This is a genomic window from Kocuria sp. KH4 (assembly GCF_053711175.1).
Window position 1 is genome coordinate 1 of the sequence record NZ_JBSJYX010000007.1, and the last position, 106,898, is coordinate 106,898.

Genomic DNA, 106,898 nt, shown 5'->3' on the forward strand with positions numbered 1-106,898 from the left:
GGGGGGGGGGGGGGGGGGGGCGGTGCGCCCTGCGGGCGGGGCACCCCGACGCGGCCACCGGCATCCGCCGGGATCACGGCCGACCCCGGGGATGCGCGGCGGTGGGTGGTCCGGGGCGCGGCGGGGCCCCGGCGGGATACTAAGATCTTCGTTCGGTGGTCAAGCAGCCGGCTGCCGGGCGGCATCCCGTGCCGCCGCACCTCACCTGCTCCCGCTCCCGCCCACCGCGGGAGGCCGGAACCCGCACCACCGGGTCCCGGCAGCGCAGGAAGGACCGTCCCCAGATCGCCGGCAGATGCTCCTGGCGATCTCCGCCGCGGCGTGCTGCGCCCCTGAACCACCACGGAACACGACACATGACTGACCCCCGCACGCGGGAAACCGCCCGCGACCTGATGCACGAGCTGCTGCTGGACAGCCCGGACATCACCGCTTTCCTCACCCGGTTCACCCAGACGATGGCCGCCACCGTCGCGCACGGCCCCGAGGAGGTGTGGTGCGCGGTGACGCTGCTGCGGGAGAAGAAGGCCGCCACGGTAGCCTCCTCCGACCCCCGGGCCGCTGCCCTGGACGAGATCCAGTACACCTGCGGGGACGGCCCGTGCATGACCGCCGCCCGGACGCACACCCTGGTCCACGTCCCGGACGTGACCGTCGAGGACCGGTGGCCCGGCTACACCGACGCCGCCGTCGCCGCCGGCATCGGCTCGGTGCTCGGGGTCCCCTTCGAGCTCGACGACGAGGCGAGGGCCGCGCTGAACGTCTACTCCGGCCGGCCCCACGCCTACGGCGAGGCCGACATCGGGGCCGTCGTCCACCGGGTGGGCCTGGCCTCCAGCGCGCTGCGCCTGGCCGTGCGCCTGGCCCGCCACCGCGACGCCGAAGCGGACCTCGCCGCGGCCCTGGCCTCGCGCACCACCATCGACCTGGCCGTCGGGATCGTGATGGCCCAGAACCGGTGCCCCCAGGAGCAGGCCGTCGCGATCCTCAAGACCGCCTCCAGCCACCGCAACATCAAGCTGCGGGAGCTGGCCGCGGAGCTGGTGGCCACCGTGAGCAGCGGACCGGCCTCCACCCACTTCGAGCGCTGACCCCCCGGGCCGGGGCGGAGCCGGCCTCCCCGGCCCGCCGGCGGCGCGCACCGGGGCCTGTCTCAGGCCCGCAGGGCCTGCTCGTAGACGGCCCGGGTGCGCCGCACCATGGCGTCGACGGTGAACTCCTCCAGGTACCGGCTGCGACCGGCCGCACCGTAGGCCGCGCGCAGCCGGCGGTCCCCCAGCAGCAGGGCCACGGCCGCGGCCAGCTCGTGCGGGCTCCCGGGCGGCACGAGGATGCCGGTCCGGCCATGGGCCACGACCTCCGTCGAGCCGATGACCCGGGTGGCCACCACCGGCAGGCCGGCCTCCATCGCCTCCAGCAGGGCCAGCGGCATTCCCTCGGAGCGGGAGGGCAGGGCGAAGACGTCGGCGGCGTCCAGCAGCATCCGCGCGTCGGCCCGGTGGCCGGGCAGGTGCACCGTGCCGGTCAGCCCGCGGGCGGCCACCAGGGCTTCGAGCTCCTCGCGCAGCTCGCCGTCCCCGAGGATCACCACGTGCAGGCGCGGACAGCCGGGGGCGAGCAGCGCCGCGGCCTCGACGAGGTGCCGCTGCCTCTTCATGTGCGTGAGCCGACCCGTCGAGAGCACGACCGGGTCGTCCGGCCGCAGGCCCAGCGCGGTCCGTGCGGCACGGCGTCCCGGAGGGTCCCGGCGGGGCCGGACCCCGTTGGGCACCGTCACGAAGTGCTCCTCGCCCACGCCCCGCGCGGTGTAGGTGTCCCGCACCCCCTGGGACACCGCGATCCGCCAGTGCGCGTACGACGTGTTCCGGACCAGCATCTCGGCCTTCGCACGCCGGTGGAGCAGGAACGGGTAGTGGTGGGTGATGCCCACGGCGGGGACGCCGGCGGCCCGTGCCAGCCGCAGCCCGTCCGGGTCCTCCCAGCCCCACCCGGCGTGGCAGTGGAAGACGTCCACCGGGTGGGCCTCCAGGAAGCCGCTGACGATCCCGGGGTAGGCCGGGTCGTGGGGGCTGGGCAGCGCCACGGTGCGGGCCCCGCAGTCGGCGGCGGCGTCGAAGAGCCACCGGGCGCGCTCGCTGGTGCGGCACAGCACCGTCACGTCCATGCTCCCGGCGAGACCCTCGACCAGGTCCAGCATGTGCACGCCCATCCCGGAGGGGTTCGCGGAGCGGGTGTACAGGCAGACAGAACGCCGGGCCTGCCCCGCGGCCCGGACGGTGCGTGCTTGCCGGTGCGGCTCCGTCGCCGCGGCGTCCTCCATGCGCGCCACCCTAGCGGCAGCCTGCCGCCGGCACACCCGGCCCCGGGCGGACGACGGTCACGGCACGGGAGCGCCCCGGTCCCGCACCGGCGGGACGGAGGTGCCTCAGGCGGGGTCCGACCACGCCACGGACAGCCCCTCGCGCTGCCCGAAGCGCTCCAGGTGGGACCCGACCACCTGCTGGACCCGCTCGAGCCCGTCCGGGGTGGCGGAGCGGGCGCGCAGCTCCAGAGCGCGGTCCCCGGCGAGGAGCAGGCAGCTGCCCACGGCGAGGACGACCCGCGGGCCGTCGGCCTCGTCGCGGATCTCGGCCTTGCGCCCCAGGTGGGAGGCGAGCTGCTTGGCGTACCGGGCCGCCGACCCGGTGGCCACGGTGGCGTGGGCGCGGTGGTCCGTGGTGGCGGTGCGCAGCGAAGGGGTGGTCATGGACGGTCTCCTCGGTGGTGGACGGCGCCGACGCCGCCGGGACGGCAGGAGGGCGCGGGTGCGGCAGGGGCGGGGGAAAAGGGACGGCGGGAACAGGGGCGCCGAACCGCCACGACCCCATTACGTCAAGCAAGTGTTCGCTAATCCCGGTTCGACTGCTACAGTCTGCCACAGCGAGGAAGGAAAGGCTTTCCTAACCCGCCTCGTGCAACACCCGACCGGGGGCCACGCCGTGGCTCCCGGGGCGGCTCCGTTGCGGCTGGACGACACCCGGGGCGCGCTGGCCCTCGCCACCCGGCGCCCCCGGGGGTCGTCCAGCCGTGACCGGACACCGCAGGAGCGAGGAAGGGAGCCGCCGTGGGATCGGCCAAGGTCTCCGTGGTCGTGCTGATCGACCTGGACGGCACGCAGGTGCGCCTGGTGGTCACCGGCCCGCTCACCCTGGACACCCAGGCCACCCTGCACCCGCTGATCCGCCGGGCCCGGGCCCTGACCCCGGCCACCCGGGTCGTCGTGGATCTCACCGGAGCCCGGATCACCGAGGCGGACGCCCTGGACGTCCTCGTCCACCGGGCGCGCGCCGGGCACACCGGGCACCCCTCCCGGCAGGTGCGCTTCACCCTGCCGGCGGCGATGACCCGCACCGACGCGGAGGATCTGGAACGGCTGCGCGCCGAGCAGCGCTCCTGGACCGCCCCCGGTGGGCCGCTGCCGCCCGGCCCGGTGCACAGCATCGGCTCCGCCCCGGCGCGGCCCCACGCCGTCCCGATCACCGCCCCCGTGCGCGAGCGCCGCCCCGCGGCCTTCCCGCCCCGACGGACCCCCGCCGCGCGCGACCACTCCTCCGCCACCACGCCGCAGCCGGCCGCCGGCGCCCAGCGCACCACCGCCGCTGCGCCCGCCACCGGCGTCGTTCTGCCCTTCCGTCCCCCTCCACGTCGGCGCTCTTCCTCCACGCCGCGCCTCGCGCCGTCCCCGCCCGGGGGCGTCGGCCCCGATCAGGGCGCCTGAGCGGGCCCACCGCCACGGCGACCCGGCGATCGTCGTCCCGATCCGATCGAGCCCCAGGAGCACCATGAACCCGTTCGACGACCCCCACGCCGAGATGCGCGTGGTGCTCGACGGCCACGGCCATCCCAGCCTGTGGCCGGCCGCCCTGCCGGTGCCCTTCGGCTGGACCACGTCCCGGTGCCCCGCACCGCGCCCGGAGGCGCAGAGCTGTCTCGACAGCCTCCGGCACGAGGCCGTCCTCGGCGACGACCTCCGCTGAGCCGCGGCGCGCAGCACCGACCCGTCCCACCCGCCGACCCGTCCCCTCCGCCGACACAGGAAGTCAGGACCATGTCCCAGCACGCACCGATCGCCGTCACCGCAGCCCTGACCGCACTGCTGCTGGCCGGCTGCGGCACCGGGGACCCGCCGCCCCCTGCCCCCGGAACCACCGCGGGAAGCACCACGGCCACCTCGGGGGCGGAGATCGCCCAGGGCGTCGTCACCCAGTACACCGTGCTGGACGCGGAAGTCGAGGCCGAGGGCGGCCGCACCACCTCCGGGGACTGGGAGGTGGCCTACATCGTCGAGCCCGCCGAGGCCTGGTTCGAGCCCACCGGCGGGGAGCCGAACCCGCGCGAACCGGCCGCGGGCGAGACCCACCACCTCGAGATCATCCCGATGGACGCCGCCACCGGCCGCATCGTTCCCGACGTGCCCGTCCGCCTGGAGGTCCTCGACGAGGCCGGGGAGGTCGTCGACGAGCAGGACCTCATGTTCTTCCACGCCGAGTTCTTCCACTACGCGCACAACTTCAGCGTTCCCGAGGCCGGCGAGTACACGCTGCGCGCGACCCTGCAGCCCCCGCCCTCCCCCCGGCACGGGGAGAGCCCCGAGGAGCTGACGCTGCTGGAGCCGGCGACCGTCACCTTCGAGAACGTCCGCCTGGAACCGGCGGCATGAGCACGTCCTGCCGTCCGGCGGGAGCAGGGCGGTCGGGCCGTCGGGCACCGGGACCAGCGCGGACGGCTCCGGTGGCAGCGCTCCCCACCCGTCGTGGCGGCGCCGCACGAGCCCCGCACCGGCCCCCGCTCATTAGCGCACGGGTGCGTACGCTAATGCCTCGTGGCCGTGTTACAGTTCACCCGAAGTAAGGGCATCCTTACCTTCGTCCCGCCGGGCTGTCCGGCCCGGGCCGCCCGTGATCCGGGCGGCTTTCTGGTGCCGGCCGGTCGCCCCCGGTGCCCCGGACCCGCACTCGAGCCACCCCGTCGATGGCGCAGGTCCGCGCTCGGAGCGGCCTCCTCCGGTGGGGCCCGTCTGGCCGGTGCGGCCGACGGGACCCGGCACGGTCGACGCCGATCCGCCGGTCCCTCGCCTGCGGTCCCCGGACCGCCCGCTCCCCACGCCGCCGTGCCTGCCCTGCCCGGCACGCCTCCACTCCGAAAGGCCACCATGCCTCGCCCTGCCAGACTCCTCACGCTCTCCACGGCCGCCCTGCTCACCCTCGGCGTCGCCGGCTGCTCGGCCTCGTCGTCCGCACCGACCGAGGAGACCTCGGCGGGCGGGGACTGGACCCCGGTCACCATCGAGCACGCCCTCGGCACCACGACCATCGAGGAGAAGCCGGAGCGGGTGGCCACGGTGAACTGGGCCAACCACGAGGTGCCGCTGGCCCTCGGCGTGGTCCCGGTCGGGATGGCGGCGGCGAACTTCGGCGACGACGACGGCGACGGGGTGCTGCCGTGGGTCGACGAGAAGCTCGAGGAGCTCGGCGCGGAGACCCCGGTGCTGTTCGACGAGACCGACGGCATCGACTTCGAGGCCGTCGCCGACACCCGGCCCGACGTGATCCTTGCGGCGTACTCGGGGCTGACCCAGGAGGACTACGACACCCTCAGCGAGATCGCCCCGGTGGTGGCCTATCCGGAGACCGCCTGGGGCACTCCCTGGCGGGAGATGATCGAGCTCAACAGCCAGGCGCTGGGACTGGCCGAGGAGGGCGAGCAGCTGATCACCGACCTGGAGCAGGAGATCACGGACACGGTCGCCGAGCACCCGCAGGTCCAGGACACGTCGGCGATGTTCCTCACCCACGTGGACAGCACGGATCTGAGCGAGGTCAGCTTCTACACCACCCACGACACCCGGGCCATGTTCTTCGAGGACCTGGGGCTGACCACACCGGACAGCGTCGCCGAGGCCTCGGCGGCCACCGACCAGTTCTCCCTGACCCAGAGCGCCGAGCAGGCCGACGCCTTCAACGACGTCGACGTCATCGTGACCTACGGCGGGGACGAGCTGGTCGCCGCCCTGAAGGAGGACCCGCTGCTGTCCCAGATGCCGGCGGTGGCCAACGACGCGGTGGTCAACCTGCCCGGGGACAACCCGATCGGCACCGCGGCGAATCCGACGCCGCTGTCGATCTCCTGGGTGCTGGAGGACTACCTGTCCCTGCTCGAGACCGCCGCCGACCAGGCGCCGTGACCGACACCCGCACCGCACCGCCGGTGGCCGCCCCCGCTGCGGGGCGGCCACCGGCGGTGCCTGTCGGCTGGACCCTGGTGCTGCTCGGTGTCCTGGCCGCCCTCGTGGTCGCCTCGGTCACCGTCGGATCCCGGGACGTCTCGCCCGCCGACGTCGTCGCCGCCCTGGGCGGCTCGACCGAGGGCTTCGACCAGGCCGCCGTGGCCAAGCGCGTCCCCCGCACCGTGCTGGCGCTCCTCGTCGGCGCCGCCCTGGCCGTGTCCGGGGCGGTCATGCAGGGGGTCACCCGCAACCCCCTGGCCGACCCGGGCATCCTGGGCGTGAACACCGGGGCGTCCCTGGCCGTGGTCACCGGCATCGCCTTCTTCGGCCTGACCACCGCCACCGGCTTCATCTGGACCGCGATCGTCGGCGCCGCCCTCACCGCCGTGCTGGTCTACACCATCGGCTCACTGGGGCGCGGCGGCGCCACCCCGCTGAAGCTGGCCCTGGCCGGGGCCGCGACCTCGGCGGCGCTGACCTCGCTGATCAGCGCCGTCGTGCTCGGGCGCAACGACATCACCGACGGCGTGCGCTCGTGGCAGATCGGCGGCGTGGGCGGCGGGAACCTCGCGAGCATCCAGCAGGTCCTGCCCTTCCTCGCCGCCGGGTTCCTCGTCTGCCTGCTCTCGGCCCGCGGACTGAACTCTCTGGCCCTCGGCGACGACCTCGCGGCGGGACTGGGCGTGCGCGTGGCCACCGCCCGGGCCACCGCCGCCCTCGGGGCCGTCGTGCTGTGCGGAGCCGCGACCGCGGTGACCGGGCCCATCGGCTTCGTGGGCCTGGTCGTGCCCCACGCCTGCCGGCTCGTCGTCGGGGTGGACCACCGGTGGCTGCTGCCCTACTCGGCCCTCGCCGGCGCGGCCCTGCTCACTGCGGCCGACGTCCTCGGCCGGATCGTCGCGCGCCCGGCCGAGATCGACGTGGGCATCGTCACCGCCCTGATCGGCGCCCCCGTCTTCATCCACATCGTCCGCCGACAGAAGGTCCGCGCCCTGTGACCGCCCAGCCGACCGCCACGAGCCGCACCGTGGCCCACCACCGCACGCGCCTCACCCGCCGGTACCGCACCGTGAACCTCGTCCTGGTCCTGCTGATCCTCGCTGTGCTGGCCCTGACCCTGATGGCCGGGCAGACCTTCTACACCCCCCAGCAGGTCCTTCGAGTGGTCCTCGGGGAGGAGGTGGCCGGGGCCACCTTCACCGTGGGGCGCCTGCGGCTGCCCCGGGCCGCACTGGCCCTGCTCGTCGGGCTGTGCTTCGGACTGGGCGGCGTGACCTTCCAGACCATGCTGCGCAATCCGCTGGCCAGCCCCGACATCATCGGCATCAGCGCCGGAGCCAGTGCCGCCGCCGCCTTCGCCATCGTCACCCTCTCCCTGGGGGCCACCGCCGTGTCGGTGTTCGCGATCGCCGCCGGCCTGGCCGTCGCGCTGCTGATCTACCTGCTGGCCTACCAGGACGGCGTCGCGGGCACCCGGCTGATCCTGATCGGCATCGGCATCGCCGCGATGCTCGACAGCATCACCGCCTACGTCCTCACCCAGGCCGCCCAGTGGGACCTCCAGGAGGCCATGCGCTGGCTCACCGGCAGCCTCAACGGCACCTCCTGGGGGCAGGTCACCCCCGTCCTGACCGCCCTGCTCGTCCTGGCCCCGGTGCTGCTGAGCCAGGCCCGGAACCTGTCGATGACCCAGCTGGGCGAGGACACGGCCGCGGCCCTGGGCGTGCGCGTGGAACGCACCCGCCTGATCGTCATCGTCACCGCGGTGGGCCTGATCGCCTTCGCCACCGCCGCGGCCGGGCCCATCGCCTTCGTCGCGTTCCTCTCCGGGCCCATCGCCGCCCGCGTCGTCGGGCCCGGCACCTCGCTGCTGGTGCCCTCGGCCCTGGTCGGGGCGCTGCTGGTGCTCGTGGCCGACTTCACCGGCCAGTTCGCCTTCGGCGCCCGCTACCCCGTCGGGGTCGTCACCGGAGTGCTCGGGGCCCCGTACCTCGTCTACCTGCTCATCCGCACCAACCGCGCGGGAGGATCCCTGTGACCACCACCCACACCCTGCACGTCGAGGACCTGAGCCTCGGCTACGGCGACCGCACCGTCATCGACCACCTCGACCTGCGCGTCCCGCCGGGCCGGGTCACCGCCATCGTGGGGCCGAACGCCTGCGGCAAGTCCACGCTCCTGCGCTCCCTCTCCCGGCTGCTGACCCCGCGCACCGGACGCGTGGTGCTCGACGGCAAGGACGTGCACCGGATGCCGGCCAAGCAGCTGGCCCGCACCCTCGGGCTGCTCCCGCAGTCCCCCGTCGCGCCGGAGGGCATCACCGTCGCCGACCTCGTCGGCCGCGGCCGCCACCCGCACCAGGGCATCCTCTCCCGCTGGAACACCGCCGACGACGACGCCGTCGCCGCCGCCCTGGACGCCACCGGCACCGCCGCGCTGGCCGAACGCCCCGTCGACGAGCTCTCCGGCGGCCAGCGCCAGCGCGTGTGGATCGCCATGGCCCTGGCCCAGCAGACCGATCTGCTGCTGCTGGACGAACCCACGACCTTCCTCGACGTCAGCCACCAGGTCGAGGTCCTCGACCTGCTCACCGACCTCAACCGCGCCCGCGGCACCACCATCGTGATGGTCCTCCACGACCTCAACCTCGCCGCCCGCTACGCCGACCACCTCATCGCCCTCAGCGCCGGCCGGCTGCACGCCGCCGGGCACCCCGACGACGTGCTCACCGAGGACACCGTCCGGGCCGTCTTCGGCCTCGAGAACCAGGTCATCACCGACCCCACCTCCGGCCGACCGCTCATGCTCCCGATCGGGCGCCACCACAGCACGGCACCCGTCCTCGCCGACAGCGGGAGCCCGTGAATCCCGGCACGACGCGCCGGCCGCCCCCCCGCCGTCGGCGGGCGCGGGCTCAGCGCTGCGGGAGCAGCTCCTTGCTGAAGACCGTGCGGCCGAGACCGTCGCGCAGGCTCACGGTGAGGACGTCGTCCCCGTCCAGCTGTGCGTGGCCGAAGAACTGGAACCGGCCGTCGCGCGGCGAACCCCCGGTGGGACCGGCCTTGGCGAAGACCTGGTGCGGGCCGAAGGTGCCGTCCAGCTCGTTGGGCCCGAACGTGCCGGCGTTGATCGGCCCGGCCACGAACTCCCAGAACTCGTCGAAGTCGGTGAAGGCCGCCCGCTCGGGCGCGTAGTGGTGGGCGGCGCAGTAGTGGACGTCCGCGGTCACCCACACGACGTTGCGCACCCCGGCGTCCTTGAAGGCCTTGAGCACGCGGGCCAGCTCGAGCTCGCGGCCCAGCGGAGCCCCGTCGTCGGCGTTGCTGATCGACTCCTGGGCCTTCCCGTCGGGGACGACCACACCCAGGGGGAGGTCGGCGGCGATCACCTTCCAGGTGGCGCGCGATGACGTCACGCCCTGGACGAGCCACTGCACCTGCTCCTCCCCCAGCAGGGGCGTGGCCTTCTCCTCCGTGCCGGCGGTGTTCTCACCCTTGTACGTGCGCATGTCGAGGCAGAAGACGTCCAGCTGCGGGCCGCGCTCCAGCCGGCGGTAGATGCGCTGGTCCTCGAAGCCGGTGGTGCCCGGGCGCAGCGCACGGGCCTCGCCCAGCGGCTGGTACTCCTGCCAGGCCCGGCGTCCGCGGGCGGCCAGGGTGTTGACGTCGCGCACGGTGTAGCGGTCGTCGTCGAGGATCTCCCCGGCCCACCAGTTGTTGGTGGTCTCGTGGTCGTCCCACTGGGCCACCACGGGCACGTGGGCGTACATCGCCCGCACGTTCTCGTCCATGAGGTTGTACCGGTGGCGGGCCCGGTACTCCTCCTGGGTCTCGGCGACCTTGGTGACGCCCTCCGTCACCACGTTGCGCCAGACGCGTCCGTCCGCCTCGGTGACCTCCGCCTGGATCGGCCCGTCGGCGTAGATGGTGTCCCCGGAGTGGATGAAGAAGTCCGGGTCCAGGTCGTGCATCGCGCGGTAGGTGTACATCCCGCCGATGTCGGGGTTGATGCCCCAGCCCTGGCCGGCGGTGTCGCCCGTCCACACGAAGGACTGGCCGCGGCGACCCGCGCCGTGCCCGCCGGCACCGCCCCGTCCCCGGCCGCCCGGCGCGGTCCGGAACGTGCCGTGGTGGACGTCGGAGAGCACGCCCTCCTCGTCCTCGAAGCGCACCTCGAGGGCGAAGCGCGTGCCCGCGGGGAGATCCGTGGCGCCGATCTTGACGGTGTGGTCGGTCGCCTCGCCCACCCACCCGGAGGTCAGGGTCCGCTCGAACCCGCCGCGGCCGCGGACGGGCGCGCCCTCGGCGTCCACGGCGCGCAGGCGCGCCACCATGCGGCCCGTGCCGTCCGTGCGAGACCACAGGATCGCCGACGAGGACGTCACGTCGCCGGTGGCGATGCCGCTGGGCAGGTGCAGGCGCCGGCGCACCAGGCCCGGGGACGACGGACGGGCCGGCACCGCGGGGCCGGCGGCGGAGGCCGCGGTCGTGGCGGCGACGGTCAGGGCGGTGGACGCGAGGGACCCCTGGAGCAGTCCTCGGCGGGAGAAGGTAGCCATGCCCCCGATCCTGCGGCCCCCGTCTGACCCGGGGTTGAACGTCCGGCGACGTTCCGTCGACCGGTGCAGAAAGCCGACGGGACGGCCGCCGGGACCTCCCGTGGCCCGCGGGGTTCAGGGGGTGCGGGCCGCGCCGGCAGCGCGGTGGCCGCGGGGAGTGTCGGCCGGGGCCGCACCGGTGCGGTGCTCGGCGTGCGAGAGCGCCTCGGACAGCAGGCGCTCCACGTGCGGGTCGGTGGCCCAGTAGTAGGCGAAGGTGCCCTGCCGCCGGCTCTCGACCAGTCCGGCCAGGCGCAGCTTGGCCAGGTGCTGGCTCACCGCGGTGGGGGCGGCGCCGACCAGTGCGGCCAGGGCGTTGACGCTGGACTCGCCCTGGAACAGCGCCCAGAGGATCTTCACCCGCGTCGGGTCGGAGAGCATGCGGAAGGTCTCCGCGGCGATCCGGGCATGCTCGTCGTCGGGGGCGGGGTGGACCAGCTCGTCGTGCACGGGATCATCCTACCCACGCAGTTGTACCTGCGTATCTACGTAGATACGCTGGCACGATGACACCCGCCCGGTCGGCCCACCCCCACGACCACAGCCACGCCCACGCCCACAGCCACGGTGACGACCACGGTCACGACCACGGTCACGACCACGGTCACGACCACGGCGAGGGGCACGCGCACCACGGCGGCTGGGCCCGGCTCAAGCACGCCCTGGTCCCGCACAGCCACGACCACACCGAGGCGATCCGGTCCGCCGAGCAGGCCAGCTCCATCGGCATCCGCGCCGCCTGGTTCAGCCTCGCCGGGATGGGGACCACGGCGCTGCTGCAGATCGTCATCGTCTGGCTCAGCGGGTCGGTCGCCCTGCTCGCCGACACCGTGCACAACCTCGGGCACCTCGCCACGACGATCCCGCTGATCATCGCCTTCCGCCTCGGCCGCCGGCCCCCCACCCGGAGCTACAGCTACGGATTCCGGCGCGCCGAGGACCTGGTCGGCCTGCTCATCGGGGCCGTCATCGCCGTCTCGGCCGTGCTCATCGTCTGGGAATCGCTGCGGGCGCTGAGCACCCGGCAGGACATGACCCACCTGGGCTGGGTCCTGGCCGCCGCCCTCGTCGGGGCCACCGGCAACGAGGTCGTGGCCCGCTACCGCATTCGGGCCGGGCGCCGCATCGGCTCGGCCGCTCTGGTCGCCGAGGGCCAGCACGCCCGCACCGACGCCCTGACCTCCCTCGCCGTGGTGCTCGGCGTCGTCGGCGCCTGGCTGGGGCTCCCGTGGGTGGATCCGGTCGTCGGCCTGGTCATCGCCGCGGTGATCACCGCGGTGCTGGTCGGTTCGATGCGCACGGTCGTGCGCCGGCTCATGGACGGGGTCGATGCCGGGACCTTGGACCTCATCGAGCACGAGGCCGCGGTCGTGCCCGGCGTGGCCTCGGCGGGCCGGGCCCGGGCCCGGTGGAGCGGGCACCGCCTGGAGGCCGAGGTGGGCATCGCCGTGGACGGCACCCTCAGCGTCCGCGCCGGCCACGACCTCGCCCGCACCGTCGCCGAGCATCTGCGCCACCATGTGCCCCATCTGCAGCAGGCCACCGTCCACGTCACCCCCGCCCGGACGGAGACCACGGCCCCCTGAGCCCTCCGCCCGCCCGGGCCCTCCGCGTGCGGCGGCTCCCGGACCCGGCGGCACGGTGACGGCGGCACGCCGTCGATCCCGGACGGCCCGGGCGGCGGAGCCCCCGCCGACGGCCGGGCCGCGGGTCACAGCCGGTCGATGAAGTTCCCGACGTTCTCCCAGGTCCAGGACTCGCAGCGCGCCGGACCCATCTCCACCGGCTTCGCCCGGTGCCCGGCCTCCACCCACAGGCCCAGCAGCGGCTTGCCCGCGTCCACCGCGCACCGGATCTGCCACAGCGCCTCGGCCGAGCCCGGTGTGCAGCCGCCGATCAGCGCGATCACCCCGTCGCAGTCGCGGATCCGCTCCCGCACGTCCTTCTTCCACGCCCCCGGGCACGTCCCGTCGCCGGGGGCGTCCAGGATCCGGGCCTGGTCCCCCGCCCGGGCCCACTGGGTGGTGAACAGATCGCGGAACAGCTCGTCCTGCTCCGCGAAGGCCAGAAAAACGGTCTTCGGCGCCATTGCCGTCAACTCCCCAACTTCGAGCGGCGGTACTGATGAGGGCCACCCTATGGCGTGGAGCACCCGGCCGGCTCGCCGCCGAGCAACATGCCTTAACGCACGGGCCCGCACCACGTGACCGGCCCGCCCCGCCCCTGCCGTCGGGATCGTGGCGCCGGTCCTCGACCGGTGCCGGGCCGAGGCCGACGCGCGGCGGGCCCGGCGGTGGGCGCCCACCGCCGGGCCCGCCGGGCGCCGCAGGTCCGTCTCAGCCGCGCACGGAGCCGGAGCTGAGCCCGGCCACCAGGTAGCGCTGGGCGACGAAGGCGAAGAGCATCACCGGGATGGTCAGCAGCACGGCGGCCGCGCCGGCCTGCTGCAGCATCGGCAGGGTCTGCCCGAGCTGGGTGGCGACGAACACCGGCACCGTGCCGGCCTCGGTGTTCGTGAGCACCACGGCGGTCAGGTACTCCTGGAAGGCGAAGAAGAACACGAAGATCGCCGCGGTGAGGATTCCCGGCCCCAGCAGGGGCACCATGATCCTGGTCAGGATCTGGTGGCGCCGGCATCCGTCCAGCATCGCCGCCTCGTCGAGCTCGCGCGGGATCGCGGCGAAGAAGTTGCGCAGCAGCCAGATCGTGAAGGGCTGGTTGATCGCCACCAGGGCCATCGCCAGCACGAACCGGGTGTCGTAGATGCCCAGGCTGCGGGAGATGTCGTACATCGGGAGCACGATGGCGAACCGGGGCAGGGACCGGAACACCAGCGCCAGCAGGAGCAGCGCGATGGACACCCACCCGGGAAAGCGCGACAGGGCGTAGGCGGCCGGGATGCCCAGCACCAGGGCCACGAGCGTGCTGACCACGGCCACCACGAACGTGTTGAGCAGGTACCGGTAGAAGTACGTGGTCTGCCACAGATCGGCGAAGGCCTCGAGGGTGGGCGCGTAGGTCAGCACCGGGGGGTTCACGAAGGCCACGCTGGTGGGCTTGGTGACGGACAGGACGGTCCACAGCACCGGCAGCAGCATCAGCACGCACACCAGGGTCAGGAGCACGGCGCCGATCGGGCCCAGCCCGGTGCGGGCCAGGGGTCGGCGGGCAGGAGTTCTCATGCTTGCCTCGCCTCCCGGACGACGTCGCGCAGGAACGGGTAGAGCATCACCAGGATGACGACGATGGTCAGCACCGACAGGGCGCTGCCCAGGCCGAGGTCCTGCCCCCCGTCGCGGAAGGCGATGTTGAAGATGTAGAGCATCACGGATTCGTTGCCCAGCTGCACCGCCTGCGGGGACAGCGGCACGAGGTTGTCGAAGACCCGCAGGATGTCCATGATCGAGATCAGCCCGACGAAGCCGATCACCCCGCGGATGGACGGGACGATGATGCTCCAGTGCGTGCGGAGCGGACCCGCACCGTCCAGCTGCGCGGCCTCCAGGACGTCACGGGGCACCCCCTGGAGCCCGGCCAGCAGGATGAGCGTGGCGAAGGGCAGCATGGACCAGATCACGTTCAGCGCCACCATGATGCGGTTGGGCCAGGTCTGCACGTACCACAGCACCTCCTCCCCGGTCAGCCAGCTCAGGGCCAGGTTCACCACGCCGCCGAAGTTCTGGTCGAACAGCCAGGAGAACATGGTGGCGCCCACCACGTTGGGGATGACGTAGGAGATCAGCAGGATCCCCAGGACCACCGGGCGCATCCGGCCCAGCCGGTTGACCGCGGCCGCCAGCACGTAACCGGCCACCAGCAGCACGGCGGTGACCACCACGGTGAGCCCGGCGGTGAACACCAGCGCCCGGCCGAACCGGGGGTCCGTGAACGCCTGGGCGTAGTTGTCCCAGCCCACGAACTCCCCGGCGGAGCCGTAGTCGACGTCCTGGAAGCTCCACTTCACCGTCAGGTACAGCGGGACGACGAGCAGCCCCACCATCACCGCCGCGCTGGGACCCACCAGGCCGTAGAACTCGCGTCGGCGCATCACGGCCGGCACCCGGCGCCGGGCGCACCCCGACCGGAGGGCCTCACCGGGTGTCCTGCAGGATGCGCTGCGCGGCGTCCTGCATGCGCCCGGTGGCGTCCTGCGGCTCGGCGCCGCCGGTGAGCACCTCGGCCACCACCGGGGTGATCTCGTTGCTGATCAGCGAGGTGTAGGGGTAGGGCTCGGCGGGCGGGGCGTTGTTGATCGCGTCGTTGGCGGCGTCGGCGTAGGGCGAGTTCTCGGGGGTGACGACCCCCTCCCGGGCGGGGTAGGCGGCCGGGACCGCGGCCTCGGAGGCCTCCTGGCCGACCGAGACGGCCATCAGCTGGAACAGCAGGTCGGGGTCCACCTCGGTGTTGGCCGGGATCGACCAGCCGTCCACGGACAGGGCGCTGTACTGCTTGCCGCCGGCCTCGACCGCCGGCGGTGCGGCGAAACCGATCTGCTCCGCGTACTGGGAGTTGTCCGGGTTGGTGAGGTCGCTCATCCGCCCGGAGAACATGATGGAGATCGCCGCGTCCCCGTTGTACATCTGCTGCTGCACCGCCGGCTGGTCGAAGGTCGTGACCTGCGGGTCCATGTAGGGCAGCAGCGACTCCAGCTCCTCGAACGCCTGGGTGGCGGCCGGGGAGTCGAAGTTCGCCCGGCCGGCCTCGTGATCCACGAAGTCGGTGCCCAGCGAGCCCAGGGCCGCGTCGTAGGCGGTGACGATGTCCGAGCTCGCCAGCCACGGCAGGGCCACGGGGTGCTCCATCACCCCGGCCTCCTGGATCGCCTCGGCAGCCTCGCGCAGTTCCGCGAACGTGGTGGGGGCCTGCAGCCCCAGGTCCTCGAAGATGTCCTCGCGGTAGGCCATGACGAAGACCTGCGCCTGCATCGGCAGGGCGTAGAGCTCACCGTCGTAGGACATCGCCTCGAGCATCTGCTCGTTGAGCCCGTCCAGCCCGTACTGCTCCTCGTACTTCTCGAACAGGTCGTTCAGCGGCAGCAGCTTGCCCTCGGCCGCGTAGGTGGGGATCACGAACCCGTAGGTCTCCACGATGTCGAAGGTGCCCGAGTCCCCGGCCAGTGTGGCCTGGGTGCGCTGGACCTGACCGGCGAAGTCGATGGGATCGTGCTTCAGGGTCAGCCCGTCCTGGGTGCAGCTGGAGACCATCGTGTTGGTGAACGGGTCGATCGCCGAGGAGTTGTAGGCCAGCACATCGACCGCGGTGTCCCCCTCCGGGATCTCGATGTCGCAGGAGACGTCCTCCCCGCCACCGCTCTCGGCCACGCGGGAACCGGCGCCGCACCCGGACAGGACCGTCACCGCGGCGGTCAGGCCCACGGCCAGCTTCAGGGATCTGTTGCGGAGGGGCATATCAGGGCTCCAATCGGAAGCAGGGAACGAGACCACAGCCGGCCTCGACGCACCACGAGCACCACCCTAGGGCCACTGCCCAGCAACCGGGTCCAGGACCCACCACTGGCGCTGCCGGTGCCATGACCGTCAGCGCACGCCCCACGCGTGGCGAGGGAACGCGCCGGCACACGGGCGGCCAGGACAGCGCCGTTCCGCACGCCGACGGCGACGGCACCTTCCGGGCCGACGCCTCCTTCCGGAGGCGGCAGGCCGGGGGCACCACCGGTCCCAGCACGTGGACCGGAGTCTAGGGCCCGACTCCGACAACCGCTTCCGCCGCATCCCCGCCGCGGACCGGAGCCGGCGGGACCGGTCCTGGTCCGGGACACCGGGGTCCGGGTGCACTGCCGGTGCTCCCCACACGGTCGTCGGGCCGGACATCCCGTCATCTCGACGTCACGACGCCGGCGGGACGTGTCGTCCAGACGTCGATCCGGAGAACATCCGGTGCGGCGATCGAGGACCCGGCGGAGGGCTCCTACGCTCGGAGAGCACCCCGCATCGGGCCGGACCTCGGGACAGGAACACACATCGTGAGCACCGCAACAGCCGATCAGCACCGGGACGTCCTCGACCGGTGGGTGGCGTCCTTCAACGCCCACGACGCCGTGGGCGTGGCCGCCCTCTACGGGCGGGACGCCTGCGTCGCGCATTCCTCCTACCGCCAGCCGCTGCGGGGGCGCAAACCGATCCAGGACGACATCCGGGCCTACCTGGTCGCCCTGCCCGACGCGAGCGCGGAGCTGCACCGCGCCGTCGTCGACCGGGACGGCGCGGCGGCGCAGGTGGCGGTCCGCGGGGTGCACGCCGGGCCGCTCGTCCTGGCCACCGGGACGCGGCCGCCGACGGGGCGGCCGCTGCACTTCACGGTGGCCCTGTTCTGCCGGTTCGGGCCCCAGGGCGAGATCATGGAGGAGCACCGCTACTGCGACGTGGACGACATCCGGCGCCAGCTCGGCGACGAGGAGCACCAGGGATAGGTCCCGTCCGGCGCGCGTCGTGGGCCCACCCGGCGGGGCGCCCTGCACGGCTCCCTCGTGGTCCTCGCCGGAGGGGCGGCGCCTCAGTCGTGGGCGCGGGGCCGCAGGAGCGCATGGGCCTCGGGGGTGGTCAGCGCCGCCACGGGCAGCTCCGACGGCCCGCTCGCCGAGGCCCGCAGTCCGTCCAGCACGATCCCCGGATAGCGGCGGTACAGCTGATCGGCCTCCTCCCGCCCGTCGGGCACCGTCCCGTCCCGGACCGTGCCCGAGACGGTGGTCAGCGCGATCTGCAGGAGGACCAGGTCGGCGCCGGTGACGTCGGCGCGCAGCGCCCCGGCCTTGCGGGCCCGGTCGGCGACCTGGTCGACCAGGGGGTCAGCCGGTCGCACTGCCGGTCGTAGTAGTCCGGCCACGTGCGCCCGGCCAGCACCTCCCCCATGCCCCGGTCCCCGGCCTGGGCCGCCAGGGAGCGCTCGAGGGAGACCACCAGCCCCTCCCACGGGTCCGGGGCCGCCAGCGCCGCACGCAGGATCGTCTCCAGCTCGTCGACCTGCTGCTGCCAGATCGCCTCGATCAGCTCCTCCTTGTTCGCGAACCGCCGACGGGCCGTGCCCACCCCACCCCGGCGTGGCGTGCCACGTCGTTGAGCGTGGCGCCCAGCCCGCGCTGGGCGAACAGCTCCCGACCGGCCGCGACGAGGCGCTCACGATTGCGGGCGGCGTCCCTGCGCAGTGTCTGGTCCGTCATGCCCCCAGTCCATAAGTGGATTCCTTGTATCCGGTTGCCTGCTGGCCTCGTACCAGTGGGGTGAGGGCCGCAGGAGCACCTTGGACGAGCCGGTGCTGTCGGGCATCGCCGACGCCCACGGCAGGAGCGCGGCCCAGGTCATGCTGCGCTGGCACCTGCAGCAGGGGCGGTGGGTGCTCCCCAAGTCGGTGCACGCCGAGCGGATCGCGGAAAACATCTCCGTGTTCGACGTCGACCTCACCGCCCGGGAACTGGCGGCCATCGACGCCCTCGACACCGGGGTCCGCGGGGACCGGAGCCGGCTGCGGTCACCCTCGAGGAGTACGGGTGGGACGTCCCCGAGGTCTGACGCCGGCGGTCCGCGGCCGGCGGCGGGCAGCGCCGGGCACTCCGCACGTCACCGCGGCCGCAGTGCTGGGGGACGCGGGGTGCCCCGAGCGGAGGCGCGCCCTCGGTCACGTCCTCGACGGTGTGCCGCGGGCGTCCCGGACGCGGGGACCGGTGGCGGCATACGGCGATGCGGACAGGTGTGCCCGGCAACGCCGCGCCAGGCTCTTGCTCAGCCCGGTGCGCCGGGCGAGGTCCGCGGGGTCCGGGACGCGTCGTCCGGCCACGCGGTCGGCCTGGAGGACACTGGCCACCCGCTGGACGGCCCACCCGGGGAGCGCCTGCCGGGTCATGCCGGCACCCCCTCAGCGGTCCCGGTCCTCCGGGGGTCCAGCAGCCAGGGGCGGTGGGTGGCGGCCCACCGGCGGGTGGCCCCGACGTCGCGGTGCAGCTGCTCCACGAGTGCCTCGACGGAGGGGAAGCTCTGCTGGCCGCGCAGCTTGACGGACAGCTCGACGCGCAGGGTGCGCCCGTAGAGGTCGCCGGTGAAGTCCAGGAGGTGGGCTTCGAGCAGCCGGGGGCCCTCCCCGGTGTAGAAGGTCCGGCGCCGGCCGACGGACACCGCCGCGACCGTCCACGCCCGGGAGTCGACCCGCACCGGCGCCGCCCACACCCCGTCCACGATTCCCGGCCCGCGGATCGCGAGGTTGGCGGTGGGGAACCCGATGGTCCGGCCCCGGGCGTCCCCGTGCTCGACGATGCCTTCGACCACGGTCATGGCTGTCTCTCTTTCTGGGAGGTGGGGGCCGTGGTGCGCGACGGGCCCGAGGGCTGGTCCGCACCACGGCCGGACACGGACTGCTACTGGCCGTCGGTGCTCCCGGCCCCGGGGAGCTCGTGCAGGCGGGCGTGGCGGAGCAGCTGGAACTCCGGGTCCTTGCGCAGCTCGATGATCAGGGAGACCCCGAGCAGGGCCACGATGATCGTGAAGGGCAGGGCGGAGAGCATGGCCGCCTGCTGCAGCGCCGCCAGACCGCCCACGGTCAGGAGCAGCACGGCGCAGGCCCCGGTGAGCACCCCCCACAGGGTCAGGACCGGCTTGGTCGGGGTCAGGGTGCCCCTGGAGGAGAGCATGCTCAGCACGTAGGTGTTGGCGTCGGCGCCGGAGATGAAGAACAGTGCGACCAGCACCACGGTGAGCACCGCGGTGACCTGCACCAGCGGGAGCTGGTCGAGCATGGCGAAGAACGCGGAGTTGATGTTGGCGGTGGTGGCCTCACCGATCCCGGCGCCGTCCATGTCCATCTTGATGGCCGAGCCGCCGAAGATGGTGAACCAGGCGAAGAACACCAGGGTGGGGACCCCGAGCACGCCGGCGACGAACTGGCGGACGGTGCGACCCTTGGAGATCTTGGCCAGGAACACCCCGACGAACGCCCCCCAGCTGAGCCACCAGGCCATCATGAAGTAGGTCCACCACTGCATCCACTGCAGGTCCTCGGGCGTGGACGGGGTGATGAGGCTGGTGGTGAAGAACTCGCTGGCGTACTGCCCGACGGAGCGGAAGAACAGGTTGGAGACGAAGTCCGTGGGCCCGGCCACGAAGACGTAGGCCGCCAGGATCGCGGACAGGCCCATCGTGATCTCGCTGATGTACTTGATGCCCTTGTTCACCCCGGACAGCGCGGAGAGGGTGAACAGCACCGTGATCACGGCGATGATCACGATCTGGGTCGGCAGGCCGGTGGGCAGGCCGAGGATGCGGTTGAGGCCTTCGGCGATCTGGGACGCCCCCAGCCCCAGGGAGGTGGTGGTGCCGAAGAGGGTTGCGATGATGGCGAAGACGTCGATGGCCTTGCCGAACCAGCCGTCCACGAGCCTGCCCAGCACCGGGCGCAGCATCGGGGACACCAGACCGGGACGGTTCTTGCGGTGGGTGGAGTAGCCGATGGCCAGGCCGAACACCCCGAAGACGGCCCAGGCGTGCAGCCCCCAGTCGAAGAAGCTGTACTGCATGGCCCGCACGGCCGCGTCCATGGTCCCGGGCTCGGCCAACCCGTGCGGAGGCGCCATGAAGTGGGAGATGGGCTCGGCCACCCCGTAGCTGATCAGCCCGATCCCCATCACCGCCGAGAGGATCATGGCCAGCCACGCCCAGGTGCTGTACTCGGGGCGGGCGGCGTTGGACCCGAGCCGGATGTCCCCGAACCGGCTGAGGGCCAGGTACACCAGCAGGCCGATGCACAGCAGCGTCACGACGAGGTAGCTCCAGCCGACGGAGCCGGCCGCCCAGCCGATGCTCGCCGTCATCACGGAGTTCAGGGACTCCGGGGACACCGAGGCCCAGAGGACGAAGGCGGCGATCAGGACGATCGACACCACGAACACCGCCCCGGGTCTCGCGGACGTCGCCGGCCGCCTGTCCGAGCGGCGGGTCGAAACGGGTGGGTCGAGTTGTTGGACCACAGGATTCTCCGATGTCGGGCGCGAGGAGGACCGGGCGGCTCTCCGGGCGGGTGTCACAGCTGCGTGAGGTCGTCGCTGTCGTAGAAGCGGCCGGCCTTGTAGATGATGGGGCTGGCCTCGCTCACCTCCGCGTGGCGGACGCGGCAGATGAAGACGGTGTGGGTCTTGGCCTGGAAGCGCTCACGGATCTCGGCCTCCAGGGACGCCGGGGAGTGGTCGATCAGCGGGCTGCCGCTGGGCCCGGGGTGCCAGTCGACCTCGGCGAACTTGTCCGGCGCCTTGGACGCGAAGGTGGCGATCGTCTCCCGCTGCCCGGTGCCGAGGATGTTGATGCCCAGGTGCGTGGCGGCGAACAGGGCCGGGTAGGTGGAGGAGGTCTTCTGGATGCACACCATCACCAGCGGCGGCTCCAGGGACACCGAGGCGTAGGAGTTCACGGCCAGGCCCCGGGGGGTGCCGCCGTCCTGGGTGGTGACCACGGTCACGCCGGTGATGAACTGCCGGTTGAAGGTCTTCATCACCTGCGGGTCGGGATCGCCCGAGAGGTCGTCGAGCACGACCTCCTCCGGCTGCAGCGGCGTGTCGCTGAGGTGCCGGACCCCAAGGCTGTGCAGCAGCTCCGAGCCGTCCCAGGTCACCTCCTCACGGGCGATCCGCCCGTCCACCAGGGTCACGTGGTTGGAGCCGCGGGTCCGGACCCGGCGGCCGGTGGGCGGCACGCCGAGGAAGGTCTCGGTGTGGGTGCCGGTGGTGGTCCAGAAGATCGCCGCGGTGTCCCCCTGGGCGACCACCGCGTCGATGGTGGTCACCAGGTCCGGGAAGCCGGCGCGGATCGTGCGGATCTCCTCCTGCAGGTCCGCCAGCGTGGCGGTGTGCCCGCTGGAGCGGCTCACCCGCACGTAGTCGGGGGTGACCACCGTCTCCAGCGCCGCCACCTCCCCGCGGTCCCAAGCGGCTTGCCAGACGGTCGTGAGCGTTGCTTCGAGTTCCTGTTGCATGGCAGAGAACGTAACCCGCATCACACACTCAGGTCAATGGACGACGGCGGAAAACTCGAGAGAGCTGAAACTGCCGGAATTCTCCACGTGAGGTTTCTGCCCCTTGACGGCTGCATCACATCCGCCTAGCGTCTGTTGCATGCAACAAACAGCAGATCGAACCGGTGGAGCCGACGACCACGTGGACGCCCCCCTCCTGGAGCGCGTCCGCCGGCTGGTGCTCAGTGGGCAGTTCCCGCCGGGGGCGCCGCTGTCCGAGGTCTTCCTGTCCCAGGAGTTCGACGTCAGCCGCACGCCGATCCGGGAGACCCTCAAGCAGCTCCAGCACGAGGGACTGGTGGAGATCCGCCCCAAGGTCGGCACCTTCGTGCGGGAGCCCACCCGCCGGGAGATCGTGGAGCTCTTCCAGCTCAAGGAGGGCCTGGAGGGTCTCGCGGCCGGTCTGCTGGCCCGGCGCGGCAACGTGCCGGAGCTCGAGGTGCTCGAACGCAACATCGCGGAGTCCGACCAGGCGACCGCCGACCAGGACGCCGGCCGCTACGCGGAACTGGTGCACGAGTTCCACCGCACCATCATCACCGGGTCGGACAACTCCAAGCTGGCCGAGCACTACGACCGGCTGATGAACCAGCTGGCCTACCACCGCCTGGTGCTGCGCACGGCCGAGCACCCCGGACGCATCAGGGCCTCCACCAGTGAGCACCGCGTGGTGCTGGAGATGATCCGGGACAAGGACCATTTCGGCGCCGAGGCGGCCATGCGCAACCACGTCTACGCCTCCGCCCGGGAGGTCCTCACCGACTCCCGCACCGCCGGCGGGCCCCTGGCACCATGACCGCCGCCCCCATCAGCACCGGCTGCACGCCGGCACGAAAGGAATACGCCATGCGCAGCTCGGAACTCCTCCCAGGGAGGGTCGCGTCGCGGCTCCCCCTCCCCTCGCACCGGGGGGATCCGCGATGACCACCACGACGCCGCACCCGCTCGACCGGGCCGGCATCCGCAAGATCGTCCACTACCAGGAGGAGATCCTGCTCGAGAACGGCGCGGCCCCGGCCGTACCGGTCGTGCGCGCCACGGTCGCCGCGGTGGTGTCCAACCCCTGGGCCGGGACCGGCCCGGACACGGACCTGTCCCCGGCCACCGAGCAGCTGGCGCCGCCGCTGGCGCGGGTGCTGACCGACCGGCTCCTGGAGAGCCTGGGCGGGGCCGAGCGGATCGAGGCCTTCGGCAAGGCCGCCGTCGTGGGCACCGCCGGGGAGATCGAGCACGCCGGGGCGCTGATCCACACCCCGTACTTCGGCAATCTCGTGCGGGAGTTCCTCGAGGGCTCCTCGATCATCTGCTTCGCCGACGACCGCGCCGAAGCCGGCCAGGCCCTGGTCGTGCCCGTGTGGCACAAGACCGCCGCCGCCACGCGCAGCCACTACCAGACCATCACCACCCGGGTCGGTGACGGGCCGCGTGCCGACGAGATCGTCGTCGTCGTCGCCGCCTCCACCGGTCCCCGCCCGCACCCCCGCATCGGGGACCGGGTCACCGATCCCGCCGTCACGTCCGCCGTCCTCGAAGGAGCCTCCGCATGAGCACCCGCAAGATCATCACCCTCGTCGAAGAGACCGTCACCGAGGGCGGCCGCCCCGTCGAGCCCGCCGCGCGCGTGGCCGTCGTGGCCGCCGTCATCGCCAATCCCTGGGCCGGTCAGGGCTTCGTCGAGGACCTCAACCCCGGCATCGACGCCACCGCCTCCGAGGTCGGCGCCCTGCTGGCGTCCCGGGTCGTCGACGCCCTGGGCGCCCCGGTGGAGGCCTTCGGCAAGGCCGCGATCGTGGGCCTGGACGGGGAGATCGAGCACGGCTCGGCCCTGATCCACACCCTCAAGTTCGGCGACCACTTCCGCCGGGCCGCCTCCGCGACCACGCTGCTGCCGGCGGTGGAGAAGCGCGGGCCCGCCGGCGTCGTCTTCGACATCCCGCTCAAGCACATCACCGACGCCACCATCCGCTCCCACCACCAGAGCATCGAGGTGCGCCTGGCCGACGCCCCGCACCCCGGGGAGATCGTCATCGCCCTGGCGGCGGCCGCCCAGGGGCGCCCCCAGCAGCGCCTGGCCCCGCTGAGCACCGAGCAGTGACCATGGTCCAGCCCCTGCCGATCGTCCTGCTCCACGGCGTGGGGCTGGACCACACCATGTGGGAGCCCCTCCGCGCCCAGCTCGCCCGGTGGGACGACCGCCCCGTCGTGGCCCTGGATCTGCCCGGCCACGGAGCCCGGCCGCCGCTGACCGGACCGGCCACCCTGAGCGAGCTGGCCGAGGACGTCGCGGCCCGTCTGCCCGGGCGCGCCCACCTGGTGGGGTTCTCCCTCGGCGCGCTCATCGCCCAGCACCTCGCCCGGTACCGCCCCGAGCTCGTCGCCACCCTCACCAGCGTCAGTTCCGTGTGCCGGCGCACCCCGGAGGAGGCGGCCTCGGTGCAGCGGCGGCTCGCAGGAGCCCGGGCGGACTTCCCGGGCAGCGTGGAGGCCTCGATCGGCCGCTGGTACCCGGCGGGCAGCGGGGTGGACGCCGGCACCGTGGCGGACACCCGGAGCACCTTGCTGGCCAACTCCGTGGAGTCCTATCTGCACGCCTACCAGGTGTTCGCCACCGCCGACGCCGAGATCGGCCCCGAGCTGGGCGGGATCCGGGTTCCGTCCCTGGCGGTCACCGGGGACCTGGACCCCGGGTCCACCCCGGAGATGACCGGGCGGCTGGCCTCCGCGGTCCCGGGCACCCGGGCCGTCGTGGTCGCCGGGGCCCGCCACATGCTCCCCGTGGAGCAGCCGGTCGAGCTGGCCCGCACCATCCACCACTTCATCGCGGAATCGGATCGAGAAGACCATGCCTGAGCGCTACGACCACTTCATCAACGGACAGCACGCCGCCCCGGTCGAGGGCGCGTACTTCGAGAGCACCAACCCGGCCACCCTGGATACCCTGTACGCCGCGGCCCGCGGCACCGCCGCCGACGTCGACGCCGCCGTCCGGGCCGCGAAGCGGGCCTTCCACGACCCGAGGTGGCGGGACCTGTCCCCGACCCGGCGCGGTCACCTGCTGCGGCGCCTGGGCGATCTGGTCGGGCAGCACGCCGAGGAACTGGCCCGGATGGAGTCCCAGGACAACGGCAAGCTGCTGCGCGAGATGCGGGGTCAGCTGACCGGCCTGCCGGAGTACCTCCACTACTACGCCGGCCTGGCCGACAAGGTCCAGGGCAGCCAGATCCCCACCAACTCGGTGCAGATGCTCAACTACACCCAGCGCGAGGCACTGGGCGTGGTCGGGGCCATCACCCCCTGGAACTCCCCGCTGACCCTGACCACCTCCAAGCTCTCCCCGGCCCTGGCCGCCGGCAACACCCTGGTCATCAAGCCCTCCGAGTACACCTCCCGCACCGTGCTGCGCCTGGCCGAGCTGGCCACCGAGGCCGGGTTCCCCGACGGGGTCATCAACGTCGTCACCGGCTACGGCGTCGAAGCCGGCGCCCCGCTGGTGGACCACCCCGGCATCGCGAAGATCTCCTTCACCGGCTCCACCGCCACCGGCTCGGCCATCGCCGCCTCCGCCGCCTCCCGGTTCATCGGGTGCACCCTGGAACTGGGCGGCAAGAGCCCCAACATCGTCTTCGAGGACGCCGACGTCTCCAACGCCGCCATGGGCGTCATCGCCGGGATCTTCGCCGCCGCCGGGCAGACCTGCATCGCCGGCAGCCGCGTGTTCGCCCACCGCTCCGTCTACGACGAGCTGCTGGAGAAGGTCGCCGACCGCGCCCGCAGCATCGTCATCGGCGACCCGATGCTCGAGGACACCGAACTGGGCCCGCTGGCCTTCGCTGCCCAGCAGGAGAAGGTCGGCTCCTACGTCGAGCTCGGCGTCTCCGAGGGCGCGACCGTCCTCACCGGCGGCGGCCGGCCCGAGGTCGGGCTGCCGGGCTACTTCTACTCCCCCACCGTGCTCACCGGGGTGACCAACGACATGCGCGTCACCCGGGAGGAGATCTTCGGACCCGTCGCCGCGATCATGCCCTTCGACACCGAGGACGAGGTCCTGGGACTGGCCAACGACACCGAGTACGGACTGGCCGCCGGCATCTGGACCCAGAACCTCGCCCGCGCCCACCGGATGGCCCGCCGCCTGGAGGCCGGCACCATCTGGGTCAACACCTACCGGGCCATGTCCCCGATGTCCCCGCGCCAGGGCTTCAAGAACAGCGGCGTGGGCATCGAGCACGGCCTGGAGTCCATGCACGAGTACACCCGCCTCAAGAGCGTGTGGATCAACACCGACGAAGGCCCGGTCGCGGACCCCTTCGTCCTGCGCAGCTGACGACAAGGAGACCCCCATGCCCCTGATCGACGTGTCCATCGCCGAGGGCCGCAGCCCCGAACAGCTCCGCGCCCTCGTCTCCGCCCTGCACCGTGCCGCCGAGGAGTCCGTCGGTGCGGTGCCGGAGAACACCACGGTGATCATCCGGGAGGTCCCGACCACCCACTGGTCCCGGGCCGACCGCACCATTGCCGAACGCAACAGCGCCGCCGGACCGAGCTGACGGCCCCTGCGTCGCGAGCAGAACCACCGCGGCACAGACCACGTCATCCGCCCCAGATCGCGGGCAGCCCACCTACAGAAGGACACCCATAATGCGCTTCTCCCTCTTCGTGCACATGGAACGCTGGGACGACCGGATCAGCCACCGGCAGCTCTTCGAGGACCTCGTGGATCTCGTGCACGTCGCCGAGGACGGTGGGTTCTCCACCGCGTGGATCGGCGAGCACCACGCCATGGAGTACACCGTCTCCCCCAGCCCCATGCCCTTGCTGGCCTACCTCGCCGCCGAGACGAAGACCATCCGCCTGGGCGCCGGCACCCTGATCGCCCCGTTCTGGAACCCCATCCGCGCGGCCGGTGAGTCCGCGCTGCTGGACGTCATCAGCGGCGGCCGCCTCGAGCTCGGCGTCGCCCGCGGCGCCTACCAGTTCGAGTTCGACCGGCTCGCCGGCGGCATGCCCGCCGCCGCCGGTGGGCAGCACCTGCGCGAGATCCTCCCCGCCATGCGCGCCCTGTGGCAGGGCGACTACGCCCATGACGGGGAGATCTGGCAGTTCCCCACCTCCACCAGCGTGCCCAAGCCCGTCCAGGACGAGATCCCCATCTGGGTCGCGGCCCGCTCCCCCGAGTCCCACGAGTTCGCCGTCGAGAACGGCTTCAACATCATGGTCACCCCGCTCATGAAGGACGACGCCGAGGTCGCCGATCTCATGGGCAAGACCCGGGCAGCCATGGCCAAGTTCCCCGAGGCGGACAAGCCGGAGGTCCTCTGCCTGCGGCACACCTACGTGCACAGCCCCGAGGACCCGGACGGGTGGCGTGCCGGGGCGGCCGCGATCAACCGCTACTACCGCACCTTCGATGCCTGGGCCGGGAACAGGACCACCCCCGTCAACGGCTTCCTCGAGCCCTCCCCCGAGGAGAAGTTCGCCGACCGGCCCGAGTTCGAGCTGGACAGCCTGCACCGGTCCGCGATGATCGGCACCCCCGACGAGGTCGTCGAGCGGATCCGGCACTACCAGGAACTGGGGGTCGACGAGTTCGCGTACTGGATCGACAACGGCATGAGCCACGACGAGAAGAAGAAGTCCCTGGAGCTGTTCGTCCGACACGTCGTCCCCGCCTTCCAGGAGCAGCCCGCCGCCGCGGCCCGGTGACGCCCACGCCGGGGCCACCACCGCGACGGCGTGCAGGGGTCGAGGAGGGGGTCCCGACGCGCGGCCCCCTCCACCGGGGCGCGGCAGTCAGCAGGCGGGACACTCGGTGGCGATGAGCGGCCCGAACCGCGTGACTCCTGCGGGCAGGGGCCCGAGGGTCGTCGTCATCTGCTGGATGACCCGCCACGACGGCAGGCGCCACTCGAACGACGGGCGGCCCTCGGGCACGTGGTCGAGGCGGGTGTAAGGGCGCCCGCGACAGCTGTTGGCCACCATCCAGTAGCTGTCGAGAAGCGCCGCCAGGCTGCTGCCGAGCGAGTACACCGGCCGGCGCGCCCCCGCGCCCGTGACGTAGCCGATGACGTCCCCGTCCGAGCCGAGCGCCGCGATGGGCGGCGGAGCGTCGAAGGCGTGGACCCAGCCGGGCACGCGGTAGTCGCCGGGCACCGGCACGACATGAGCGGGCACCAGGGCCTCGCCCAGAAGATCGGTGGCGCGGGACCTGTGGGCGCCGTCGAGGATCACGGGGGACGCGTCGGAGGTGACGTGCACGGGCCTGCGGACCCGGTGCACACGGATGTCGGCCACGAGCGCCTGGAGGCGTGCGTCCTCGCACGCCTCGTGCCAGACCAGGGAGTCGACGGGGATCATCACGCTGTCCACGACACCGCCTCGGAGTACGCGGGAGAACCTGACACCATGCGAGAGCCCCCGGTCCACGTCCACCCCGGCACGACCACGGGGGCTCATTGCCAATGCAAGCACGCCTGCCCCGGGCTGGCAATCATGAGACGGCGCCTCGACACATCGGACGGTCCCCGGAGTGCGGCGACGAGGACCGGCGCGGCAGCACGAGCCACCGGGGCGACGTGCCCGTCGTGCGTGCGGCCGGGGATCATCGGTCGTTCAGGGTCCGATGAGGACGACCCGGTTGCCGTCGGGGTCCGTGAGCTGCAGGATGCGAGCTCCCCCACCGGGCTGCGGACCCTCGTGCTCGACGCCGGCAGCAGCGGTCCGCGCGGCGGCGGCCCGGAGATCGGTCTCGCCGAGGACGACGCTCGAGCGCCCCGCCCGGGCGGGTTCGGACCAGATCTGCACCCCGGCGGTGTCCCCGAGGTGCCACTCGAGCAGGCCGGGCATCGGGCGGGCGTCGGGGGCGCGCTCGAAGACGACGGTGTACCACTGCTCGGCGCGGTCGAGGTCGGTGACCGTGCAGTGGGCGAGCACGCGATGGATCATGGTCGTCTCCTTCGGCGGGACCCCCGGGGTAGACGGTGCGCGCTGACCTGCGCCGACCGCGGAGGTCCTTCGGCGCGGTCGGCGCCCTCGTGCCGGCCAGTCTGCTCCCGGCCGGTGATGTCGCACAAGACGGTCCCGGTGCACGCGGTGCAGGACGCGCAGCGGGGGTACCCGTCGGGCCGGGAACCGGGGCCACGTCGTCGTGCCGGCCGGCCGCCCAGGGCGTCGCCGGGCGAGCAACGGGCGAGGTCCTCGCCGTGGCTCCCGGTGGCCGACTACGGCTGCGGGGGCGGGACCGGGAAGCGCTGCCGGTAGGCCGGGACCAGGGCGGGGTGGTAGTCGCGTGCGAAGTCGATCGCGGCGACGTCCCCGCCGGTCTCGGCTGCGACGAGCCGGTCCAGGTAGTAGTCCCAGCCGGGGCCGACGTCGTGCGCCCACCCCGGGTCCGGCAGGATCTGGCCGAAGTGCAGCGTCGTGCCGCCGCTGTCCTCGGTGAGCCGGATCTCCACCCTCCAGTCGTGGTCCTGCCCGTCCGGTCCCTCGCTGCGGGCGCGCGTGCGCAGCAGCCACGGGGGCTCGCAGGCCTCGATGTGGTGCACCTCCTCCGGCATGCCCTCCTCGGCGGTCATCCGGAAGGTCACGCTGCCGGAGGCCGGGTTCCCGCTCCAGGTGCCGATCCAGCGCCCGAGGCGCTCGGAGTCGGTGACGGCGGCCCACACGTCCTCGACGGGGGCGGTGAAGCGGCGGGTGAACACGATCCACTCACCGTCCTGGCGCGTCTCCGGCCGTCCGGTGGCCTGTGGTGACGTCATCCTGCGTCCTTCCTCTCGGTGCGGGTGTGCCGGTCGGCGGCGCGGTCGCGGCCGGCGCGCCGGACCTCCAGCTCCAGGCCGTCCAGGACGTGCTCGGGGACCCGCGGCGCCCGGTCGGCGAGCTCGTCGAGCAGCACGGCGACCGGCTCCAGGGCGGCGGGCACCAGCCGGTATCGGCGTTCGCGGCCCTGCGTGGTCCCGGCGATCAGGCCCGCGTCCCCGAGCACCTTCAGGTGCCGGCTGACCGCCGGGCGGCTGATGTCGTGGTCGGCCGCGAGGTCGACCACCCGGGCCGGTCCCCGGGCCAGCCGCCGCAGCAGCGCCCGCCGCACCGGGTCCGCCAGAGCCGTGTAGACGTCCACGACCCTTATGGTAACCATCCGGTTACCAATGTGCCAGGGGTCGTGGACGAGCCCGTCACGGGGACGGCTTCTCGGCAGGACCGGGGGCGCGGCGGCGCCACGAGCGGGTCCGGCCGCGGCGCGGATCCCCGGACGACGCCCGTGGACGGGGTTCAGTCGGTGCGGATCAGGCACCACGCCCGGTCGAAGCGGCCGGCGTCGAGGTCGGTGGTGCGCATCCAGACCTCGAGGCTGCCGGCGTCGCCGAACCATCCTTCCAAGGCTGTCCAACTTTCCAGGTCCAGGACCAGGCGGTGCTCGTCCCCGGGAGCACTCAGCGGCAGCACCTCGTCCAGCAGGGCTCGGGCGTTGATCTCGCCGTGCCGGCTGTGCCCGTAGACGTGGCTGACCGGCACCGGGTGTCCCTCGGTGGAGCCGGTGCGCTGGGCCAGCCATGCCCTCTGCAGAGCCTCTTCGAGCGCTTCGGCGGTGGCGAAGTCCTCCGGCGGTCCGCCGACGGAATCGGCGGCCGGGGGCAGGGTGAAGCCGGGCAGGGCCAGCACGAGCTGGCACACCGGAGCCGGGACCTCGACATCGGCCGGGGGCTCCACCAGGGCGGCGCGGTCGGGCTCGGGCACCCAGCGCACCGACCAGGCACCTGCGCCCCCGTCGCCGGACTCGGAGCCGAAGGTGCGCAGATCGTGGAAGACCTCCAGGACCCCGGTGGTGGGCAGGCCCTCGCGCAGCCCCGGCCAGGCGGCCTTGCCCTGGGCGTCGAGCACACCGGCCGTGTCCGCCAGGTCGAGGGTGAGGACATGGGCCAGCGCCGTGCCGTCGACCGCCCGCGGCCACCGGCCCAGGGGCGCTGCGGCGGGTCCGCCCAGCCAGCTGACCCAACCGCCGGTGCGCCACAGCTCGGCCAGCTCCTCGTCGCCGGGGGCGAAGGACTGGTCGCTGAGCACCGGGGAGAACGCCACTCGCTCCAGCAACCGGTCCGCGCCGGCCGGCCCGTTGCGCAACCAGGCCTGGATCCGGCCGAAGGGTCCGTGCAGGGGCGCCTCCACGGTGCCGCGCTTCCTGGCCATGGCCGTCCTCTCCTCGCCGGGGTGGGGCATCGAAGCGGCGGGCGGGCCGGCACCCGGCCATCGACGTCCGCACCCGCACGGCGACCACCGTGGCCGCACGACACACCGTGTCCGGCACCGACCCTAGCGGTGCGGTCCGTCCGGGTCCGGCGGGCACGACCGCTGCGTGGCGGCTCTCAGCGCGTCCGGTCCGTGCTGATCGCCAGGACCACGGCGAGGGCCGTCAGGGCGAGGGCGACGGCGAGCGCCGCCGGTCGGGTGTCCGCCGGGGCCACCGCTGAGCCTCCCCTGCCGGCTGCCACGCGGCGCGCGCCCGCGGCGTGCTACGGCTGGGCGTTCTCCGCCGCTTCGGCGGCGGTGGTGGCGGCCCAGCTGGTGAGGAGCTTGAGGTGCTCCTCGTGGGCGGTGCCGGGTTCGGCGGTGTAGATGCTGAGCTCGGTGCCCGCGCCGGGAACGGCAGGCACGGCGAGGGACTGATAGGTCAGCTCCAGGGCCCCGACGACGGGGTGCTGGAGGCGCTTGGTCCCGTCGTGGCGGATCCGGATGTCGTGGGAGGCCCACAGGGTGCGGAACTCCGCGCTGAGGGTGGACAGCTCCCCGACGAGCTCGCGCAGCGCCCGGTCGTGGGGCTCCCGGCCCGCTTCGGTGCGCAGCAGCGCCACGGTGGCCGCGGCCCCGTCCCCCCAGTCGATGAAGAAGTCCCGGGAAGTCGGGTCGAGGAAGTGGTAGCGGGCGAAGTTGGCCCTGCCGCGGACGGTGGTGGCGCTGGCGAACATCGGGGCGTGGACGGCCCGGGCCAGGGCGTTGGTGGCGACGACGTCGAGGCGGCCGTTGCGCACGAACCCGGCCGACATCGTGATGGAGTCCAGCATCCACTGGATCGGGGCCGCGACCTCGACCTCCTTGCGGCCGGCGCGTCGGCGAGCTGCGGGCCGGGCGGCACGGGCGAGGTCGAACAGATAGGTGCGCTCCTCCTCGTCCAGGCGCAGGGCCCGGGCGACGGCCTCGAGCACCTCTTCGGAGACCCCGCGGATGTGCCCCTTCTCCAGCCGGGCGTACCACTCGGTGCTCACCCCCGCCAGCACCGCGACCTCCTCCCGGCGCAGCCCCGGCACGCGCCGGCGGGCCCCGGCGGGCAGCCCGACCTGTTCCGGACGCAGCTTGGCGCGGCGGGTGGCGAGGAAGTCGCGGATGTCGGCGCGGTTGTCCGAGGCGGTGTCCATGCGCCCACCCTAGGCGGCTCGCACCCCGGGTGAGGGGGGAGAGTTTGTCCCCCCATCAACACGACCTTCTCCGGCCGTGGGGACCGGGGTGCAATGGAGGACAGGACGACGTCGATCGAGCTCAGGAGCACCGCACATGCACGGATCAGCCCCCACCATCCCGGCCGGAGCGGGGACCGCGACGAACGGCCGGCGCTCGACGCCCCTGCCGCTGGTGGTCTACGCGCTGGCAGTGGGCACGTTCCTGATGCTCACCACCGAGTTCGTGGTGGCGGGCATCCTGCCGCAGATCGCCGACGACCTGCAGGTCACCGTCGCCCGTGCCGGTCTGCTGATCACGGTGTTCGCGGTCGGGATGGTGGGCGCCCCGCTGATGGCGATGCTGACCCTGCGCCTGCCGCAGCGGCTGACGCTGCTTTTGGCCCTGGTCGTGTTCGCCCTCGGTCACGTCGTCGTCGCCGTGAGCACCAGCTTCACCGTGCTGGTCACCGCGCGGTTCCTCACCGCCCTGGCCACCGGGGCGTTCTGGGCCGTCGCGGCGGTGGTGGCCACCCGCGTGGCCGGCCCCGGCGCCGGCTCCCGGGCGGTGGGCATCGTCAACGCCGGAGGCATGCTCGCCACCGTGCTCGGCGTGCCCCTCGGCGCCCTCGCCGCCCAGCTCGTCGGATGGCGGGGCACGTTCTGGGCTCTGGCGGTCCTGGCGGCGGCCGCGATCCCCGTCATCGCCCGCCACGTCCCCCACCAGGGGGCCGGAACCGGTGCGGTGTCCCTGCGCGCGGAGCTCTCCTCGCTGCGGTCGGGGCGGCTGTGGCTGGTGCTGGCGGCCTGCGCCGCCACCACCGGTGGAGTGCTGGCGGCGTACTCCTACATCGTCCCGCTGCTCACCGACCGGACCGGTGTCCCCGCGCCCCTGGTGCCCCTGGTGCTGGCCGGCTTCGGCCTCGGCTCCCTGGCGGGCTCGGTCCTGGGCGGCCGGCTCGGGGACATCCGTCCCCACGCCACGACGATCGTGGCCCCGGCCGCCACGGCCGTCCTCCTGCTGGCGATCTGCCTGGTCTCCGGTGCAGCCCTGCCCACCGTCGTCCTGCTCGCCCTGCTGGGCCTCTTCGGGCTGGGGGCGAACCCGGTGCTGATCTCCCTGGCCGTGCGCTACGCCGACCACGCCCCCACCCTGGGTTCCTCGCTCAGCGTGGCCGCCTTCAACGTCGGCACCGCCGCCGCTTCCTGGGTCGGCGGCATCGCCCTGGGGTCCGGGCTCGGGCCGATCGGCCCGGTGGCGGTCGGCGCAGCCATCGCCGCCCTGACCCTCGTCCCCGCCGCCGTCCTGGCCCGCCTCCAGCGCCGCCGCGCGGTGCCGGAGGCGCCCGCCACCGACTGAGCGTCCGCCGCTCCGGTCCCACCGCCGTCCCCCGGTTCCCGACCTCCCCGCACTGTCCACGAAGAGCACACCCGAAGGAGAACACCCCATGCGTGCCACCCTCATGTACGGCCCCGGCGACGTTCGCATCGAGAACGTCCCGGACCCGGTCCTCAAGCGGCCCACCGACGCGCTGGTCCAGATCACCGCCTCCTGCATCTGCGGGTCGGACCTGCACCCCTACCACTCCATGGACCCCTCCGGCGGGCCGGCCCGCATGGGTCACGAGTTCATCGGCGTCGTCGAGGACACCGGCACGGCGGTGACCACCGTGGCGAAGGGCGACCTGGTCGTCGCGCCGTTCGCGGTCTCGGACAACACCTGCCCGTTCTGCGCCGAGAAGCTGCACACCTCCTGCACCCACCACGAGGCCGGCTTCTGGGACGCCATCCCCGACGAGGGCGGTCAGGCCGAGGCCATCCGTGTCCCCCTGGCCGACGGCACCCTGGTCAAGCTGCCCGTCGCCCCCGACTCGGCCCTGATGCCCTCGCTGCTGACCCTGGCCGACGTGCTGGGCACCGGCTACCACGCCGCCGTGGCCGGCGGGGTGCGTCCCGGCAGCCGTGTCACGGTGATCGGCGACGGGGCCGTGGGGCTGCTGGCCGTGCTCTCGGCCCAGCGCCTGGGCGCGGAGCAGATCGTCCTCATGGGACGCCACCGGCAGCGCACCGACCTGGGCCGCGCCTTCGGGGCCACCGACGTGGTCTCCGCCCGCGGGGCGGAGGGCATCGCCCAGGTGCGCGAGCTCTCCGGCGGCCACGGCTCCCACGTGGTGCTCGAAGCCGTCGGCCACATGCCCGCCTACGAGCAGGCCGTGGGCGTGGTCCGCCCCGGCGGCGTGATCAGCCGGGTGGGCGTGCCCCAGTACGAGGACGCGCCGATCGGCTTCGGCAGCCTCTTCCGCCACAACGTCCGGCTGGCCGGCGGACCGGCCCCGGTGCGCGCCTACATCGAGGAGCTGCTGCCCGACATCCTCGACGGCAACATCGAACCCGGCCGGGTCTTCGACGCCACCACCGACCTCGGCGGCGTGCCGGCCGGATACCAGGACATGGACGAGCGCCGGAGCCTGAAGGTCCTCGTCCGTCCGTGACCGACGACCGATCGGCCTCCCGAGCGCCCCGCACGAGGAGGCCGGTCGCGAGGTCGGGCAGGCGATCCGCGACTCCGGACTCGACCGGTCCGAGGTCCTGATCGAGACGAAGATCTGGATCAGCGACTTCGGCTACGACAGCACCCTGCACGCCTTCGGCAAGAGCGCGGCCACGCTCGGCGTCGGGCAGATCGACCTGCTACTGCTGCACCAGGCGCTGCCCAGCCACTTCGACGGCACCGTCGACGCCTACCGTGCCCTGGAGCGGCTGCGCGACGAGGGCACGGTGCGCGCGATCGGGGTGAGCAACTTCATGGCCGAGCACCTGGACCGGCTCCTGGCCGAGACCTCGGTCGTGCCCGCGGTGAACGAGCTGGAGATCCACCCGTACTTCCGCCAGGCCGAACTTCGTGCCAAGGGTGAGGACCTGGGCATCGTCTCGCAGGCGTGGTCACCGCTGGGCGGGGTCGTCACCTACGAGGACACCGCGTTCTCGAGTCCCCTGGAGGACCCGGTCGTCCTCGAGATCGCCGAGGCCCACGGCCGCACCGCCGCGCAGGTGGTGCTGCGCCGGCACCTGCAGAGCGGCCGCAGCGTCGTCCCGAAGTCGACCGATCCCGGGCGCATCGCACAGAACGCCGACGTGGTCGGCTTCCACCTCACCGGCGACGACATCGCTCGCATCGACGCCCTGGACCAGGGCGTGCGCGGCGGCCCCGAGCAGGACGACCTCACCCTGGAGTCCCACCCGGAGCAGATCCCCGAGCCCTGATCGCCCGCACCGGGGCGACGACGGCGGACCGGTCGCCCACCCGCCGGCGGCACCCGTCATCGCGTCGTCGTCCCTCGTCAGGGCCCGGTGGGGCGTACTCGTCGGTTAGGGAAATGTGGGTCCGGCGGACTCCGGATCCTTGCGGCCGGGGACGCCGCGCCCCTAGCGTGGACGGCACCGGGCCGAGCGCCTGGTGCCGTTGCACGCGCTGAAGGGTGCCCCCCGTGAACCACAGGCTCTCCGTCCTGGTCCAGTTGGACAACGAGAACAGATCCGTGCGCCTGGTGGTCACCGGGTGGGTGACCGAGGCCAACCAGCACGTGCTGTACCCGTTGGTCCGCCGGGCCAGGACGCTGCTCCCACCGGTGACGGTCAGCGTCGACCTGACCGCCGCCGGCTACGTCGAGGCGATCGCCGTGGACCTGCTGCGCTGGGCGGTCGACCACGACGAGCCGGTGACCGGCGCCGGTCCGGTGCAGATCCTCTGCCCTGACGGGCTGCCCGTCCCTCCCCCCGGATGGGCCCGGACCGCCGGTCGCCGGAACGCCGCCCGTCCGCTGCCGGCATGAGCGGAACCTGCGCGGCCGCGCGGACCCGGACCCGCGCCGCCGGCGTCCGCCCACCGGCCGACGGCGGTGTCCGGTGATCATCGCGTCCCCGCGCCGGCAACCGTCGTGCGCGCGGTGGCGACGGACGGGCGGCCGGGAGCGGAGCTGACCCGATGCGCACCTTCGGCGTGGAGGAGGAGCTGCTGCTGGTGGATGCCGCCACCTGGCAGCCGCTGGCCCTCGGCGAAGACGTGGTCCGGCAGCACGAGCAGGGCCTGCGGCACGGCCCACACCGTCCGGAGGCGGCGCCCCCGGCTGCGGAGCCGGCCGACGCGGCTGCCCGCCACGCGCTGACGGTGGAGCTGCAGCAGGAGCAGATCGAGGTCGTCGGCCCACCCCAGCACACCCTGGACGACCAGATCGCCGCGATCCGCACCGGCCGGACGTTGGCCGATGCGGCCGCCCGCACGGTGGGCGGCCGGGCGGTGGCCCTGGCGACCTCGGTGTCCCCGGGCCTGCCCCACCTGGTGCCGGAGGCCCGCTACCGCCGGATCCAGCAGCACGTGGGATTGCTGGCCGCCGAGCAGCTGACCTGCGGGTTCCACGTGCACGTCGGCGTCGCCTCCCGCGAAGAAGCGGTGGCGGTGCTGGACCGGATCCGGATGTGGCTGCCGGTGCTGCTGGCGCTGAGCGCGAACTCCCCGTTCTGGTACGGCGTGGACACCGGTTTCGCGTCCTACCGGTACCAGGCCTGGTCCCGCTGGCCCACCGCCGGGGCCGGTGAGATCTTCGGATCGGCGGCCGGGTACGACTCACAGGTGCGGTCCCTGCTGAACTCCGGGGTCCCGCTGGATGACGGCATGATCTACTTCGACGCCCGGCTCTCGGCCCGTTTCCCGACCGTGGAGGTGCGGGTGGCCGATGTGTGCCTGGACCCGGTCCACGCCGCAGTGATCGCCGCGCTGGTGCGCGCCCTGGTGGAGACCGCCGCCCGCGCCTGGCACACCGGCGGGCCGCCGGACCCGGTGGGCGTCACCGCCCTGCGCACCTGGTCCTGGCGGGCGGCCCGCTCCGGGGTCGAGGGCCGGCTGGTCGATCCCGCCACCGGCACCCCGGCCCCGGCCCGGGACGTGGTGGCCGCCCTGCTGCAGCGGCTGGAGCCCGTGCTGGCCGAGCAGCAGGAGGACGAGCACGTCCACGGTGTGGTCGCGGCCATCCTGGCTGAGGGGTCCGGGGCGCGGACCCAGCTCGACGCCTATGCCGTGCGGCAGCAGTGGCGCGATGTCGTCGAGGCCGCGCTCGCCAGGGGCACCCCCGGAGCGGAGGGGGCGCAGGGCGGTGCGCACGGGTGAGCGGTTCCGGTCCCGCTGCCTCTGGTCAGGCCCCGGGGCTTGCCTCTAGCCTGGAGGCAGGTCGACAGTCGGTAGCGCGGGATCAGGTGGCGGAGGAGCCCCGGCCATGGAACTCCAGCTGTGCGTGGCGGCCGAGATCGATCCGGACGGCCACCGGCTGCGGCTCGCCGTCTCCGGAGCACTGACGACCACCAACCAGCAGCTCCTGGCCTCGGTGATCACCGGCTGCCGGGTCCTCTCCGTCGGCGCCGTGGTGGTGGACCTGCGCGCGGCCCAGTGCCCGGAGGACACCGCGGTGGACCTCCTGCTCTGGGAGCTCGAGCACGACCCGCCCGCTCCCCCGGCCCGGCCGGTGGGCCTGCTCCTGCCCGGGCCGGGGGCGCGGAGCTCCGGGTGCGGGGCGGCTCCGACCTGCCGCACCGTCTGGGTCGGCGCCACCCGCGGAGGCGACCCGTGACCGCCTCCCGCACCGGCCGGGCCCGCTCACCGCGCCATGTTCACGAACGGAACCGGCCATGACCCCTGACGCCCAGGTGCACTCCTACCTCCGGGCGCACCTGCCGCAGATGCTGGAGCGGTTGACGGAATGGGTGCGCATCCCCTCGGTGGCCGGGGTCCCGGAACGGGCCCACCACCTGGTGCGCTCGGCGAACTGGCTGGCCGCGGAGCTGCGCGACCTGCGGTTCCCGACCACCGCGGTCTGGCCCGGCGCCGAGGGCCCGGCCGTCTACGGGTCCTGGTGCGAGTCCCCCGGGGCGCCGACGGTGCTGGTCTACAGCCACCACGACGTGCGCGCGGTCAAGGAGCAGAACTGGGACCAGACCGCCCCCTTCGACCCGGTCCTGCGCGACGGCCGGCTCTACGGCCGGGGCGCCTCCGACGCGAAGGGCCAGGTCACCGCGCACCTGTGGGGCATCCGGGCGCACCTGGCCGCGACCGGCCGCACCGCTCCGGCGGTGAACGTCAAGTTCCTCGTCGAGGGCGAGGAGGAGGCCGGCTCCCCCGGCCTGGCCGAGCTGTTGGACGAGCACGCCCGGGAGCTGGCCGCCGATGTGGTGATCTTCTCCGACACTCTGCTGTGGCGCGCCGACCACCCGGGACTGTGCACCGGGGTGCGCGGGATGCTCGGGGCGCGCCTGGAGGTCTACGGTCCGTACACCGACATCCACAGCGGGGCCGTCTCCGGGGTCGCCCCCAACCCCGCCCTGGAGATGGCCCGGGTCCTGGCGCAGCTCTATGACGAGCACGGCCGGATCACCCTGCCCGGCTTCTACGACCGCGTCCCCGACATCCCCGCGGCCCGCCGGGCTGAACTGGCCGCGCTGCCCTTCGACGAGGCCGACTGGCTGGCCCGTTCCCACACCCGCAGCATCGGCGGCGAGACCGGCTACACCGTGCTGGAGAGGCTGTGGGAACGCCCGGCCCTGGAGGTCATCGCCCTCGTCGCCGGGGACCCCGTGGGCGTGTCGCGGGCGACCATCCCCTCGATGGCTGCCATGGACCTGAGCATCCGCACGGTGACCGGGCAGCGGGTCCACGAGGTCGCCGAGCAGCTGCGCACGTGGGTGGCCGCCCTGGCACGGGCCATGGCCGCCGGCTTCGCCGTGGAGGAGGTCGGGCGGATGGGCAATGCCGGCGGCGGGCCGGCCGCGCTGCTGGCCACGGCACTGGATGCGCCGGTGGTCTTCTTCGGCACCGGGCTGGTCGAGGACAACTGGCACGACAGCGACGAGAGCGTGCGCACCGACCTGCTCACCGCCGGAGCCGCCACCCTCGCCCATCTGTGGCAGGACCTGGGAGACCACGGCCTCGGTCCCACCGCGGATGCCGTCCGCACGGAGCGCACCACCGGATGAGCGCCATCCTCTCCGGCCCGGCATCCTCGGCCCGCTCCACGGCGCGGGCAGCACACCCGCGGAGTGCTCCCCCGTCGCCCCGTTCCCCGTCCCGGAAGGAGACCGCACCATGACCACCTCCACCGTCCGCCCCGTCCCGCCGGCCCGGGCCCGTCGCTATCGCTGGTGGCACGCCGCCGCGGTCGGCCTCGCCGCCAATGCCGCCGGTGCCCTGCCGCGGGGGTTCACCGGCGACGCCACCTTCTACAACGAGCTCGACACCCCGCCCGGGGCGCCCGCAGACTGGCTGTTCCCGCCGGTGTGGGCCGTCAACAACGTCACCACGCTGTAGAGCAATCTGCGGGTGGCCAACCTCGCCCCCGGCACCCCGGGCCGGGCCACCGCCCTGGCACTCGAAGGCGCCGACTGGGTCCTGTTCGCCTCGTTCTCGGCGCTGTTCTTCGGTCTGCGCAGCCCGGTGCTGGGGGCCGCGGTCACGGTGGCCTCCCTCGGGGCCACCGCGGGCAGCGTCGTGCGCACCGCCGCCCTGGACCGCAAGGCGGCCTGGGCGCTGGGTCCCCGGCTGCTGTGGTTGGCCTACGCCTCCTACGTCGCCACGGCCACGGCCGCACGCAACCGGGACGAGCTCCTCGACCGGACACGATGCCGGTCGTGACGGTTCCCTCCGCCCGGGCGGCCGGGTCCGGGACGTGGGGGCGGTGGGTGCTGCTGGTCACCGCGGTCACGCAGGCTGTGAGCCCGGCCCTGTCCGGGTTCACCGGCGGGTCGGGGTCGGACCCGGTCGTGGTGCCGCCTGGGCCGTTCTTCGCCATCTGGGGAGTCATCGTCATCGGATGCGTGGCCTCCGCGCTGTGGGGCCTGCCGCGGAGGCGAGCCACCACGGCCCCCTACGCGCGGATCCAGTGGCCGGTGTCGCTGGCGCAGATCGGCTTCACGGCCTGGCTGCTCGCGGCGGTGTCCTCCCCCGCATGGTCGGTGCCCGTCTTCCTGCTCATGCTCGCCTGCCTCGGGACCGCCCTGCGCAGCCTCGTGAGCGCTGCCGCCGAGCCGCCGACCCGGTGGCTGCTGGGCACCAGCCTGGGTCTGTACACCGGGTGGTCCGCCGCGGCGGTCTGGGTGAACATCGCCACCGTGCTGCCCGAGGACGCCCGCGCGGACACCGTGTGGCTCGGGCTGCTCCTGCTGGGCGCGGTGATCAGCCTCGTCGTCGGTGTGGTGCTCTTCCGAGCCCACCCGGCCTTTCTCGCCGCCGGAGCCTGGGCCCTGCTGGGCGTGGTCATCTCCACGGCCACGGCCGGCGCCCTGCTCCTGAGCGTCGTGGCCGGGGGCGGGCTGGCCGTGCTCGCGGTGGCCGCCGTCCTGGTGCGACGACGGCACGGGCAGCCGATGGCTGCGGCCCCGCCCCGGCGCTGAGGCGCACCCGGCGGCGGCCGCCGGGCGCGTCCCGCCGCGGCGGCGGAGGACGTCAGGCGGTGAGGGCCACACCGGCGAGCCCGGCGGCGAGCAGCGCCAGCACCGCCGCGGCCGGGATGCTGCAGGCAGCCGTGCCGGTGGTGAGCCTGTCGACGAGGCGCTGCAGGAGGGGACGGATGCGCCCGTGCAACAGCCTGCCGGCCGTCAGCAGCACCAGGCACGGCAGGCAGTACAGCACCGCGTAGCCGGCCAGGACCACCGTCGCCGGGGCCAGCCCCGCGGCCAGAAGACGCTCGATGGCGATGAAGTACGGGAACGCGTCGGGCAGGTCGGCCGCGGTCATCACCACGCCCAGCGGCAGCGCGGTGATCGGGGAGAACCATCCCGGCAGCCGCACCGACCGGCGCGGACGAGGGCGCAACCGCCGCACCGCAGCCACCAGCAAGCCCGCAGCGGCCGCCCCGAAGGCCGCCCGCCGCACCCGGACCAGACCGTCGGTCAGGACCTCCGCGGCGGCCCTGGCCGAGACGAACACCACCGCCCCCAGGGCGAGGACGGCCCCGACGGCCCCGGCCACGAACGCCAGGGCCGAGAGCACCGGACGCGGCGGATCCCCGACGAGGATCAAGGTGATGGCCACCAGGGTCGCCGGGTTCAGCGAATCCAGCAGCGTGAGCCCGAGGATTCCCGCCAGCAGCGCCTCACACCGGGGGGTGGCCGTGTTCTTCCGGCCCTCGGCCCCTGACGACCAGCACGCCGGCATCGACCTCCGGGAAGTGTCCACCGGGGAGGCATCTGCGGGTCACACGGTGCTCACCGCGCGCCGGCAGGCTGGACGGCGTCGTCACCGGCCAGCCGCAGGGGGTCCACGCCGTGATCGAGTTCGATCCCGATGCCCGTGCACTGCAGACCGTGCGTTCCGGTCAGCGTGTGGAGGTGTGGAAGGACCAGGAGCTGCACTGTCGTGGACTGGTCGAGGAGCACGTGCCGCAGCTGGGGGTGGTGTGGATCCGGGAGGCCGGGATCGGGGAGCGGAGGATGATCAGCACCGAAGGCTGCAGCTTCCGCAGCTACTGACCGCCCCGCGCCCTGCACCGGTCACCGGTCACCGTGGCCGAGTGCGGAGCCGGCGTGACCGTCGAGGGCCGGCGGGCTCACGATCTGCTGGTGCTCCGCGCCGGCGGCACCACTCGCCGCCCGGTCATGCCCACCGGCTGCTGACCGCCGTCGGCGGCGCCCGCCCTCGAGCCGGTGGGCGGCAGCGCTTCGACCCGCCCCACAGCGGTGCGCCGCCAGCGCAGGTCCCGGCCCTCCGGCGGACCGGGCGCTCGCGATGGGGACACGTTCGGCGGAGGCCCGTCCGGGGACGCACCGGCCGGGGCATGCGAATGCCCCAGCCGGACAGTCGTCGGACAGCTGGGGCATTCGGCGCCGATCCCTGGGGGGGTGGATCCGCACCGGTGTCAGCAGGGGGATGCTGACCAGAAGAAACGTATGCGGAGCCGGTGTCCGCCCGATGAACCCGTGGTGAACACGACGGTGCCCCGCTGCGGCGCCCTCGCAGGACACGCACCGGGACTGCGGTGCCGGCCTGATGCGGAGGCGCTCCGCACCACCGCAACCTGCACGATCGTGGGGCCATGCGGACGGGTACACGGACTCGCAGCAGGCGCCGCAGACCGAGGCGGCGCAGGTCTCGGACACCCGGGCGCTGCCGCGCACGGTACCGAGCTGCTCGTCGGATTGCGCCAGGAGCTGTCCTGACCACGGTCATCGGTCCGGCAGACAGCTCCTTCCCGCAACCGTCGACGGGATACCGAGCCACCCCGCGGGCGGGTACTCAGCGCGGCGCAGCCCGTCCTCGACGCCCGGAAGGCTGGTGGTGGGGTCCTGAGGGCCGGGCGGAGTCGACCGTTCCCACGGGACCTCGGGCCTGCGCGCGGTTCCGGTCCGCAGTCCGGCCCCCGTGGTCCCGCAGGGCGCTGGCGGGCGCGGGTCGGCAGGGACGGTGGGGGTCAGAGGACGTTGGCGATCAGCTGCAGGGCCATGCTCGCCGCGATCAGCACCGCCGGGCCGGCGTAGTGCACCGGCGCGAGGTCCACCCGACGCCGGCCACCGGTGGCCGGGCGGCGGCGACGGCCGGCCTTGACCGCCATCGGCCACACGACCGCGGACGCGAGGAGGACGGTGCTGAGCAGGAGCAGGAGTGCAGGGGAGAGCATGCCCTCCAGAATAAGTGCACCTCTTGGACGGTCACGCCCCGAGGGGCCGCCGGCAGACGGCTCCGGCGGTGTCCTTCGCCACACCTGCCCCCGTCGCACCCGTCTCGGGGCGCCGACGGTGCGCCGTGCGGGGAGAGCCCCGATGCCGCCCGGCCGCCGGGGTCATGGGAGTGCGTGGCCGGCACCCTCCGGGCCGAGCCTCCGGGCGGCCGCTTCAGGGACGCACGCCCGGCCGTCCCCAGGCGCACGGCCCGAGGATCTCACCGGTCGACTCCAGGTACTCCACCTCGCCCACCGACAGCAGGACACCGGGGTTGTGCCCGTCCGCTTCGCAGCGCACCAGCACGAGCAGGTGCGCCTCCGTCGGCGCGTACGGGATGCACAGGACCGTCTCCCCGGCCCGGAGGCGCAGCCCGGGGCGTTCCGTGCGCATCCGGTAGCGGGACAGGCGGATCGGACCCCGGTGCGCGTCGGAGCCGTCGGGACCGGACGTGTCGCCACGGATGACGGAGAGTCGAGACGGATCGGTCATGGTCGGGTGCCTCCTGAGGGCTCGAGCGCACCACCTGCCCTGGTGGACGGCGGTGCCGACGGAACGGGGAGCTCGACATCGTTGTCCGGCTTCAGCGTAGGGGCCCGTCCGGGCGCCGGAGCGTGCTGTGCGCCGGCTGCGCCCAGAATCATCCACCTGTTCACCGGCCCGACCGTTCCCGTTCCCCTCCCTCCCCCACCGCGAGATCTCCCCCACAGCCCTCCCGGCACACCGGCGCCCCGCGGTGTCCCCTGCCGGCCACCCGGTGGTCACCCGGAGGTCACCGAGGGATCGCAGACTGGGTCCGTGCCGGCACGGCACCGGTGTCCGGGTCGACGGAGGCAGCGCGGCTGCGTCCTGGTCGGGGCCGGTGCCGGGAACACGGGGCCCGGAGGGGGCGGTACGCCGGGCAGCGCCGGCACCTCACACCCATGGCGACCCGGCGGGTCCGCGGGGGCGCTGGTGGAGTGGGCAGACACGCTGAACTATTGGCCGGCCGACGCAGGGGGACGCCATGACCGCGCAGGATGTGCACGCACAGCACCCACGGGTGCCGGACCGGGCGGCCGGGCGCCCGGTCCTCGGCCGCACCGCCTCCGGCACGGGCACCCCGGCCCGCCGGGCCCCCGGGTCCTGAGGTGCTGCCGGCCCTGCGGACCGGGGTCCGCCTGTTCGTGTTCACCACGCCGGCCGCCGTGGCGGTTCTGGCGGTGGCCACCGACACCCCCGCGGTCATGGTGCTGATCGTGGTCCCCGGGGCGGTGGTGGCCGGCGTGCTCCGTCTGGAGCACCGGGAGAGCACCCACCCGCCCGGCGCTGCCGGCGCGATGCCGGAGGAACCGGCGCGAGCCCGTGCCCGCCCCGCGCCGCTCCCGGATCGGGCGCTGCCCGTGGTCGATGACGCCACCGTCAACCGGGTCCAGGCACGGCTGCTGCGCCGATCGCTGGAGGGCGCCGACGTCGCACCACACCGGCTGTGGCTGCACTACATCCACCACGGTGGGGTGGTCGGCGCACTCGAGGTCGAGGCGTACCTGCACGAGCTCCACCACCTGCCGGCCGTGGAGCGGGACCGGTTGATGCTCACCGCCGCCGTCCTGCTGAACGCCCGCCACCCCCTGTTCCTGCCCTGCACGGACGAGCTGCTGGGTCTCGGGCGGACCCACCGCCACCCCACGGATCAGCAGAACTGACCCCGGCGCACCCGCCGGCACCGCCGCGCCCGGCGGGTGCGCCGGCGTTCAGCGGGTCAGGTGGTCCTGGAGACCGGGAAGGTCGTCGGTGTTGATGTGGTCCACCCCGGCCGCCTGCAGCTCGCGCCACAGGTTCTCCCGTGCTGGCCCGGCGATGTCGTGGGTGGCCCAGAAGCGCACCCGGTACCCGGCGGCATGGGCCTGCTCCACATGGGCGTGCAGCACCACCCGCCGGCGGTGCGGCTGACCGTCTGTGCCGCCCAGCACACCGTCGAGCACTACCTGGACTTGGCGGGGCCGCTGAGGCGCCGTCGACACCGGCGCGGTGGCCTGTCCGGCCCCGTGCGGTGCCCGAGCACGGTGACCCCACCGTCCCGGGCTCGTGCGCCGCCGCGGCCGGTCTCCGCGCACCCCCCCCGGGGGTGCGTGCGTCGTGCCGCCCCGCCTCAGGCTTGTCCGAGGAGTGCGGCGACCAGCCGGGCGGCCTTGCCGTCGTCGGCCGGTTCGCGCAGCAGGATGTGGAGGATCACGGCTCCGACCATGGCGTTGACGACCTCCCCCACCGCCGTGCCGGCGGGCAGCTCCGCGGAGTCCACCGCCGCCTGGAGGCGGGTGGTCAGTTCCGAGTCCGCGCCGAGGGAGGCACCCAGCCGCCGGCCGACCTGATCGTTCTCGGCGGCCACGATCAGCAGGGACCGCAGCAGGGCGTCGTTGCCCGGGGTGTCCACGAACGTGAACAGACCCGACAGCCACCGGGTCATGTCGGTGTACACGTCGCCGGTGTCGCGGGGATGGATCTCCTCCGGCAGCAGCCGGCCCTCGAACAGGCACTCGGCCACGAGTTCGCTCTTGGACCTCCACCACCGGTAGATCGTCTGCTTGGCCACGCCGGCCTCGGCCGCGATGCCCTCGATCGTCAGCCGGTCGTACTCGCGGTCGCGGAACAGGTCCGCCGTCGCCTCCAGGACCGCCTGCCGGACGGCCTCGCTGCGGACCGCTCCTCGGTGTCGTTCAACCATGGGTATGATCATAACGATTTCAACAATACGCAACGTTGCGTTGTTCAGCTGGGCCCGGGCCCGGACCCGAGGAGACTGAAGACCCATGGCCGAATTCCTGTACCGCATCGGCAGGGCCGCCGCACGGCGTGCCGGGGCGGTGATCGGCGCCTGGGCGGCCGTGCTGGCCCTGACCGTGGCCGCCTTCCTGACCTGGGGCGGCAGCCTGGCCACCAGCTTCGACATCCCCGGCCTGCCGTCGTCGGACGTCGTGGCGGAGCTGACCGGTGAGCTGCCCGACCTCGCCGGGGCGTCGGGCACCGTCGTGTTCTCCTCCGAGGACGGCCGGGCGCTGACCGAGGGACAGCAGGCGGAGATCAGCCGGCTGGTCGACTCCGCCGCCGATCTCCCCGACGTCGCCTCCGTCGTCGACCCGTTCGAGACCGAGGCGCGGCGGGCCGAGCAGGCGAGCCGGCTGGGGGACGCCCAGGACCGGCTCGAGGCCGGGCGCGCCGAGCTGGCGACGGGGCAGCAGCGCCTCGACGCCGGGCGGGAGCAGCTGGAAGCCGCCCTGGAGCAGGCCGAGGCCGCCGGAGCCCCCGCCCCGCAGATCAGTGCCCTCACCGACCAGCGGGCCGCCCTGGATACCCAGCAGGAGGCCATCGACGACGGGATCGCGCAGCTGGAGGCCGGGGAGCAGGAGACGGCCGACGGCGCCGAGCTGCTGGGCTACGCCGAGAACATCCGCCTGGTCTCCGAGGACTCGTCGACCGCGCAGGTCACCGTCGCCTTCGACGTGCCCCGCCTGGAGCTGCAGGACGCCGCCAAGCAGGCCGTGATCGACCACTTCACCGGCACCGGGATCGACGGGGTGGAGGTCTCCGTCTCCGCGGACATCTCCCAGGCCGTGCCGAGCCTGGTCGGTCCCGGTGAGGTGGCCGGTCTGGCCGTGGCCGCGATCGTGCTGCTGGTCATGCTCGGCTCCGTGCTCGCGGCGGGCATCCCCATCGTCACCGCCCTGATGGGCGTGGGCATCGGCGCGGTCGGCGCACTGTCCTTCTCCGGGGTCGTCCAGATGGCCTCCATCACCCCGGTGCTGGGGCTGATGCTGGGCCTGGCCGTGGGGATCGACTACTCCCTGTTCATCCTCAACCGTCACCGCCAGCAGGTCATGCACGGCATGGACGTGCAGGAGTCCATCGGCCTGGCCAACGGCACCTCCGGCACCGCGGTGGTCTTCGCCGGCGCCACGGTGGTGGTCGCACTGCTGGCGCTGAATGTCACCGGCATCCCGTTCCTGGGGCTGATGGGCACCGTGGGGGCGGCCTGCGTGGGCATCGCGGTGCTGATCGCCCTCACCCTGGCTCCGGCGCTGGTCGGACTGCTCGGCGACCGCGTCGCCACGCCGAAGGCGCGCTCGCGCGCACGGGACCAGGACGACGCGATGAGCCGCACCCGGCCCATGGGCACGCCGCGCGCCGTGGCGACCGTGGTGCTCACGGCCGCGGTGCTCCTGGTCCTGGCCGCCCCGGCGATGCACCTGCGGCTGGGGCTGCCCGACGGGGGCACCGAGCCGCCGGGCTCCTCCGCGCAGGTCGCTTTCACCACCCTGTCCGAGGAGTTCGGCGCCGGGTCCAACGCCACCCTGCTCGTCGCGGCCAACCTGCCCGAGGGCCTGGACGAGACCGGACGGACCGCGGCCCAGCTCACCGTGGCCCGCGAGCTCGCGTCCCTCGACGACGTGACCGCCGTCGCCCCGATCGCCGTCTCCGACGACGGCCGCATCGCCGCCTTCCAGGTAATGCCCACCGGCGGACCGAACGACGAGTCCACCGAGGCGCTGGTGCGCGAGCTGCGCGACCTGCCCGCCGTCGACGGGGACATCACCCTCGGTGTGGCCGGCCAGGCGGCGATCAACATCGACATCTCCGAGTCCCTCCGGGACGTCCTGCCGCTGTACCTGCTCGTCGTGGTGGGCCTGTCGCTCATCATCCTGGTGCTGGTGTTCCGCTCGGTCCTCGTGCCGGTGATCGCCACCGGCGGCTTCGTGCTGTCGCTGCTGGCCACCTACGGGGCCATCACGGCGGTCTTCCAGCACGGCCTCGGCGCCTCCCTGATCGGCCTGCACGCCACCGGCCCGATCCTGAGCTTCCTGCCGATCATCCTCGTCGGGATCCTGTTCGGCCTGGCCATGGACTACCAGCTGTTCCTGGCCTCGGGCATGCGCGAGGCCTACGTCCACGGCGCCCCCGCACGGCTGGCCGTCACGCGCGGGCTGCGGGCGGGCCGTCCCGTGGTGATCGCCGCCGGCCTGATCATGGTGGCGGTCTTCGGCGGCTTCGTGTTCGCCGAGTCCACCATGATCCGGTCGATCGGCTTCGGCCTCGCCTTCGGCGTCCTTGCGGACGCGTTCATCGTGCGCCTCCTGCTCATGCCCGCCCTCATGCACCTGCTCGGCAACAGCGCCTGGTGGCTTCCGGCATGGCTGGACAGGATCCTGCCCAACGTCGACGTCGAGGGCGCCGGCCTGGAGCGACGCCACCACCCCGATGCCGGCCACGTCGAGGCCCGCACGGACGCTGCCGCCGCCGAGGCGGTCGGCCGCCACGGCTGACCGGGGTCGCCGACGACCGCAGGACGCCCGCCCGGACCCGGGCGCCCCGCGGCACGCAGGGCGCCCGCCGCTCGGACCACGCGGGCGCGAGGGCGCACGACGGGGTTCATCCCGACGGTGCGGCCGGAGCACCCGCGGGGCAGTCGGCGGTCGATCCGCGCGTCCGCCGTGGGCGTGGCGGTGCGCCGGCGGGTCGGTGTGCGGCGGTCTGGCCGAGCAGGGCCGCCACCAGGGCCAGGGCGAAGCCGGCGCTCTGGATCCCGGTGAGGGCCTGTCCCAACCAGACCCAGCCGATCACGGCGGCCACCACGGGACTGAGCACTCCCAGCAGGGCGGTGCTGGTGGCCGGCAGGCGACGACCGGCGGAGAACCACACCGTGTAGGCGATCGCGGTGCCGGGGACGGCCAGCCAGGCGTAGCCGGCGAGCGCCGGGCCGTCCAGCACGAGGTCCCCGGCGTCCAGCAGGGGAACCAGCGGGGCGATCACCACGGCCCCGAGCACCAGTTGCCACCCGGTCACCGCCAACCCGCTCATGCCCGGGGGCAAGCCCCAGCGGCGGGTCAGCACCACCCCGGTGGCCATCGAGGCCGTGCCGGCGAAGGCAGCGGTGATCCCGAGGGCGTCGACGGTGACCGGCCCGGCGAAGACCGCCAGTCCCACCCCGGCCACGGCCAGCACCGCCCAGACCAGCTGACGGGCCGGGGTGGTCTGCCGGAAGGCCAGCAGCAGCACCACCGCGGCGATCAGCGGCTGGGCCGAGCCCACCACCGCGGCCAGGCCGCCGGGCAGGCGGTAGGCGCCGAGGAACAGCAGCGGGAAGAACGCCCCGATGTTGAGCACCGCCAGGACCGCCAGCCTCCCCCACCACGAGGCCGGCGGCACCTGCCGCGTCAGCGCCAGCAGGAGCACCCCGGCCGGTGCCGCCCGCAGCAGGGCCGCGGTCATCGGCCGATCCGCCGGCAGCAACTCGGTGGTCACCGCATAGGTCGTCCCCCACACCACCGGAGCGATCGCCCCGAGCAGGGTGGTGCGGGTACGGGCGGTCATCGTGTGCGGCATCCCGCTCCCCTGATTGCTTAGCAATAAGTTATCTCGAAGGTATACTGGTGGCATGACCAGCACAAGACCGCCGCAGCCTCCCCAGCCTGACGCGGTGGATGCCATCGTGGCCCAGTGGGCCGGACAGCGCCCGGAGCTGGACACCCGGGCGATGGAGATCTTTGGCCGGATCTACCGGCTGTCCGCGCAGATGGGAGAGCGGATGGAGGCCGCCTACGCCCCCTACGGGATCAGCCGCGGGGAGTTCGACGTGCTGGCTGCCCTGCGCCGGTCCGGAGCCCCCTACCGGCTGGCGCCCAAGGACCTGGCGCGGTCGTTGATGATCACCACCGGGGGGATGACCGGCCGGCTCACCCGCCTCGCCGAGGCGGGGCTGATCCGCCGGATGCCCCACCCCGGCGACAGGCGCTGTCTTCATGCCGAGCTCACCGACGCCGGACTGGAGCTCGTCGACGAGGCCGTGGTCGCCGGGGTGGACGCCCAGGCCGTCGTGGCCGAGCGCCTCGGGGAGGAGCAGGCCCGCGCCCTGGCCGACCACCTCCGGGCAGCCCTGCACATCCTCACCACCGCACCCCCGCACGCACCGGGGGGCGCGCCGGCCGATCGCCCGGGCCCGCGCACGTAGCACTCCCTGCTCACACCTCGGCCGGCAGTCCCCGGCTCGGATCCGCGGGCCGCCACACCCGGGCGGCGCCGCAGAGCACCGCGACCGGGACGACGATGACCAGCGTCATGGCGTCGCCGATGATCAGGGACCGTCCGCGGGCCCGCCAGGAGCTGCTGCGCAGCCAGCACACGACGGACTCCCGGCTGCTCGTGCCGAGGCCCGTGGTGGCGCGACGGGGCTACGGCTGCGAGGCGCCGACCAGGGCCTGATGGGCTCCCAGACACTGCTGGAACTCCCGCTCCTCGGCGGAGAGCTGCGTGAAGGCCTGCTCCTGGGCGGTGGCCGACCCGGCCGGCACGTCCTCCGGGGAGGCCAGCAGTCCGTGCTCGGGTTCCTGCCCGCCATCGCTGAGCACCGCGTGCACCGCGGCCGCGGTGTCCGCCTCCGAGCACTCCGGCAGACCGGAGAGCTCCTCCAGCGTCGGGATGGCCGACATGCCCACCACCGGCTCCGGCGCCGAGGGCCCCAAGGCTGCGGCGACCGGACCGACCGCCACCGCGCAGGCCACGCACCCACCCATCACCCACATCGCCTGGGAGACCAGTCGCATCACACCGTTCCTTCCATCCAGAGCTCCACCCGCCCCGGCAGAGTCCAGGGTGCGGACCGCATCGACGTCCTCGGGCCGGCGGCACGGACACCGGAGCGACCGCAGGACTCCTGCGGGACGCTCCCCCCGAGCCTACGGCCACCCCGACGGTCACCGGACGCCACGCCGCGGTGGGCCAGGACGAGCCCCGTCGACGCCGTGGTGCGACGGGCGTCGGGCCCCCCGACGGCGGCTCACCTCGGGAGCCTCGCCGGGCGGACGACTCCTAGGAGCGGCGCCCGGCCAGGCGGAACAGTCCGTCGACGACGAGAAGGACCAGCCCGCCGGCAGCCACCAGAAGCGCGAGACCGAGGAAGATGATCGGGCCGAAGAGCACGCCCGACCAGAAGAAGTGGTTGATGAACGCCATGTACCAGTAGAGGGCCACCGCGAGACCGGCGCCCACCCCGGTGAAGGCGAGCCCCCACTGACGCACCACCCGAGGCTGCCGCCCTCCCCCAGGGCCCCGGCCCGACCCGGCCTCGAGGCCCACCACCTGTCCCCGTGACGCGGCAGGTCTCCGCAGGCGCATCACCCCCCACAGGAAGGCCGCGGCGCACAGGAACACGAAGACGTCGGAACCCACCCCCATCCCGCCCCGGTCGTGGATCGTGAACGCGATGGCACCCAGCGCGCCGACGAACAGCACCGTCGCGTACGCCAGGACGGCCGCCCGCAGAGCGCCGACCGGCCGACGAGCGCCGCCCGGAACTGCCTGCGCCGCCTGCCGTGCGGCAGGTCGGGCCGTGCTCGCGAGCACGACGTCGCCGAGAAAGGCGATCAGCCCACCGACCGCGACGAAGCCGGCGGGAAACGCCAGCCATCCCGCGTTGCCGAGCGGATGCATCGGGTCGGCGGACTGTTCCACGATCCACGTGATCGTTCCCGCGACGACGGCGACGGCCCCGCTGATGCCGGTGACGAGCAGAGCCACCCGGCGCAATGATCCGGTCGGTCTTCCTCTGCGCTCGAACCTTCCCACTCTTCTGTCCATGCTCGAACGCTACCGACCGGTCAGCACCGGATCCACGACGCACAGCACGTCGCGGGTCGTGACGGCTCGCCCTCCGCAGCCCGCGACCCGGCCCATGGCGTGGACCATGGACGGGCGCATGGCGCTCCTCGGCTGGCCCCCGTCCTCGGTGTCGGCCATCCCCGGGTTCCGGCGGCGGGAGGAGGTCGTCGTCACGGGTGCGACGGTGTCAGGCGCCCTCCGGCGCCGGCCGTGTCCCTCCGGGATGCCGGCACTGCTGGGCGAGCACGAGCCGGCGGTGTCCCAGTCCGGCTTCGCGCACCCAGGCCACTCCGAGGCGGGGGACGTGTTCCTCCACCTGGGCGTGGTAGCAGAACGTGTCCTGGTCCCAGATGTCCACGATCCGCCCCGGCGTCAACGCGTGGGCCGGCAGCACCCCGGCCGAGAGCCCGGAATCACTCACCAGCGGTCACCCCGCGAGCGTCCCGGTGGGTGTCGAGGGCTGCCATGAGTTCCTGGTGGCGATCCAGGGTCACCGGGTGCGGCCCCGCAGGGGCGTCCAGGTGTTCGTCCTCCAGCTGCAGGAACACCCGGGAGTGGAGGACCTGCAGCTCCGCCAGCGTCAGGGATCCCAGGTCCGCCGGGAACGTCTCGCCCGGACCCAGCCGTGTGCTGCCCCCCAGCGCATCGACCGTCGGTCCGCGCGAATGCTCAGCGGCCGGATTCCCGGCGTCGGTGCGGGTCTGCTGGTGGTGATTCATGCCGCCACCTCTCGGCCGGCGCCCACGCCCAGCACCAACGCCCGGCCGAGGCCGTCAGCGGGGTCGCCCACCGCATCGGCGCCGACGGTGGCGGGGATCTGGCACGCGGCCTCGGGCAGCACCAGGCGCACCGCACCACCTCGACCGGTGCGCCCGGGATCCTCCAGCGCCTCGTGGAGCAGGCGCACGGCGGAGGCCTCGACCTCGGACAGGGTAGAGAGGTCCACGGCGACGTGGACCCCCGGGGTCAGGGTGCGTGCCCGGCGGATCACCGCGTGCAGCCCCTGCTGGGACAGTGCGGTGAGCGCACCGGCGGTGACCCTGATGGTCACGTGGCGGCCGTCCAGATCGACCTGGACGGCAACAGAGAGCTTGGAGGGCTTCAACGACCTTCTCGAATCCTGGGTACGGGAACAGAAGGGCCGCTACTTGACCACTGCACCAGCCTAGAGCACGGCTGCGGCCCACACGGCGCCGGAACCCATGGTGTGGCTCACATTCGCCCTGGTCGGCGCGGCATCACCTGGTGAAGTGGCCGGTGACCGGCCGACGGCACACGCGTTCCTGGCGTTCGCCGCTGGGCACGGCGCCGTCGTGCCGGCTGCTGCCGACGTCCGGCGCTGTCGGGGCGCCGCGCAAGGAGTCCTCCCGGTGCTGAAGGCCGCTCGCAGGGTGTTCGCGCTCAGCCGGAACCGTTGACGTGACCTCCACGGCGTGACAGGTTGGATGGACAGCAACCTGATGAATTTGGAGGCGGTCATGGCCGATCAGTACACGATGCAGGATCCGACGACCCAGTACCCGGGCCCCGACGACAGTTTCGAGCAGCAGCAGGAGGGCCCGGGTCTGCAGCAGGAGATGGCTCCGAAGCCGGACTCCGGGGAGGCCAGCTACCGCGGCTCCGGACGGCTGACCGGTCGCAAGGCGGTGGTGACCGGCGCGGACTCCGGCATCGGGCGCGCCACGGCGATCGCCTACGCCCGGGAGGGCGCGGACGTGGTGCTGTCCTACCTGCCGGAGGAGGAGGCGGACGCCCGTGAGGTCGTGGAACTCGTCGAGGCCGCCGGGCGCCGGGCGGTCGCGGTGCCCGGGGACGTGACCGACAAGGCCTACTGCGAGCAGCTGATCGCCACCGCGGTGGCCGAGCTGGGCGGGATCGACATCCTCGCCAACATCGCCGGCAAGCAGCAGCACTGCCCGGACATCCTCCAGCTGACCGACGAGCAGTTCGACGAGACCTACAAGACCAACGTCTACGCCATGTTCTGGCTGTGCAAGGCCGCCGTCCCGCACCTGCCCCCGGGCTCTGCCATCATCAACACCTCCTCGATCCAGGGCTACCAGCCGGCCCCGATCCTGCTGGACTACGCCTCCACGAAGTACGCGATCAACGGCTTCAGCAAGTCCCTGGCCGCCCAGCTGGCGCCCAAGGGCATCCGGGTGAACGTGGTGGCCCCGGGCCCCGTCTGGACCCCGCTGCAGATCGTCGGCGGACAGCCGCAGGAGAACCTGCCCGAGTTCGGCGCCTCCGAGGCCCCGATGGGCCGCCCCGGACAGCCGGCGGAAATGGCTCCGGCCTACGTGTTCCTCGCCTCCCAGGAGTCCAGCTACGTCAGCGGCGAGACGCTGGCCGCGACCGGCGGGATGCCCACGCCCTGATGCACCCGGGCCGGGTGGCCCGCGGACGGCCCCGTCCACCGCGTGCCACCCGCCCGACCCACGTGCCGTCCGATCCGCGCCCCGGGGCTGATCCTCGTGCCGTGCGGACCCACCGTTTCATCCCCTGTGAGGAGATCTGCCCATGGCTCTGCCCTATCCCACCCAGCCCGGTGACATCGACCATCTGATCGCCGACGACCACGCGATCGTGGAGCGCCAGTTCCAGCATCTCGAGGCCGGCCGCGGCGACCGCCGCACCCTCGTGGACCAGATCAGCTTCGAGCTGTCCCTGCACGCCTTCGCGGAGGAGACGGTGATGTACCCGATCTGGCGCGAGCTCGGCATGGACGAGTTCGACGACGACGCCCGGCAGGAGCACGGCGACATCAAGGAGCTCTTGGTCACCCTCGGGCGGACCGAGCCCGGGGAGGCGGAGTTCGAGGCCGCCCTGACCGAGCTGATCTCCGTGACCCGCCACCACGTGGAGGACGAGGAGCAGGAGGAGCTGCCGGCCTTCCGGGCCAAGGTCGGCGCGGAGCGGATGGGGCAGCTGGGCAAGGAGTTCCTCGCCGCCAAGCGCCAGGCACCCCCGGCTCCCCATCCCCACGCCCCCGACGAGGGCCGGCTCGAGAAACTGGTCGGTGCCGTGGCGAAGCCGGTCGATGCCGCCAAGGCCGCGGTGACCGGCAAGAAGAAGCGCCTGGCCACCGACGCCTCCGGGCTCCTGGACCCCCAGGCCCAGGCGATCGTCGACGCCCACTCCGCCCTGGGCCCGCAGCCCTTCGAGATCCTCCAGCGCGACCAGGCCCGCGCCCAGCCCGGCCCCGACGACGCGGTCAAGAAAGTCATGGAGGAGAAGGGACTGGAGGGACCCGAGCCCGTCGGCTCGGTCACCGACATGAAGATCCCGGACGCGGCCGGCGGCGAGCAGACCCTGCGCGTCTACACCCCGGCCGACCCCGGTGAGGGTCCGCTGCCCATCATCATGTGGATCCACGGCGGCGGCTGGGTGCTCTTCGACATCGACACCTACGACGCCTCCTGTCGCGGGCTGACCAACAAGACCGGCGCGATCGTCGTCTCCCCCGACTACCGGCGGGCCCCCGAGGCCGTCTTCCCCGCCGCCCACGACGACGTGCTGGCGGCCTGGCGCTGGACCGCGGCCAACGCCGCCCAGATGGGCGGGGACCCGACCCGGATGGCGATCGGCGGGGAGTCGGTGGGCGGGAACATGGCCCCGGCCACCTGTCTCCGGCTCGCCCAGGCCGGCGAGCCGCTCCCGGCCGCCCAGGTGTGCGTGTACCCGCTGACCACCCCCGAACAGTACGGGGAGTCGATGGAGGACGCCGCCGACGGGCGCCCGCTGAACCGGGCGCTGCTGTCCTGGATGGCGATGCACGCCTTCGAAGGCGTGCCCGAGGCCGCCCAGGACCCCCGCATCGACCTGCTGAACTGGCCCGCCGAGTCCCTGGCGCTGATGCCCCCGACGCTGGTGATCACCGCCGAGCGGGACGTCCTGCGCAGTCAGGGCCAGCAGTTCGCCTCGAACCTGAAGGCTGCCGGGGTGCCCACCACGCACAGCCACTACGACGGGGTGATGCACGAGTTCTTCGGCGCCTCCGCGGTGCTGGACAAGGCCGAGGCCGCCCAGCAGGAGGCCGCCGCGCACTGCACCGCCGCCCTCTCCAGCACCGCCTGACCGGTCCGCACGACCCCGGGGAGCCCACGCCACCCGCCCTTCGGGGTGGCGTGGGCGGGCTTCCCGGCTGCTGAGCCTGCCGACGGATCCACCGCGCATCGCCGAACCATCGCTCCATCACCGCAAAGGACGACACCATGTCAGAACTTTCCGCCCTCGCCCTGGTCTGCAGCCTCACCCCGTCCCCGGCACCGTCCAGCAGCGAGCTGATGGCCCGCCACGTGCTGGAGGCGCTCGAGCAGCACGGGGTGTCCACCTCCTCCGTGCGGGTGGTCGACCACGACGTGAAACCCGGCGTCCAGGTGGACATGGGCCCCGGGGACGCCTGGCCCGCCCTGCGGCAGCAGGTCTTGGAGGCGGACATCCTGGTGCTGGCGACCCCGATCTGGATGGGCCACCCCTGCAGCATCGCCCAGCGGGTGATCGAGCGCCTCGACGCCGACCTCGCCGAGACCGACGACCAGGGCCGGCCCATCATGTACGACAAGACCGCGATCGTGGCCGTGGTCGGCAACGAGGACGGCGCGCACAAGACGATCGCGGACATGACCCAGGCCCTCAGCGACGTCGGGTTCACCGTCCCGGCCCAGGCCGGCACCTACTGGGTGGGCGAGGCCATGCACACCGTGGACTACCAGGACCTGGACGAGGTCCCGGAGAAGGTCGCGGCCACCACGGCCGGTGCCGCCCGCAACGCCGCCCACCTCGCACGGCTGCTGCGCGCCGACCCCTATCCGGCCGCCGACAGCGCCGGCTGACGGCCGGAGGGGGCCGCCCGACGAGCGCGTCGGAGAACCCGTACCCGCCGGTGGCCACCAGTCTGTCCAGTGCGGCCCCGACCGAGCAGACCCCGACCGGTGCACCGGCGGTCAGGGCATGACGTCCAGGGCCTCGCGCAGCACGGCGGCCCACTCCTGGGCGGCGTCCAGGTGGGCGTCATGGGTGCCACCGGACAGATCGACCCGTCGGGTGCCCGCACGGGCGGCGACGAAGGCGTTCCTCCGGGCGGGGGCGAACATCGACTCCGCGGCGAAGACGACCGTGGTCGGGGCTCTCACCGCCTCTCACTCGGCCCACCGTGGCACGTGCACCGCCTGCAGCACGGCCTCCATGACGGCCGGGTCGAACCGGGGCCGATAGCCCCGACCGGTGGCTTCCAGATCCGCCGCCCACGCCCGGGCCAGAGGGCTCGCCCGGAGGACATCGACGGCCTCAGCCCGGGAGGCGAAGGGGACGGGCCAGGAGCGGAAGAACTCCCCCACCGCGGCCGCCTCGCCCGGCTCCCCGCCGTGCACATCGGCTTCCAGCAGCACCAGAGCGGCCACCCGCTGCGGGTGAGCCGCGGCGGTGAGCACCGCGGTGTGCGCCCCCATGGACTGACCCACCAGCACGACCGGCTCACCGGGTGCCACCACATCGAGCACCGCGACGACGTCGTCGACGAAGGCCTGCCGCCCGGTGTCGGCCGGCACCCGGGTGCTGTGCCCGTGCCCGCGCTGGTCCACCAGCACGCACCGGTACTCCGGCCACAGCGCCCGGGCCGAGGGCACGAACTCCCCGGCGCTGCCGGCCAGCCCGTGCAGGAACACCACCACCGGGGCCGCACCGCCGGTGTCCAGATAGCTGATCCGCACCCCGGACCGCTCCACCACCCCGCGCACCAGCTCCATTACCTCGCCCTTCCTTCCGCAACCCTTGCGATCCGGCACGCCCACGACGGTGCCGCGGAGCCTGCCGTCCAGCGGCGGGTCCCCGGCCCGGGTGCATGCGCCCCGCACCACACCGGAGACGTTCACGCCGACAGGCGGGTGCGCAGCTTCTCTCGCAAGGACAGCCGCACGGTGGGCCACTCGCTGTTGATGACCGAGAACACCACCACATCGCGCATGGTCCCGTCACGCCACAGGTCGTGATTGCGCAGCACCCCGTCCTGCTTCGCCCCCAGGGCGGCGATCGCCCGCCTCGACCGCTGGTTGTGCCAGTGCGTGCGGAACTCCACGGCGATGCACTCCAAGGTCTCGAAGGCGTGCGTGAGCTGCAGCAGCTTCACCTCGGTGTTCAGCCCGGTGCCCTGGACACTGGGGGCGATCCAGGTGGAGCCGATCTCCAGGCGCCGGTGGTCGGGGCGGACGTTGAGGAAGGTCGTCATCCCCACCGCCCTCCCGTCCGCGGTCCGGATGGCCCACGGCACGACCTGACCAGCCCTGTGCTCCGCCAGACGGCGCTCGATCTCCGCCCCCATCGCGTCCGGGGCGGGCAGACGGGTGTACCAGAGCTGGTAGAGGTCGTCCTCCGCGACCGCGTCCGCCAGGTCCGCGGCGTGCTCCGGCGCCAGCGGTTCGAGCGTGGCCACCGTGCCGGTGAGCGTGGGGATCGCCAGGAAGTCCATGCCGCCAGGCTACTGAACGCCAGGACAGTCCCACCCGCATCAGCACGCCGCTGATGAGACCGGGAGCTCCCGCTGCACCGGCGCCGGCACAGCAGCCGGTCAGATCTGCCAGGGTTCCTGGCTCCGCACTACGGGCCGCGTCCCAGACGCTCGTCGAGTCCCGCCATGCGCTCGCGGTACTCGCGGTCGTGCCGTGTGCAGCCTCGCCAGGTGACCAGCGCCATCGCCACAAGACCGAGACTGCTCAGCGCCGTGGTCCAGGAGTCGCCCTCGAGGATCGCGACGACCACCATGGCCAGGAACCACAGGACGCAGACGATCGCGATGCCGCCGCTGATCGGGGCCCTTCCCCTGCCCACGGTGCGTCGCGGCTGCGGTCCGGCACCTGCCGGCGGATGACGGCGCCTCACCGGTGAGCTGCTTTCCGGATTCGGCGCAACCGGACCAGCTGCACCGCGATGAGCGCGCCGAACAGCAGTGCCAGGACACCGATCATGATCACCAGGACCGCCGCCCCGAAGGCTCCGGCACCCAACGCCCACACCGCGACCCCCACGCACCCGACGGCCACGAGCGCCAGGACACCGAGGATCCGCCGCCACCGCCGCTGCTGGACCGGGGTGACCTTCGCGGCCCACTGGGGATCGGTGTCCGGGGCGAAGAGCATGAAGAAGGCATTGCCCACCACCAAGGCCGACAGACCGATCATCAGCTGAGGGTCGGAGAGCGACGTCGCGATCCACACTGTCCCTGCGGCCAGGAGAAGCGCCACGGGCGTGAACCAGTACCGCCACCGCGCCCGCGTGAGCCGCATGCGCCGGCCGTTGGACCAGCCGACCAGCAACAGCGCCCCGTGCAGCACGGCCACCAGAGCCGCGAAGGCCCCCACCCACCCCGCGAGCCGGTCCTCCACGGGAGGGGCCGGTGGGAGCCACCAGATGGCCAGGAGGGCCGCCACCCCGGCTGCCGTCGTCATCACCCCACCAGCCAATCGGATTCCCCTGCCACGCTCCCGGTCGGGCTCATCCATGCTGTTCTCCTGTCGTGGACGACGCCGCGTCCGCGTTCTGAACCGATGACGGCACCAGGTGTGCAGCACGGCAGCAGCACCTCCCGGACCCCGCAGCGGGGTCAGCGCACCCGATCCAGCTCGCGCAGCAGCGCCTCCGGGTCGGCCACGTCGAAGAAGCCGATGCCCTGGGCCTGACCGACGGCCAGGACGTCCATTCCCGTGTTGAGGTACGCGGCCTGGCGGCCACCGCCGCCGAACACCACGGTGGCATGGCGGTTGTCGCGCGAACGGGTGACGCGCACGCCGACGTCCTTGACCGGCGTGTCGTCGAAGGACCGCTCACCGGTCGACACGATGGCACGAGCATCGGTGAGCCCGTAGACCGTGCGCAGCTTGCGGCGCTTCTTGTAGACGAAGCGCCCGACGATGAAGTACAGGCCCACCAGCACGAACGGGATGCCCCACAGCGCGAAGAAGATCGACTCGCTGTCGGTGAGGACCTGCCACTCCCAGAAGATCGCGAAGCCGCCCCACAGGAGACTGAAGGGCACCAGATAGACATCCGCCGGCGCGAAGCGCACCTGCGGGTCGGGGTGCCCCACCCACCGCAGCTGCTCGCCCGGTCGAAGAACGGGACCCAATTGTTTCCGCGCATCATCCATAGTCCGGAGTGTCCCAGCGACGTCCACCGCACCCCGCGGCGACGCGCGGGCACTCCCCTTCGACACTTCGGCCCACAGGGACGACGAGGAACGGGTCGGGTGCCACCGAGCCCTGCTCTCACGCCGGTCACCGTTCGACCAGCCCGTGCCGCGGCCGCCAGGGAGGACCCACGGACCATCGGCACACGGTACAGGCCGCACTGCCCGCCGTCGCCGTTCGCGCCGCAGGGCTCAGGGCCGCCACGGCATGGGCCACCACGACACGGGGTCCAGCGGTGGCACATAAGCTCGCCAAGTCCCCCTTTCCCCTGGAAGAGGTCGCCGTCATGCCCCGTGCCCCCTCGCTCGCGCTGCGTCCGTTCCGAGAAGCGGACACGGCCTTCTTCACGGGCCTGGCCGCCGACGAGCGCGTGACCCGCTTCGTCGGCGACGGCAGACCCTGGGCGCCGCAGCTCGTCCGGGACCGTCTGCGGGTCGCACTGCAGGAGGAGCCGGTGGATCAGCTCGGGGCCGCCCGGTGGTTCACCGCCGAGGAGGCCGGCGAGTCGGTCGGTCTGGTCGTGTGCACCCGGCGGGACGGCGGGGTGGAGATCGGCTACTGGGTGTCTCCCCAGCACTGGGGCCGCGGCGTGGCCGGGGCCATGGTCGACCTGACGGTGGCCATCGTCCCGGAGGTCTACGGCCGGGTCCGGCTGATCGCCCGCGTCGACCCGGCCAACGCCGCCTCCGCCCGTGTCCTCACCCGCCGCGGCTTCGAACCCGAGGCCGGCGAGGACGGCCTGGACCGCTACGTCCTGGCGCGGGCGCAGTAGTCGACGGCGACCGGCCGGGACGCTCGACGGCGCCGTCGGATCCGGCAGGCCGTTCAGCGGCCCCGGGCGGCCCGCTCCGGCGGTTCCCGGGCACGCACCACGCAGGCGCTCAGGAGCACGGCGTGACCGGGAGTCGGCGGAGCCCCGATGGTCCTCCCCCGCGGGAGCGGGCCCCGGTGGGCAAGGCGCACGGTGCGGGCCAGGTCCTCCGGACGGTTCAGCCGGTACTGGACGGGTGCGCGGGGAGGGGTTGGAGGTGGGAGTAGACGACGCTGGTGTTGACGTCTGCGACTTCGGGTCGTTCCGTGAGCCGGTCGATGACGAACGCGTAGAGCCCGTCGGTGTCCGGGACGGCGACGTGGATCAGGAAGTCCTGCGCGCCGGACGTCACGAAGATGCCGATCGTCTCGGGGAGGTCGCGGATCCAGTCCCGGAAGGTCTCGATGTTGGTCCTCGAGGGCGGTCGGATGCTGACGGCGATCAGGGCTTGCACCGGGCGGCCGACGGCAGCGAGGTCCACTTGCGCGTGGTAGCCGGTGATGATCCCCCGTGCGTGCAGCGACCGCACCCGTTCGATGGCGGTCGACGGCGCGATGCCCGCTGCCTCCGCGAGCTGACGGTTCGTCGTCCGCCCTTCGGTCTGCAGCAGCGTCACGATGATGCGATCGATGCGGTCGAGCATCCTGATTCCTCCTCGTCCGGGTGGCGAACGATGTACGGCGGAACGGCGAGAAAACAGTTCGCCGCTGACCGTCTACACCTGAAAGCACGGTTCAACCGAACAAAATTCGCCCAGTTTTCAACTTGGTTGAACATATCCTACTCTGACGGCGTGAACGGCGAACGAAGCACGACCAGGGTAGCCATGGTCCTGGCGACGGCGATCGTCTGCGGCACCGTCGGACCCGCACAGGTGCTCACCGGGACCACGCCTCCCCCGGCCCACTCCGCCCACTCCTGACCATGAACGACGAACAGCCCGCACACCGCGCGGCAGGACGTCGCCACAGCACCTGCCATGAACGACACCGCACCGAGGAGAACCATGAACACCACACCGAACACACCGGCTGGCACTCCCGACCACGACGCGCGGGTCGGGTTCGCGCCGGAGGAGATCGACACGTCCGGACCCACCCGCGCGGCTCGCCTCAAATGGGTCGTCGTCGTCAACGACTCGATGCCCGCGGGCCGGGCCGTCAACGCGGCCGTGTGCGTCGCCGGCGCGACTGTCGCCGGCGTGCCGGGCCTGCTCGGCCCGGCCGCCGTCGACGGGGAGGGCACCGCACACCCGGGCCTGCCCTGGGCCGGATGCTCCATCCTGGTCGCCGCCCCCGCGGCAGACCCACGTCCTCCGGCTGCAGCGCCTCGCGCCGCCGGCGCAGGAACTCCGCCAGCCCCGCCCGATCGATTCTTGCTCTGTCGATTCCTGCCCGGTCGATCACCGGCCCACCCCTTTCCCGGCTCAGGGCTCCTCGTCCCTACCGCACCTTCGTACCGCACCGGCGCCCCCGCAACCACGGCGTGCCGATCCCTGTTTGAGCCGGCCCGGCGACCAGCGCTACCGGACCACCGCACTGGGTTGGGTGGGTTCGCGGCAGGGGTGGATCGGCAGGTCCTGGTTGAGGTCGGCGCGGTGGCCGAGGCTGGACGCACAGTCCCACCCATCCAGGATGGACACCATGGCCCAGCCCGCCACCAGGTCCACGCCCGATCACCACGACCACAGGAGCCACCGCATGCCTCGCACACCCCAGCTCACCGTGCCCGACCTGTCCGGGCGGCGCGCCGTCGTCACCGGAGCCAGCGACGGGATCGGCCTCGGCATCGCCCGACGGTTCGCCGCCGCCGGCGCCGAGGTGGTCCTGCCGGTCCGCAACCGCGCCAAGGGCGAAGCCGCCGTCGCCCGCATCCGCACCGAGCACCCGACGGCCCGGGTGTCACTGCGCGAGATGGACCTGTCCTCACTGCGCTCGGTGGCCGCCCTGGGCGAGCAGCTGCGCGATGAGGGGCAGCCCATCCACCTGCTGGTCAACAACGCCGGGGTGATGACCCCGCCGCAGCGGCAGGTGACCGCCGACGGGAACGAGCTGCAACTGGGCACCAACCACCTCGGCCACGTGGCGCTGACGGCCCACCTGCTGCCGCTGCTCGTCGCGGGCCGGGCCCGGATCACCTCGCAGATCAGCATCGCGGCCAGACGCGGGGAGGTGAACTGGGGCGATGTGAACTGGGAGCGCACCTACTCCGGCATGCGTGCCTACAGCCAGTCGAAGATCGCTCTGGGTTTGTTCGGACTCGAGCTGGACCGGCGCAGCGAAGCCGGCGGCTGGGGCATCACCAGCAACCTCTCGCACCCCGGCGTCGCCCCGACGAGCCTGCTGGCGGCGCGGCAGGAGATCGGCAGGAAGCGCGACACCCCCAGCATCGCCGTGATCCGCCGCCTGTCCCGCGCGGGAATCCTGGTGGGCACCGTCGACAGCGGACAGCTGCCGGCGCTCATGGCTGCCACCTCGCCGCTGGCCCGGGGCGGGCTGTTGTACGGGCCGACAGGACCCGGGAACCTCGGCGGCGGCCCGGGCCGGCACGCCCTGTTCCGCCCCCTGCGCGACCGGCGGGCGGCCGAGCGTGTCTGGACGATCTCCGAGGAACTGGCCGCCGTCTCCTTCACCACGTCCGCGCCGGCGTGACCGCCGTCGCGCCAGCACGCACGACGGTCGCTGCCGCGACGGCGGAAGCGCCTCCAGGACGGGTGGTGCTCCGCCGTCGGCATGCGGCCGGCCCCCGGCCCTGTTCGCGGCGAGAGCCGGGCACGAAGTGCAGGGTCGGAGGCCACTCCCCCGGTTCCTGAAGGAGTCGGCTCCGCTCCAGCATCACGACGGGGTCGCCGCACCGGACGCGCCCCGCATCCTGGACCGCCTCCGCCGGCGAGACGGTCCGGAGCTCCTCGGGGCAGGAGCGCGAGGCCGAGCCGGGCTCCGGCCCCCCACGGCGCCAGGCCATCGGGACGTGCGGACCGGTCGGACGCCACGGTCAACGTCGTCACCGGCTTCCTCCCTGCCGGCACCACGGCTGGCCCTCGCACGGACCCGCGCCGCTGGACGCGGCGCGGGCGCGCCGGTCACGCCGGGACGTAGTCGAACGTGTCGGGGTCCGGGCCCGTGCGGCGGTCCTTGTTCAGCGCCGTGATCGCCTGGACGTCCGCGTCGGTCAGCTCGAAGTCGAAGAGCTGGAAGTTCTCCTCGACGCGCGCGCGGGTGACGGACTTGGGGAACACGATGTCGCCGCGCTGGATGTGCCAGCGCAGCGTGACCTGCGCGGCCGTCCTGCCCAGGCGCTCGGCGATCGCGGCGATCGCGGGGTCGTCGAGCACCGCCCCCTGGGCGATGGGCGACCAGGCCTCGGTCGCGATGCCCTGCTCCGCGTCGTAGGCCCGCACCGTCTCGTTGGTCAGGTACGGGTGCACCTCGATCTGGTTCACGGCGGGCTTGACGCCGGTCTCGGCGATGATGCGCTCGAGGTGGGGCACCTGGAAGTTGGAGACGCCGATCGCGCGGGTCAGGCCGGCGTCGCGGATCTCGATCATGGCCTTCCACGTCTCGAGGTAGTCGACGTCGATCGTGGGCAGCGGCCAGTGGATGAGGAAGAGGTCCATCGGCCCGCCGAGCCGCTCGACGCTCCGCTCCGCCTCGCGCAGCGCGTCCTCACGACGGTGGAAGCCGTTGTTGAGCTTGCTCGTGACGAACACCTCGTCACGGCTCAGGCCCGAGGACGTCAGCGCGTCGCCGACGCCCTGCTCGTTGCCGTACATCTGGGCCGTGTCCAGGTGGCGGTATCCGACCTCGAGGGCCGTCGTGACGGCCGCCTCGGTGGTCTCCGGCGGAACCTGGAACACGCCGAAGCCCAGCTGCGGGATGCTGACACCCTCGGCGATCCGGATCTCGGGGACGGAAGTCATAGAGGTTCTCCTTCATGGACGGTCGGCTCCGGGAACCCGCAGCCACGAACCACAACGGCCCTCGGGCCGCGGCGTATTTCCCCGGTTCCATAGAAGATCGCTATCGAACGGCGGTCCGACGACGCGGAGCATCCGGCCTAGCATGTGCGGCATGACGACTTTCGCGATCATCGGAGCAGGACGCAACCTCGGCGAGGCGCTCGCTCGACGCTTCGGCAGGGAGGGCTACAGCCTGGCCCTCATCGCCCGGAACCAGGAGCGGGTCGACCAGCTGGCTGCCGACCTGGTCGCCGACGGGTTCACCGCGAAGGGCTACACGGCCAACGTGCGCGACACCGACAGCCTCGTCGCGGCCCTGGACCGGGCGACACAGGATCTCGGCCTGATCGAGGTGCTGTCCTACAACCCGCTGCCGCAGAAGGAGTTCCTGCGACCGCTCCTGGAGTCGACGGTCGGGGACATCAGGGCCGCCGTCGAGTTCTCGGTCTACGGCCCCGTGGCCGCCGTGCACCAGGTGCTGCAGGGCATGCGCGTGCTGAAGAAGGGCTCCCTCCTCTTCGTCAACGGCGGAAGCGCCGTGCAGCCGGTGCAGCACTTCGCGGGCACCTCGATCGGGTTCGCCGGCGAGACCGCCTATGTGGAGATGCTGGAGCAGGCGCTGAAGGACGAGCCGATCTACGTCGGCCAGCTCATCATCCCCGGCGCGATCGTCCCGGGCGACGAGCACAAGGATCCGGAGGTGCTCGCGGAGAAGCTGTGGCAGATGCACGTCCCGCGCAAGCAGCTGCGGGTGTTCGCCACCGAGCTGGAGAGTCAGCCGTACTGATCCCGTCCGACTAACGTTCGGCGTATGGATGTTCGTCAGCTGGAGTTCTTCATCGCCGTCGCCGAGGAAGGCACCTTCACGCGTGCGGCCGAGCGCTCGTTCGTGTCGCAGCCCGGGTTGTCGGCGTCGATCCGCTCGCTGGAGCGTGAGCTGGGGGCTCAGCTGTTCACGCGCGGGCGCCACGGCGCGTCCCTGACGAGTCCGGGGGCGACGTTCCGGGCGCGGGCCGAGCGGATCCTCGAACAGGTGCGCGAGGCCCAGCGCGCCGTCCTCAGCGACGAGCCCGGGCGCGCCCAACTGCGCATCGGCGCCGAGCAGTGTCTCGGCGGTGCCGTCGACATCGTCGACCTCCTGTCGTCGTTCGCCGGCGAGCATCCCACGGCCGATCTCGAGTTCGTCCAGGACGTGAGCTCGCGCCTGGTACCGATGCTCGACGAGGGGCGCCTCGACGTCGCTCTCATCGCCGCACCGGCGGGAGCCGCGCCCGTGGACAACAGCCTGCTGCTGCGCCGGGAGCCGTTCGTCGTGCTCTCCCCCGATGACGTCCCGTACACGGCGCTCGGAGATCTCCAGGGGGTCCGCACCGTCGACTTCGGGGGCGCCTGGGAGGCGAGGCGCGTGCTCGACGCAGCACTGGCCACCGCCGGGGCGCGACGTCGCACGGTCGTCGAGGCCAACGACGTGCACATGCTCGTCGACCTCGTCACCCGCGGCTTCGGGATCGCGGTGGTGCCCGAGTCGATCGCCGCGAAGCAGGCGGCCCAGCACCTCGTGCACACGACGCTCTCCGACGCGCCCGAGTGGGAGGTGCACCTGGCCACCGGCGCCGACCCCTCGCCCTCCGCGACGGCGTTCGCGAGCATGTTCGTCCCGCAGGCGGACATCGTCCGCTTCCGCGGACATCTCGCCGTGCAGCTGTAGTCACCGCAGGACCCCGGGCGCTCCGTGCCCCACGACAGGTGGTCGTCGAGGCAGCGCGTGTGGTGGTGCGTGGACGGCCGCAGCGGCGGCTACGACCGTGCGTCCAGGAGGTGCTGCTGCTGGTGGTGGTGTCGACGGGCCTCGATCTGCGCCCTGGTCCGATCGACGTGCTGCCGTGACCGGGACTCGAAGTCCACGACGACCCGGGCGATCAAGGCCACCGCCCCGATCATGAGCAGCGCGATCGCCGCCGGCTCGAGCGCACCGCTGGTGCCGATCGACAGGCTCAGCTGGATCATGGCCGCCGCGGTGGCCATGCCGCCCGCGCCGGTGGCGACGCTCATCAACGTTGTTGCCATGGGGAGCCTCCTGGAGCCGAGCACTAGACGTTTGTCTATGCAAAACAGGCTAGTAACATGACTCGCCGGTAATCAAGGTGGGACCCGGGACGGGTGTCCACATCCTGAGACGCCCTGAGGGGCGCGCTTTTGTTATGGCACGCCCCGGCCGGGCGACGGCCCGAGGACGAGAGCGGCCGGCACCCGGAATGGGTCGCTGTCCGGAGCGGTGCCGTCTGCGGACGCGCCGTCGCCTCATGGTTGGTCGCGGACCGCGCCTCAGGTCAGGGGTGCCGGCGCAGGCATTCCCCGCCCCGCCGGGCGGCCGGGCGGGAGCCGCCCGCATGGTCGTCCTCCGCGGCAGGCGCGTTCCCCGCGACCCGATAACGGTGCCGGAAGGCCGCCGGGGTGGTGCCGGCGTGCAGGGCGAAATATTCGACGAAGTTGCTGGCGTCATCGAAGCCGAGCCGTTCGGCGATCCGTGCCACGGGGTCCTCCCCGTGGGCCAGGAGGCGTTTGGCCTCGAGCACCACCCGGGCGTCGATGAACTCCTTGGCGCTCATCCCGGTGGCGGCCGTGGGCATCCACGTGCGACGAACGCGCGCCAACCCCCTGCTTGCCACACCGATGCGGCCCGCCCTCTCGAGCGGACCCCGGCCACGACGATACGACCGGGTCGGATCCACCGTTCGCTGACGTGGCACCCGGGCGCGTTCGGGTCGCAGCAGGCCGCGGGCGGGCGCCTCAGCCGCGCGCGTGCGTGCGCCGGTACTGCGCGGCGAGGCGGACCGGGGCGTTGGGCGCCCCGAACCCGGCGTAGCCGCCGCGGCGCTCGACCACCTCGAAGAACACCGTGCCCAGGGTGCCCGTGTAGAAGTGCAGGAACTCGCCCTCGGCGTCCCGGTCGTAGAGCAGGTCCAGCTCCTGCAGGGAGGCCACGAACTCCTCGTCCAGGTCCAGCCGGGCGGTGAGGTCCTCGTAGTAGTTCTGCGGGACCGGCAGCAGCTCCAGTCCCCGCCGGCGGGCCCGGCGGGCGGCCGCGACGACGTCCGTGCAGGCCAGCGCCACGTGTTCGGGATAGGCCGCGCCCACGAAGGAGCCCTGCTTGGCAGCGGCCGGGGCGACGTTCAGGGGCAGCCGCACCGCGGCGTCGGAGGAGCGCATCACCTGGCTGCGCACCAGCCCCGATGGCCCAGGCACCTCCTGGGCCGGCTGGGCGGCGAGGGCGAGCACCGAGGTGTAGAACAGCACGGCCTCGTCGTAGTGCTGCCACGGCTGGGCCATGTTGATGTGGTCCACGCCGGTGACGAGGGACGCGGGATCGAGCTCCTCGTCCGCGCCGAACTCGCCGAGCCACGGCGGGACGCCGTGGTCGGGACGCCGGCAGAAGAAGATCTCCGTGCCGTCCGGGGCGTAGACCCCGCGCAGCACCTGCTCGCCCGGCTCCTGGGTGCGGGGCACCGGCCGGGCCGCGAGCCGGGCGGCGCGCTCGAGCGCGGTGCCCGGGTCGGCGACCTCGAATCCGAGGGCGGCGATCTCGGTGGGGGTCTCCGGGGAGACGTCATGGGTCACGACGATCCGCACGGGGCCCTGGACCCACACCTGCACGTGCTCCTTGGACTGGTGGTGGCCGCCGAGGGCGAAGCCCAGCTGGTGCAGCAGCCGGGTGGTCTCCCCGAGGCGGCCGGTGCGGATCTCCACGAAGTCGTATCCCTGCGGCTCCTCCACCGGCGGGAGCGGCTGCAGCTGCAGCCGGTCCCGCGCCGGCTCGCCGGCCAGGGCCCGCCGGGTCCGGTCCTCGAGCCAGCGCAGGGAGCGCAGCCCGTCCACGGCCGTGCGGTGCACGTCGGCCTGGCGGAAGGCATCGTTGAAGATCTCCAGCGAGACCGGCCCGTTGTAGCCGGCGCGGACCAGGTGGGACAGGAACCCGACCATGTCGAAGTCGCCCTCGCCGGGGAAGACCCGGTGGTGGCGGGACCAGGAGAGCACGTCCATGTGCAGCAGCGGGGCGTCGGCCAGCTGCACGAAAAAGATCTTCTCCGCCGCGATGGCCTCGACGGGCGCGGGGTCCCAGCCGCGGGAGAGGATGTGGAAGCTGTCCAGGCACGTGCCCACGTGCGGGTGGTCGGCGAGGTCCACGATGCGCTGGGCGTGCTCGAAGTCGTCGACGAACGTTCCCCACGCCAGAGCCTCGTAGGCGAGCCGGACCCCGTGGTCCGCGGCGCGGTCCCCGAGCCGGCGCAGCTGCTCGGCCATGACCTCGTCGTCGTCGACCTCGGCGGTCGCGACGTTGGAGCACACGAGCAGCGTCGTGGTGCCCAGCCGGTTCATCAGCCGGAACTTCGCCTCGGCGCGCTTCAGGGTGGCCGCAAAGCGCTCCGGGCGCACGGCCTCGGCGTCGCGGAAGGGCTGGTACAGGTCCAGGCTCAGCCCCAGCTGCTGCGCGAGCTCCCGGATCCGCTCCGGAGAGGACGGGGAGACTACGAGGTCCTGCTCGAAGACCTCGATGCCGTCGAAGCCCGCGGCCGCGGCGGCGTACATCTTCTCTTCGAGCGTGCCCGAGAGGCAGACCGTGGCGATGGAGGTTCTCATGGTCGGAGGATTCCCTTGTCGGTCGGTGCGTGGTGTGCGGGGTCAGCGGCTGACGGTCCCGTGGGCCTCGGGGTGGTGGACCGGCTTGCCCAGCTGCTGGAGCGGGGTGCGGTAGGTCTCCTGGGCCCACATCGCCCCGACGGTGGCGATGATGGAGGAGCCGGCCACGATCCAGGCGGCCGGGCCCCAGTTGGCGGGGTCCCCGCCGACCAGGGCGGTGCCCAGGGTCGGGGTGAACCCGGCGCAGAGGATGCCGATCTGCAGGCCGATCGCCATCCCGGAGTAGCGCACCCGGACGTTGAACAGCTCCGGGAACCAGCCGGGGTAGATGGAGTTGGACATCGCGTAGGTCCCGGCGGTGATGAGGGTGCTGGCCAGGAAGACCATGGGGACGTTGCCGGTGGACAGGACGTTGAAGTAGACGAAGATCAGCACCGCCGAACCGGTGACCCCGCCGATGAACACGGGCTTGCGCCCGTACCGGTCGGAGAGGCCGGCGAAGAGTGGCTGGGTGACGATCGCGAGCGTGTTGCCGAGAATGCTCACCCACAGCATGGTGGCCGCGGGAATGCCCACCACCTGGGTGGCGTAGGCCAGCCCGAAGGCCTGCATGAAGGTGTTCGTCACGGTCTGGAAGGACATCAGCGTGACCTGGAAGAACTGAGCGGGGTGGGTGCGGAACATCTCGGCGAAGGGCAGCTTCACGAGGTCCTCGTGCTCGGCCTTCTCCTCGAAGACCTCCGGCTCCTCCAGGGACCGGCGCACGAGGTAGGCCACGATGAGCACGATCAGCGAGAGCCAGAACGGGATGCGCCAGCCCCAGGACAGGCGGGCCTCCTCGGACATGGCCGCCACCGGCAGGAAGGCCAGGGAGGCCAGCACGATCCCGGCCGAGATCCCGCTCATCGCGAAGCTGGGGAAGAACGCCCGGCGCCCCAGCGGGGACTCCTCCATGGTGAGCGCCGAGGCTCCGGCGGTCTCACCGCCGGCGGACATGCCCTGCAGGATGCGCATCAGCACGAGCAGGGCCGGGGCCCAGTAGCCGGCGGTGGCGAAGTCCGGGAGCACGCCGATGAGGAAGGTCGCGGCCCCCATCAGCACCAGGGTCATCACCAGGGTGTTCTTGCGCCCGATCTTGTCGCCCAGATGGCCGAACACGAAGGCCCCCAGCGGGCGGAAGACGTAGCCGACGCCGAAGATCGCGAAGGACTGGATGAGGGCCACGGTGGGGTCCCCGGCGGGGAAGAAGATCCGGCTGAAGATGAGGGAGGCGGCGGTGGCGTAGATGAAGAAGTCGTAGTACTCCAGCGCCCCGCCCAGGAAGGCGGCCAAGGACGCTTTTCTCGCCCGCTTGAGCTGGTATTCGGACCGGGCCGGGGGCGCGGCCTGGGCGGCCGGATCTGCCGGGGTGTGAGGTGACATGGTCGTCGCTCCTACTGGGTCAGGGATGGCGGGCACCTGCGCCCCCTCCGTCGGTCGTTCTCCCGCACGGCGGCGGTGGCATGAGTCGGTGGGTGAGTCGTGGGGCGTCGCCCCCTTCCCGCGACGTGGCGGGACGTGTCGTCGAACCCGATTCCAACTATTGGCAATGTATGCTGTATGCTGGAACACAAGCATGAGGCAGATCACAGCGCTCGTCAACATGGGAGGGTCATGGCCACGGACAGATCCGGCACGGCAGGCAAGGCCCTAGGGGTGCTCGTCCTGCTCGGGGAGTACCCGGACGGGGCGACCACCGGGCAGATCGCCGAGGTGACCGGGTACCCCTTCAGCACCGCCTACCGTCTGCTCAACACCTTGGTCGACACCGGCTTCGCCACCTACGACGCCGCGGACAAGCGCTACCGGCTGGGTCTGCGGGTCTACCAGCTGGGGCAGAAGGTCGCCCACCACCGCGGCTTCGAGGGGGCGGCGGTGCCGGTCCTGCAGCACCTCACCGAGGTCACCGGGGAGAGCAGCGTCTTCCACGTGCTCGACGGCGACCAGAGCCTCACCGTGCACAAGGTCGACGGGCCGCAGTTCCGCACGACCACCGACCCCGGGGACCGCAGCCCCCTGCACACCACCGCCTCCGGCAAGGTGCTGCTGGCCTTCGCCGATCGCACCACCCGCGAGCACCTGCTGGAGACCATCGACCTGATCCCGCGCACCGAGCACTCGATCACCGACCGCACCGAGCTCGCCCGGCAGGTCGAGCAGATCCGGGCCCAGGGATGGGCGGCCCAGGCGGAGGAGAACGACATCGGCATGGCCGCCATCGCCGCCCCGGTCCTGTCCTCCTCGCACCGGCTGATCGCCGCTGTCACCCTGGCCGCACCGATGTTCCGGGCGGGCCTGGAGGACCTGCGCCAGCACGTGCCCCATCTGCAGGAGGCCACGGCCGAGCTGGGCCTCAAGCTGCCCCAGCGCCCATGAGCGGACCCGTCCCGGCTCCGCCTTCCCGCGCCCCGACCACCCACCACGCACCCCGGGCCTGTCCGGGCCGTCCTTCCCGAGGAGTTCCCATGAGCACCACGTCCGAGTCCTATCTGGTGGGGCTGATCGGTGACGGCATCACCGCCAGTCTCAGCCCGGCCATGCACGAGGCCGAGGCGCACCACCACGGCCTGCACTACCTCTACCGCCCCGTGGACCTGGAGGTCATCGGCCGCCTCGCCCCGGAGGTGGGCGAGCTGCTCCGGGCCGGCCGGGACCTGGGCTTCAACGCCTTCAACATCACCCACCCCTGCAAGCAGCTCGTGCTGGCCCACCTGGACGAGGTCGCCCCCGAGGCCGCCGCCCTGGGCGCGGTGAACACGGTGCTCATCCGCGACGGGCGGTTCATCGGTCACAACACGGACCAGTCCGGCTTCGCCGCCGGACTGCACTCCGAGCTGGCCGACACGCCCCGGGAGCGCGTGGTCCAGGTCGGCACCGGCGGAGCCGGCTCCGCCGTGGCCGCCGCCCTGCTCTCCTCGGACGTGGGCACGCTGCACCTGTACGACGTCGACCCCGCCCGGGCTCAGGAGCGTGCGGCCGCCATGGCCGCGCTGCACCCCGGCCGACAGGTGCTCGCCGCCACCGCCGACGCCCTCCCCGAGCTGATCCGCACCGCCGACGGGATCGTCAACGCCACCCCGGTGGGCATGCACCACCACCCCGGCACCCCCATCGACACCGGGCTGCTCGACGGGCACCAGTGGGTCGCCGATGTCGTCTACCTGCCGGTGGACACCGAGTTGATCACCGCCGCCCGCGCCGCCGGCTGCCGGGTCCTCGACGGCGGTCACATGGCCGTGGGCCAGGCCGCCGACGCGTTCGAGCTGATCACCGGGATCGCCCCGGACCGGGCCCGGATGCGCGCCCACTTCCTGGACCTCCTGCACGCCCAGCAGGGCTGAGGTGCGCCCCCGCTCCGCCCCGCACCAGGCCCTGCCGTGGGTCCTCGGGGGGATCGTCCTGGTGGCCCTGAGCCTGCGCGCCCCGATCATCGCCCCCACCCCGGTCATCACCGACATCCAGTCCGACCTCGGGCTCTCGGCCGCCGCGGCAGGCCTGCTCACCGGTCTGCCCGTGCTGCTCTTCGCGCTGGCCACGCCGCTGGCGTCCCGGCTGATCGGCCGGGCCGGACCCGAGGCCGCCGTCCTGGTCTGCCTGGTGGGCGTGCTGGCCGGCACCATGATCCGCTCGGCCGGCCCCACCCCCGTCGTCCTGATCGGCACCGTGGTCATCGGCGCGGCGATCACGGTCGGCAACATCGTCGTCCCGGTGCTCATCCGCCGCGACGTGTCCTGGCGCCGGGTGCCCATGGCGACCGCCACCTACACCGCAGCCCTCAACGTCGGCTCGATGATCACAGCCCTGGGCACCGCGCCGGTGGCCGCGCTGGTCGGGTGGCGCTGGGCGCTGGCCGCCTGGGGTGTCCTGACCCTGGGGGCGCTGGCCTTCTGGCTGGTGGTGGCCCGCCGCCGGGCCGGCACGCCGCCTGCCGCCACCTCCCCCACCGCCGCCGAACCCAGCACGACCACCGGGGCGCTGAGGCAGGCCCGGGGCACCGCACAGATCCGGCGCATCGGCTGGTGGCTGACCCTCGCCTTCTGCGGGCAGGCCTTCTCCTACTACTCCGTGACCGCCTGGTTGCCCACCCTGCTGGCCGACACCCGCGGGCTGAGCCTTGCGGCCTCCGGGGTCAGTGCCTCGCTGTTCCAGGTCGCCGCCATCGCCGGGGCCCTCGGGGTGCCCCTGCTGGCCCCTCGCACACCGGCGTGGGCACCCGTGGTCCTCGTCGGAGCACTGTGGTCCACCCTGCCCCTCGGGCTCCTGGTGGCGCCCGAGGGGTTCATCGGGTGGTCGGTGGTCGGTGGCGTCGCCCAGGGCGGAGGCTTCGTCGTGATCTTCTCGATCGTCGCGCGCATCGTGCGCACCGACACCGAGGCGGCGTCGACCTCCGCCCGCATCCAGGGCAACGGCTACGTGGCCGCGACCATCGGCCCGCCCCTGATCGGCGCCCTGAACTCCGGCACCGGGGGGTGGACGGTTCCGCTGCTGGTCGTACTCGGCGCCACCGTGGTGTTCCTGATCGGCGGCCTCCTGGCCGTCCGAGAGACCCAGCGCCGCCCGTGAGGAGTCGGCCGGCACGTGCTCGCAGCGCTGCGGGACTCCGCGCTCGCGCAGAAGCCGGTCCGCTCCGGACGACGGGCACGGCGGAGGACATCCACCGAGGCGCGGCCCGCCGCCGATCGGCCAGGGGTCAGCCCATGGCCTGCGTATCCCCGCTCAGCAGGCGGTGCCGCGGGTCATCGGCGGCTCGACCCACATCGGGCCCTGGAAGACCCACCACGTGGTGTCGCAGCAGCGCGAGCACACGACACGTCATGCCGACCGCGGTGCATCGACGTGCTGTCACCGTCCCATCCGTTCGGTCACCCGCACCGGGTCCGCCCGGCGCTGGCCCACGCCGATCACCCATGGCGGGAACGGTGCACACCATGGACCGCCCCGGAGGCCTCGGAGTCCCCGCGAGGGCTGCTTCGGGGCCGGTCCATACAAGGCGGTTCGGGACATCCCAGGCTCCCGGGTGGGCGGGGCGGCTGGTGCTCGGGCCGCGCACTCGGGACGGACCAACGGTTCTCTGGGGGTCCGAGGTGTCCGAACTGGTCCCCTCCGAGCCGGCCACGGCCATCGCTCGCGCCGTGCTCCCGGGCGGCACCGCTCCCCGCCGGGTGCCGCGACCGCAGCCATGGTCGGCCGGAGCGACGTGACCGGCACTCCGAGACGTGCCGCGAGAGCCGACCGGGCCCGTCCAGGACCATCAGGCGTGACCGCCACCGGGTGCGGTCCCGTCGGGTGCGGCTCCACGGCAGGGCCCCGCGCCCGGATGCCGTGGCTGTCGGCTCCAGGGGACGGCTCTTGCACCGACACATGAAGTGCGCTTCACTAGTTGCTACTGGGAGGGGAGTATCCCACCGACGTCCCGCCGTCACTTCGACCCCGTGGGAGGGGTCCGGCGGGCGGGCCCGCAAGGGCCGGGAGAGACCTCCGATCGGAACGATCGGAAGGTGCTGTCATGGACGTCCCGTTCTGGGTCTGGGCCGCGGTGCTCGGATTCATCCTGGTGATGCTGGCCCTCGACCTGTTCGCCCACCGCCGCGCCCACGTCATCGGGGTGCGGGAGGCCGCCGTGTGGTCCGCGGTGTGGGTGGCCTTCGGCGTCGGCTTCGGCGTGCTCGTGTGGCAGGTGTGGGGCGCGGAGTACGGGCAGCAGTACTTCGCCGGCTATGTGATCGAGAAGTCCCTGGCCGTGGACAACGTCTTCGTGTGGGCGATCGTCCTCAGCTGGTTCGCCGTGCCGCGCCAGTTCCAGCACCGGGTGCTGTTCCTGGGCGTGCTCGGCGCCCTGGTCCTCCGCGGGGCCTTCATCGCCGCCGGGGCCGTGCTGATCCAGAACTTCTCGTGGATCCTCTATGTCTTCGCCGCCTTCCTGCTGTTCACCGGGTGGAAGATGATCCGGCAGCGTGACGACCACCTGGATCCGGGAAATTCCGTGGTGCTGCGCACCTTCCGCCGGTTCGTGCCGATGACCGACGCCTAACACGGGCAGAGTCTGCTCGTCCGCAAGGGCGGCGTGCTGCTGGCCACCCCGCTGCTGGCGGTACTGGTGCTCATCGAGGTCACCGACGTCGTCTTCGCCGTCGACTCGATCCCGGCGATCTTCGCGGTCACCGAGGAGGCGTTCCTGGTCTTCACCGCCAACGCGTTCGCGATCCTGGGGCTGCGGGCGATGTACTTCCTGCTCGCCGACCTCATCCACCGCTTCGTCTACCTCAAGGTCGGCCTGGCCCTGGTGCTGATCTGGGTCGGATTCAAAATGCTGCTGAAGGTCGACCTGTTCTACGTCCCCACCCTCCTCTCCCTGGCGGTGGTCACCACGATCATCGGCGTCTCGATCGCCGCCAGCCTGGTCGCCACCCGTGGTCAGGGCCGTCGGGCCCCGGACGCCCCGCCGCAGCCGCCGTTCCGGGTCGCCACCGAGGCGGAGAACGCCGCCCTGGAACCGGTCTGGGGCGCCCGCCGCGACCACCGCCGCGATCACGATCCCCAGCACGACGCCCGGCGGGAACGAGAGCGCGGATGACCTCGTCCGCCCCAGGATCCGGTCGGTCCGTGGACGCCGTCGGCGACCGCAGGCGAGGAACGCACCGGGACCACGGGTGCCGGGGAGGTGAGCACTGCCGTCCTCACCAGCTCCGCCCCCGGGCCCGGCGGGACCACCGGTGACCACAGCCATCACCACGCCGCTCCGCCCGGAGGCGGACCAGCATCTCCGGCGCGGAGTGGCTGGAGTCGTCGGGACAGAAAATATCGTTGTGACCATGATGACGATCCGGCCCCGCCCCACAAGCGCCCGCCTGGTGGTTGCCGCCATCCACGGGGACCTTCGTCCGCGGATCGTGCGGTGCACGATCTGCTCCTGGGATCCTGCACGGTGATGACGGACCAGCCGCCGGGAGGCTCCCCCGACACGTCCCCGGCGGACGGCACGCCCCAGGATCCGGGCAGCACCGAGGTGGCATCCGGGCCCAGCAACGGGGCCGGCCGAGCTGACGCAGCGGTCCGGCCGCCGTGGACCTTCCTGACCAACCACGGCCACGTCCTGCTGGCCGTGGCCCAGTCCCAGGACGCGTTGGTGAGCGAGATCGCCGCCCGGGTGGGCATCACCGCGCGGGCCACCTTGACCATCCTCAAGGAGCTCGAGGCGGCCGGGTACATCACGCGCCACCGGGTCGGCCGCCGCACCCACTACACCGTCGACGACCACCAGCACTTCCGCCATCCCGCCAACGCCGCCCACGAGATCGGAGAGCTGCTGGCGATCTTCACCCGCCCCTCATCGGGCGGTACGCCATGACGTCCTGCTCCTGCCTCGACAGCCGCAGCGCGGCCGGTGGCCGGTCATCTGCGCAGCGGAAGGGCGCCGGAGGAAGAACAGATGGGGGATGGTGGCACGGCGGCCCCTGGCGAGGCCTCGCCCGCCTAGGGTGTCCCCAGGAACCCCGCCCGCTGAGGCGTCGCTGCTGACCACACCGCCGGATACCGCCAGGCACCGATCACCGTCGGGGGCGGGACCACCCGGGAGACCCACAGCCTGGCCCTCGACGAGGACGTGCAGTACCCCGCCGGGATCCCGGACGACATCCGCTGCAGCTTCACCAACGCCTTCGGGTCCGTCGGCACCGTCTGCCAAGAGAGTCGGCTGACGGCCTGCGACGGTGCTGCGCGTGCGCCCGACCGCATCCGTACTCCGGAAGCCCCGCGGCGCGTCACCGGTCCCACGTGATCTCCAGGGTGCTGGCGTAGGCGTCCGAAGCGGATCCGCGCATCACCTGGACATCGGCGTCGACGGGCTGCTCCCCTGCCGGCCACACCCGCACCGCCCGATACGAGAAGCCGTCCTGCTCGGCGCGCTCCCACTCCAGCTCCACCGCCTGCCCCGGCACCAGTGCCCGGTGCCCGCGCACGGCGAGGACGCTGACGTGCGCCCAACAGCCCCCGGGGGTCAACTCGCAGTCCAGGACACCCCACCCTGCCTCGTCGAACCAGGACCGCACCACACCGGAGTCGCTCATCCCCCAAGGCTACGACTGGAACTGCAGCGCCTCAGGAACCACCCCTGCGACACGTCAGCGCCGGTCGATGACGTCGATCATCGTGGTCATCACCGGCCCCGGCGGATCACCAGGGTCGGGGAAACCGCACCGTGACGGCGCACGTCCCCGCCGCCCGCTCCGCCCTGTCGGCCTGCGGTCCTACCTGCCGATGACTCTGATCAGCCAGCCCAGCAACGGCACGACACTGACCACGTCCAGCACACGATCCACCAGATGGCCCATCCTCCACCACCAACTCGGATCCTGCGGCGGTTCCTGTTTGACCTTGACCACGGGGTGCAAGCCTCCTGCGCTGTGACGGACCCGAGCGGCAACTCCTCCCCCACCCTGCCCGAAGCATCGCACGAATCCGAGCAGGACCGTCCAGGCGTCAGAAATCTGCATCCGTCTCGGCGGCGCGAGGAATCCGCCCGGGCCGATCGGGAATCCGCTCGATCTCGGCTCCGGCCTGTCCGGCGCGCACGAGCCATTGCGTGTTCCGCAGGCTCACAGCTCCTCTCCCCCGGACGCAGACACGACTGGACCCCGCAGGACCACCAAGGGGATGGGCACGGTCCGGAGGAGAACAGGGCATCGGGGGCGTCGGGGCCGGAAGGCGGAGCGGTCCGCAGGTGCAGAATGGCGCCATGCCGCAACGATTCGCGTGGGTGCCCGACCTCGACCGCGCCCAGTGGCGGCGTTCCGTGGAGGCCGAGCCGTGGAACAGCGTCCTGTCGATCGTTCCGCGCGGCTTCCCGGCCTACGCACGTCTGTTCCATCCGGTCTCCCGGGACCGGCCGCGGTGGACGAGGACCTGGCACGGCCTCGAGGAGGCCACCTGCTTCGCCGGTGTCCATGACATCGAGGCCGCGCTCGTGATCCAGCGGGCCACCTGGGCTCAGGCCGCGGCGTCGTTCGGCACGACCATGCACGCCCAGGCCCAGTACGCCCGCCTCGTCCGGTCCGACGACGGCGAGGCCGACGGCGCGATCGCCCCCGACGGCTGGCGCTACGGCGACACGTCCGAGGGCCGCCTCGACACCGTCTCGCTGGCGGCGGCCTCGGCGGTGCTGGCCCGGCACACCACAACCCCGCAGACCGGGGTCGCCGCGATCTGGGAGGGCTGGGGCGGGCTGGTCAGTTCGGGCCGGGCTGCCCGCTTTGTGCTCGAGCCCGCCGACAGGCCGCCGGCCTCGGGCGCCGAGGAGGACACGGAGCGCGTCACCGCCCCGTCGCTGGGCCGGCGAGTCGCCGCGGCCCTACGGCAAGGGTTCGCCCAGGCGCCGGCGGTGCCGCCCTCGTGGCCGGCCCCACGGCACTGGTGCGCGAACTCGGACGGACCCCGGGTCTCGAGGTGCTGCCCCAGCGCACCGACGCCGACCTCACCTGGGACGGCGACGCGCTCAACCGCCCCACGTGACGTCATGACCCCAGACGCTGCGCGGACGTCGACCTCCACGGAACAGGTCCCGCCGCCGGACGAGCCACAAGCCGGACACATCGTGCCGGCCACGGACCACCTGTCCTCGCGCTGGGCCTGTCCTACCCCGGGCACGACCCAGCTGGTCGTCCCGGAGAAGGACGGAACCGCCTACCGCGAGTGCGACGACGACATCCCGGCGATGGCCGTGACCAGCATCCGAAGATCGGCACGAGTTCCTGGCCCTCCGGGAGGACGCCGACCCTCACATGTCGCCGGCCCTGCGCGGACCGAACCGGATGATGATCGCCCGCACCGAGGCACCCCTGCGGCAGCTGGAGAACGAACGTGGCGGCACGGTCCTCCCGGCCATCGCGCAGCCGGTGCATCTCCTGCAGGCTGCCGCCGAAACGGGGGACAATATGAAAGTGGATCTTTTATCTACCGCAGGGTACCGTTGACGTATCACGCCAGGCGGGCGGCCGGGGGGCCGAGCCGCAGGGCGTGGACGATGTCGGAGTGCTCAGCCGGGGGGCTCAGCGACCGCGCATCGGGTGCACGGCCGCCGCCCTGGCGGCAGAGGACTCCGGGACCGGACGGTCCGTCGTCGGGGGGCGACTCTTCTGCCACCAGGTCGGCGGCCCTCACACCATCACCCCCGGGGTCTCTGCGTCTCGCCCACGGCACCGGTACCGGCCATGAGAGCAACCCCGACCGCATGGTGCTCCGTGGTTCCAACCGACAGGTCAGGTGTCGGAGTTCGAAATGCCTTCATGGCTCGTGAAGAGAACCGCGTCCTCGCCCTCGCTCGCGGTGGGGTCCGCGGAACGCCTGCGCATGACCGCGATCCACAGGAAGCCCAAGGCGGCCAGGGCGCTGACCAGGTACAGCACCCGCGCCCAGGGCGCGTGGTCTCCACCGGAAATGCCGAAGGTGTCAGCCAGGCTCATCCCGGACCAGAACGAGACCACGAACAACGACGGGGCACCGAGAACCACCAGTGCCAGATTCGCCATCAGCACCTGGGTCCCGGTGGAGGCTCCCGGGCGGCGGACCTGCCACCACGCCGCCCCGGAGAGCCCGATCAGCACGAGCGCCCACAGCACGGCCAGGGTTACGCCCATGGTCTCCCCGGCCTGGTGCACCCGGTCGTAGATCGACCCCAATCCGACCCCTGGCACAGCGGCCAGGGGATTGAGCACCAGCAGGTGCAGCACCCCCAGGCCCGCGTAGACGGCCACGGTGCCCAGGCCCAGCTGTCCGGGCTGAGTGATGGTTCGCATGCAGGGGCCCTCTTCCCGGTCCGATCCTCGACAAGCAGCGGCCGGGCACCGGATGCCTCGACCGCATCCACCAGTCCACCACACGGACCGCCGCCGAGGCGGCGCCCACGCCAGGCCCACTCCCCTTTCGCGGTTCTCCGACGGGCGGACCGGGACCGGGCTGCCCGTTCGAGCACCCCCACCGCACCACCTGGGCGGCGCACCGGTGCCCGTCAGGGCGTCGGCGTCGTCGGGAAGCAGCCGTCTGCCCGGTGCGGGGATCCGAAGCTTCTCCGCGCGCGCTGCACGACACGCTCTGCGGGGAACACCGGTGAGAACTCGCCATCACTATGTACTGGGTGTATAGATGGGGGCATGAACAATGCGCTGACCCTGCTGGGGTTGCTGCGGCATCAGCCCAGTTACGGGTACGACCTCAAGCACGCCTACGACCGGTACTTCGGCTCGCAGAAACCCTTGGCCTTCGGACAGGTCTACGCCACCCTGGCGCGGATGATCCGCGACGAGCTGATCCGGGCGCTGGGAGAGGAGCCGGGTGCGGGACCGGACCGGAAAAAGTACGAGATCACCTCGACCGGACAGGACCGGGTGCAGCAGTGGCTGTTCACCCCGGAGGTGCCCGCCCCCACCCTGCAGAGCGAGCTGTTCGCGAAGATCGTGGTGGCCCTGTTGGTCGATGACGATGCCCAGCGGCTGCTGGACGCCCAGCGCACCGAGCACATGGCCCGCATGCGGGAGCTGACCCGGCTCAAGCGCGAAGGGGACCTGCTGCAGGTGCTCATGTGCGACCACGGGATCTTCCACATCGAGGCCGACCTGCGCTGGATCGAGCTCACCGGCGCCCGCCTGACCCAGCTGAAGAAGGAGCTGCAGAGCGCATGACCCCCACCCCTTCGTCTGTTCCCCTGCTGTCGGTGCACGAGGTGCGGAAGCACTTCGGCGCCACGCCCGCCCTGCGCGGGATCGACCTCGAGGTGCTCCCCGGGGAGGTGCTGGCCGTGATGGGCCCCTCGGGGTCGGGCAAGTCCACCCTGCTGCACTGCGCAGCCGGGGTCCTGGCCCCGGACCACGGGACTGTCACCTACACCCGGCCCGGCTCGGACGCACCGGTGACGATCAGCGACCTGGACGAGGCGGCACGCTCTCGGCTGCGCCTGCGCGAGTTCGGTTTCGTCTTCCAGTACGGGCAGCTGCTGCCGGAGCTCAGTGCCGTGGACAACGTCACCATCCCGCTGCTGCTGGCCGGCACCCGGCGACGGGCCGCCCGAGCGGCAGCCGTGGAGTTGCTGGGGCGGCTGGGCCTGTCCGGGCAGGGCGAGAAGCACCCCGGTGAGCTGTCCGGGGGCCAGGCCCAGCGGGTGGCGATCGCCCGGGCGATGGTGGGGGAACCTGCGGTGCTCTTCGCCGACGAGCCCACCGGGTCCTTGGACTCGCTGGCCTCCGAGACCGTGCTGGAGCTGATGCTCGAGCTGGTGCGTGAGGCCGGGACCACGGTGGTGATGATCACCCACGACCCCCGCACGGCCGCCTACGCGGACCGGGAGGTGATCGTGCGCGACGGCATGATCGGCGCCGACCGGTGGGCCGCGGCATGAACCCGGTGATCACCCGGCTCGCCCGCACCGGCGCCCGCTCCTCGGCCGGACGGCAGGCCGGGATCGCCGGCGGAGTCGCCGTCGGGGTGTGTCTGATCCTGCTGCTGTGGGCCGCTGCCCAGGGACTGTCCGATCGAGATCAGCGCGCCGCCTGGTTGCGCGAGGAGGGCCGGTCCCCCTACTCCGTCCCCGCCGGGGTCGATGGGGTCGACGACGCGGCGACGCAGGAGGAGCCCGAGCTGATCCCGCTGACGGCGCAGACCGTCTTCGTCGGCCGGGCCGACGAGGTCTTCCGGGACCGGCTCATCCAGCGGCGCGACATCGCCGCCACCGAGGGGTCCACCGTGGAGATCCCGGGAATCGGTTCCGCCCCGGAGCCCGGAACCTATCACGCGTCCCCAGCCCTGCAGGAGCTCATCGAGGCCACCCCGGCGGATCAGCTCGGGGACCGCTACGGCACCTACGCCGGGCCCATCGACGACACCGCCCTGGCCGGACCGGATTCTCTGGTGGTGATCACCGGGGCCCCCGAGGACCAGCTCCGGCAGGGCACGGCCGTGGCCCTGGTGTCGGGTTTCACCTCCGACCCGTACGGGGACAACACCGCCACCTACGCCACGCTGATGGGGCTGGGCGGGATCGCCGTGCTGTTCCCCGTGCTGCTGCTCATCGGCATCAGCACCCGGTTGGGCGCCGCCCAGCGCAGCGAGCGCCTCGCCACCTTGCGCCTGATCGGGGCGACCCCCTCCACGGTGGCCGGCATCGCCGCCGCCGAGACCGCGGTGTCCGCTTCTCTCGGAGCGGTGGCCGGAGTCGCCGCCGCGGCCGTCCTGCGCCCCGTGGCCGCCCAGGTGCCGGTCGGTGGCAGTCGGCTCTACGTCCACGACCTGGCCGCCGGCCCGGTGCTGAGCACGGTCGTGGTGGTCCTGGTCGTGGCCGCCGCCACCGGGGCGGCCGCCTGGGGCACCGCCCGCGCCGGGATCGGCCCCCTGGGCGCGGCCCGTGCACGCCCAGAACCCACGCCGAGACTTCGGCGAGCGCTGCCCCTGCTCACCGGACTGGTGGCGATGACGGCCGCCGCGGGCGTGGCCCGCGCCGCATGGCCGTGGGCCTACGCCGTCGCTCAGCCGCTGCTGATCCTCGGCTTCGCCCTCACCACGGCGGGTCTGGTCGTCATCGGCCCCTGGCTGACCGTGCTGGCCAGCCGGATCGGACTGGCCCGGGCCTCCGGCGCGGCCGGGGTGATCGCCGCCGGCCGGATCCGCCGCACCCCGGTGGCGACCTTCCGCGCCGTCTCCGGGCTGGTCGTGGCCGTGTTCATGGTCTCCGCCTTCGCCGGTGCCTCCAGTGCGGTGGACCAGGCCGACCTGCCCCCGGCCCGCCCCGGACTGCTGCTGCCCACCAGTGTCTACGCCCACCTCAGCGACCGGACCGACCCGGCCGAGGCGGCCCGGGTGGCCACCGCGATCGAGGACGTCCCGGGGGTCTCCTCCACCGCGGTGCTCTACCACCGCCCCGCCACCGCGTCCGGGTCCGGGTCCGGGTCCGACGACAGCAACGTCTACCTCGCCGCCGAGGACGCCCCCGGACTCGGCTTCGAGGATCCCGTGACCGGACCGGTGGCGGTCTTCGACGACGACTTCTTCGCCCCCTGGACCGAACACCCCCTTCCCCTGGGAACCGCGGCCCTCCCGGACTTGAACTCCCTGCAGCTGTTCGCCGTGGTCATCACCACCGACGGCACCGTCGAAGCCATCGACCGGGCCCGCACCGCCGTGAACACCTCCGGCATCACCTCCACCCCGGCCACCTCCCGCTCCGACGTCACCGCCACGCAGACCACTCGCCTCATCCACACCCTGTCCGTCCTGGCCCACCTGGGCACGTTCGTGGCCGTGACCATCGCCGGAATCTCGCTGGCCGTGGCCACCGGCGCGGCCGTCCTCGACCGCCGCCGCGCCCTGGGCCTGATGCGCCTGATGGGCATGCCCCTCTCCGCCCTGCGCGGGGTCGTCATCCGTGAAGCGGCGGTACCCCTGCTGTCCATACTGCTGCTCTCCGCCGGCCTCGGCTTCCTCGCCGCCTGGCTGGTCGTGAAGACGCTCAACGACACCTACTCGGTGGGCTGGCCCGAGCCGGCGTACTTCGCCACGCTCGGCCTCAGCATGGCCCTGGCCCTGGCCGCCGTGACCGTCACGTTCACCCTGCTCCGGGCCAACACCTCCATCACCACCACCCGCTTCGAATAGGGCCCCTGCCGCAGCGGTACGGCGTTCAGACGAGGCCGGTGGGTGGGGTGTCGGTGGCGGGGTGTCCGGTGCGGGCGGCCTGCACGGTGGCGGCCAGGGCGTGCAGGCCGGCCTTCAGGGTGGGGGTGTCCAGGGAGTAGGGCCGGCGCAGGTGGCGTTCGAAGGCCCCACCGTGGCCGCAGCGGGGTCCGGCGGCCAGGCGCGGACCGTGCTGCGGGGCCAGCGCAGCGAGAGTGGAGCTGATCGGGTGCGGCATCCTGGTCCACAGCGACAGCCCACCTGTCCCGGGTGCGACGGTCCAGTCCGGGTAGTGGGCACCGAGCGCGGCCAGGAGGTGGGCGCGACCCGCCCGGAGCTCATCGAGCCGGGCGGGCTGGTGGCCGTGTCCGGTTTCACCGGGACACTGCCCGCCCTGCCGGTGCTGGATGCCTTCCTGGCCACCGCACCTGACCTGGCAGCGGTGGCGGCCCACACCGGCCGGCGGTCGTGGTGCGCTCCGACGACGATCGGATCGTGCCCCCGGCTGCGACCGACGCCCTCGCCACCGGCCTGGGCGCGGTGAAGGTGGTGGTCCCGGGAGCCGGGCACTTCCTCGACGAGGGCGGCATCACCGCCCTGCCGGCCCTGCTCTCCCATCTGCCCCACCCGGCATGCCCCCTGCAGCACCGGTCCGCGTGAGCGGGGAACCTCACGGCGGGGCCATGAGGGGTGACGCACCCACGTCTCCGGAGGTGTGGTCACGTCCGAACCCGCCTGACCCAGTGTCCTGGCCGACGCCACGGTGATCGGCATCAAAGCGTGGTCTTGTCCCCAACACCTCCGGTCGCCGGCCTGCTGGGTGAGGATGGGGCCCATGAGGATCAGTGAGCTGGCGGAGGCGACCGGGGTCAGTGCCCGGTCGCTGCGCTACTACGAGGGCCAGGGGCTGCTGCGCGCCCACCGCACCCCGGCCGGGCACCGCCGCTTTCGCCCGGGTGACGTGGAGCGGGTGGTGCTCAACTAGCAGCTCTATGCCGCCGGACTGTGCAGCCGGGTGATCGCCGAGCTGCTCCCCTGCCTGGAGGCCCCACCCCGGGAACGGACCGGGCACCTGCAGACCCGCCTGGCCCAGGAGCATCAGCGCCTGGAGGCGGTGGTGCGGGAGGCGGTCCGGGCCACCCTGGAGATCACCAGCCCCGCGCACAAACAGGTCATCGACCGGATCGAGGCCAACGGCCGGCCCAGCCCGGCCATCCGCCGGGCCTTCGCGGTCGACGACGCCCCAAAGACCACCGCACGCCTGCAGGACGCCGGCGGAGAGGTGCTCGCCGCCCCGGTGCGCACCCCCTGGCAGTCACTGAACTCCCGGCTGGCCGCCCCGGCCGGGCTGCAGATCACCCTCTTCCAGGAACTGCTCCCCGCCCCGGAACGCACCACCCGACCCGGGTTCGACACCGGACACTGACCTCGGAAGGCGAGCAGCCACCTCACCGGCCCCACCGCAACCCGTCGAGGCGGCAAGAACCACAGGCCTGGTACACGCTCCACCGTCACCGGCCGGCGGCCCTGATACTGGGAGCATGACCCCTGAGCGGCCCCCCTACACCGCGGTGATCTTCACCAGCCAACGATCGGCCTCCACCCCCGAGGACGGGTACGCCGAAACCGCCCAGCACATGGAGGAGCTGGCCCGCCGACAACCCGGGTTCCTGTCGATGGAAAGCGCCCGCAACGCCGATGGGTTCGGCATCACCGTGTCCTACTGGCAGACCGCCCAGCACGCCCGAGCCTGGAAACAGGTCACCGAACACCTGCAGGCCCAGCACCGAGGAGCCCGCGACTGGTACACGGACTACACCGTGCGCGTGGCCACGGTCGAACGACACTACGGCGCCCAGACCGGTCGGACAGCACTCCGCTGAGCCCTTCCCTGTCCCTCCTCCACGATGGGGCGGACGTATCGAGACGTCCCGGGTGGCCCTGACGGCAAGGCCTTCTCCAGCAGGGTGGCGCTGTACCAGGGGCCGTCGAAGTCCCGCCGCCCCACCTCCTGGAATCCCTGCCGCTGGTAGAAGGTGCGCAACACCGTGTTCGACTCCACGCAGTCCAGGCGGACGACCTCGGCGCCTTCCGCCCGGCCGCGCTCCGCTGCCCACGCCAACAGGCCCGCCCCCAGGCCACGGCCGGCCGCTCTCCGGTGGACCATCAACCCGTGGACATAGACCGCCGGGATGCCCCCACCACCCCAGACCTCGGGGTCGGCCCGCAGCAACCGCACGGCACCGGCGATCCCCCCGGCGGAATCACGCAGCAGATGCCATTGGCCGGCCCGGATCTGCTCAGTGATCTCCTGGCGGCTCACGTGCCCGTGACCCCACTGCTCGATGCCCTGCTCCCCCAGCCAGTCCTCGATCTGGCACCGCAGCCCGTGCACGGCCACCGCATCCTCAAGGACAGCCTGTTCGATCGAGGCGGGCAAGGAGCTCATCACGCTCACCACGGTAGAACAGCAGCACTGCCCACCTGTCCATCACGTTGCGCCCGTTCGAGCAGGCGGACACCGCTTTCTTCACCGGGGTGGCCACCGACGAGCGGGTCACCCGCTTCGTGGGAGGCGGTCGACCCTGGGCGCCGCGGACCATCCAGGGCCGTTCCCGTGCCGCGCTGCGGGCAGCCGGTCGAGCAGCTCCGACAGCGGGCAGGGCGCCCAGTGGTGACCGCGGTGTGGGAGGCTGGCCGGCGTGGGAACCCAACCCGGCTACGACGCACTGGCCGAGCAGTACGAGCTCACCTTCCCGGATCCGTACCGGACATCCCTGGAACGGCACGCGGTCGCCGCCTTCACGGACATGGTCCTGCAGCACCACGGCGAAGGAACCGTGGTGGACGTCGGGTGCGGGACCGGGCACGTCACCGCCGACCTCGCCCACCGCGGCCTCCACGTCGTGGGCATCGATCCGTCAGAAGCCATGCTGGACATCGCCCGCAGGGCCCACCCCGAGGTGGTCTTCCGGCGCGGTGCGGCCAATCTCAACGACTCCGTTGAGTTGACCGATCAGCTAGCCCCGTTGCGGGGTGTACTGGCCCGGTTCAGCCTGATCCACGTCGATCCCCACCGGATCGGTGGCGTGCTCGCCTCCTGGGCGCAGCGCATGCCGGCCGGCGGCGTGGTGCTCGTGGCGTTCCAGAGCACCGAGGACGACGGGCGACCGGTGGTGCCGTTCGATCACGCGGTGGCACCGGCCTGGCGGTGGCACCCCGACGAGATGAGCGCACGGCTCGCCCAGGCCGGGTTCGACGAGACCTGGCGCACGCTGAGCCGGCCCGACCCGCTGCACCGCTTTCCCGAGTGCCACCTGGCCGCCGTACGGCGGCCCTGAGTGCGACCCCTGGTGCCACGCCGTTTTCCCGGGGAGTGTCCGGCAGCCGGCAACGAGGCCGCATGAGGCCTCAGGCAGGTCGGGTGGCACGCCCCTGCCCCGCCGGCGGACTGACGTGACCTCCTCCTGAGCGCTTCTGGCAATGTCCTACCGTTGGTTTCTCAGAGGCGTGGCGCTCCGGGTCCTGAGCTGCTGGGTCAGCGCAGGGTGCGGCGGATCGCGGTGCTGATCATGTCGGCGAGGGCCGAGAGCACGATCAGCGCCACGACGGTGCCGGCCATGGCGCTGAGGTCGAAGGCGACCCGCTGGTCCTCCAGCAGCCGTCCGAGCCCTCCGGCCCCGACGATTCCGACCACGACCGTCTCTCGCATGGCGACTTCCCAACGGTACAGCCCATAGGCGAGGAAGCGTCCACCGGCCTGCGGAACAATGGCGTACCCGAACGCGCTCACCGGTGGCGAGCCGGTCGCCACGAGCTGATCGTGGGCACGGCGGTCGAGGTTCTCCACGACTTCGGCGCACAGCCGGCCCAGGACCCCGAAGTTGTACACGCCCAGGGCCAGTGCACCTGGCAGCGGGCCGGGCAGGAACAGGAACAGTGCCAAGAGCGCCCAGATCGGGGGTGGCAGCGACCGGGTCACCAGCAGCAGCCAGCGTGCCGCCGTCCCGACGACCCGGCGCCCGGGGGTAGTTCCGCCGCGGGCGGCCACGAAGGCCACCGCCACCGATGCCACCGCAGCGGTGGTGCCGGCCACCAGGGACATCTGCAGTGTGACCAGTGCTTCGGCCAGCAGGCCGGCCCACCCTCCGTCGGGCAGGCTCGGCGGCACCATGTCTGCCGTCAGGTCGGCGAGCAGCTCGGCTGTCCGGGGGGTGAGCACCCGGGACAGGTCCGGGCCCAGGTGCAGCAGGGCGGCGACCACCAACCCGAGGGTTGCTGCCGCGGAGACGCGGGAAGGGAGGGCCCTGGTGCTCCGTCGGAGACCGGCGCCCCACCGGTCGACCACGGCTCCGATCAAGATGATGGTGTAGACCAGCGTCCACACCTCGGCGTGCCGGGATCCGGAGAAGCTCAGGACCAGCTCGAAGCCCAGGCCCCCGGCACCTACCATGCCGAGGATGACTGCGGAGCGGACCGCGCACTCGAAGCGGTAGAAGGCGTACGACACGAGCTCCGGCCAGGCGATCGGCATCACGGCGTACAGCAGTGCCGGCCCGCGCGGGGACCCGCTCGCGCGCAGCGCCTCGTAGGGTCCGTGGGCCGACTCCTCGATGATCTCCGCGTAGACCTTGGCCGTGATGGCACCGAACGGGATGGCGATCGCCAACACCCCCACCAAGGGGTCTCGTCCCAACACGCTGAGCAGCAGTAGCGCCCAGACCGCTTCGTGGATGCCTCTGGGCACGGCCAGCCCGAGCCGGGTGAGCAGCCAGCCGGCCCGGCGCACTGGCGAGCGGTTCCGGAGCCGCGAGCCGGTACCCCACCAGAGCTCCGAGAGCAGCACTCCGACAACCAGCCCTCCGAAGACCGCGAGCAAGGTTCCCAGCACCGCGAACGAGAGCGTGCTGAGCGTCGCCTCTCCGATCCTCAGCAGGAACTGGGCCGACAGTTCCGGGGAGAGTGCGGCGGAGAAGAACTCGGCGAACCGCGGCCATCCCGCAACGTTGACGACCGGACCCTCGGCGGCCAGCCAGCCGCCCACCGACCACACCGTCGCGAGCACCCACACCACAGCCCACCCTCGCCCGCCGCCGGGCAGGCGCCACCGGCCGGTCGGGGCCCCGGTACCACGGGAAACCTCCAGCCGGGTCAGGTCGGCCACCCCCGGGACGGTCATGCCTCCGGGGCCAGGTCGTAGATCCGTGCGCGGGTGCCCTCGTCCACCTCGTCGACAGCAGCGTCGAGCACGACCCGGCCCTGGCGCAGACCCACGATGCGATCGCAGTGGCGCACGGCCAGGTCGAGGTCGTGCAGGCTCACCACCAGGGTGCGCCGTTCACCAGCCTGCTCATCCAGCACCCCGCAGAGCAGGCTCATCACCTCTTCGGCCCGGGCCGGGTCCAGACTGGCGACCGGTTCATCGGCCAGCACCAGGTCCGGGTCCTGGACCAGGATCCGCGCCAGGGCAACGCGCTGCTGCTCACCACCGGAGAGCCGGTCGGTGCGCACATGCAGGTACGCGGCGATCCCCACCCGGTCCAGCGCGGCCCGGGCCTCCTCGATCTGGAGCGGACGAATCAGTGAGCGCAGGGCTCGCAACCGGCTCCAGGTACCCAGCCTCCCGGCGTTGACGTTGTGCACCACCTGCAGCGGACCCACCAGGTGCAGCTGCTGGTGCACCGAGCCGATCCGGCCCCGCAGCGCCCGCAGGGCAGCCGGCGAGGCCACCGCCGGGTCGACGTCGAGAACTTCGACACGGCCCCCGGTGGGGGTCACGGTGCCGTTGGCGAGTCCGAGCAACGTGGACTTGCCCGCCCCGCTGGGACCGACCAGGGCCACCCGCTCACCCCGGCGCACCGACAGATCGACCCCGCTCAGGGCCGGACGGTCCCCGTAGGCCACACTGGCGCCCTGCAACCGCAGGGCCACCCCGGCGTCGTTCCCGCTCGTCCTCTGCCGTGCCGTCACGGCCTATGCACGTTTCATCGGACCAGACCGAGGGTGCGGGCGATCTCCTCGAGCTGGTCGTAGTCGGCCGGCGCGGCCGGAACGATCGCCTCCGCCCCGTACTTCTCCAGCAGCTGCATCTCCTCGGCGTCCGAACCGTCTAGATCCAGCAGCGCCTGCTGCAACCGTTCGGTGAACTCCTCCCCGAGCCGGTCGTCCAGACCGGGGGCACCGACCCAGTGGTAGTCGGCGTACTCCGGGGTCGTGAAGATCTCCAGCACCGTGTCGGTGTCCACCGCGCCGGCCTCGAGACGTGCTTGCCAGACCTGCTGATTCAGCACTCCCACCTCATAGCTGCCCGCCTCCACCAGGTCGATCGTCAGATCGTGGGAGCCCGAGAACCCGGGCTCCCCGGCGAAGTCGGCCTCCGGGTCGATCCCGGCCCGGTCGAGGAAGTACGACGGCATCAAGCGGCCCGAGGTGGAGGACTCGCTGCCGAACGTGAACCGGGTCCCTGCCAGCCCCGACAGGCCGGCAACGTCGTCGATCGGCTCCAGACCCGCATCCCGGTGCGCGACGAAGACGCTGCGGAAGCGCTCGTCGATGTCCCGCTGGGCCAACACGTTCGCTCCCTCGATGCGCAACCTAGCCTGCACCCCGGTCAGGCCCCCGTAGAAGACGAGGTCCAGATCCCCGGTGCCGAACAGGCTCACCGACGCCGCGTAGTCACTGACCGGGACGTACTCCACCTCCACGTCGAGCTCCTCGGCCAGGTACGCCGCCATCGCTTCCTCCCGATCGGCCAGATCGGAGGGGTCCACGTCCGGGATCGCACTGATCCGCAAAGGAGCGGGCCCCTCCCTACCATCGGCGGAACCACCACAGCCGACCGTGACCAGCGCCACGACCACGCCGATCACCGCCACGGAAAGTAAACGAGAATCCCTCACCATCGACATGACCGCATCCTAACGGCCCTCCTCCAGCCGGCCGTTGGCCACAATGATCGGCGGAAAACCCCGACCGTGGAACAGTCCCGTCCAGTGGCCGGCGTGCCCCATGCCGCCGATGGCGCGGCCGGCCGGAGGGCCCGGCCGATCATCACGCCGCCCCGCGAGCCGCCGTCCGAGCGCCCGCCCCGTTGCCAGGTTCCGACCATGAGCACCCCCATCCTGCAGAGCGTCGCCCTCCTCGCCGGTTCCGGCTCGGCCACCACCATCATGCTGTTCGTCGTCATCGTCCTGGCCTTCGTCGGCGTCTGCGTGCTGCTCCTCGTCCCGACGCGCCGACGGTGGCACGCGCGGACCACCGGAGCCACGGGACGATCCGCGGCCGACGGCTCCAGCGCCGGGGCCTGGAGCTTTGACGGCGGCGGCTCCGACTCCGGGTCCGATGGCGGATCCGGCGGAGATGGTGGAGGCGGCGGAGATGGTGGAGGCGGTGGCGGCTGTGACTGATCCGCACCGTGCCGCGGTCGCGGCCGTCGTCGTGGTGACGTTCGCGCTCAACGCCCGGCTGGGCATCACACTCATTCCCCGTCCCCGGCGACTCCCGGACACGCACGGGCCGTGGCCGCGGGCGACAGCCGGCAGGCCCCGCCACGGCGGCACCCCGACGGCAGCACCGCAGGTGGAGCCAGCACGGGAAGCGGGGGCCGTCCCGAGCGCTCAGCAGTCGAAGACCCGCCAGCAGATGTCGTTGCGCGAGCGCTGGTCCTCGAGCACGAGTTGGCGGATGCTCCCCGGGAGTTGCGCACGCTGCCACCGGCATTCCGCTCGACCGGCGGCTTCGGCCCCACCGTCCACGGCGGCGGCTCGTGCCGCCTTGATCGCATAGGCGGCCGCGCCCAGTTCGTGGGCGGGCACGTGCGCCACCGCACCGGCCTGCCCGGCGGCGTAGGCGGCGTGCCGGGCTGCTCCTCGGGCGTGCCGGGCCGCCCCCATGGCATGGCCTCCGGCCGCACGGGATTCCATCATCGGCAGCTCCCCACGCACCCAGGCGCGCACGTGGTCGATGGCTGCGCGCGGGCGCGGATCGCCCGGGTGCGCCGACTCGAAGAGGGGCAGGACGTGCTCGGCGCAGCATGCCGCCCACAGCGCCAGCAGGTGGTGGTCGCTGTCCGTCAGGGTGCCACCGCGGCGGACGGTGGTGAGACGGGGATCGCGGATCTTCGGGAGGATCATGGTCGCCGGCTCCTCAGGGTCGGGCGGGAACGGAAGTCCTGCGTTCGCGCACATCCCAGCGTACGTCCGGCGCCCCGGCACGGTCCGCCGCTGGCCGGTCCATGTGTCGAGCCGTTCGGTGCCGACCCCGGACGAGGCGGTGCTCAGCGCCGGGAGCACGCAGCGGCGGCCCGCAGCCGGCAGGGCCTGTCCCGGGCGATGCACAGGAGTATCCTCGCGATCGGCGCGACAGCTGATCGACACGGTCGGGCTGACGACCATGACGACGACAGGAACCCCACGATGGCAGCCTTCACCTCACCGTTCACCGCCGCGAGCACCGCCCTGGAGGTCGTTGCGGGCCTCGACCTGACAGGCCGGACCGCGATCGTCACCGGGGCCGCTTCCGGCATCGGCGTCGAGACCGCGAGGGCGCTGGCCCATGCCGGAGCCGAGGTGACGCTCGCCGTCCGTGACGTCGAGGCCGGCCGCCGTGCGGCCGCTGACATCAGCCGCGGCAGTGCCGGAGCCCGCGTGCACGTCGCGATGCTGGATCTCGCGGACCCGGCGTCGGTGGTCCGGTTCACCGAGGGCTGGTCAGGACCGCTGCACCTTCTGATCAACAACGCCGGGATCATGCTGACGCCTGAGCTGCGGACGCCGCAGGGCTGGGAGCTGCAGTTCGCCACGAACCATCTCGGTCACTTCGCCCTGGCGGTGCACCTCCATGCAGCGCTGAGAGCCGCCGGGAACGCGCGGATCGTCTCGGTCAGCTCGAGCGGCCACGGCAACTCGGACATCGTCTTCGACGACATGTTCTTCGAGCGGCGGCCCTACGACGCGGGGCAGGCCTACGGGCAGTCGAAGACCGCCAACGTGCTCTTCGCCGTCGAAGCCTCGCGGCGATGGTCGGAGGACGGTATCCGGGCCAACGCCGTCATGCCGGGTGGCGTCTGGACGAACCTGCAGCGCCACTGGGACCCCGAGGTCCTTGCGGCCACGAAGGCGCGGGCAGCAGCTCTCGGCCTCGAGGCCAAGACGCCCGAACAGGGCGCCGCCACGTCGGTGTTCGCCGGCACCTCTCCGCTCCTCGAGGGCATCGGCGGGCGGTACCTCGAAGACTGCCGCGAGGCCGATCTCGTGCCGGAGATCATCGACGGAACGCACGGAGTCCGCCCCTACGCGCTGGACCCGGTCAACGCCGAGCGGCTGTGGGACGTGTCCCTCGACCTCCTCGACCTGGCGCGCGGCTAGGGGCCGGACCGCGCCCTTGACCTGCCGATGTCGCATCGGCCCGGTACCCGACCGTCGTCGGCCCGAAGGCGTCGGCCTGACGTGGATCCCGTCAAGGGTGGCTCGGCGCGTGACGGGGTCCCGAACAGGACGGGACGGCCGCATCAGCAGGTGCCGTCCGAGCCGGCCGGAGGCGTGCCGTGCTCCCTCGGACTCGCGGGACGACGGCCGGGACCGCACACTGCCTTCAGAGGTCGTGCCCGCGCAGGAACTCCCGGACCGCTCGCACGTACTCCCCCGGACGTTCCAGGTTGGGATAGTGCGCCGCTCGGGGGATCTCCCGGTACGCACCCGCGGGGGCGAGCTCGGCGAGCCGTTGTCCGCCGGCCAGGTGATCCGGTGCGTCCAGCGCCCCGTTGAGCGCCAGCACCGGCACGCTGATGCCGGGCACCCGCTCCCAGGTGTGGGGAACCGGGGACGGCGGTCTCGGCGGGACGGGCACGCCGTGCGGATCAACCCGGAGATGGCTCGAGAGGGTCTCGCGGGCCATCCGCTGCACCAGCGCATCGACGGTCGGGGCGAGATCGGCGCGGGTGCGGTACGGCCCGTGCGCGAACCGCATGAACACATCGATCCAGGCCTCCACGTCACCGGCCGCCTCGGCCTGCTGCCAGTCGCGCAGCGCCGCCAGCGTCCACGGATCGGCGAAGCCCGGCTCACTGGTGCCCGTGCCCGTCACGACGAGGGCCGCGCACCGGTCCGGGTGCTCCAGGGCGACGTCGACGGCCGTGCCACCTCCCATGGACACCCCGGCCAGCACGGCGCGGTCGAGGCCCAGCGCGTCCATCAGGACGACGACGTCGTCGGCGAGCCGGTACGGCCCCTCGGCGTCGGAGGAGCCACCGTGTCCGCGGGCATCCGGGGCGATGACCCGGCGCTCGGGGAAGGCATCCAGCTGGGGGGTCCACATGCGATGATCAACGGCACCACCGTGCAGCAGGAGCACAGGCGTGCGGGGGCGGGCCACGGAGGCGGTGACGTCGAAGAAACGCACGACGTGGTCGGCGAGCTGCTGGCTGCGTGACATGCCCGACATGACAACCAAGGTGTCATGTCCGAGCCAGAGTGACAACCCGGGTGTCATAATTGCCGGCGTGACCGACTCACTTCCCCCTGACGCCCTCGCGGCCCGCCTGGCCGAGGTCTACCTCGTCGTGGGACCGCTCTACCGCAAGGTCTCCCGCGCCGTGGAACGCGAGCAACCACGGATGGGCATGTCGGTGGGGGTGCGGGCGGTGCTGGAGCAGGTCCGGCGCGAGGGCGAGCTCACCGTCCCGATGATCGCAGCCGCCCAGGAGCTCAGCCGCCAGTTCGTCCAACGCATGGTGCACGAGGCGCGCGATGCCGCCTTCGTCGAACTCGTCGACAACCCGCGCCACCGCCGGTCGCCCCTCGTCCGCCTCACCCTCGAAGGCGATCGGGCCATCACGGCGGTGATCGAGCGTGAGCACCGCCTCATGTCCCGGGTGGTGGGCGATCTCACCGACGCGGACATCGACGCCACCCTGCACGTGCTGCGATCCATGCTCACCGGACTGGACTGAGACGCTCCGGGCATCCGCCACTGGAAGCACCGAACCGGTCCCACCCCTCTCACGGCGTCGACCGGATCCCCCAGGCACACCCCGCCACCACGGGGATCCCGAACCGACCTTCACCGCAATGGGGGTGTCCGGTCTTCGGCCATGTGCACAGTGCAAGGGTGCCAACGCGCGATGAGGTGTCATCCGATGGCGTGGACGTCCCGCCGGTGGTACCGGTGGCCGGCGTTGGTCCGGTCGATGGTCGGGAGACCCTCGACGCGTCGTCAGCGACCGTGCAGCTCCTCGGCGAGCATCACGATGATGCCGCTGGGGCCGCGGACATAGGCGAGCCTGTAGGCGTCCCCGTAGGTCGCCACACCGCGCAGCGGGTAGCAGCCGTGCCGGGCGGCGATCTCGAGGGACGCGTCGATGTCGTCGACCGAGAACGCCACGCGGTGCATGCCGATCTCATGGGGCCGGGTGGGTTCGGTCTCGATGGCCTCGGGGTGGATGTACTGGAAGAGCTCCAGGCGTCCGTTGCCGTCCGGCGTCTGGAGCATCGCGATGTTGACGTGGTTGCCGTCGAGGCCGACGGCGGTGTCCGCCCAGTCTCCGCTGACCGTGTCCCGGCCCAGGACGCTCAGTCCGAGGTCGGTGAAGAAGGAGATCGCCGCGTCGAGGTCACGGACGGCGATGCCGACGTTCTCGATCTTGATGGGCATGTCCCCCAGGGTACCGAGCCGCGGAAACCCGTTCCGTCACACTTCACTTTCCTAGCCGAGCGACGGAACGCCTCCTGCACCGGTCGTGACTGCACATGGTGGCATGCCCTTCGATCGGTCCTGGCGTGGTGATCGTCAAGGGGTCCAGGCCATGTCACCGGCGGCTTCGCAGCCGGAGACTCACCTCCAGGTGCCCTCGTCGAGGAAGCCGTCACCGGGGTCGTCCGGGGCAGATGCTGAGCCCGTACGACGCCGACGGCTTCGTTCCCGGCCACCACCCACCCGCAGTCCCCGCGGTGTGGGTCGAGAACGGTGCGGTGGAAAAACGTCGACCGCGCGCTCACCTCGATCGCCGAGAACCACTGCGCGCACCGGTCGAGGTTTTCGAGCGTGGCTGTGGTGAGCAGAGCGCTCCATGGTCTGCCACACCGGCGCACCGCTTCAACAGGCAGGTCTTCGGCAGTAGTGCCCGGTGCGCTGGAAGGGCGGAGTCCTGACGGTCACTGCGGTGTGTCCTCGGCCCCGCGCAGCGAGGCGATGCACCGGGCGAGCACGGCTCGCAGCTGTCCCTGCTCCTCGGCGCTGAGGGAGGACGTCATCCGGTCTTCGACGGCCTTGACGGCAGCACTGGCCGCCTCCAGCTGGCGCCGCCCCGTCTCGGTGAGCTCGGTGGGCAGTGCGCGTCCCGAGATCGGCCGCTCGGAGCGCGCGACGATCCCGTCCCGCTCCAGCGCCTGCATCAGCACGTTCATCGCCTGCCGGCTGACGAACGCCCCGCGGGCGAGTTCGGAGGTCGACAAGCCTGGGCGTTGGGCGAGCAGCTCCAGGCAGGAGTAGTGGGTGGTGTTCATACCCAGAGGACGCAGCACCGCTTCCATCTCCAGGCGCAGCGCACTGGCCGCTTCCTTCAGCTGGTATCCCAGCGACGTCGTCAGATCGATCCCAGGGGCGACTTGGTCCATGTCAAGATTCTGACATACGATCACCTATGTCAACTAACTGACACCAATGAAGGAGAACATCATGGCAGCATCCGGTCCCGGCTTCGTCTCCCTGCAGGTACGCGACGTATCCCGCTCGGCCGCGTTCTACGAGAAGCACCTCGGCCTGACGCGGCAAGCCGGCCCACCGCACGCGGTCGTCTTCGACACCGCCCCGGCGTCCTTCGCCGTCCGGGAACCGGTCGCCGGGGTCGATCTCGACGCCGTCGCGCAACCGGGCGTGGGTGTCGGCGTGTGGCTGCACGCCCCTGACGCCCAGGACATCCACGACGGCCTCGTCGCCGACGGGGTCACGATCACCGCCGCGCCGGTCGACGGTCCCTTCGGCCGCACCTTCACCTTCGCCGACCCCGACGGCTACCTGATCACCCTCCACGACCGCGCCTAGCACGACGTCGCGGGATCGATCGGGACAGCCGCGCACTCTCAGGTGGGATCCGAGCGGACTTGCCCCCGACAAGGTCCGGTTGACCGGTGGGGACATGGCGTGAACCAGCGCGTCGAAGGCGCTGAGCGGTCGGCCGGCCACGGCCGGGGCGCGTGCCGCGTTCGTGCCGCTGGATTCTGTGGCGTGGGAGGGAGCCGGAGCAGGATGTGCCGTGGGGGTGCTTCGACTGTGGGTGTCGGTGCGTAGTGTGTCAGGGGCGGCGCGCGACCCAGACCGTGCGTGTTCCCCGGACCCCAACCCGATCGAGGGAGCGGACACTGCCGGCTCACTCGCCGGCGAGAGGCATCAGCGTGGTTCGGTCGGCGTCCTGGAGGTTCCGCATCGCGGCGTGGCCGAGCCGGCGCAGCACGAGAGCTGCATAGTCACCGGCCGGTCCGTCGGCGGGGAGCTCCACGTCAGTAGTGAGCTGCCGGGTGAGCAGCATCTCGAAACCGGCGGCTGTCATCGTTCCCGTCCACTCAGGGTGATCGGTCGCCGCGGCCCCTCCACCGGCGGCATGAACGCGTTCCTCCAGCTCCGCATGGGCCGGCGGAAGGACCGTGGGGAGGACATCCATCTCGAGGACGGCCAGCACTCCTCCGGGCTCGAGCGCCTCGAACAGGTTGGTGACGGCCAGGTCCGGGTCGCTCACCTCATGGAGTGCCGCTGACGACCACGCGACGTCAGCGCGCCCGAGGGAAGGTGAGGCGGCCGCGATGTCCGCTCGGAGCGTCACGATCCGTTGATCCACCCCTGATGCCTGGGCCCGGCGGCGTACCTGCTCGAGCATGTCGCCGTCGATGTCGACCGCGACAACCTGAGCCGCGGGGAAAGCGTGCGCCAACGCGACGGCCCCGGTCCCGGTCCCCGCTCCGATGTCCAGCACGTGCCACACGTGAGCCGTGCCTGTGGCACCTGTGAGCAGTGACCTCGCTTGGGAGAGGAGCGGGGCGTGGATGCGTGCGTCGAGTTCCAACAGTCGCGCCATGTCGGGACCGTGGGTGTGGGCGGGCTGCGGTATCCGAGCGGAGGTCTTTCCTCGGATCAGGGCACTGCGCACAGCGCGGGGCTGGTCGCTCGATGCCCTCACGGAGCGCAGCCACCCGAGTCCGTCGAACCTGAGCAGGATCGAGACGGGGGTCACGCCGGATAGCCCTCGATCAACTCATTCCTATTGCCCGGGCGCTCGATTCGACTTGCGACCAGCTCCTGGAGCCCCCGTACGACGAGGACGTCGTCATCCGGCCGCGTCAGGACGAACACCACGGCATGACGGTCTGGACGTTGGCACGCGAGCGCACCCCTCATGACCTGACCGTCGCCAAGATGCGCATCACCACCCCCGCTCCTGCGGTCGAGGACGCCGGCGTCCATCCAGCTCGGGGCTGGTTCATGGTCCTCTCGGGCACCGCTGAGCTGCGCCTCGGCGATCGCCTCATCCTTGTCGAGACCGGCCACGCAGCCGAGTTCTCCACCATGGCCCCCCACGGCATCGGAGCCCACGGCAAACGCCCCGTCACCATCCTGACCATCCTCACCCAGGGCGGCCAGCGAGCCCACGCGTAGGACGAGGAGAGCGAACACGACCTACGACGATCCAGGCAGCAGATGCACGATCAGGTGACGGCGGAGTCGCTCACCCGGAAGGCGGCCCGGAGGAATGCGACAGGTGCCCGGAGCAACCCCTGCTGCACCGCTGCATGGTCGGGAGTCCGTCAGAGCTCCCGTGCCCGCATGGCCCGAGTTCCCTCGCGGGCGCCTCCGCGGGGTGGGACGAGGAAGCCGACCAGGACCGCGGAGGAGGTGGACGCGCGACCGGGCCCCTCGCGCACGGTGCACGAGGGGCCGGCAGGACGGGCAGCTCAGGCGGCCTGGGGGTCGTGCACGTCGACCACCCAGGTCACCCCGAAGCGGTCGGTGAGCATGCCGAACCCAGGGCTCCAGGCTGAGGCAGCGAACGGCTCGATGATGTGTGCGCCGTTGGCGAGGCCGTCCCAGAGCGCGGTGACCTCATCGAGGGTCTCCCCGCGAAGGGACTGGAAGAAGGTGCGATCGGTGAGCGTGACACCGTTCTCGCGGCGGGTCACACCGGCCGTCTCGGTGACGTCGCTGGTGTCCTGTCCCGGGATGTCGTAGGCCATGACGCGGAATCCGTGTGCGGAGTCCACCTGACCGAAGACGATGTTGTCGGCGCCGGGAGCCTCCCTCGGCATTCCGAGGTCGCCGTACGTCGCGGAGGTGAGGTTGCCGCCGAAGACGTCGCGGTAGAACTCCAGTGCCTGGCGGGCGGTGCCCCGGAAGTTGAGGTGGGTGGTGGTGGTGATGCTCATCTGTGCGTCCTTCGATTCGCTGAGGGCTGCGACGTGGTGCCGCAGGAGCAGAATGCCCGCAGTAGAGGACAGGTTGCGTCCGCTTCCTCGGTCACACTGGGGACATGGCCGGAACCTCCTCGCGCATGCTCAGGCGGTTGTCGCTGTGGCAGTCCCGCCGTGACTGGCCTGGGCCGGTGCTGGCCGATCGCCTCGAGGTCGGCCCGCGCACGGTGCGGCGCGTCGTCGATCGTCTGCGCGAGCTGGGGTACGTCGGCACCGCCGACCGGCGCGACTACCGGCTCGACAGGATGACACCGAAGGTCCCTGCAGGGGCGCCGTCCACTCGCCGGCCGATCCCGACGGGCGACGCCCGCAGCTGTCTCGCCGCGCGCTCGAAAGGATCCCACGGTGTTGATGTGTGGCCGTGCTGCGGCGATGTCCTGCTCGAGCTACCCTCCGCGACATCGCCCCGGACCGACCTGCGAAGGATGATTCCGATGACCCGCTCCACCCCACCGGCACAGCTCACCCTGGCCGACGTCGCCGCATGGCGGGCGTGGCTGGACCGTAACGAGCACACCAGCGACGGCGTGTGGCTGGTCCTGGCGAAGAAGGGGACGACGGTGCCGACGTCGTTGAGCTACGCCGAGGCGCTCCGTGAGGCTCTCTGCAGCGGTTGGATCGACGGCCGGAGACACGCTGTCGACGACGCCACCTACCGCCAGCACTTCACGCCTCGACGGGCCCGTTCGCTGTGGTCCCGACGCAACGTGGACCTCGTGGGTGGACTGATCGAGACCGGACGGATGCGTGCGCGCGGCCTCCAGGAGGTTGCGCGGGCACAGGCCGATGGCCGGTGGGACCGAGCCTACGCAGGCCCGGCGACCGTCGAAGTGCCCGCCGACCTGCAGACCGCCGTCGACTCCTCGCCGACCGCGGCCTCCGCATTCCGCGCACTCGACCGCGCATCCCGCTACCAGATCCTGGTTCACGTCATCACCGCGCCGAACGACACGGCACGCGTGGCCCGCATCACCAGACACGTCGCTCGCCTCGCCACCCCGGTGACGCCCGGCACCTGACCACGTCCCGGAAGAGACGGGGCGATCCATCAGCCGGTGTCAGCGGAGCAGGTGTGACGGTCCCTGCCGCAGTGGCCGCCGGCATCGGCACGCCGCCCATTGAGGAGCCCCTGCCGCAACACGGCCCGCGCTCAGGAGGGGTACTCGGTGACGGGTGCCGGGGAGCATCTGCAGGGTGATGTCGGTCGGTGTGGTCATCATGGAGTGGGACGAAAGTGGGTCGACGTCCTCGCGTGTTCTCCTGGGAGACGCTCGAGGCCAGAGGTGAGGGACACCCGATGCGGGCAGCAACCAGAGTGGGCATGCACGTCTTTGCGATGGTCACTCCTCCTGCCGTGGCGGTGGTGGCGGTCGCCACCGACACCCCGACGGTGATGCTGCTGTTCTGCTTTCCCGCCGCCGTCGTGGGGTACACGGTCTACAGCGACCACCGCCATCCCGATCCGGGACCCGGCACCGCCGCGCGATTTCCCCGCCCCGGCGAGCCTGCAGTGGATGACGCGGCTGTGGGACGCCGGCAGGCCTGGCTGCTGCGCCGAGCGCTCGGGCACCACGGCAGCACGGCCCACGAGTTGTGGCTGGATTATGCATGCCGGGGTGGAGTCATCGGTGAGTTCGAGGTCGACGCGTACGTGCACGAGAGCTTGCACCTGCCCCCGGCCGAACGCGATCTGCTGGTGCAGGCGGCCAATGCGCTGCTGGGCCCTCGATCCGAGTTGTGGGTGCCGACCACCGCGCAGCTGCAGTGGCCCGAACCGCACCGATGACCGCCAGGGGAACTGTGCTGGGGTTCTGGCAATGCGAAGTGACGGTATCGGTCGATGACCTCGAACTGCCAAACATAGCCGCTGCGGTGACAGCTGGCGATGATGCGACTCCAGGATGACGTCGGGGAACGCGGCCAGGCGACGCCGCAGGTGAGCATCGTGCGGCGGGACATCGGCTGCTCCTTCGATGCGATGACCGCCCGGCTCGCCACCAGATATGCACCGTCGTGCGGAGGTGTGATGGTGGTCTTGCGACCGGGGCGACCTTCCAACCAGCACGGCACGCCACCACCACCGGTCAGGCCGCTCGGTGGGCCGGCTGATCGCCACCCCGAGCAGACGTTCCTCGCGAGGAGGAACGTCCACGGCATCCTCGTTCTGGCTGGCCATGTGCGGCAGCGGGCCGCACGGAGAGCGCAGGGCGGTCAACGGTCATCGCACTCGATGCCCTGCAGCGATCTTCGGCCGGATTCAGGGGCGTGACGGCGGCTTCCACCTCACAACGCTGCAGGCTGCATGAGCGACTTGTCGCCACGTCCCGGACCTGCGCCGTAAGTCGGGACTCTTGACGTCGAGGGCGCACAGCCATGGCGACCACACAGCGGCCACCATCACCGTTCACCAGCAAGACGCCGAACTCCACACACCTAGCTCTTGCCCACAATATGGTTTCTAACTTACATTATGAGCCATACGCTGAGTGATGCAGGGCACATCGGAGATGTACCGGCGTCCTGAAGGAAAAGGTGGAGCTCCCATGGCCGACTGGCTGGTTCTGACGATCACCGCGGTGGTGATCCTGGCGATCGTGCTCATGATCGTGAAACTGCGCATCAACCCGGTGGTGTCCCTGGTGATCGGGGCAGCGGCCCTGGGCCTGGCCACCGGAATGGGGGCGACGGCGACGACCGAGACGGTGATGAAGGGTTTCGGCGACATCATGCTCGAGGTGGGCCTGTTGATCGCCTGGGGCGTGCTGATGGGCTCGATCCTCAACGAGATGGGCGCGATCCGGCGCCTGGTGGACAACCTCCTGCGGGTCTTCGGTCCCCGTGGGGTGCCCTATGCCCTGGGGCTGACGATCGGGACGATGCTGCAGTCGATCTTCCTGGACGTGCTGCTGGTGATGAGCGCCCCGCTGGCCCGGCGGATGGCGCCGGCGCTGGGCAAGTACGGCACCGCGAAGATGGCCACGGCTCTGGCGATCAGCCTCGAGTGCGGCATCGTGCTGATGGTCCCCGGGGTGGCGACCCTGGCCCTGGCCGGGCTGCTGAGCGTGCCGCTGGGCAAGATGCTGATCTTCGGGTTGATCGTCATCGTCCCGACCATCGTGATCTCCATTGCGATCATGAACTTCCTGCTCACCCACGGGCTGTGGAAGACAGGCCAGGACGAACAGCAGCTGCCGGGGGAAGAGGCAGAGACCGTTCCTTCCTCCGGTGGTGCCTCGGTGGCTTCCGTCCCGGCCGACGCCGAGACCGGCCTGGTCGACGGTCACGGCACCCGGGTGGGTCTGCTGCCCTACCAGGTGCACCAGACCACCGCACGCCGGCCCAAGGAGCCGAGCCTCATCCTGCTGTTCGCCCCGATGCTGCTGGCCCTGGTGCTGATCGCCTCCGGTGCGATCCTGGAGATGGTCGGGCTGTCCAGCCCGGTGATGGAGTTCCTGGCCTCCCCGGTGATCGCCCTGCTCATCGGGCTGCTGGGCACCAGCGTCGTGGGCCGATACACCATCGGGCGCAAGCGGGTCGAAGGGGCGGTGGTCGACGGGTTCCGCGAGTCCGGGCAGATCCTCATCCTCACCGGCGCCGGTGGGTCCCTGGCCGCCGTGGTGGCCGCCAGCGGCATGGGTGACATCCTGGGGAAGTACTTCACCGCCGGGTCCTTCGCCCCGCTGCTGACGGTGTGGGCCATCGCCGCGGTGCTGCACATCGCCGTGGGCTCGGTGTCGATCTCGGCGATCACCGCCGCGGGTCTGCTGGCTCCGGTCGCCCCGCAGATCGGCCTGGATCCGGTGCTGATCGCCCTGGCCGCCGGGGCGGGGTCCCTGTTCCTGGTCCACGTCACCTCCAACACCTTCTGGCTGCTGCAGTCGATGCTGGGCCAGACCACCAAGGGCACCCTGAAGTCCTGCTCCCTGGGCGTCTCGGTCGCCTCGGTGGTGGCCCTGGGCTGCACCCTGGTGCTGGGGCTGTTCATCTGAGCCGTCCCGCGATCCCGACACCCACCTGCAGCGGTCACCTGCCGGCCCACCGCTGACGCGCACACGAAAGAGGACGAGAACCCCATGACCGACACCACGCCCCAGCCCCTGGCCGGAATCCGCGTCCTGGAACTGGGCAACTACATCGCTGCTCCCACCGCAGGGCGCCTGCTGGCCGATTTCGGGGCCGAGGTCATCAAGGTCGAACGCCCCGGCACCGGCGACGAGCTGCGCAACTGGCGCCTCTACCAGGGCACCACCTCGATGCTGTTCCGCACGATCAACCGCAACAAGAAGTCCGTGGTCCTGGACCTGCGCTCCGCCGCCGGCCGGGAGGCCGTGAAGGACCTGGTCGCCGAGTGCGACGTGCTGCTGGAGAACTTCCGCCCCGGCACCCTGGAGAAGTGGGGCCTGGGCCCCGAGGTCCTCAACGAGATCAACCCGGGGCTGGTGATCAGCCGCATCTCCGCCTTCGGCCAGACCGGCCCGCTGGCCCCCCGGCCCGGGTTCGCCGCCGTGGCCGAGGCCTACAGCGGGTTCCGCAACCTCGTCGGAGACCCCGACCGGGCCCCGGTGCGGGTGGGGGTGTCGATCGGGGACTCCATCGCCGGGCTCTACGCCGCCTTCGGGGTGGTGATGAGCCTCTACCAGCGCGAGGCCCTGACCCGCACCGGTGCCGACGGCGCGCCCCTGCAGGAACGGGTCATCGACGTGGCCCTGCACGAGGCGATGTTCTCCATGATGGAGTCCCTCATCCCGGACTACAGTGCCTACGGGATCGTCCGGGAGCGGACAGGCGGGCGGATGGAGGGCATCGCCCCGTCCAACGCCTACATCTGCGCCGACGGCGCCAGCATCGTGGTGGCCGGCAACGGGGACTCCATCTACCAGCGCTACATGGACACCATCGGCCGCCCCGATCTCGGCACCGACCCGGGACTGCAGACCAACGCCGACCGCTGGACCCGCCGCGAGGAGCTGGATGCCGCCATCGGCGACTGGGCGGCTGGGCGGACCTCCGCCGAAGCGCTGGAGGCCCTGGGCGCGGCCGGGGTGCCGGCCGGCCCCATCTACACCGCCGCCGACATCAGCGCCGACGCCCAGTACGCCGCCCGCAACATGATCCAGCGCTTCGACGTCTCCACCGGCGAGGAGATCCTCACCGACGTCGGGTTCCCCGGCATCGTCCCGGTGATCGGGGAGCAGTCCCTGCCCATCCACCACCTCGGCCCCGACCTCGGGGAGCACACCCACGAGGTCCTCGCCGGCCTGCTGCACCTCACCGAGGACCAGATCGCCGCCGCCACCGCCACCACCGCCGCCACCACCGCCAAGGAGAACCTGCCCGCATGAACCACACCCTGGAACCCCGCGCCGAGCTGCGCGACGTCACCCTGCGCGACGGCCTGCAGCTCACCGGCAAGGTCCTGTCCACCGAGAAGAAGGTCGAGGTCGTCCGGGCGCTGATCCGTCTGGGCGTGCCGGCCATCGAACTCGGCTCGATGGCCCGCCCGGACCTGGTCCCGCCGATGGCCAACACCCTGGAGGTCGTCGCCGCCCTGACCCCGGAGGAACTGGAGAAGTGCTGGATCTGGGTGGCCACCCCCCGCCACATCACCCGGGCCGCCGAGGCCGGTGCCCGGAACTTCCAGTACTGCTTCTCCGTCACCGACTCCCACAACCAGGCCAACATCGGCCGCACCACCGAGGCCAGCCTCGCCGCCCTGCCCGAGGCCGTACAGCTCACCCGGGAGGTCGGCGGGCGGATCCAGCTGTGCCTGGCCACCTCCTTCACCTGCCCCTTCGAAGGCCCCGTGGACCCGGAACGGGTGCTGGCCATCGCCAACGACCCCCGCGCCGAGGGGACCGAGGACATCGTCATCTGCGACACCCTCGGCCAGGCCGTCCCCGCCCAGGTCACCGAACTGATCACCCGGGTCCGGGAGGAGACCCCGCCCCGCCGGATCGTCTTCCACGGCCACGACACCTGGGGACTGGGGGTGGCCAACACCCTGGCCGCCATCACCGCCGGAGCCACCATGGTCGACGGCGCCCTGGGCGGGCTCGGTGGGTGCCCCTTCGCCCCCGGGGCCAGCGGCAACACCGCCAGCGAGGACATCCTCTTCGCCACCCAGCCCCCGTGGCTGACCCCCGGGGTGCTCGGTGACCTCGTCGAGCTCTCCGAGGGCCTGCTCGAGGAGCTGGGCGAGCCCAACCGCTCCAAGGCCGCCCAGGGCGCCCGCTCCAACGCCGCGGCCTTCGCATGGGTCATCCCCGCCGAGACCACCCCGGCCTGTGACCGGGTGAGCTGAGCACGCGCCCACGGTTCCTGGTGACCACCCCGATCCCCGATCCGGTGCTGCGGCTGCCAGAAGAAACGGGGTCGGTGGCGGTCCACGCCGACCCTGCTGACGATTCGCGGCTGCGGCCGCTGGGCGCCATGGCCCCCGGTCGGCACCCGCCCCACGTCGTCCACCGGCAGTCGACGCCGGCCGGGTCGGCTGGATCCGCTCGGCGGCAGCAGCCACCAGCATGGCCGCCCCGGGCTGCCTGGGACCGCACACTCCTGGAAGACACCGAGCTCGGGGGCCCTCCCACATGGTCCCTGACTGCACCCACCACATCAGAAAGGACCGAGGGCCATGCCAGCTGACCTACACCCCCTCATCGATGTCTCCACCCTGCAGCGAGGCGACCGCCTCGAGGTCCGCCGATTCGGCTTCCCGGCCTACACCGGCATCGTCCTGGCCACCATGCCCGAACTCAAGGTCGTGTGGATCCGCGCCACCGCCACCGGGGAACGCAGAATGCTGTGCGCCGACGACTACCAGCTTCGTCGGACCCAGCGCCCCCTGGGAACCGCAGCTGGACCACCGCTAGGGCACCGTCGGCCGGGACTGTCGCGCTCATCGGCCACGAACTCGTGCACCACCAACGCCCCGCCCGGGGCGAGTCGCACTGCTGCAGTGGAGCCACTCGCGTTCCGGCTTCGGAGCCGGGCCGGTGCCGCAGACTCCGCACCGACCCCACGCAGGCCGGCTAGGACCGCGCCTCGTCCGGGAACCGGCCCCCCAGCAGCCGGGTCATCCGCTCCGCCGTCGACAGCAGCTCCTCCACCCATCCCTCGCACACCGATCGCGGCATCCGCAGGGTGGGGCCGCTGATCGTCACCGCCCCCACCAGACCACCGGAGGCATCGAACACCGGGGCCGACAGCCCCGAGGCCCCGTCATCACGCTCACCGACCGTGATGGAGAAACCGTCCCGCCGGGTCCGACGCACCGCCGACTCCAGCTCCTCCGAACTCGTGATGGTGAACTCCGTCAGCGGCTCCAGCGGTGACCGCAGGATCCTCTGCAGCAGCTCCGGCCGCCACGCCAGTAGCACGTGACTGGCCGAGCCGGCGTGCAGAGGCAGGATCCGGCCCACGTGCATCTCCCGGCGCAGGGCATGACGGGTCTCGGCCATCGCCACGCACACCCGGTAGTCCTGCTCGGCCTGGAAGAAGGCGACCGTCTCACCGGTGAGGTCCCGCAACTCCTTCAACAGCGGGATGAACAGGTCCA

General features: G+C 72.4%; 122 protein-coding genes and 5 pseudogenes (1 of these 127 running past the window's edge). 66 read left to right on the forward strand and 61 right to left on the reverse strand.

Annotated features, from left to right (window positions below):
- Positions 1 to 356: 356 nt before the first annotated feature.
- Entirely contained in the window at positions 357 to 1,091 is a 735-nt protein-coding gene (locus tag ACWCOM_RS06990) for a GAF and ANTAR domain-containing protein (RefSeq protein ID WP_454548023.1), read from the forward strand.
- A 62-nt stretch (positions 1,092 to 1,153) separates the two neighbouring features.
- Here the strand turns inward: ACWCOM_RS06990 and ACWCOM_RS06995 are convergent, their stop codons facing one another.
- Entirely contained in the window at positions 1,154 to 2,320 is a 1,167-nt protein-coding gene (locus tag ACWCOM_RS06995; protein ID WP_454548024.1) for a glycosyltransferase family 4 protein, read from the reverse strand.
- A 105-nt stretch (positions 2,321 to 2,425) separates the two neighbouring features.
- Positions 2,426 to 2,746 carry a DUF2218 domain-containing protein gene (locus ACWCOM_RS07000; RefSeq protein WP_454548025.1) on the reverse strand — a complete coding sequence of 107 codons (321 nt, stop codon included), beginning with the start codon at positions 2,744 to 2,746 and terminating at the stop codon, positions 2,426 to 2,428.
- 357 nt (positions 2,747 to 3,103) lie between these two features.
- Here ACWCOM_RS07000 and ACWCOM_RS07005 point away from each other — a divergent pair, with 357 nt between their 5' ends.
- The 7 genes from ACWCOM_RS07005 to ACWCOM_RS07035 all read left to right on the forward strand — a co-directional run bounded on the left by ACWCOM_RS07005 (position 3,104) and on the right by ACWCOM_RS07035 (position 9,130).
- Positions 3,104 to 3,757 carry a hypothetical protein gene (locus tag ACWCOM_RS07005; protein ID WP_454548026.1) on the forward strand — a complete coding sequence of 218 codons (654 nt, stop codon included), beginning with the start codon at positions 3,104 to 3,106 and terminating at the stop codon, positions 3,755 to 3,757.
- 64 nt (positions 3,758 to 3,821) lie between these two features.
- On the forward strand, positions 3,822 to 4,016 hold the full coding sequence (locus ACWCOM_RS07010) for an MbtH family NRPS accessory protein (RefSeq protein ID WP_454548027.1): 195 nt from the start codon (positions 3,822 to 3,824) through the stop codon (positions 4,014 to 4,016).
- A gap of 71 nt (positions 4,017 to 4,087) precedes the next feature.
- Positions 4,088 to 4,699, forward strand: coding sequence for an iron transporter (locus ACWCOM_RS07015; protein ID WP_454548028.1), 612 nt, complete (start codon positions 4,088 to 4,090; stop codon positions 4,697 to 4,699).
- 492 nt (positions 4,700 to 5,191) lie between these two features.
- Positions 5,192 to 6,223, forward strand: coding sequence for an iron-siderophore ABC transporter substrate-binding protein (locus ACWCOM_RS07020; RefSeq protein ID WP_454548029.1), 1,032 nt, complete (start codon positions 5,192 to 5,194; stop codon positions 6,221 to 6,223).
- Entirely contained in the window at positions 6,220 to 7,263 is a 1,044-nt protein-coding gene (locus ACWCOM_RS07025; protein ID WP_454548030.1) for a FecCD family ABC transporter permease, read from the forward strand. The genes ACWCOM_RS07020 and ACWCOM_RS07025 overlap by 4 nt, the downstream gene beginning before the upstream one ends.
- On the forward strand, positions 7,260 to 8,303 hold the full coding sequence (locus tag ACWCOM_RS07030; RefSeq protein WP_454548031.1) for a FecCD family ABC transporter permease: 1,044 nt from the start codon (positions 7,260 to 7,262) through the stop codon (positions 8,301 to 8,303). The genes ACWCOM_RS07025 and ACWCOM_RS07030 overlap by 4 nt, the downstream gene beginning before the upstream one ends.
- Complete coding sequence (locus ACWCOM_RS07035) at positions 8,300 to 9,130, forward strand: ABC transporter ATP-binding protein (RefSeq protein WP_454548032.1); 831 nt, start codon at positions 8,300 to 8,302, stop codon at positions 9,128 to 9,130. The genes ACWCOM_RS07030 and ACWCOM_RS07035 overlap by 4 nt, the downstream gene beginning before the upstream one ends.
- A gap of 49 nt (positions 9,131 to 9,179) precedes the next feature.
- On the opposite strand, the gene ACWCOM_RS07040 is transcribed toward ACWCOM_RS07035, so the two are convergent.
- Both ACWCOM_RS07040 and ACWCOM_RS07045 read right to left on the reverse strand, forming a co-directional pair.
- A complete protein-coding gene (locus ACWCOM_RS07040) occupies positions 9,180 to 10,823 on the reverse strand; it encodes an alkaline phosphatase D family protein (RefSeq protein WP_454548033.1) in 1,644 nt (547 codons plus the stop codon).
- 114 nt (positions 10,824 to 10,937) lie between these two features.
- Positions 10,938 to 11,312 (reverse strand): ArsR/SmtB family transcription factor, encoded by a 375-nt coding sequence (locus tag ACWCOM_RS07045; protein ID WP_454548034.1) that lies wholly within the window; start codon positions 11,310 to 11,312, stop codon positions 10,938 to 10,940.
- Positions 11,313 to 11,368: 56 nt separating this feature from the next.
- Here ACWCOM_RS07045 and ACWCOM_RS07050 point away from each other — a divergent pair, with 56 nt between their 5' ends.
- On the forward strand, positions 11,369 to 12,448 hold the full coding sequence (locus ACWCOM_RS07050) for a cation diffusion facilitator family transporter (protein WP_454548035.1): 1,080 nt from the start codon (positions 11,369 to 11,371) through the stop codon (positions 12,446 to 12,448).
- Positions 12,449 to 12,573: 125 nt separating this feature from the next.
- Here the strand turns inward: ACWCOM_RS07050 and ACWCOM_RS07055 are convergent, their stop codons facing one another.
- From ACWCOM_RS07055 to ACWCOM_RS07070, 4 genes are all read right to left on the reverse strand, one after another.
- Entirely contained in the window at positions 12,574 to 12,951 is a 378-nt protein-coding gene (locus ACWCOM_RS07055) for a hypothetical protein (protein WP_454548036.1), read from the reverse strand.
- A gap of 247 nt (positions 12,952 to 13,198) precedes the next feature.
- Positions 13,199 to 14,044, reverse strand: coding sequence for a carbohydrate ABC transporter permease (locus tag ACWCOM_RS07060; protein WP_454548037.1), 846 nt, complete (start codon positions 14,042 to 14,044; stop codon positions 13,199 to 13,201).
- Complete coding sequence (locus tag ACWCOM_RS07065) at positions 14,041 to 14,910, reverse strand: carbohydrate ABC transporter permease (RefSeq protein WP_454548184.1); 870 nt, start codon at positions 14,908 to 14,910, stop codon at positions 14,041 to 14,043. Before ACWCOM_RS07065 ends, ACWCOM_RS07060 begins: the two co-directional genes overlap by 4 nt.
- Before the next feature lie 43 nt (positions 14,911 to 14,953).
- A complete protein-coding gene (locus ACWCOM_RS07070) occupies positions 14,954 to 16,270 on the reverse strand; it encodes an ABC transporter substrate-binding protein (RefSeq protein ID WP_454548038.1) in 1,317 nt (438 codons plus the stop codon).
- 575 nt (positions 16,271 to 16,845) lie between these two features.
- Here ACWCOM_RS07070 and ACWCOM_RS07075 point away from each other — a divergent pair.
- On the forward strand, positions 16,846 to 17,292 hold the full coding sequence (locus ACWCOM_RS07075) for a nuclear transport factor 2 family protein (RefSeq protein WP_454548039.1): 447 nt from the start codon (positions 16,846 to 16,848) through the stop codon (positions 17,290 to 17,292).
- 83 nt (positions 17,293 to 17,375) lie between these two features.
- Here ACWCOM_RS07075 and ACWCOM_RS07080 read toward each other — a convergent pair whose 3' ends face one another.
- Together ACWCOM_RS07080 and ACWCOM_RS07085 are read right to left on the reverse strand one after the other, a co-directional pair.
- Positions 17,376 to 17,681 carry a hypothetical protein gene (locus ACWCOM_RS07080; RefSeq protein ID WP_454548040.1) on the reverse strand — a complete coding sequence of 102 codons (306 nt, stop codon included), beginning with the start codon at positions 17,679 to 17,681 and terminating at the stop codon, positions 17,376 to 17,378.
- A 184-nt stretch (positions 17,682 to 17,865) separates the two neighbouring features.
- The gene (locus ACWCOM_RS07085) at positions 17,866 to 18,039 is read right to left on the reverse strand and encodes a TetR family transcriptional regulator (protein WP_454548041.1); all 174 of its coding nucleotides are present in this window, start codon (positions 18,037 to 18,039) and stop codon (positions 17,866 to 17,868) included.
- A 140-nt stretch (positions 18,040 to 18,179) separates the two neighbouring features.
- Between ACWCOM_RS07085 and ACWCOM_RS07090 the strand changes: the two are divergent.
- Positions 18,180 to 18,254 (forward strand): annotated as a pseudogene (locus ACWCOM_RS07090) (hypothetical protein); the annotation flags it as partial.
- A gap of 461 nt (positions 18,255 to 18,715) precedes the next feature.
- On the opposite strand, the gene ACWCOM_RS07095 reads toward ACWCOM_RS07090, so the two are convergent.
- The 3 genes from ACWCOM_RS07095 to ACWCOM_RS07105 form a co-directional block, all read right to left on the reverse strand.
- Positions 18,716 to 19,144 (reverse strand): riboflavin kinase, encoded by a 429-nt coding sequence (locus ACWCOM_RS07095; protein WP_454548042.1) that lies wholly within the window; start codon positions 19,142 to 19,144, stop codon positions 18,716 to 18,718.
- 83 nt (positions 19,145 to 19,227) lie between these two features.
- The gene (locus ACWCOM_RS07100; protein ID WP_454548043.1) at positions 19,228 to 20,754 is read right to left on the reverse strand and encodes a BCCT family transporter; all 1,527 of its coding nucleotides are present in this window, start codon (positions 20,752 to 20,754) and stop codon (positions 19,228 to 19,230) included.
- 131 nt (positions 20,755 to 20,885) lie between these two features.
- Entirely contained in the window at positions 20,886 to 21,830 is a 945-nt protein-coding gene (locus ACWCOM_RS07105) for a flavin reductase (protein WP_454548044.1), read from the reverse strand.
- A 181-nt stretch (positions 21,831 to 22,011) separates the two neighbouring features.
- Here ACWCOM_RS07105 and ACWCOM_RS07110 point away from each other — a divergent pair, with 181 nt between their 5' ends.
- The 7 genes and pseudogenes from ACWCOM_RS07110 (at position 22,012) to ACWCOM_RS07140 (ending at position 27,572) form a co-directional block, all read left to right on the forward strand.
- A complete protein-coding gene (locus ACWCOM_RS07110) occupies positions 22,012 to 22,665 on the forward strand; it encodes a GntR family transcriptional regulator (protein ID WP_454548045.1) in 654 nt (217 codons plus the stop codon).
- Positions 22,666 to 22,789: 124 nt separating this feature from the next.
- Positions 22,790 to 23,416: an amino acid synthesis family protein gene (locus tag ACWCOM_RS07115; protein ID WP_454548046.1), complete on the forward strand. Its 627-nt coding sequence runs from the start codon at positions 22,790 to 22,792 to the stop codon at positions 23,414 to 23,416.
- Positions 23,413 to 23,964 carry an amino acid synthesis family protein gene (locus ACWCOM_RS07120; protein WP_454548047.1) on the forward strand — a complete coding sequence of 184 codons (552 nt, stop codon included), beginning with the start codon at positions 23,413 to 23,415 and terminating at the stop codon, positions 23,962 to 23,964. The genes ACWCOM_RS07115 and ACWCOM_RS07120 overlap by 4 nt, the downstream gene beginning before the upstream one ends.
- A 2-nt stretch (positions 23,965 to 23,966) precedes the next feature.
- Positions 23,967 to 24,719: an alpha/beta fold hydrolase gene (locus ACWCOM_RS07125; RefSeq protein WP_454548048.1), complete on the forward strand. Its 753-nt coding sequence runs from the start codon at positions 23,967 to 23,969 to the stop codon at positions 24,717 to 24,719.
- A complete protein-coding gene (locus ACWCOM_RS07130) occupies positions 24,712 to 26,193 on the forward strand; it encodes an aldehyde dehydrogenase (RefSeq protein WP_454548049.1) in 1,482 nt (493 codons plus the stop codon). Before ACWCOM_RS07125 ends, ACWCOM_RS07130 begins: the two co-directional genes overlap by 8 nt.
- A 13-nt stretch (positions 26,194 to 26,206) precedes the next feature.
- Positions 26,207 to 26,416 (forward strand): annotated as a pseudogene (locus ACWCOM_RS07135) (tautomerase family protein); the annotation flags it as partial.
- Positions 26,417 to 26,507: 91 nt separating this feature from the next.
- A complete protein-coding gene (locus tag ACWCOM_RS07140; protein ID WP_454548050.1) occupies positions 26,508 to 27,572 on the forward strand; it encodes an LLM class flavin-dependent oxidoreductase in 1,065 nt (354 codons plus the stop codon).
- An 87-nt stretch (positions 27,573 to 27,659) separates the two neighbouring features.
- On the opposite strand, the gene ACWCOM_RS07145 is transcribed toward ACWCOM_RS07140, so the two are convergent.
- The 6 genes from ACWCOM_RS07145 to ACWCOM_RS07170 all read right to left on the reverse strand — a co-directional run bounded on the left by ACWCOM_RS07145 (position 27,660) and on the right by ACWCOM_RS07170 (position 32,272).
- Positions 27,660 to 28,223: a hypothetical protein gene (locus ACWCOM_RS07145; RefSeq protein ID WP_454548051.1), complete on the reverse strand. Its 564-nt coding sequence runs from the start codon at positions 28,221 to 28,223 to the stop codon at positions 27,660 to 27,662.
- Positions 28,224 to 28,478: 255 nt separating this feature from the next.
- Positions 28,479 to 28,811, reverse strand: a complete 333-nt coding sequence (locus tag ACWCOM_RS07150; RefSeq protein ID WP_454548052.1) for a VOC family protein — start codon at positions 28,809 to 28,811, stop codon at positions 28,479 to 28,481.
- 275 nt (positions 28,812 to 29,086) lie between these two features.
- Entirely contained in the window at positions 29,087 to 29,623 is a 537-nt protein-coding gene (locus tag ACWCOM_RS07155; RefSeq protein ID WP_454548053.1) for an SRPBCC family protein, read from the reverse strand.
- Positions 29,620 to 29,985: an ArsR/SmtB family transcription factor gene (locus ACWCOM_RS07160; RefSeq protein WP_454548054.1), complete on the reverse strand. Its 366-nt coding sequence runs from the start codon at positions 29,983 to 29,985 to the stop codon at positions 29,620 to 29,622. Before ACWCOM_RS07160 ends, ACWCOM_RS07155 begins: the two co-directional genes overlap by 4 nt.
- A 152-nt stretch (positions 29,986 to 30,137) precedes the next feature.
- The gene (locus tag ACWCOM_RS07165) at positions 30,138 to 31,049 is read right to left on the reverse strand and encodes a DUF1963 domain-containing protein (RefSeq protein ID WP_454548055.1); all 912 of its coding nucleotides are present in this window, start codon (positions 31,047 to 31,049) and stop codon (positions 30,138 to 30,140) included.
- 323 nt (positions 31,050 to 31,372) lie between these two features.
- A complete protein-coding gene (locus tag ACWCOM_RS07170; protein WP_454548056.1) occupies positions 31,373 to 32,272 on the reverse strand; it encodes a helix-turn-helix transcriptional regulator in 900 nt (299 codons plus the stop codon).
- A 136-nt stretch (positions 32,273 to 32,408) separates the two neighbouring features.
- Between ACWCOM_RS07170 and ACWCOM_RS07175 the strand changes: the two genes are divergently transcribed.
- From ACWCOM_RS07175 to ACWCOM_RS07220, 10 genes are all read left to right on the forward strand, one after another.
- Positions 32,409 to 33,650: an MFS transporter gene (locus tag ACWCOM_RS07175; protein ID WP_454548057.1), complete on the forward strand. Its 1,242-nt coding sequence runs from the start codon at positions 32,409 to 32,411 to the stop codon at positions 33,648 to 33,650.
- A gap of 88 nt (positions 33,651 to 33,738) precedes the next feature.
- Entirely contained in the window at positions 33,739 to 34,782 is a 1,044-nt protein-coding gene (locus tag ACWCOM_RS07180; protein ID WP_454548058.1) for a zinc-binding dehydrogenase, read from the forward strand.
- Positions 34,783 to 34,792: 10 nt separating this feature from the next.
- Positions 34,793 to 35,554, forward strand: coding sequence for an aldo/keto reductase (locus ACWCOM_RS07185; RefSeq protein WP_454548185.1), 762 nt, complete (start codon positions 34,793 to 34,795; stop codon positions 35,552 to 35,554).
- A gap of 224 nt (positions 35,555 to 35,778) precedes the next feature.
- A complete protein-coding gene (locus tag ACWCOM_RS07190; protein ID WP_454548059.1) occupies positions 35,779 to 36,123 on the forward strand; it encodes a hypothetical protein in 345 nt (114 codons plus the stop codon).
- A 152-nt stretch (positions 36,124 to 36,275) separates the two neighbouring features.
- Positions 36,276 to 37,454 (forward strand): glutamate--cysteine ligase, encoded by a 1,179-nt coding sequence (locus tag ACWCOM_RS07195; protein ID WP_454548060.1) that lies wholly within the window; start codon positions 36,276 to 36,278, stop codon positions 37,452 to 37,454.
- Between the two features lie 106 nt (positions 37,455 to 37,560).
- Positions 37,561 to 37,911, forward strand: coding sequence for a hypothetical protein (locus ACWCOM_RS07200; RefSeq protein WP_454548061.1), 351 nt, complete (start codon positions 37,561 to 37,563; stop codon positions 37,909 to 37,911).
- 58 nt (positions 37,912 to 37,969) lie between these two features.
- Positions 37,970 to 39,310, forward strand: coding sequence for a M20/M25/M40 family metallo-hydrolase (locus ACWCOM_RS07205; RefSeq protein WP_454548062.1), 1,341 nt, complete (start codon positions 37,970 to 37,972; stop codon positions 39,308 to 39,310).
- A 109-nt stretch (positions 39,311 to 39,419) separates the two neighbouring features.
- Complete coding sequence (locus ACWCOM_RS07210; protein ID WP_454548063.1) at positions 39,420 to 39,641, forward strand: TspO/MBR family protein; 222 nt, start codon at positions 39,420 to 39,422, stop codon at positions 39,639 to 39,641.
- A 12-nt stretch (positions 39,642 to 39,653) separates the two neighbouring features.
- A complete protein-coding gene (locus tag ACWCOM_RS07215) occupies positions 39,654 to 39,965 on the forward strand; it encodes a tryptophan-rich sensory protein (protein ID WP_454548064.1) in 312 nt (103 codons plus the stop codon).
- Positions 39,962 to 40,723: a hypothetical protein gene (locus ACWCOM_RS07220; RefSeq protein ID WP_454548065.1), complete on the forward strand. Its 762-nt coding sequence runs from the start codon at positions 39,962 to 39,964 to the stop codon at positions 40,721 to 40,723. Before ACWCOM_RS07215 ends, ACWCOM_RS07220 begins: the two co-directional genes overlap by 4 nt.
- 52 nt (positions 40,724 to 40,775) lie before the next feature.
- On the opposite strand, the gene ACWCOM_RS07225 is transcribed toward ACWCOM_RS07220, so the two are convergent.
- Positions 40,776 to 41,507 carry a GAP family protein gene (locus tag ACWCOM_RS07225; protein ID WP_454548066.1) on the reverse strand — a complete coding sequence of 244 codons (732 nt, stop codon included), beginning with the start codon at positions 41,505 to 41,507 and terminating at the stop codon, positions 40,776 to 40,778.
- Positions 41,508 to 41,596: 89 nt separating this feature from the next.
- On the opposite strand from ACWCOM_RS07225, the gene ACWCOM_RS07230 reads away from it, so the two are divergent.
- The gene (locus tag ACWCOM_RS07230) at positions 41,597 to 41,800 is read left to right on the forward strand and encodes a hypothetical protein (protein WP_454548067.1); all 204 of its coding nucleotides are present in this window, start codon (positions 41,597 to 41,599) and stop codon (positions 41,798 to 41,800) included.
- Positions 41,801 to 42,738: 938 nt separating this feature from the next.
- On the opposite strand, the gene ACWCOM_RS07235 is transcribed toward ACWCOM_RS07230, so the two are convergent.
- On the reverse strand, positions 42,739 to 42,945 hold the full coding sequence (locus tag ACWCOM_RS07235) for a hypothetical protein (protein WP_454548068.1): 207 nt from the start codon (positions 42,943 to 42,945) through the stop codon (positions 42,739 to 42,741).
- A gap of 214 nt (positions 42,946 to 43,159) precedes the next feature.
- A complete protein-coding gene (locus ACWCOM_RS07240) occupies positions 43,160 to 43,477 on the reverse strand; it encodes a hypothetical protein (protein ID WP_454548069.1) in 318 nt (105 codons plus the stop codon).
- A gap of 514 nt (positions 43,478 to 43,991) precedes the next feature.
- Between ACWCOM_RS07240 and ACWCOM_RS07245 the strand changes: the two genes are divergently transcribed.
- Entirely contained in the window at positions 43,992 to 44,114 is a 123-nt protein-coding gene (locus tag ACWCOM_RS07245; RefSeq protein ID WP_454548070.1) for a hypothetical protein, read from the forward strand.
- A gap of 1 nt (position 44,115) precedes the next feature.
- Positions 44,116 to 44,670: a hypothetical protein gene (locus ACWCOM_RS07250; RefSeq protein ID WP_454548071.1), complete on the forward strand. Its 555-nt coding sequence runs from the start codon at positions 44,116 to 44,118 to the stop codon at positions 44,668 to 44,670.
- 48 nt (positions 44,671 to 44,718) lie between these two features.
- Here the strand turns inward: ACWCOM_RS07250 and ACWCOM_RS07255 are convergent, their stop codons facing one another.
- The gene (locus tag ACWCOM_RS07255; RefSeq protein ID WP_454548072.1) at positions 44,719 to 44,949 is read right to left on the reverse strand and encodes a hypothetical protein; all 231 of its coding nucleotides are present in this window, start codon (positions 44,947 to 44,949) and stop codon (positions 44,719 to 44,721) included.
- A 167-nt stretch (positions 44,950 to 45,116) separates the two neighbouring features.
- Positions 45,117 to 45,689, reverse strand: coding sequence for a TetR/AcrR family transcriptional regulator (locus ACWCOM_RS07260; RefSeq protein WP_454548073.1), 573 nt, complete (start codon positions 45,687 to 45,689; stop codon positions 45,117 to 45,119).
- 85 nt (positions 45,690 to 45,774) lie between these two features.
- Between ACWCOM_RS07260 and ACWCOM_RS07265 the strand changes: the two genes are divergently transcribed.
- Positions 45,775 to 48,282, forward strand: coding sequence for an MMPL family transporter (locus tag ACWCOM_RS07265; RefSeq protein WP_454548074.1), 2,508 nt, complete (start codon positions 45,775 to 45,777; stop codon positions 48,280 to 48,282).
- Between the two features lie 106 nt (positions 48,283 to 48,388).
- On the opposite strand, the gene ACWCOM_RS07270 is transcribed toward ACWCOM_RS07265, so the two are convergent.
- On the reverse strand, positions 48,389 to 49,330 hold the full coding sequence (locus ACWCOM_RS07270) for an EamA family transporter (protein ID WP_454548075.1): 942 nt from the start codon (positions 49,328 to 49,330) through the stop codon (positions 48,389 to 48,391).
- Positions 49,331 to 49,394: 64 nt separating this feature from the next.
- On the opposite strand from ACWCOM_RS07270, the gene ACWCOM_RS07275 reads away from it, so the two are divergent.
- Entirely contained in the window at positions 49,395 to 49,967 is a 573-nt protein-coding gene (locus ACWCOM_RS07275) for a MarR family winged helix-turn-helix transcriptional regulator (protein ID WP_454548076.1), read from the forward strand.
- 10 nt (positions 49,968 to 49,977) lie between these two features.
- Here ACWCOM_RS07275 and ACWCOM_RS07280 read toward each other — a convergent pair whose 3' ends face one another.
- The 7 genes from ACWCOM_RS07280 to ACWCOM_RS07310 all read right to left on the reverse strand — a co-directional run bounded on the left by ACWCOM_RS07280 (position 49,978) and on the right by ACWCOM_RS07310 (position 52,718).
- Positions 49,978 to 50,139 carry a hypothetical protein gene (locus ACWCOM_RS07280; protein WP_454548077.1) on the reverse strand — a complete coding sequence of 54 codons (162 nt, stop codon included), beginning with the start codon at positions 50,137 to 50,139 and terminating at the stop codon, positions 49,978 to 49,980.
- 48 nt (positions 50,140 to 50,187) lie between these two features.
- On the reverse strand, positions 50,188 to 50,559 hold the full coding sequence (locus ACWCOM_RS07285) for a hypothetical protein (RefSeq protein ID WP_454548078.1): 372 nt from the start codon (positions 50,557 to 50,559) through the stop codon (positions 50,188 to 50,190).
- Between the two features lie 265 nt (positions 50,560 to 50,824).
- The gene (locus ACWCOM_RS07290; RefSeq protein ID WP_454548079.1) at positions 50,825 to 51,532 is read right to left on the reverse strand and encodes a hypothetical protein; all 708 of its coding nucleotides are present in this window, start codon (positions 51,530 to 51,532) and stop codon (positions 50,825 to 50,827) included.
- Positions 51,533 to 51,601: 69 nt separating this feature from the next.
- Positions 51,602 to 51,787, reverse strand: a complete 186-nt coding sequence (locus ACWCOM_RS07295) for a hypothetical protein (RefSeq protein ID WP_454548080.1) — start codon at positions 51,785 to 51,787, stop codon at positions 51,602 to 51,604.
- 13 nt (positions 51,788 to 51,800) lie between these two features.
- On the reverse strand, positions 51,801 to 52,034 hold the full coding sequence (locus tag ACWCOM_RS07300; RefSeq protein ID WP_454548081.1) for a hypothetical protein: 234 nt from the start codon (positions 52,032 to 52,034) through the stop codon (positions 51,801 to 51,803).
- On the reverse strand, positions 52,027 to 52,332 hold the full coding sequence (locus ACWCOM_RS07305) for a hypothetical protein (protein ID WP_454548082.1): 306 nt from the start codon (positions 52,330 to 52,332) through the stop codon (positions 52,027 to 52,029). Before ACWCOM_RS07305 ends, ACWCOM_RS07300 begins: the two co-directional genes overlap by 8 nt.
- Entirely contained in the window at positions 52,329 to 52,718 is a 390-nt protein-coding gene (locus tag ACWCOM_RS07310; protein ID WP_454548083.1) for a hypothetical protein, read from the reverse strand. Before ACWCOM_RS07310 ends, ACWCOM_RS07305 begins: the two co-directional genes overlap by 4 nt.
- Positions 52,719 to 53,091: 373 nt before the next feature.
- Between ACWCOM_RS07310 and ACWCOM_RS07315 the strand changes: the two genes are divergently transcribed.
- The 3 genes from ACWCOM_RS07315 to ACWCOM_RS07325 all read left to right on the forward strand — a co-directional run bounded on the left by ACWCOM_RS07315 (position 53,092) and on the right by ACWCOM_RS07325 (position 56,448).
- Entirely contained in the window at positions 53,092 to 53,991 is a 900-nt protein-coding gene (locus ACWCOM_RS07315; protein ID WP_454548186.1) for an SDR family oxidoreductase, read from the forward strand.
- 142 nt (positions 53,992 to 54,133) lie between these two features.
- Positions 54,134 to 55,690 carry an alpha/beta hydrolase fold domain-containing protein gene (locus tag ACWCOM_RS07320; protein WP_454548084.1) on the forward strand — a complete coding sequence of 519 codons (1,557 nt, stop codon included), beginning with the start codon at positions 54,134 to 54,136 and terminating at the stop codon, positions 55,688 to 55,690.
- 137 nt (positions 55,691 to 55,827) lie between these two features.
- Positions 55,828 to 56,448, forward strand: a complete 621-nt coding sequence (locus ACWCOM_RS07325) for a flavodoxin family protein (protein ID WP_454548085.1) — start codon at positions 55,828 to 55,830, stop codon at positions 56,446 to 56,448.
- A 111-nt stretch (positions 56,449 to 56,559) separates the two neighbouring features.
- On the opposite strand, the gene ACWCOM_RS07330 is transcribed toward ACWCOM_RS07325, so the two are convergent.
- The 6 genes from ACWCOM_RS07330 to ACWCOM_RS07355 all read right to left on the reverse strand — a co-directional run bounded on the left by ACWCOM_RS07330 (position 56,560) and on the right by ACWCOM_RS07355 (position 59,753).
- A complete protein-coding gene (locus ACWCOM_RS07330) occupies positions 56,560 to 56,748 on the reverse strand; it encodes a hypothetical protein (protein WP_454548086.1) in 189 nt (62 codons plus the stop codon).
- A 6-nt stretch (positions 56,749 to 56,754) separates the two neighbouring features.
- On the reverse strand, positions 56,755 to 57,360 hold the full coding sequence (locus tag ACWCOM_RS07335; protein ID WP_454548087.1) for an alpha/beta fold hydrolase: 606 nt from the start codon (positions 57,358 to 57,360) through the stop codon (positions 56,755 to 56,757).
- 122 nt (positions 57,361 to 57,482) lie between these two features.
- Positions 57,483 to 58,079 carry a GNAT family N-acetyltransferase gene (locus ACWCOM_RS07340; RefSeq protein ID WP_454548088.1) on the reverse strand — a complete coding sequence of 199 codons (597 nt, stop codon included), beginning with the start codon at positions 58,077 to 58,079 and terminating at the stop codon, positions 57,483 to 57,485.
- Between the two features lie 128 nt (positions 58,080 to 58,207).
- The gene (locus ACWCOM_RS07345; RefSeq protein WP_454548089.1) at positions 58,208 to 58,438 is read right to left on the reverse strand and encodes a hypothetical protein; all 231 of its coding nucleotides are present in this window, start codon (positions 58,436 to 58,438) and stop codon (positions 58,208 to 58,210) included.
- 47 nt (positions 58,439 to 58,485) lie between these two features.
- Positions 58,486 to 59,055 (reverse strand): hypothetical protein, encoded by a 570-nt coding sequence (locus ACWCOM_RS07350; RefSeq protein ID WP_454548090.1) that lies wholly within the window; start codon positions 59,053 to 59,055, stop codon positions 58,486 to 58,488.
- A 155-nt stretch (positions 59,056 to 59,210) separates the two neighbouring features.
- On the reverse strand, positions 59,211 to 59,753 hold the full coding sequence (locus ACWCOM_RS07355) for a hypothetical protein (protein ID WP_454548091.1): 543 nt from the start codon (positions 59,751 to 59,753) through the stop codon (positions 59,211 to 59,213).
- A 326-nt stretch (positions 59,754 to 60,079) separates the two neighbouring features.
- Here ACWCOM_RS07355 and ACWCOM_RS07360 point away from each other — a divergent pair, with 326 nt between their 5' ends.
- Positions 60,080 to 60,565, forward strand: a complete 486-nt coding sequence (locus tag ACWCOM_RS07360) for a GNAT family N-acetyltransferase (protein ID WP_454548092.1) — start codon at positions 60,080 to 60,082, stop codon at positions 60,563 to 60,565.
- A 217-nt stretch (positions 60,566 to 60,782) separates the two neighbouring features.
- Here ACWCOM_RS07360 and ACWCOM_RS07365 read toward each other — a convergent pair whose 3' ends face one another.
- Together ACWCOM_RS07365 and ACWCOM_RS07370 are read right to left on the reverse strand one after the other, a co-directional pair.
- Entirely contained in the window at positions 60,783 to 61,247 is a 465-nt protein-coding gene (locus ACWCOM_RS07365; RefSeq protein ID WP_454548093.1) for an Lrp/AsnC family transcriptional regulator, read from the reverse strand.
- A gap of 137 nt (positions 61,248 to 61,384) precedes the next feature.
- Positions 61,385 to 61,690 carry a hypothetical protein gene (locus tag ACWCOM_RS07370; RefSeq protein WP_454548094.1) on the reverse strand — a complete coding sequence of 102 codons (306 nt, stop codon included), beginning with the start codon at positions 61,688 to 61,690 and terminating at the stop codon, positions 61,385 to 61,387.
- Positions 61,691 to 61,745: 55 nt separating this feature from the next.
- Between ACWCOM_RS07370 and ACWCOM_RS07375 the strand changes: the two are divergent.
- A pseudogene (locus ACWCOM_RS07375) lies at positions 61,746 to 61,835 on the forward strand (DUF2000 domain-containing protein); the annotation flags it as partial.
- 55 nt (positions 61,836 to 61,890) lie between these two features.
- On the opposite strand, the pseudogene ACWCOM_RS07380 reads toward ACWCOM_RS07375, so the two are convergent.
- Positions 61,891 to 61,977: pseudogene (locus ACWCOM_RS07380) on the reverse strand (transcriptional regulator); the annotation flags it as partial.
- 327 nt (positions 61,978 to 62,304) lie between these two features.
- Here ACWCOM_RS07380 and ACWCOM_RS07385 point away from each other — a divergent pair.
- The gene (locus ACWCOM_RS07385) at positions 62,305 to 63,255 is read left to right on the forward strand and encodes an SDR family oxidoreductase (protein ID WP_454548095.1); all 951 of its coding nucleotides are present in this window, start codon (positions 62,305 to 62,307) and stop codon (positions 63,253 to 63,255) included.
- Between the two features lie 431 nt (positions 63,256 to 63,686).
- Here ACWCOM_RS07385 and ACWCOM_RS07390 read toward each other — a convergent pair whose 3' ends face one another.
- On the reverse strand, positions 63,687 to 64,523 hold the full coding sequence (locus tag ACWCOM_RS07390; RefSeq protein ID WP_454548096.1) for an aldo/keto reductase: 837 nt from the start codon (positions 64,521 to 64,523) through the stop codon (positions 63,687 to 63,689).
- A gap of 151 nt (positions 64,524 to 64,674) precedes the next feature.
- On the opposite strand from ACWCOM_RS07390, the gene ACWCOM_RS07395 reads away from it, so the two are divergent.
- Complete coding sequence (locus tag ACWCOM_RS07395) at positions 64,675 to 65,349, forward strand: SDR family NAD(P)-dependent oxidoreductase (RefSeq protein WP_454548097.1); 675 nt, start codon at positions 64,675 to 64,677, stop codon at positions 65,347 to 65,349.
- A 24-nt stretch (positions 65,350 to 65,373) separates the two neighbouring features.
- Complete coding sequence (locus ACWCOM_RS07400) at positions 65,374 to 66,270, forward strand: LysR family transcriptional regulator (protein ID WP_454548098.1); 897 nt, start codon at positions 65,374 to 65,376, stop codon at positions 66,268 to 66,270.
- Positions 66,271 to 66,359: 89 nt separating this feature from the next.
- Here ACWCOM_RS07400 and ACWCOM_RS07405 read toward each other — a convergent pair whose 3' ends face one another.
- From ACWCOM_RS07405 to ACWCOM_RS07420, 4 genes are all read right to left on the reverse strand, one after another.
- On the reverse strand, positions 66,360 to 66,629 hold the full coding sequence (locus ACWCOM_RS07405; protein ID WP_454548099.1) for a hypothetical protein: 270 nt from the start codon (positions 66,627 to 66,629) through the stop codon (positions 66,360 to 66,362).
- 263 nt (positions 66,630 to 66,892) lie between these two features.
- The gene (locus ACWCOM_RS07410; RefSeq protein WP_454548100.1) at positions 66,893 to 67,192 is read right to left on the reverse strand and encodes a helix-turn-helix domain-containing protein; all 300 of its coding nucleotides are present in this window, start codon (positions 67,190 to 67,192) and stop codon (positions 66,893 to 66,895) included.
- A gap of 160 nt (positions 67,193 to 67,352) precedes the next feature.
- Positions 67,353 to 69,200: a bifunctional sugar phosphate isomerase/epimerase/4-hydroxyphenylpyruvate dioxygenase family protein gene (locus ACWCOM_RS07415; RefSeq protein ID WP_454548101.1), complete on the reverse strand. Its 1,848-nt coding sequence runs from the start codon at positions 69,198 to 69,200 to the stop codon at positions 67,353 to 67,355.
- Positions 69,201 to 69,242: 42 nt separating this feature from the next.
- On the reverse strand, positions 69,243 to 70,622 hold the full coding sequence (locus ACWCOM_RS07420; protein ID WP_454548102.1) for an MFS transporter: 1,380 nt from the start codon (positions 70,620 to 70,622) through the stop codon (positions 69,243 to 69,245).
- Between the two features lie 231 nt (positions 70,623 to 70,853).
- Here ACWCOM_RS07420 and ACWCOM_RS07425 point away from each other — a divergent pair, with 231 nt between their 5' ends.
- The 5 genes and pseudogenes from ACWCOM_RS07425 to ACWCOM_RS07445 all read left to right on the forward strand — a co-directional run bounded on the left by ACWCOM_RS07425 (position 70,854) and on the right by ACWCOM_RS07445 (position 76,587).
- On the forward strand, positions 70,854 to 71,615 hold the full coding sequence (locus ACWCOM_RS07425; protein WP_454548103.1) for an IclR family transcriptional regulator: 762 nt from the start codon (positions 70,854 to 70,856) through the stop codon (positions 71,613 to 71,615).
- A gap of 89 nt (positions 71,616 to 71,704) precedes the next feature.
- Complete coding sequence (locus ACWCOM_RS07430; protein WP_454548104.1) at positions 71,705 to 72,580, forward strand: shikimate dehydrogenase; 876 nt, start codon at positions 71,705 to 71,707, stop codon at positions 72,578 to 72,580.
- A 1-nt stretch (position 72,581) separates the two neighbouring features.
- Positions 72,582 to 73,802, forward strand: a complete 1,221-nt coding sequence (locus ACWCOM_RS07435) for an MFS transporter (RefSeq protein ID WP_454548105.1) — start codon at positions 72,582 to 72,584, stop codon at positions 73,800 to 73,802.
- A 943-nt stretch (positions 73,803 to 74,745) separates the two neighbouring features.
- Positions 74,746 to 75,813, forward strand: a pseudogene (locus ACWCOM_RS07440) (TerC family protein).
- A 321-nt stretch (positions 75,814 to 76,134) separates the two neighbouring features.
- A complete protein-coding gene (locus ACWCOM_RS07445) occupies positions 76,135 to 76,587 on the forward strand; it encodes a winged helix-turn-helix domain-containing protein (RefSeq protein ID WP_454548106.1) in 453 nt (150 codons plus the stop codon).
- A 412-nt stretch (positions 76,588 to 76,999) separates the two neighbouring features.
- On the opposite strand, the gene ACWCOM_RS07450 is transcribed toward ACWCOM_RS07445, so the two are convergent.
- Positions 77,000 to 77,305: a cold-shock protein gene (locus ACWCOM_RS07450; protein WP_454548107.1), complete on the reverse strand. Its 306-nt coding sequence runs from the start codon at positions 77,303 to 77,305 to the stop codon at positions 77,000 to 77,002.
- Between the two features lie 180 nt (positions 77,306 to 77,485).
- The gene (locus ACWCOM_RS07455) at positions 77,486 to 77,620 is read right to left on the reverse strand and encodes a hypothetical protein (RefSeq protein WP_454548108.1); all 135 of its coding nucleotides are present in this window, start codon (positions 77,618 to 77,620) and stop codon (positions 77,486 to 77,488) included.
- Between the two features lie 1,395 nt (positions 77,621 to 79,015).
- Here ACWCOM_RS07455 and ACWCOM_RS07460 point away from each other — a divergent pair.
- The gene (locus ACWCOM_RS07460) at positions 79,016 to 79,207 is read left to right on the forward strand and encodes a hypothetical protein (protein WP_454548109.1); all 192 of its coding nucleotides are present in this window, start codon (positions 79,016 to 79,018) and stop codon (positions 79,205 to 79,207) included.
- A 285-nt stretch (positions 79,208 to 79,492) separates the two neighbouring features.
- Here ACWCOM_RS07460 and ACWCOM_RS07465 read toward each other — a convergent pair whose 3' ends face one another.
- Positions 79,493 to 80,029 carry a hypothetical protein gene (locus ACWCOM_RS07465; RefSeq protein WP_454548110.1) on the reverse strand — a complete coding sequence of 179 codons (537 nt, stop codon included), beginning with the start codon at positions 80,027 to 80,029 and terminating at the stop codon, positions 79,493 to 79,495.
- Between the two features lie 354 nt (positions 80,030 to 80,383).
- Between ACWCOM_RS07465 and ACWCOM_RS07470 the strand changes: the two genes are divergently transcribed.
- The 3 genes from ACWCOM_RS07470 to ACWCOM_RS07480 are packed head-to-tail and all read left to right on the forward strand — an operon-like array spanning position 80,384 to position 83,873.
- The gene (locus tag ACWCOM_RS07470; RefSeq protein WP_454548111.1) at positions 80,384 to 80,911 is read left to right on the forward strand and encodes a helix-turn-helix transcriptional regulator; all 528 of its coding nucleotides are present in this window, start codon (positions 80,384 to 80,386) and stop codon (positions 80,909 to 80,911) included.
- Positions 80,908 to 81,624 (forward strand): ABC transporter ATP-binding protein, encoded by a 717-nt coding sequence (locus ACWCOM_RS07475; protein WP_454548112.1) that lies wholly within the window; start codon positions 80,908 to 80,910, stop codon positions 81,622 to 81,624. The genes ACWCOM_RS07470 and ACWCOM_RS07475 overlap by 4 nt, the downstream gene beginning before the upstream one ends.
- Positions 81,621 to 83,873: an FtsX-like permease family protein gene (locus tag ACWCOM_RS07480; RefSeq protein ID WP_454548113.1), complete on the forward strand. Its 2,253-nt coding sequence runs from the start codon at positions 81,621 to 81,623 to the stop codon at positions 83,871 to 83,873. The genes ACWCOM_RS07475 and ACWCOM_RS07480 overlap by 4 nt, the downstream gene beginning before the upstream one ends.
- Positions 83,874 to 83,898: 25 nt before the next feature.
- Here ACWCOM_RS07480 and ACWCOM_RS07485 read toward each other — a convergent pair whose 3' ends face one another.
- The gene (locus ACWCOM_RS07485) at positions 83,899 to 84,129 is read right to left on the reverse strand and encodes a hypothetical protein (protein WP_454548114.1); all 231 of its coding nucleotides are present in this window, start codon (positions 84,127 to 84,129) and stop codon (positions 83,899 to 83,901) included.
- A 233-nt stretch (positions 84,130 to 84,362) separates the two neighbouring features.
- Here ACWCOM_RS07485 and ACWCOM_RS07490 point away from each other — a divergent pair, with 233 nt between their 5' ends.
- From ACWCOM_RS07490 to ACWCOM_RS07505, 4 genes are all read left to right on the forward strand, one after another.
- Complete coding sequence (locus ACWCOM_RS07490) at positions 84,363 to 84,551, forward strand: hypothetical protein (protein ID WP_454548187.1); 189 nt, start codon at positions 84,363 to 84,365, stop codon at positions 84,549 to 84,551.
- A gap of 175 nt (positions 84,552 to 84,726) precedes the next feature.
- On the forward strand, positions 84,727 to 84,876 hold the full coding sequence (locus tag ACWCOM_RS07495) for a MerR family DNA-binding transcriptional regulator (RefSeq protein ID WP_454548115.1): 150 nt from the start codon (positions 84,727 to 84,729) through the stop codon (positions 84,874 to 84,876).
- A gap of 30 nt (positions 84,877 to 84,906) precedes the next feature.
- Entirely contained in the window at positions 84,907 to 85,317 is a 411-nt protein-coding gene (locus ACWCOM_RS07500; RefSeq protein ID WP_454548116.1) for a VOC family protein, read from the forward strand.
- 115 nt (positions 85,318 to 85,432) lie between these two features.
- Complete coding sequence (locus ACWCOM_RS07505) at positions 85,433 to 85,774, forward strand: antibiotic biosynthesis monooxygenase family protein (RefSeq protein WP_454548117.1); 342 nt, start codon at positions 85,433 to 85,435, stop codon at positions 85,772 to 85,774.
- Here the strand turns inward: ACWCOM_RS07505 and ACWCOM_RS07510 are convergent.
- A complete protein-coding gene (locus ACWCOM_RS07510; RefSeq protein WP_454548118.1) occupies positions 85,738 to 86,340 on the reverse strand; it encodes a GNAT family N-acetyltransferase in 603 nt (200 codons plus the stop codon). The genes ACWCOM_RS07505 and ACWCOM_RS07510 overlap by 37 nt on opposite strands.
- 253 nt (positions 86,341 to 86,593) lie before the next feature.
- Here ACWCOM_RS07510 and ACWCOM_RS07515 point away from each other — a divergent pair, with 253 nt between their 5' ends.
- Positions 86,594 to 87,232 (forward strand): class I SAM-dependent DNA methyltransferase, encoded by a 639-nt coding sequence (locus ACWCOM_RS07515; protein WP_454548119.1) that lies wholly within the window; start codon positions 86,594 to 86,596, stop codon positions 87,230 to 87,232.
- A 197-nt stretch (positions 87,233 to 87,429) separates the two neighbouring features.
- Here ACWCOM_RS07515 and ACWCOM_RS07520 read toward each other — a convergent pair whose 3' ends face one another.
- Genes ACWCOM_RS07520 through ACWCOM_RS07530 form a run of 3 tightly spaced genes read right to left on the reverse strand, consistent with a single transcriptional unit; the run spans position 87,430 to position 90,799 of the window.
- Positions 87,430 to 89,070: a PhnE/PtxC family ABC transporter permease gene (locus tag ACWCOM_RS07520; RefSeq protein WP_454548120.1), complete on the reverse strand. Its 1,641-nt coding sequence runs from the start codon at positions 89,068 to 89,070 to the stop codon at positions 87,430 to 87,432.
- On the reverse strand, positions 89,067 to 89,861 hold the full coding sequence (locus ACWCOM_RS07525; protein WP_454548121.1) for a phosphonate ABC transporter ATP-binding protein: 795 nt from the start codon (positions 89,859 to 89,861) through the stop codon (positions 89,067 to 89,069). The genes ACWCOM_RS07520 and ACWCOM_RS07525 overlap by 4 nt, the downstream gene beginning before the upstream one ends.
- A 14-nt stretch (positions 89,862 to 89,875) precedes the next feature.
- Positions 89,876 to 90,799, reverse strand: coding sequence for a putative selenate ABC transporter substrate-binding protein (locus ACWCOM_RS07530; RefSeq protein ID WP_454548122.1), 924 nt, complete (start codon positions 90,797 to 90,799; stop codon positions 89,876 to 89,878).
- Positions 90,800 to 90,997: 198 nt separating this feature from the next.
- Here ACWCOM_RS07530 and ACWCOM_RS07535 point away from each other — a divergent pair, with 198 nt between their 5' ends.
- Positions 90,998 to 91,297, forward strand: coding sequence for a hypothetical protein (locus ACWCOM_RS07535; protein ID WP_454548123.1), 300 nt, complete (start codon positions 90,998 to 91,000; stop codon positions 91,295 to 91,297).
- Between the two features lie 210 nt (positions 91,298 to 91,507).
- On the opposite strand, the gene ACWCOM_RS07540 is transcribed toward ACWCOM_RS07535, so the two are convergent.
- Positions 91,508 to 92,023, reverse strand: coding sequence for a putative immunity protein (locus ACWCOM_RS07540; RefSeq protein WP_454548124.1), 516 nt, complete (start codon positions 92,021 to 92,023; stop codon positions 91,508 to 91,510).
- Positions 92,024 to 92,305: 282 nt separating this feature from the next.
- Between ACWCOM_RS07540 and ACWCOM_RS07545 the strand changes: the two genes are divergently transcribed.
- A complete protein-coding gene (locus ACWCOM_RS07545; protein WP_454548125.1) occupies positions 92,306 to 93,256 on the forward strand; it encodes an SDR family NAD(P)-dependent oxidoreductase in 951 nt (316 codons plus the stop codon).
- Positions 93,257 to 93,482: 226 nt separating this feature from the next.
- Here the strand turns inward: ACWCOM_RS07545 and ACWCOM_RS07550 are convergent, their stop codons facing one another.
- Positions 93,483 to 94,322: an alpha/beta fold hydrolase gene (locus ACWCOM_RS07550; protein ID WP_454548126.1), complete on the reverse strand. Its 840-nt coding sequence runs from the start codon at positions 94,320 to 94,322 to the stop codon at positions 93,483 to 93,485.
- Positions 94,323 to 94,389: 67 nt separating this feature from the next.
- Here ACWCOM_RS07550 and ACWCOM_RS07555 point away from each other — a divergent pair, with 67 nt between their 5' ends.
- Complete coding sequence (locus tag ACWCOM_RS07555; protein ID WP_454548127.1) at positions 94,390 to 94,839, forward strand: MarR family winged helix-turn-helix transcriptional regulator; 450 nt, start codon at positions 94,390 to 94,392, stop codon at positions 94,837 to 94,839.
- A gap of 263 nt (positions 94,840 to 95,102) precedes the next feature.
- Here the strand turns inward: ACWCOM_RS07555 and ACWCOM_RS07560 are convergent, their stop codons facing one another.
- Positions 95,103 to 95,540 (reverse strand): VOC family protein, encoded by a 438-nt coding sequence (locus ACWCOM_RS07560; RefSeq protein ID WP_454548128.1) that lies wholly within the window; start codon positions 95,538 to 95,540, stop codon positions 95,103 to 95,105.
- 500 nt (positions 95,541 to 96,040) lie between these two features.
- Positions 96,041 to 96,502, reverse strand: a complete 462-nt coding sequence (locus tag ACWCOM_RS07565) for a MarR family winged helix-turn-helix transcriptional regulator (protein ID WP_454548129.1) — start codon at positions 96,500 to 96,502, stop codon at positions 96,041 to 96,043.
- A 61-nt stretch (positions 96,503 to 96,563) separates the two neighbouring features.
- Between ACWCOM_RS07565 and ACWCOM_RS07570 the strand changes: the two genes are divergently transcribed.
- A complete protein-coding gene (locus ACWCOM_RS07570) occupies positions 96,564 to 96,929 on the forward strand; it encodes a VOC family protein (RefSeq protein WP_454548130.1) in 366 nt (121 codons plus the stop codon).
- 325 nt (positions 96,930 to 97,254) lie between these two features.
- Here ACWCOM_RS07570 and ACWCOM_RS07575 read toward each other — a convergent pair whose 3' ends face one another.
- Positions 97,255 to 97,956, reverse strand: coding sequence for a class I SAM-dependent methyltransferase (locus ACWCOM_RS07575; protein WP_454548131.1), 702 nt, complete (start codon positions 97,954 to 97,956; stop codon positions 97,255 to 97,257).
- Between ACWCOM_RS07575 and ACWCOM_RS07580 the strand changes: the two genes are divergently transcribed.
- Both ACWCOM_RS07580 and ACWCOM_RS07585 read left to right on the forward strand, forming a co-directional pair.
- The gene (locus ACWCOM_RS07580; protein ID WP_454548132.1) at positions 97,955 to 98,278 is read left to right on the forward strand and encodes a helix-turn-helix domain-containing protein; all 324 of its coding nucleotides are present in this window, start codon (positions 97,955 to 97,957) and stop codon (positions 98,276 to 98,278) included. The two genes, ACWCOM_RS07575 and ACWCOM_RS07580, sit on opposite strands and share 2 nt — an antisense overlap.
- Positions 98,238 to 98,534 carry a cupin domain-containing protein gene (locus tag ACWCOM_RS07585; RefSeq protein ID WP_454548133.1) on the forward strand — a complete coding sequence of 99 codons (297 nt, stop codon included), beginning with the start codon at positions 98,238 to 98,240 and terminating at the stop codon, positions 98,532 to 98,534. The genes ACWCOM_RS07580 and ACWCOM_RS07585 overlap by 41 nt, the downstream gene beginning before the upstream one ends.
- A 296-nt stretch (positions 98,535 to 98,830) precedes the next feature.
- Here ACWCOM_RS07585 and ACWCOM_RS07590 read toward each other — a convergent pair whose 3' ends face one another.
- Positions 98,831 to 99,298, reverse strand: a complete 468-nt coding sequence (locus ACWCOM_RS07590) for a VOC family protein (RefSeq protein ID WP_454548134.1) — start codon at positions 99,296 to 99,298, stop codon at positions 98,831 to 98,833.
- 104 nt (positions 99,299 to 99,402) lie between these two features.
- On the opposite strand from ACWCOM_RS07590, the gene ACWCOM_RS07595 reads away from it, so the two are divergent.
- The 5 genes from ACWCOM_RS07595 (at position 99,403) to ACWCOM_RS07615 (ending at position 105,644) form a co-directional block, all read left to right on the forward strand.
- Positions 99,403 to 100,362 (forward strand): YdeI/OmpD-associated family protein, encoded by a 960-nt coding sequence (locus tag ACWCOM_RS07595; RefSeq protein WP_454548135.1) that lies wholly within the window; start codon positions 99,403 to 99,405, stop codon positions 100,360 to 100,362.
- 296 nt (positions 100,363 to 100,658) lie between these two features.
- Positions 100,659 to 101,129, forward strand: coding sequence for a hypothetical protein (locus ACWCOM_RS07600; protein ID WP_454548136.1), 471 nt, complete (start codon positions 100,659 to 100,661; stop codon positions 101,127 to 101,129).
- A gap of 757 nt (positions 101,130 to 101,886) precedes the next feature.
- Positions 101,887 to 103,332, forward strand: coding sequence for a GntP family permease (locus ACWCOM_RS07605; protein ID WP_454548137.1), 1,446 nt, complete (start codon positions 101,887 to 101,889; stop codon positions 103,330 to 103,332).
- 84 nt (positions 103,333 to 103,416) lie between these two features.
- Complete coding sequence (locus ACWCOM_RS07610) at positions 103,417 to 104,685, forward strand: CaiB/BaiF CoA transferase family protein (protein WP_454548138.1); 1,269 nt, start codon at positions 103,417 to 103,419, stop codon at positions 104,683 to 104,685.
- Positions 104,682 to 105,644, forward strand: coding sequence for a hydroxymethylglutaryl-CoA lyase (locus ACWCOM_RS07615; protein ID WP_454548139.1), 963 nt, complete (start codon positions 104,682 to 104,684; stop codon positions 105,642 to 105,644). Before ACWCOM_RS07610 ends, ACWCOM_RS07615 begins: the two co-directional genes overlap by 4 nt.
- Before the next feature lie 727 nt (positions 105,645 to 106,371).
- On the opposite strand, the gene ACWCOM_RS07620 is transcribed toward ACWCOM_RS07615, so the two are convergent.
- A protein-coding gene (locus ACWCOM_RS07620) for an IclR family transcriptional regulator (RefSeq protein WP_454548140.1) crosses the window boundary here: on the reverse strand, positions 106,372 to 106,898 show its 3' portion. Its footprint extends 271 nt past the window's final position; the window shows 527 of its 798 coding nt (coding positions 272-798); its start codon lies beyond the right edge, outside the window — the gene reads right to left on this strand; it ends in the stop codon at positions 106,372 to 106,374.

Coding starts and splice junctions, on each gene's coding strand:
- ACWCOM_RS07410 (WP_454548100.1), bottom strand. CDS start 67,192: ATGCCCACGGCCGCCACCGGGATGAGCGCCAAGGAGTTCATCGACGCC.
- ACWCOM_RS07475 (WP_454548112.1), top strand. CDS start 80,908: ATGACCCCCACCCCTTCGTCTGTTCCCCTGCTGTCGGTGCACGAGGTG.
- ACWCOM_RS07510 (WP_454548118.1), bottom strand. CDS start 86,340: ATGAGCTCCTTGCCCGCCTCGATCGAACAGGCTGTCCTTGAGGATGCG.
- ACWCOM_RS07130 (WP_454548049.1), top strand. CDS start 24,712: ATGCCTGAGCGCTACGACCACTTCATCAACGGACAGCACGCCGCCCCG.
- ACWCOM_RS07205 (WP_454548062.1), top strand. CDS start 37,970: ATGACCCCTGACGCCCAGGTGCACTCCTACCTCCGGGCGCACCTGCCG.
- ACWCOM_RS07545 (WP_454548125.1), top strand. CDS start 92,306: ATGGCAGCCTTCACCTCACCGTTCACCGCCGCGAGCACCGCCCTGGAG.
- ACWCOM_RS07320 (WP_454548084.1), top strand. CDS start 54,134: ATGGCTCTGCCCTATCCCACCCAGCCCGGTGACATCGACCATCTGATC.
- ACWCOM_RS07065 (WP_454548184.1), bottom strand. CDS start 14,910: ATGCGCCGACGCGAGTTCTACGGCCTGGTGGGTCCCAGCGCGGCGGTG.
- ACWCOM_RS07535 (WP_454548123.1), top strand. CDS start 90,998: ATGAGCACCCCCATCCTGCAGAGCGTCGCCCTCCTCGCCGGTTCCGGC.
- ACWCOM_RS07170 (WP_454548056.1), bottom strand. CDS start 32,272: ATGGACACCGCCTCGGACAACCGCGCCGACATCCGCGACTTCCTCGCC.
- ACWCOM_RS07125 (WP_454548048.1), top strand. CDS start 23,967: ATGGTCCAGCCCCTGCCGATCGTCCTGCTCCACGGCGTGGGGCTGGAC.
- ACWCOM_RS07595 (WP_454548135.1), top strand. CDS start 99,403: ATGGCCGGAACCTCCTCGCGCATGCTCAGGCGGTTGTCGCTGTGGCAG.
- ACWCOM_RS07195 (WP_454548060.1), top strand. CDS start 36,276: ATGCGCACCTTCGGCGTGGAGGAGGAGCTGCTGCTGGTGGATGCCGCC.
- ACWCOM_RS07260 (WP_454548073.1), bottom strand. CDS start 45,689: ATGGTTGAACGACACCGAGGAGCGGTCCGCAGCGAGGCCGTCCGGCAG.
- ACWCOM_RS07175 (WP_454548057.1), top strand. CDS start 32,409: ATGCACGGATCAGCCCCCACCATCCCGGCCGGAGCGGGGACCGCGACG.
- ACWCOM_RS07565 (WP_454548129.1), bottom strand. CDS start 96,502: ATGGACCAAGTCGCCCCTGGGATCGATCTGACGACGTCGCTGGGATAC.
- ACWCOM_RS07605 (WP_454548137.1), top strand. CDS start 101,887: ATGGCCGACTGGCTGGTTCTGACGATCACCGCGGTGGTGATCCTGGCG.
- ACWCOM_RS07430 (WP_454548104.1), top strand. CDS start 71,705: ATGAGCACCACGTCCGAGTCCTATCTGGTGGGGCTGATCGGTGACGGC.
- ACWCOM_RS07265 (WP_454548074.1), top strand. CDS start 45,775: ATGGCCGAATTCCTGTACCGCATCGGCAGGGCCGCCGCACGGCGTGCC.
- ACWCOM_RS07350 (WP_454548090.1), bottom strand. CDS start 59,055: ATGACGACGGCAGCCGGGGTGGCGGCCCTCCTGGCCATCTGGTGGCTC.
- ACWCOM_RS07120 (WP_454548047.1), top strand. CDS start 23,413: ATGAGCACCCGCAAGATCATCACCCTCGTCGAAGAGACCGTCACCGAG.
- ACWCOM_RS07020 (WP_454548029.1), top strand. CDS start 5,192: ATGCCTCGCCCTGCCAGACTCCTCACGCTCTCCACGGCCGCCCTGCTC.
- ACWCOM_RS07235 (WP_454548068.1), bottom strand. CDS start 42,945: ATGCTCTCCCCTGCACTCCTGCTCCTGCTCAGCACCGTCCTCCTCGCG.
- ACWCOM_RS07115 (WP_454548046.1), top strand. CDS start 22,790: ATGACCACCACGACGCCGCACCCGCTCGACCGGGCCGGCATCCGCAAG.
- ACWCOM_RS07335 (WP_454548087.1), bottom strand. CDS start 57,360: ATGGAGCTGGTGCGCGGGGTGGTGGAGCGGTCCGGGGTGCGGATCAGC.
- ACWCOM_RS07140 (WP_454548050.1), top strand. CDS start 26,508: ATGCGCTTCTCCCTCTTCGTGCACATGGAACGCTGGGACGACCGGATC.
- ACWCOM_RS07245 (WP_454548070.1), top strand. CDS start 43,992: ATGACCGCGCAGGATGTGCACGCACAGCACCCACGGGTGCCGGACCGG.
- ACWCOM_RS06995 (WP_454548024.1), bottom strand. CDS start 2,320: ATGGAGGACGCCGCGGCGACGGAGCCGCACCGGCAAGCACGCACCGTC.
- ACWCOM_RS07580 (WP_454548132.1), top strand. CDS start 97,955: ATGTCGGGACCGTGGGTGTGGGCGGGCTGCGGTATCCGAGCGGAGGTC.
- ACWCOM_RS07085 (WP_454548041.1), bottom strand. CDS start 18,039: ATGACGGACCAGACACTGCGCAGGGACGCCGCCCGCAATCGTGAGCGC.
- ACWCOM_RS07315 (WP_454548186.1), top strand. CDS start 53,092: ATGGCCGATCAGTACACGATGCAGGATCCGACGACCCAGTACCCGGGC.
- ACWCOM_RS07395 (WP_454548097.1), top strand. CDS start 64,675: ATGACGACTTTCGCGATCATCGGAGCAGGACGCAACCTCGGCGAGGCG.
- ACWCOM_RS07560 (WP_454548128.1), bottom strand. CDS start 95,540: ATGCCCATCAAGATCGAGAACGTCGGCATCGCCGTCCGTGACCTCGAC.
- ACWCOM_RS07050 (WP_454548035.1), top strand. CDS start 11,369: ATGACACCCGCCCGGTCGGCCCACCCCCACGACCACAGCCACGCCCAC.
- ACWCOM_RS07285 (WP_454548078.1), bottom strand. CDS start 50,559: ATGCGACTGGTCTCCCAGGCGATGTGGGTGATGGGTGGGTGCGTGGCC.
- ACWCOM_RS07540 (WP_454548124.1), bottom strand. CDS start 92,023: ATGATCCTCCCGAAGATCCGCGATCCCCGTCTCACCACCGTCCGCCGC.
- ACWCOM_RS07575 (WP_454548131.1), bottom strand. CDS start 97,956: ATGGCGCGACTGTTGGAACTCGACGCACGCATCCACGCCCCGCTCCTC.
- ACWCOM_RS07105 (WP_454548044.1), bottom strand. CDS start 21,830: ATGCAACAGGAACTCGAAGCAACGCTCACGACCGTCTGGCAAGCCGCT.
- ACWCOM_RS07210 (WP_454548063.1), top strand. CDS start 39,420: ATGACCACCTCCACCGTCCGCCCCGTCCCGCCGGCCCGGGCCCGTCGC.
- ACWCOM_RS07000 (WP_454548025.1), bottom strand. CDS start 2,746: ATGACCACCCCTTCGCTGCGCACCGCCACCACGGACCACCGCGCCCAC.
- ACWCOM_RS07240 (WP_454548069.1), bottom strand. CDS start 43,477: ATGACCGATCCGTCTCGACTCTCCGTCATCCGTGGCGACACGTCCGGT.
- ACWCOM_RS07400 (WP_454548098.1), top strand. CDS start 65,374: ATGGATGTTCGTCAGCTGGAGTTCTTCATCGCCGTCGCCGAGGAAGGC.
- ACWCOM_RS07155 (WP_454548053.1), bottom strand. CDS start 29,623: ATGACGTCACCACAGGCCACCGGACGGCCGGAGACGCGCCAGGACGGT.
- ACWCOM_RS07420 (WP_454548102.1), bottom strand. CDS start 70,622: ATGTCACCTCACACCCCGGCAGATCCGGCCGCCCAGGCCGCGCCCCCG.
- ACWCOM_RS07040 (WP_454548033.1), bottom strand. CDS start 10,823: ATGGCTACCTTCTCCCGCCGAGGACTGCTCCAGGGGTCCCTCGCGTCC.
- ACWCOM_RS07585 (WP_454548133.1), top strand. CDS start 98,238: ATGACGGTCTGGACGTTGGCACGCGAGCGCACCCCTCATGACCTGACC.
- ACWCOM_RS07480 (WP_454548113.1), top strand. CDS start 81,621: ATGAACCCGGTGATCACCCGGCTCGCCCGCACCGGCGCCCGCTCCTCG.
- ACWCOM_RS07550 (WP_454548126.1), bottom strand. CDS start 94,322: ATGTCACGCAGCCAGCAGCTCGCCGACCACGTCGTGCGTTTCTTCGAC.
- ACWCOM_RS07270 (WP_454548075.1), bottom strand. CDS start 49,330: ATGACCGCCCGTACCCGCACCACCCTGCTCGGGGCGATCGCTCCGGTG.
- ACWCOM_RS07305 (WP_454548082.1), bottom strand. CDS start 52,332: ATGAATCACCACCAGCAGACCCGCACCGACGCCGGGAATCCGGCCGCT.
- ACWCOM_RS07360 (WP_454548092.1), top strand. CDS start 60,080: ATGCCCCGTGCCCCCTCGCTCGCGCTGCGTCCGTTCCGAGAAGCGGAC.
- ACWCOM_RS07060 (WP_454548037.1), bottom strand. CDS start 14,044: ATGAGAACTCCTGCCCGCCGACCCCTGGCCCGCACCGGGCTGGGCCCG.
- ACWCOM_RS07415 (WP_454548101.1), bottom strand. CDS start 69,200: ATGAGAACCTCCATCGCCACGGTCTGCCTCTCGGGCACGCTCGAAGAG.
- ACWCOM_RS07485 (WP_454548114.1), bottom strand. CDS start 84,129: ATGCCGCACCCGATCAGCTCCACTCTCGCTGCGCTGGCCCCGCAGCAC.
- ACWCOM_RS07460 (WP_454548109.1), top strand. CDS start 79,016: ATGTCGCCGGCCCTGCGCGGACCGAACCGGATGATGATCGCCCGCACC.
- ACWCOM_RS07385 (WP_454548095.1), top strand. CDS start 62,305: ATGCCTCGCACACCCCAGCTCACCGTGCCCGACCTGTCCGGGCGGCGC.
- ACWCOM_RS07590 (WP_454548134.1), bottom strand. CDS start 99,298: ATGAGCATCACCACCACCACCCACCTCAACTTCCGGGGCACCGCCCGC.
- ACWCOM_RS07355 (WP_454548091.1), bottom strand. CDS start 59,753: ATGGATGATGCGCGGAAACAATTGGGTCCCGTTCTTCGACCGGGCGAG.
- ACWCOM_RS07340 (WP_454548088.1), bottom strand. CDS start 58,079: ATGGACTTCCTGGCGATCCCCACGCTCACCGGCACGGTGGCCACGCTC.
- ACWCOM_RS07465 (WP_454548110.1), bottom strand. CDS start 80,029: ATGCGAACCATCACTCAGCCCGGACAGCTGGGCCTGGGCACCGTGGCC.
- ACWCOM_RS07570 (WP_454548130.1), top strand. CDS start 96,564: ATGGCAGCATCCGGTCCCGGCTTCGTCTCCCTGCAGGTACGCGACGTA.
- ACWCOM_RS07405 (WP_454548099.1), bottom strand. CDS start 66,629: ATGGCAACAACGTTGATGAGCGTCGCCACCGGCGCGGGCGGCATGGCC.
- ACWCOM_RS07615 (WP_454548139.1), top strand. CDS start 104,682: ATGAACCACACCCTGGAACCCCGCGCCGAGCTGCGCGACGTCACCCTG.
- ACWCOM_RS07095 (WP_454548042.1), bottom strand. CDS start 19,144: ATGACCGTGGTCGAAGGCATCGTCGAGCACGGGGACGCCCGGGGCCGG.
- ACWCOM_RS07165 (WP_454548055.1), bottom strand. CDS start 31,049: ATGGCCAGGAAGCGCGGCACCGTGGAGGCGCCCCTGCACGGACCCTTC.
- ACWCOM_RS07180 (WP_454548058.1), top strand. CDS start 33,739: ATGCGTGCCACCCTCATGTACGGCCCCGGCGACGTTCGCATCGAGAAC.
- ACWCOM_RS07610 (WP_454548138.1), top strand. CDS start 103,417: ATGACCGACACCACGCCCCAGCCCCTGGCCGGAATCCGCGTCCTGGAA.
- ACWCOM_RS07425 (WP_454548103.1), top strand. CDS start 70,854: ATGGCCACGGACAGATCCGGCACGGCAGGCAAGGCCCTAGGGGTGCTC.
- ACWCOM_RS07275 (WP_454548076.1), top strand. CDS start 49,395: ATGACCAGCACAAGACCGCCGCAGCCTCCCCAGCCTGACGCGGTGGAT.
- ACWCOM_RS07450 (WP_454548107.1), bottom strand. CDS start 77,305: ATGAGCGACTCCGGTGTGGTGCGGTCCTGGTTCGACGAGGCAGGGTGG.
- ACWCOM_RS07325 (WP_454548085.1), top strand. CDS start 55,828: ATGTCAGAACTTTCCGCCCTCGCCCTGGTCTGCAGCCTCACCCCGTCC.
- ACWCOM_RS07145 (WP_454548051.1), bottom strand. CDS start 28,223: ATGATCCCCGTCGACTCCCTGGTCTGGCACGAGGCGTGCGAGGACGCA.
- ACWCOM_RS07520 (WP_454548120.1), bottom strand. CDS start 89,070: ATGACCGTCCCGGGGGTGGCCGACCTGACCCGGCTGGAGGTTTCCCGT.
- ACWCOM_RS07010 (WP_454548027.1), top strand. CDS start 3,822: ATGAACCCGTTCGACGACCCCCACGCCGAGATGCGCGTGGTGCTCGAC.
- ACWCOM_RS07365 (WP_454548093.1), bottom strand. CDS start 61,247: ATGCTCGACCGCATCGATCGCATCATCGTGACGCTGCTGCAGACCGAA.
- ACWCOM_RS07070 (WP_454548038.1), bottom strand. CDS start 16,270: ATGCCCCTCCGCAACAGATCCCTGAAGCTGGCCGTGGGCCTGACCGCC.
- ACWCOM_RS07200 (WP_454548061.1), top strand. CDS start 37,561: ATGGAACTCCAGCTGTGCGTGGCGGCCGAGATCGATCCGGACGGCCAC.
- ACWCOM_RS07015 (WP_454548028.1), top strand. CDS start 4,088: ATGTCCCAGCACGCACCGATCGCCGTCACCGCAGCCCTGACCGCACTG.
- ACWCOM_RS06990 (WP_454548023.1), top strand. CDS start 357: ATGACTGACCCCCGCACGCGGGAAACCGCCCGCGACCTGATGCACGAG.
- ACWCOM_RS07505 (WP_454548117.1), top strand. CDS start 85,433: ATGACCCCTGAGCGGCCCCCCTACACCGCGGTGATCTTCACCAGCCAA.
- ACWCOM_RS07390 (WP_454548096.1), bottom strand. CDS start 64,523: ATGACTTCCGTCCCCGAGATCCGGATCGCCGAGGGTGTCAGCATCCCG.
- ACWCOM_RS07530 (WP_454548122.1), bottom strand. CDS start 90,799: ATGTCGATGGTGAGGGATTCTCGTTTACTTTCCGTGGCGGTGATCGGC.
- ACWCOM_RS07495 (WP_454548115.1), top strand. CDS start 84,727: ATGAGGATCAGTGAGCTGGCGGAGGCGACCGGGGTCAGTGCCCGGTCG.
- ACWCOM_RS07470 (WP_454548111.1), top strand. CDS start 80,384: ATGAACAATGCGCTGACCCTGCTGGGGTTGCTGCGGCATCAGCCCAGT.
- ACWCOM_RS07055 (WP_454548036.1), bottom strand. CDS start 12,951: ATGGCGCCGAAGACCGTTTTTCTGGCCTTCGCGGAGCAGGACGAGCTG.
- ACWCOM_RS07150 (WP_454548052.1), bottom strand. CDS start 28,811: ATGATCCATCGCGTGCTCGCCCACTGCACGGTCACCGACCTCGACCGC.